The organism is Ideonella azotifigens, assembly GCF_021043325.1.
GTDB lineage: Bacteria > Pseudomonadota > Gammaproteobacteria > Burkholderiales > Burkholderiaceae_C > Ideonella > Ideonella azotifigens.
Genome location: NZ_JAJNKD010000003.1, coordinates 111,606 through 221,821 on the forward strand (window position 1 = coordinate 111,606; position 110,216 = coordinate 221,821).

101 protein-coding genes and 3 pseudogenes (2 of these 104 cut by a window edge) are annotated in these 110,216 nt (G+C 68.7%); 57 read left to right on the top strand and 47 right to left on the bottom strand.

The features are described from left to right. On the bottom strand, positions 1–918 hold the 5' portion of the coding sequence (locus tag LRH25_RS08615; protein ID WP_141290029.1) for a LysR family transcriptional regulator. It extends 9 nt beyond the left edge of the window; the window shows 918 of its 927 coding nt (coding positions 1–918); it begins with the start codon at positions 916–918; the stop codon falls past the left edge of the window. A 152-nt stretch (positions 919–1,070) separates the two neighbouring features. Between LRH25_RS08615 and LRH25_RS08620 the strand changes: the two genes are divergently transcribed. The 3 genes and pseudogenes from LRH25_RS08620 (at position 1,071) to LRH25_RS08630 (ending at position 3,583) form a co-directional block, all read left to right on the top strand. Beyond that, a complete protein-coding gene (locus LRH25_RS08620; RefSeq protein ID WP_141290030.1) occupies positions 1,071–2,102 on the top strand; it encodes an alpha/beta fold hydrolase in 1,032 nt (343 codons plus the stop codon). Positions 2,103–2,140: 38 nt separating this feature from the next. After that, positions 2,141–2,416 (top strand): annotated as a pseudogene (locus LRH25_RS08625) (Ohr family peroxiredoxin); the annotation flags it as partial. Positions 2,417–2,476: 60 nt separating this feature from the next. After that, on the top strand, positions 2,477–3,583 hold the full coding sequence (locus LRH25_RS08630) for a thioredoxin family protein (RefSeq protein ID WP_231010899.1): 1,107 nt from the start codon (positions 2,477–2,479) through the stop codon (positions 3,581–3,583). Here LRH25_RS08630 and LRH25_RS08635 read toward each other — a convergent pair. Then, complete coding sequence (locus tag LRH25_RS08635; protein WP_231010901.1) at positions 3,570–4,340, bottom strand: S1 family peptidase; 771 nt, start codon at positions 4,338–4,340, stop codon at positions 3,570–3,572. The two genes, LRH25_RS08630 and LRH25_RS08635, sit on opposite strands and share 14 nt — an antisense overlap. Positions 4,341–4,506: 166 nt before the next feature. Here LRH25_RS08635 and LRH25_RS08640 point away from each other — a divergent pair, with 166 nt between their 5' ends. The 4 genes from LRH25_RS08640 to LRH25_RS08655 all read left to right on the top strand — a co-directional run bounded on the left by LRH25_RS08640 (position 4,507) and on the right by LRH25_RS08655 (position 9,404). Next, positions 4,507–4,758: a DUF1488 family protein gene (locus tag LRH25_RS08640; RefSeq protein ID WP_141287835.1), complete on the top strand. Its 252-nt coding sequence runs from the start codon at positions 4,507–4,509 to the stop codon at positions 4,756–4,758. A gap of 180 nt (positions 4,759–4,938) precedes the next feature. Further along, entirely contained in the window at positions 4,939–5,637 is a 699-nt protein-coding gene (locus LRH25_RS08645; protein ID WP_141287834.1) for a response regulator transcription factor, read from the top strand. Positions 5,638–5,695: 58 nt separating this feature from the next. Then, entirely contained in the window at positions 5,696–7,999 is a 2,304-nt protein-coding gene (locus tag LRH25_RS33035) for a sensor histidine kinase (RefSeq protein WP_141287833.1), read from the top strand. Between the two features lie 202 nt (positions 8,000–8,201). Further along, positions 8,202–9,404: a choice-of-anchor tandem repeat GloVer-containing protein gene (locus LRH25_RS08655; protein ID WP_141287832.1), complete on the top strand. Its 1,203-nt coding sequence runs from the start codon at positions 8,202–8,204 to the stop codon at positions 9,402–9,404. A 129-nt stretch (positions 9,405–9,533) separates the two neighbouring features. On the opposite strand, the gene LRH25_RS08660 is transcribed toward LRH25_RS08655, so the two are convergent. The 7 genes from LRH25_RS08660 to LRH25_RS08695 all read right to left on the bottom strand — a co-directional run bounded on the left by LRH25_RS08660 (position 9,534) and on the right by LRH25_RS08695 (position 18,398). Beyond that, positions 9,534–11,108 carry a M4 family metallopeptidase gene (locus LRH25_RS08660; protein WP_141287831.1) on the bottom strand — a complete coding sequence of 525 codons (1,575 nt, stop codon included), beginning with the start codon at positions 11,106–11,108 and terminating at the stop codon, positions 9,534–9,536. Positions 11,109–11,197: 89 nt separating this feature from the next. Continuing rightward, positions 11,198–12,838 carry an FG-GAP-like repeat-containing protein gene (locus LRH25_RS08665; RefSeq protein ID WP_170200870.1) on the bottom strand — a complete coding sequence of 547 codons (1,641 nt, stop codon included), beginning with the start codon at positions 12,836–12,838 and terminating at the stop codon, positions 11,198–11,200. Positions 12,839–13,030: 192 nt separating this feature from the next. Further along, complete coding sequence (locus LRH25_RS08670) at positions 13,031–15,349, bottom strand: winged helix-turn-helix domain-containing protein (protein ID WP_231010909.1); 2,319 nt, start codon at positions 15,347–15,349, stop codon at positions 13,031–13,033. Positions 15,350–15,423: 74 nt separating this feature from the next. Next, the gene (locus tag LRH25_RS08675) at positions 15,424–16,002 is read right to left on the bottom strand and encodes a GNAT family N-acetyltransferase (RefSeq protein ID WP_231010911.1); all 579 of its coding nucleotides are present in this window, start codon (positions 16,000–16,002) and stop codon (positions 15,424–15,426) included. Between the two features lie 45 nt (positions 16,003–16,047). After that, positions 16,048–16,860 carry an isochorismatase family protein gene (locus LRH25_RS08685; protein ID WP_310742417.1) on the bottom strand — a complete coding sequence of 271 codons (813 nt, stop codon included), beginning with the start codon at positions 16,858–16,860 and terminating at the stop codon, positions 16,048–16,050. Between the two features lie 102 nt (positions 16,861–16,962). Next, positions 16,963–17,745: a GNAT family N-acetyltransferase gene (locus LRH25_RS08690; RefSeq protein WP_231010913.1), complete on the bottom strand. Its 783-nt coding sequence runs from the start codon at positions 17,743–17,745 to the stop codon at positions 16,963–16,965. Next, positions 17,745–18,398, bottom strand: a complete 654-nt coding sequence (locus LRH25_RS08695) for a glutathione S-transferase family protein (protein WP_231010915.1) — start codon at positions 18,396–18,398, stop codon at positions 17,745–17,747. The genes LRH25_RS08690 and LRH25_RS08695 overlap by 1 nt, the downstream gene beginning before the upstream one ends. Positions 18,399–18,507: 109 nt before the next feature. On the opposite strand from LRH25_RS08695, the gene LRH25_RS08700 reads away from it, so the two are divergent. Then, complete coding sequence (locus tag LRH25_RS08700; RefSeq protein WP_231010917.1) at positions 18,508–21,702, top strand: ATP-binding protein; 3,195 nt, start codon at positions 18,508–18,510, stop codon at positions 21,700–21,702. Positions 21,703–21,705: 3 nt separating this feature from the next. Here the strand turns inward: LRH25_RS08700 and LRH25_RS08705 are convergent, their stop codons facing one another. The 4 genes from LRH25_RS08705 to otsB all read right to left on the bottom strand — a co-directional run bounded on the left by LRH25_RS08705 (position 21,706) and on the right by otsB (position 25,747). Further along, a complete protein-coding gene (locus LRH25_RS08705) occupies positions 21,706–22,911 on the bottom strand; it encodes an acyltransferase family protein (RefSeq protein ID WP_259373955.1) in 1,206 nt (401 codons plus the stop codon). Positions 22,912–23,019: 108 nt separating this feature from the next. Next, complete coding sequence (locus LRH25_RS08710; RefSeq protein ID WP_231010933.1) at positions 23,020–23,616, bottom strand: nucleotidyltransferase family protein; 597 nt, start codon at positions 23,614–23,616, stop codon at positions 23,020–23,022. Further along, positions 23,613–24,995: an alpha,alpha-trehalose-phosphate synthase (UDP-forming) gene (otsA, locus tag LRH25_RS08715; RefSeq protein ID WP_141288528.1), complete on the bottom strand. Its 1,383-nt coding sequence runs from the start codon at positions 24,993–24,995 to the stop codon at positions 23,613–23,615. The genes LRH25_RS08710 and otsA overlap by 4 nt, the downstream gene beginning before the upstream one ends. Beyond that, positions 24,992–25,747, bottom strand: a complete 756-nt coding sequence (gene otsB / locus LRH25_RS08720; RefSeq protein ID WP_141288527.1) for a trehalose-phosphatase — start codon at positions 25,745–25,747, stop codon at positions 24,992–24,994. Before otsB ends, otsA begins: the two co-directional genes overlap by 4 nt. A gap of 203 nt (positions 25,748–25,950) precedes the next feature. Between otsB and LRH25_RS08725 the strand changes: the two genes are divergently transcribed. The 3 genes from LRH25_RS08725 (at position 25,951) to LRH25_RS08735 (ending at position 30,941) form a co-directional block, all read left to right on the top strand. Then, on the top strand, positions 25,951–27,180 hold the full coding sequence (locus tag LRH25_RS08725) for a lanthionine synthetase C family protein (RefSeq protein WP_231010935.1): 1,230 nt from the start codon (positions 25,951–25,953) through the stop codon (positions 27,178–27,180). 126 nt (positions 27,181–27,306) lie between these two features. After that, a complete protein-coding gene (locus tag LRH25_RS08730) occupies positions 27,307–29,433 on the top strand; it encodes a di-heme oxidoredictase family protein (RefSeq protein WP_231010937.1) in 2,127 nt (708 codons plus the stop codon). Further along, complete coding sequence (locus tag LRH25_RS08735; protein ID WP_231010951.1) at positions 29,430–30,941, top strand: putative sulfate exporter family transporter; 1,512 nt, start codon at positions 29,430–29,432, stop codon at positions 30,939–30,941. Before LRH25_RS08730 ends, LRH25_RS08735 begins: the two co-directional genes overlap by 4 nt. 17 nt (positions 30,942–30,958) lie before the next feature. On the opposite strand, the gene LRH25_RS08740 is transcribed toward LRH25_RS08735, so the two are convergent. Then, complete coding sequence (locus LRH25_RS08740) at positions 30,959–32,149, bottom strand: outer membrane protein assembly factor BamB family protein (protein WP_141289435.1); 1,191 nt, start codon at positions 32,147–32,149, stop codon at positions 30,959–30,961. A 245-nt stretch (positions 32,150–32,394) separates the two neighbouring features. Continuing rightward, a complete protein-coding gene (locus LRH25_RS08745) occupies positions 32,395–32,886 on the bottom strand; it encodes a winged helix-turn-helix transcriptional regulator (protein ID WP_231010952.1) in 492 nt (163 codons plus the stop codon). Positions 32,887–32,957: 71 nt separating this feature from the next. On the opposite strand from LRH25_RS08745, the gene LRH25_RS08750 reads away from it, so the two are divergent. Then, positions 32,958–34,058 carry an alkene reductase gene (locus LRH25_RS08750; protein WP_141289434.1) on the top strand — a complete coding sequence of 367 codons (1,101 nt, stop codon included), beginning with the start codon at positions 32,958–32,960 and terminating at the stop codon, positions 34,056–34,058. 115 nt (positions 34,059–34,173) lie between these two features. Here LRH25_RS08750 and LRH25_RS08755 read toward each other — a convergent pair whose 3' ends face one another. Together LRH25_RS08755 and LRH25_RS08760 are read right to left on the bottom strand one after the other, a co-directional pair. Continuing rightward, entirely contained in the window at positions 34,174–34,545 is a 372-nt protein-coding gene (locus LRH25_RS08755; RefSeq protein ID WP_231010954.1) for a PDDEXK nuclease domain-containing protein, read from the bottom strand. Between the two features lie 164 nt (positions 34,546–34,709). Then, positions 34,710–36,893, bottom strand: a complete 2,184-nt coding sequence (locus LRH25_RS08760) for a hypothetical protein (RefSeq protein WP_231010957.1) — start codon at positions 36,891–36,893, stop codon at positions 34,710–34,712. Between the two features lie 235 nt (positions 36,894–37,128). Between LRH25_RS08760 and LRH25_RS08765 the strand changes: the two genes are divergently transcribed. Next, complete coding sequence (locus LRH25_RS08765; protein ID WP_141291357.1) at positions 37,129–37,545, top strand: hypothetical protein; 417 nt, start codon at positions 37,129–37,131, stop codon at positions 37,543–37,545. A 126-nt stretch (positions 37,546–37,671) separates the two neighbouring features. Here the strand turns inward: LRH25_RS08765 and LRH25_RS08770 are convergent, their stop codons facing one another. Further along, a complete protein-coding gene (locus LRH25_RS08770; protein ID WP_231010958.1) occupies positions 37,672–39,744 on the bottom strand; it encodes an ATP-dependent helicase in 2,073 nt (690 codons plus the stop codon). A 205-nt stretch (positions 39,745–39,949) separates the two neighbouring features. Here LRH25_RS08770 and LRH25_RS08775 point away from each other — a divergent pair, with 205 nt between their 5' ends. Beyond that, the gene (locus LRH25_RS08775) at positions 39,950–41,824 is read left to right on the top strand and encodes a diguanylate cyclase domain-containing protein (protein WP_231010967.1); all 1,875 of its coding nucleotides are present in this window, start codon (positions 39,950–39,952) and stop codon (positions 41,822–41,824) included. Positions 41,825–41,837: 13 nt separating this feature from the next. On the opposite strand, the gene LRH25_RS08780 is transcribed toward LRH25_RS08775, so the two are convergent. Further along, the gene (locus LRH25_RS08780; RefSeq protein WP_231010977.1) at positions 41,838–43,439 is read right to left on the bottom strand and encodes a winged helix-turn-helix domain-containing protein; all 1,602 of its coding nucleotides are present in this window, start codon (positions 43,437–43,439) and stop codon (positions 41,838–41,840) included. Between the two features lie 130 nt (positions 43,440–43,569). Between LRH25_RS08780 and LRH25_RS08785 the strand changes: the two genes are divergently transcribed. Continuing rightward, positions 43,570–44,526, top strand: coding sequence for a tripartite tricarboxylate transporter substrate-binding protein (locus LRH25_RS08785; RefSeq protein WP_170201132.1), 957 nt, complete (start codon positions 43,570–43,572; stop codon positions 44,524–44,526). Between the two features lie 37 nt (positions 44,527–44,563). Here LRH25_RS08785 and LRH25_RS08790 read toward each other — a convergent pair whose 3' ends face one another. Further along, positions 44,564–45,775 carry an MFS transporter gene (locus LRH25_RS08790; RefSeq protein ID WP_231010981.1) on the bottom strand — a complete coding sequence of 404 codons (1,212 nt, stop codon included), beginning with the start codon at positions 45,773–45,775 and terminating at the stop codon, positions 44,564–44,566. Between the two features lie 268 nt (positions 45,776–46,043). On the opposite strand from LRH25_RS08790, the gene LRH25_RS08795 reads away from it, so the two are divergent. Next, positions 46,044–46,751: a PAS domain-containing protein gene (locus LRH25_RS08795; RefSeq protein ID WP_170201117.1), complete on the top strand. Its 708-nt coding sequence runs from the start codon at positions 46,044–46,046 to the stop codon at positions 46,749–46,751. Between the two features lie 31 nt (positions 46,752–46,782). Here LRH25_RS08795 and hppD read toward each other — a convergent pair whose 3' ends face one another. The 3 genes from hppD to LRH25_RS08810 all read right to left on the bottom strand — a co-directional run bounded on the left by hppD (position 46,783) and on the right by LRH25_RS08810 (position 48,850). After that, positions 46,783–47,874 (bottom strand): 4-hydroxyphenylpyruvate dioxygenase, encoded by a 1,092-nt coding sequence (hppD, locus tag LRH25_RS08800; RefSeq protein WP_141291047.1) that lies wholly within the window; start codon positions 47,872–47,874, stop codon positions 46,783–46,785. 317 nt (positions 47,875–48,191) lie between these two features. Then, complete coding sequence (locus LRH25_RS08805) at positions 48,192–48,467, bottom strand: DUF2277 domain-containing protein (RefSeq protein ID WP_141291929.1); 276 nt, start codon at positions 48,465–48,467, stop codon at positions 48,192–48,194. Positions 48,468–48,487: 20 nt separating this feature from the next. Further along, positions 48,488–48,850, bottom strand: coding sequence for a DUF6632 domain-containing protein (locus LRH25_RS08810; protein WP_310733398.1), 363 nt, complete (start codon positions 48,848–48,850; stop codon positions 48,488–48,490). Between the two features lie 483 nt (positions 48,851–49,333). Here LRH25_RS08810 and LRH25_RS08815 point away from each other — a divergent pair, with 483 nt between their 5' ends. Continuing rightward, complete coding sequence (locus LRH25_RS08815; RefSeq protein ID WP_231010994.1) at positions 49,334–50,050, top strand: META domain-containing protein; 717 nt, start codon at positions 49,334–49,336, stop codon at positions 50,048–50,050. Between the two features lie 16 nt (positions 50,051–50,066). Here LRH25_RS08815 and LRH25_RS08820 read toward each other — a convergent pair whose 3' ends face one another. The 4 genes from LRH25_RS08820 to LRH25_RS08835 all read right to left on the bottom strand — a co-directional run bounded on the left by LRH25_RS08820 (position 50,067) and on the right by LRH25_RS08835 (position 53,438). After that, positions 50,067–50,312 (bottom strand): hypothetical protein, encoded by a 246-nt coding sequence (locus LRH25_RS08820; RefSeq protein WP_141291481.1) that lies wholly within the window; start codon positions 50,310–50,312, stop codon positions 50,067–50,069. A gap of 112 nt (positions 50,313–50,424) precedes the next feature. Further along, a complete protein-coding gene (locus LRH25_RS08825) occupies positions 50,425–52,212 on the bottom strand; it encodes a RecQ family ATP-dependent DNA helicase (protein ID WP_231010995.1) in 1,788 nt (595 codons plus the stop codon). A gap of 183 nt (positions 52,213–52,395) precedes the next feature. Next, positions 52,396–53,013, bottom strand: a complete 618-nt coding sequence (locus LRH25_RS08830; RefSeq protein WP_231010996.1) for an HD domain-containing protein — start codon at positions 53,011–53,013, stop codon at positions 52,396–52,398. After that, positions 53,013–53,438 carry a VOC family protein gene (locus LRH25_RS08835; RefSeq protein WP_231010997.1) on the bottom strand — a complete coding sequence of 142 codons (426 nt, stop codon included), beginning with the start codon at positions 53,436–53,438 and terminating at the stop codon, positions 53,013–53,015. Before LRH25_RS08835 ends, LRH25_RS08830 begins: the two co-directional genes overlap by 1 nt. A gap of 153 nt (positions 53,439–53,591) precedes the next feature. Between LRH25_RS08835 and ccmA the strand changes: the two genes are divergently transcribed. Together ccmA and LRH25_RS08845 are read left to right on the top strand one after the other, a co-directional pair. After that, positions 53,592–54,203, top strand: coding sequence for a heme ABC exporter ATP-binding protein CcmA (ccmA, locus tag LRH25_RS08840; protein ID WP_231010998.1), 612 nt, complete (start codon positions 53,592–53,594; stop codon positions 54,201–54,203). Beyond that, the gene (locus tag LRH25_RS08845; protein ID WP_231010999.1) at positions 54,200–54,880 is read left to right on the top strand and encodes a heme exporter protein CcmB; all 681 of its coding nucleotides are present in this window, start codon (positions 54,200–54,202) and stop codon (positions 54,878–54,880) included. The genes ccmA and LRH25_RS08845 overlap by 4 nt, the downstream gene beginning before the upstream one ends. Before the next feature lie 20 nt (positions 54,881–54,900). Here LRH25_RS08845 and LRH25_RS08850 read toward each other — a convergent pair whose 3' ends face one another. Both LRH25_RS08850 and LRH25_RS08855 read right to left on the bottom strand, forming a co-directional pair. Further along, a complete protein-coding gene (locus LRH25_RS08850) occupies positions 54,901–55,515 on the bottom strand; it encodes a 2-hydroxychromene-2-carboxylate isomerase (protein ID WP_231011000.1) in 615 nt (204 codons plus the stop codon). 90 nt (positions 55,516–55,605) lie between these two features. Next, the gene (locus LRH25_RS08855; RefSeq protein ID WP_170201095.1) at positions 55,606–56,073 is read right to left on the bottom strand and encodes a GNAT family N-acetyltransferase; all 468 of its coding nucleotides are present in this window, start codon (positions 56,071–56,073) and stop codon (positions 55,606–55,608) included. A 292-nt stretch (positions 56,074–56,365) separates the two neighbouring features. Between LRH25_RS08855 and LRH25_RS08860 the strand changes: the two genes are divergently transcribed. Beyond that, positions 56,366–56,608: a hypothetical protein gene (locus LRH25_RS08860; RefSeq protein WP_141290789.1), complete on the top strand. Its 243-nt coding sequence runs from the start codon at positions 56,366–56,368 to the stop codon at positions 56,606–56,608. Beyond that, on the top strand, positions 56,601–58,496 hold the full coding sequence (locus LRH25_RS08865) for an AAA family ATPase (RefSeq protein WP_231011001.1): 1,896 nt from the start codon (positions 56,601–56,603) through the stop codon (positions 58,494–58,496). The genes LRH25_RS08860 and LRH25_RS08865 overlap by 8 nt, the downstream gene beginning before the upstream one ends. A 74-nt stretch (positions 58,497–58,570) precedes the next feature. On the opposite strand, the gene LRH25_RS08870 is transcribed toward LRH25_RS08865, so the two are convergent. Both LRH25_RS08870 and LRH25_RS08875 read right to left on the bottom strand, forming a co-directional pair. Then, positions 58,571–59,236 (bottom strand): glutathione S-transferase family protein, encoded by a 666-nt coding sequence (locus LRH25_RS08870; RefSeq protein WP_141286784.1) that lies wholly within the window; start codon positions 59,234–59,236, stop codon positions 58,571–58,573. A 92-nt stretch (positions 59,237–59,328) separates the two neighbouring features. Beyond that, positions 59,329–60,081, bottom strand: a complete 753-nt coding sequence (locus LRH25_RS08875) for an SDR family oxidoreductase (protein WP_141286783.1) — start codon at positions 60,079–60,081, stop codon at positions 59,329–59,331. A 142-nt stretch (positions 60,082–60,223) separates the two neighbouring features. Here LRH25_RS08875 and LRH25_RS08880 point away from each other — a divergent pair, with 142 nt between their 5' ends. Next, on the top strand, positions 60,224–61,123 hold the full coding sequence (locus tag LRH25_RS08880) for a LysR family transcriptional regulator (RefSeq protein WP_141286786.1): 900 nt from the start codon (positions 60,224–60,226) through the stop codon (positions 61,121–61,123). 470 nt (positions 61,124–61,593) lie between these two features. Here the strand turns inward: LRH25_RS08880 and LRH25_RS08885 are convergent, their stop codons facing one another. After that, positions 61,594–62,595, bottom strand: coding sequence for an AraC-like ligand-binding domain-containing protein (locus LRH25_RS08885; RefSeq protein ID WP_141286782.1), 1,002 nt, complete (start codon positions 62,593–62,595; stop codon positions 61,594–61,596). 130 nt (positions 62,596–62,725) lie between these two features. On the opposite strand from LRH25_RS08885, the gene LRH25_RS08890 reads away from it, so the two are divergent. The 6 genes from LRH25_RS08890 (at position 62,726) to LRH25_RS08915 (ending at position 68,093) form a co-directional block, all read left to right on the top strand. Then, complete coding sequence (locus LRH25_RS08890) at positions 62,726–63,745, top strand: AAA family ATPase (protein WP_141286781.1); 1,020 nt, start codon at positions 62,726–62,728, stop codon at positions 63,743–63,745. An 80-nt stretch (positions 63,746–63,825) separates the two neighbouring features. Continuing rightward, positions 63,826–64,680 (top strand): DUF58 domain-containing protein, encoded by an 855-nt coding sequence (locus LRH25_RS08895; RefSeq protein WP_141286780.1) that lies wholly within the window; start codon positions 63,826–63,828, stop codon positions 64,678–64,680. Beyond that, on the top strand, positions 64,677–65,546 hold the full coding sequence (locus LRH25_RS08900) for a hypothetical protein (protein WP_231011002.1): 870 nt from the start codon (positions 64,677–64,679) through the stop codon (positions 65,544–65,546). The genes LRH25_RS08895 and LRH25_RS08900 overlap by 4 nt, the downstream gene beginning before the upstream one ends. Then, on the top strand, positions 65,543–66,538 hold the full coding sequence (locus LRH25_RS08905; protein ID WP_310733312.1) for a vWA domain-containing protein: 996 nt from the start codon (positions 65,543–65,545) through the stop codon (positions 66,536–66,538). The genes LRH25_RS08900 and LRH25_RS08905 overlap by 4 nt, the downstream gene beginning before the upstream one ends. Next, complete coding sequence (locus LRH25_RS08910) at positions 66,535–67,104, top strand: tetratricopeptide repeat protein (protein ID WP_141286777.1); 570 nt, start codon at positions 66,535–66,537, stop codon at positions 67,102–67,104. The genes LRH25_RS08905 and LRH25_RS08910 overlap by 4 nt, the downstream gene beginning before the upstream one ends. Further along, positions 67,101–68,093 (top strand): MxaL protein, encoded by a 993-nt coding sequence (locus LRH25_RS08915; protein WP_231011003.1) that lies wholly within the window; start codon positions 67,101–67,103, stop codon positions 68,091–68,093. Before LRH25_RS08910 ends, LRH25_RS08915 begins: the two co-directional genes overlap by 4 nt. 91 nt (positions 68,094–68,184) lie before the next feature. Here the strand turns inward: LRH25_RS08915 and LRH25_RS08920 are convergent, their stop codons facing one another. From LRH25_RS08920 to LRH25_RS08925, 3 genes and pseudogenes are all read right to left on the bottom strand, one after another. Then, positions 68,185–68,670 (bottom strand): tyrosine-type recombinase/integrase, encoded by a 486-nt coding sequence (locus LRH25_RS08920; RefSeq protein WP_310742422.1) that lies wholly within the window; start codon positions 68,668–68,670, stop codon positions 68,185–68,187. A gap of 119 nt (positions 68,671–68,789) precedes the next feature. After that, positions 68,790–69,194 (bottom strand): annotated as a pseudogene (locus LRH25_RS33275) (hypothetical protein); the annotation flags it as partial. Positions 69,195–69,443: 249 nt separating this feature from the next. Beyond that, complete coding sequence (locus tag LRH25_RS08925) at positions 69,444–69,860, bottom strand: putative quinol monooxygenase (protein WP_141286776.1); 417 nt, start codon at positions 69,858–69,860, stop codon at positions 69,444–69,446. 131 nt (positions 69,861–69,991) lie between these two features. Here LRH25_RS08925 and LRH25_RS08930 point away from each other — a divergent pair, with 131 nt between their 5' ends. Further along, the gene (locus LRH25_RS08930; protein ID WP_141286775.1) at positions 69,992–70,882 is read left to right on the top strand and encodes an AraC family transcriptional regulator; all 891 of its coding nucleotides are present in this window, start codon (positions 69,992–69,994) and stop codon (positions 70,880–70,882) included. 47 nt (positions 70,883–70,929) lie between these two features. Here the strand turns inward: LRH25_RS08930 and LRH25_RS08935 are convergent, their stop codons facing one another. Beyond that, positions 70,930–71,769, bottom strand: coding sequence for a shikimate dehydrogenase family protein (locus tag LRH25_RS08935; protein ID WP_231011125.1), 840 nt, complete (start codon positions 71,767–71,769; stop codon positions 70,930–70,932). Between the two features lie 168 nt (positions 71,770–71,937). Here LRH25_RS08935 and LRH25_RS08940 point away from each other — a divergent pair, with 168 nt between their 5' ends. From LRH25_RS08940 to LRH25_RS09025, 18 genes are all read left to right on the top strand, one after another. Then, a complete protein-coding gene (locus LRH25_RS08940; RefSeq protein ID WP_141289403.1) occupies positions 71,938–72,714 on the top strand; it encodes an IclR family transcriptional regulator domain-containing protein in 777 nt (258 codons plus the stop codon). Between the two features lie 193 nt (positions 72,715–72,907). Continuing rightward, a complete protein-coding gene (locus LRH25_RS08945; RefSeq protein ID WP_141289404.1) occupies positions 72,908–74,305 on the top strand; it encodes an MFS transporter in 1,398 nt (465 codons plus the stop codon). 19 nt (positions 74,306–74,324) lie between these two features. Then, the gene (locus LRH25_RS08950; protein ID WP_231011005.1) at positions 74,325–75,230 is read left to right on the top strand and encodes a 4-hydroxyphenylpyruvate dioxygenase; all 906 of its coding nucleotides are present in this window, start codon (positions 74,325–74,327) and stop codon (positions 75,228–75,230) included. Continuing rightward, positions 75,227–76,153: a sugar phosphate isomerase/epimerase family protein gene (locus LRH25_RS08955; RefSeq protein WP_231011006.1), complete on the top strand. Its 927-nt coding sequence runs from the start codon at positions 75,227–75,229 to the stop codon at positions 76,151–76,153. The genes LRH25_RS08950 and LRH25_RS08955 overlap by 4 nt, the downstream gene beginning before the upstream one ends. Before the next feature lie 63 nt (positions 76,154–76,216). Beyond that, positions 76,217–77,152 carry an AEC family transporter gene (locus tag LRH25_RS08960; RefSeq protein ID WP_141291499.1) on the top strand — a complete coding sequence of 312 codons (936 nt, stop codon included), beginning with the start codon at positions 76,217–76,219 and terminating at the stop codon, positions 77,150–77,152. Positions 77,153–77,286: 134 nt separating this feature from the next. Then, the gene (gene ccmC, locus LRH25_RS08965; RefSeq protein WP_231011007.1) at positions 77,287–78,039 is read left to right on the top strand and encodes a heme ABC transporter permease CcmC; all 753 of its coding nucleotides are present in this window, start codon (positions 77,287–77,289) and stop codon (positions 78,037–78,039) included. Next, positions 78,032–78,220: a heme exporter protein CcmD gene (ccmD, locus tag LRH25_RS08970; RefSeq protein ID WP_141291815.1), complete on the top strand. Its 189-nt coding sequence runs from the start codon at positions 78,032–78,034 to the stop codon at positions 78,218–78,220. Before ccmC ends, ccmD begins: the two co-directional genes overlap by 8 nt. Beyond that, positions 78,217–78,642, top strand: coding sequence for a cytochrome c maturation protein CcmE (gene ccmE / locus LRH25_RS08975; protein ID WP_141291817.1), 426 nt, complete (start codon positions 78,217–78,219; stop codon positions 78,640–78,642). Before ccmD ends, ccmE begins: the two co-directional genes overlap by 4 nt. Then, a complete protein-coding gene (locus LRH25_RS08980; RefSeq protein ID WP_231011008.1) occupies positions 78,639–79,055 on the top strand; it encodes a DUF3574 domain-containing protein in 417 nt (138 codons plus the stop codon). Before ccmE ends, LRH25_RS08980 begins: the two co-directional genes overlap by 4 nt. A gap of 18 nt (positions 79,056–79,073) precedes the next feature. Further along, on the top strand, positions 79,074–81,065 hold the full coding sequence (locus tag LRH25_RS08985) for a heme lyase CcmF/NrfE family subunit (protein WP_231011009.1): 1,992 nt from the start codon (positions 79,074–79,076) through the stop codon (positions 81,063–81,065). Beyond that, positions 81,062–81,610, top strand: coding sequence for a DsbE family thiol:disulfide interchange protein (locus LRH25_RS08990; RefSeq protein WP_231011010.1), 549 nt, complete (start codon positions 81,062–81,064; stop codon positions 81,608–81,610). The genes LRH25_RS08985 and LRH25_RS08990 overlap by 4 nt, the downstream gene beginning before the upstream one ends. After that, positions 81,607–82,014 (top strand): cytochrome c-type biogenesis protein, encoded by a 408-nt coding sequence (locus tag LRH25_RS08995; protein WP_231011011.1) that lies wholly within the window; start codon positions 81,607–81,609, stop codon positions 82,012–82,014. Before LRH25_RS08990 ends, LRH25_RS08995 begins: the two co-directional genes overlap by 4 nt. Then, positions 82,011–82,607 carry a nitroreductase family protein gene (locus tag LRH25_RS09000; protein WP_231011012.1) on the top strand — a complete coding sequence of 199 codons (597 nt, stop codon included), beginning with the start codon at positions 82,011–82,013 and terminating at the stop codon, positions 82,605–82,607. The genes LRH25_RS08995 and LRH25_RS09000 overlap by 4 nt, the downstream gene beginning before the upstream one ends. A 187-nt stretch (positions 82,608–82,794) precedes the next feature. After that, positions 82,795–83,421, top strand: a complete 627-nt coding sequence (locus LRH25_RS09005) for a carbonic anhydrase (protein ID WP_141291509.1) — start codon at positions 82,795–82,797, stop codon at positions 83,419–83,421. Between the two features lie 126 nt (positions 83,422–83,547). Next, positions 83,548–85,098, top strand: coding sequence for a SulP family inorganic anion transporter (locus LRH25_RS09010; protein ID WP_231011013.1), 1,551 nt, complete (start codon positions 83,548–83,550; stop codon positions 85,096–85,098). A 368-nt stretch (positions 85,099–85,466) separates the two neighbouring features. Next, on the top strand, positions 85,467–85,733 hold the full coding sequence (locus LRH25_RS09015; RefSeq protein ID WP_170200920.1) for a winged helix-turn-helix domain-containing protein: 267 nt from the start codon (positions 85,467–85,469) through the stop codon (positions 85,731–85,733). Continuing rightward, positions 85,676–85,984, top strand: a complete 309-nt coding sequence (locus LRH25_RS09020; protein WP_141288336.1) for a hypothetical protein — start codon at positions 85,676–85,678, stop codon at positions 85,982–85,984. The genes LRH25_RS09015 and LRH25_RS09020 overlap by 58 nt, the downstream gene beginning before the upstream one ends. A gap of 149 nt (positions 85,985–86,133) precedes the next feature. Continuing rightward, the gene (locus tag LRH25_RS09025; RefSeq protein ID WP_170200919.1) at positions 86,134–88,632 is read left to right on the top strand and encodes a PAS domain S-box protein; all 2,499 of its coding nucleotides are present in this window, start codon (positions 86,134–86,136) and stop codon (positions 88,630–88,632) included. 49 nt (positions 88,633–88,681) lie between these two features. Here LRH25_RS09025 and LRH25_RS09030 read toward each other — a convergent pair whose 3' ends face one another. Next, on the bottom strand, positions 88,682–90,598 hold the full coding sequence (locus LRH25_RS09030; RefSeq protein ID WP_141288334.1) for a hypothetical protein: 1,917 nt from the start codon (positions 90,596–90,598) through the stop codon (positions 88,682–88,684). A gap of 205 nt (positions 90,599–90,803) precedes the next feature. Continuing rightward, a complete protein-coding gene (locus LRH25_RS09035) occupies positions 90,804–93,023 on the bottom strand; it encodes a winged helix-turn-helix domain-containing protein (protein WP_231011014.1) in 2,220 nt (739 codons plus the stop codon). A 288-nt stretch (positions 93,024–93,311) separates the two neighbouring features. Between LRH25_RS09035 and LRH25_RS09040 the strand changes: the two genes are divergently transcribed. Further along, on the top strand, positions 93,312–95,231 hold the full coding sequence (locus tag LRH25_RS09040) for a carboxypeptidase-like regulatory domain-containing protein (protein ID WP_170200921.1): 1,920 nt from the start codon (positions 93,312–93,314) through the stop codon (positions 95,229–95,231). Positions 95,232–95,526: 295 nt separating this feature from the next. Here LRH25_RS09040 and LRH25_RS09045 read toward each other — a convergent pair whose 3' ends face one another. Continuing rightward, on the bottom strand, positions 95,527–95,931 hold the full coding sequence (locus tag LRH25_RS09045) for a winged helix-turn-helix transcriptional regulator (RefSeq protein WP_141288383.1): 405 nt from the start codon (positions 95,929–95,931) through the stop codon (positions 95,527–95,529). A gap of 93 nt (positions 95,932–96,024) precedes the next feature. Here LRH25_RS09045 and LRH25_RS09050 point away from each other — a divergent pair, with 93 nt between their 5' ends. Then, positions 96,025–96,432, top strand: a complete 408-nt coding sequence (locus tag LRH25_RS09050; protein WP_141288382.1) for a DoxX family protein — start codon at positions 96,025–96,027, stop codon at positions 96,430–96,432. Positions 96,433–96,607: 175 nt separating this feature from the next. Continuing rightward, a complete protein-coding gene (locus tag LRH25_RS09055) occupies positions 96,608–97,498 on the top strand; it encodes a haloalkane dehalogenase (RefSeq protein WP_141288381.1) in 891 nt (296 codons plus the stop codon). Positions 97,499–97,554: 56 nt separating this feature from the next. Here the strand turns inward: LRH25_RS09055 and LRH25_RS09060 are convergent. Then, positions 97,555–97,985, bottom strand: a pseudogene (locus LRH25_RS09060) (DUF1801 domain-containing protein). Positions 97,986–98,118: 133 nt separating this feature from the next. Here LRH25_RS09060 and LRH25_RS09065 point away from each other — a divergent pair. The 4 genes from LRH25_RS09065 (at position 98,119) to LRH25_RS09080 (ending at position 99,455) form a co-directional block, all read left to right on the top strand. Continuing rightward, positions 98,119–98,271 (top strand): type II toxin-antitoxin system MqsR family toxin, encoded by a 153-nt coding sequence (locus LRH25_RS09065; protein ID WP_141288380.1) that lies wholly within the window; start codon positions 98,119–98,121, stop codon positions 98,269–98,271. 43 nt (positions 98,272–98,314) lie between these two features. Continuing rightward, the gene (locus tag LRH25_RS09070; protein WP_141288379.1) at positions 98,315–98,716 is read left to right on the top strand and encodes a type II toxin-antitoxin system MqsA family antitoxin; all 402 of its coding nucleotides are present in this window, start codon (positions 98,315–98,317) and stop codon (positions 98,714–98,716) included. 26 nt (positions 98,717–98,742) lie between these two features. After that, complete coding sequence (locus LRH25_RS09075) at positions 98,743–99,042, top strand: hypothetical protein (protein ID WP_141288378.1); 300 nt, start codon at positions 98,743–98,745, stop codon at positions 99,040–99,042. Between the two features lie 125 nt (positions 99,043–99,167). Then, a complete protein-coding gene (locus LRH25_RS09080; RefSeq protein ID WP_211361421.1) occupies positions 99,168–99,455 on the top strand; it encodes a DUF6881 domain-containing protein in 288 nt (95 codons plus the stop codon). A gap of 90 nt (positions 99,456–99,545) precedes the next feature. On the opposite strand, the gene LRH25_RS09085 is transcribed toward LRH25_RS09080, so the two are convergent. From LRH25_RS09085 to LRH25_RS09095, 3 genes are read right to left on the bottom strand one after another with little or no spacing between them, the layout of a single operon-like run. After that, the gene (locus LRH25_RS09085) at positions 99,546–101,000 is read right to left on the bottom strand and encodes an efflux transporter outer membrane subunit (RefSeq protein ID WP_231011015.1); all 1,455 of its coding nucleotides are present in this window, start codon (positions 100,998–101,000) and stop codon (positions 99,546–99,548) included. A 23-nt stretch (positions 101,001–101,023) separates the two neighbouring features. Next, the gene (locus LRH25_RS09090) at positions 101,024–102,640 is read right to left on the bottom strand and encodes an MDR family MFS transporter (protein ID WP_141291361.1); all 1,617 of its coding nucleotides are present in this window, start codon (positions 102,638–102,640) and stop codon (positions 101,024–101,026) included. After that, positions 102,633–103,727 carry an HlyD family secretion protein gene (locus tag LRH25_RS09095; protein WP_375142165.1) on the bottom strand — a complete coding sequence of 365 codons (1,095 nt, stop codon included), beginning with the start codon at positions 103,725–103,727 and terminating at the stop codon, positions 102,633–102,635. The genes LRH25_RS09090 and LRH25_RS09095 overlap by 8 nt, the downstream gene beginning before the upstream one ends. Positions 103,728–103,802: 75 nt before the next feature. On the opposite strand from LRH25_RS09095, the gene LRH25_RS09100 reads away from it, so the two are divergent. Next, the gene (locus tag LRH25_RS09100; RefSeq protein WP_141291062.1) at positions 103,803–104,519 is read left to right on the top strand and encodes a CerR family C-terminal domain-containing protein; all 717 of its coding nucleotides are present in this window, start codon (positions 103,803–103,805) and stop codon (positions 104,517–104,519) included. 13 nt (positions 104,520–104,532) lie between these two features. Here the strand turns inward: LRH25_RS09100 and LRH25_RS09105 are convergent, their stop codons facing one another. Further along, entirely contained in the window at positions 104,533–105,582 is a 1,050-nt protein-coding gene (locus tag LRH25_RS09105) for an aldo/keto reductase (protein WP_141291063.1), read from the bottom strand. A 33-nt stretch (positions 105,583–105,615) separates the two neighbouring features. Continuing rightward, complete coding sequence (locus LRH25_RS09110) at positions 105,616–106,809, bottom strand: MFS transporter (protein ID WP_231011016.1); 1,194 nt, start codon at positions 106,807–106,809, stop codon at positions 105,616–105,618. A gap of 77 nt (positions 106,810–106,886) precedes the next feature. Between LRH25_RS09110 and LRH25_RS09115 the strand changes: the two genes are divergently transcribed. After that, the gene (locus LRH25_RS09115; protein ID WP_231011017.1) at positions 106,887–107,828 is read left to right on the top strand and encodes a LysR family transcriptional regulator; all 942 of its coding nucleotides are present in this window, start codon (positions 106,887–106,889) and stop codon (positions 107,826–107,828) included. Here the strand turns inward: LRH25_RS09115 and LRH25_RS09120 are convergent. Further along, positions 107,815–108,783, bottom strand: coding sequence for a Bug family tripartite tricarboxylate transporter substrate binding protein (locus LRH25_RS09120; protein ID WP_141290336.1), 969 nt, complete (start codon positions 108,781–108,783; stop codon positions 107,815–107,817). The genes LRH25_RS09115 and LRH25_RS09120 overlap by 14 nt on opposite strands. Before the next feature lie 35 nt (positions 108,784–108,818). After that, entirely contained in the window at positions 108,819–109,976 is a 1,158-nt protein-coding gene (locus LRH25_RS09125; RefSeq protein WP_141290337.1) for an L-talarate/galactarate dehydratase, read from the bottom strand. Positions 109,977–110,193: 217 nt separating this feature from the next. On the opposite strand from LRH25_RS09125, the gene LRH25_RS09130 reads away from it, so the two are divergent. Beyond that, on the top strand, positions 110,194–110,216 hold the beginning of the coding sequence (locus LRH25_RS09130) for a LacI family DNA-binding transcriptional regulator (protein WP_231011018.1). 1,006 nt of this gene lie beyond the right edge of the window; 23 of the gene's 1,029 nt are visible here — the first part of the coding sequence; it begins with the start codon at positions 110,194–110,196; the stop codon falls past the right edge of the window.

Here is a 110,216-nt window from a genome sequence, read left to right on the forward strand (position 1 = left end):
ACTGGTGCCGGGATCGGCCGCGAACATCCTCATCAACAGCCAGTCCAGCAGCTCGTTGGCCGCAGCCACCAGTGGGCGGCCGGCGCGCACCAGGAGCTTGGCTTGCGCGTTGCGGAACATGGCGTGGTCGACGGGCAGGGCGACCAGTTCGCCGGACTCGATCTCGCGCTGCGCGGCGAACTCGCCGATCAGCGTCAGGAAGTGGCCGCTGGCGGCCATGCGCTTCAGCGCGGTCAGCGAGTTGGTGGTCAGCGTGGGGCGGATCGCGATGCTTTCGGTGAAGGCCAGCATTTCGATGAGCTTGCCGACGCCAAAGCTGGCCGGCATCAGCGCCAGCGGATGGGCCAGCAGATCCTGCAGGTTGGCCGGGCCACCGCGCCGGGCCAGCGGGTGCTGTGGGTGCACCACCAGCATGACCGGCTGGGCCGAGCTGGCGCGCGTGGTGATGTGCTCGTGCGGCGGCGGGTTGTAGGCCAGGCCGATGTGGGCCCGGCCCTCGGCCACCTCGGCCTGCAGGTCGTCCATCGACAGCATTTCGACCTCGATCTCCAGCTTCGGGTAGCGGGCACAAAAGTCGGTCAGCACCTCGGCCACCAGCAGGTCCACATAACCCTCGCTGATGACCACCCGCACACGGCCCAGCTGCAGCCCCTGAATGGCCTGCAGCCGGTCTTCCAGCCGCTCCTGGTGCGAGCGGTAGCCGCGCCAGAAATCCAGCAGGTGGGCCGCCGCCTCGGTGGGTTTCACGCCGCGTGCCTCGCGCTCGAACAGCTGCGCTCCCAGCTCGTCTTCCAGCAGGCGGATCTGCCGGGTGATGACCGAGGGCGCGGTGTTCAGGCTGTCGGCCGCGCCGCGTATGGTGCCCTGCGCCATCACCTCGCGGAAATAGCGCAGGCGCTGCTGGTTGATCTCTCGCATCACATGGCTCCCCTGAATGCGTTGCTGGCGGGCGTCGCTTGGTGTTGCTCAACAGGCAACTAAGCGTGATGTTAGTTGCTCTTGATCGCGCGGGGTGGAACGCGGACCATTCGCCCCGTGCCCGCAGTCCCCCGTCTTTGCCAGGAGAGCCCATGTCCCACACCCCGCTTGCTTCCCGCCGCCAGTTCCTCGGCAGCACCGCCATCAGCCTCGGCGCCGCCAGCCTTGGCCTGGCCTGGACCGGTGCTGCCACCGCGCAGAACGCGGCCGGCACGACGGCCGCGTCGTTCGGCCCCATCCGCCAGGTCGAGGCTGGCCTGCTGAACGTGGGTTATGCGGAGCTGGGCCCGGTCGACGGCCCGGTGGTCGTGCTGCTGCACGGCTGGCCGTACGACATCCACAGCTTCGCCGAGGTGGCACCACTGCTGGTGGCCCAGGGCTACCGGGTCATCGTGCCGCACCTGCGCGGCCATGGCAGCACACGCTTCCTGTCGGTGGACAGCTTCCGCAACGGCCAGCAGGCCGCGGTGGCGCTGGACATCATCGCCCTGCTGGACGCGCTGAAGATCCCGCGTGCGCTGTTCGCCGCCTTCGACTGGGGCGCCCGCACGGCGGACATCATCGCGGCACTGTGGCCCGAGCGCTGCGAGGCGCTGGTCTCGGTGAGCGGCTACCTGATCGGCAACCGCGAGGCCAACAAGGCGCCGTTGCCGCCAGCGGCCGAATACGCCTGGTGGTACCAGTTCTACTTCGCCACCGAGCGGGGCCGCCTCGGCTACGAGAAGAACCGCGACGCCTTCGCCCGGCTGATCTGGCAGACGGCCTCGCCCATGTGGCGCTTCGACGACGCGACCTTCGCCCGCAGCGCCGCCTCGCTGGACAACCCGGACCACGTGGCCATCGTGATCCACAACTACCGCTGGCGCCAGGGCCTGGCCGACGGCGAGGCCCGCTACGACGCGCTGGAGCGGCGCCTGGCCACAGGCCCCACCATCGGCGTGCCGACCATCGTGCTGGAAGGCGATGCCAACGGCGCCCCGCATGCCGTGGGCGACGCGGCCTTCCGCCACAAGTTCACCGGCAAGTACCAGTACCGGCTGATCGAAGGCGGCATTGGCCACAACCTGCCGCAGGAGGCGCCGGCCGCCTTTGCACAGGCCGTGCTCGATGTCGCCCGCCTCTGAATGTCCCAACCTTTCTCAAAAGGAATACCTCATGTTAAAGACTGTTCGCCGCTGGCTGGTCGGCTTGCTTCATTGGCGCGATGGGTCACGCCGCGCGCCGCATGAAGGTGGCGCTGCCGGCCGACGTGGCGGTGGCCGCCGAGGTGGACCTGGGCACTGGCGAAGGCGGCTATTTCCTGCAAGCCCGGCTGGCGATCAGCCTGCCCTGCCTGGCGCCCGAGGTGGCCCGTGCGCTGGTTGACGAGGCGCACGCCACCTGCCCGTATTCCAAGGCCACCCGCGGCAACATCGACGTTGCGTTTTCGGTCAACTGACCGGGCCACGGACGCACGAAGCCCTGACGCACTGAAGCACCACTCAAAGGCATGCCGGCCATGAAGCCCACCTCCGTTTCCTCCACCCGCCGCTGGCTGGCCCCCCGCACCGCCGCGGTGCTGCTGGCCACCTGGTTCGCGCTGATGACCGGCCGGTGGGGCATGGCCGGTGGCGACTGGCTGAGCGCCGCGCCCAGCGGGCAGCAGCCGCTGCCGGCGCTGGACGGTGCCACCGCCTGGCTCAACTCGCCGCCGCTGGACGCCCAGGCCCTGCGTGGCAAGGTCGTGCTGGTGGACTTCTGGACCTACTCCTGCATCAACTGCCTGCGCACCTTGCCGTATGTGCGCGCCTGGGCCGAGAAATATGGCTCGTCGGGGCTGGTGGTGATCGGCGCGCACACGCCGGAGTTTGACTTCGAGCGGGCCCTGCCCAACGTGCAGCGCGCGGTGAAGGAGCTGGGCATTGCCTACCCGGTCGCGGTGGACAGCCAGCAGGCGTTGTGGCGCGCCTTCGGCAACCGTGCCTGGCCAGCGTTCTACTTCGTCGATGCGAACGGCAAGATCCGCCACCGCCAGCTCGGCGAAGGCCGCTACGACCAGGCCGAACGCATGATCCAGCAACTGCTGCGCGAGGCCGGCCGCCGCAACGTGCCGGAGGACCTGGTGGCGCCGCAAGGCGAGGGCACGCAGGCGGCCGCCGGGCCGCAGGCACCGGCCTCCGACGAGACCTACCTCGGCGGCGCCCGCGCCGAAGGCTTCGTGGCCACGCTGGGCCAGCTGCGTGCAGGCGGCCGCACGCAGCGCTTCTCGCCCGCGCCACGGCTGAACCTGAACCAGTGGACCCTGGCCGGCAACTGGCGCGTTGGCGAAGAACAGCTGGATGCGCCGCAGGCCGGCGCCCGCATCACCTACCGCTTCAAGGCCCGCGACCTGCACCTGGTGCTCGGCCCCGGCCAGCCCGGCCGCAGCCTGCGCTTCAAGGTCCGCATCGACGGCCAGCCGCCCGGTGCCGACCACGGCAGCGACACCGACGCCGAAGGCAACGGCCGCATCGAAGCCCAACGCCTCTACCAGCTCGTGCGCCAGTCCTCGGACGGTCGCGAACGGGTGTTCGACATCGAGTTCCTGGACGAAGGCGCGCAGGCCTTCGCGTTCACGTTTGGGTGATGGCGCCTGACGCACCCGTGGCTGCGGCTGCTGCCGGTGGCGCGGTGAGCGTGAGCAGGATGTCCGCATACCAGGCGCAGTTCAGGCCCAGCGATTCATCCAGCACCAGGTCGCGTGTGCCCATGTCCATGCGCGAGGCGTGCACGCCCAGCAGCCGCCACGGCAGCGTGGCGCCCAGCGCTGCGTCGCGCATCACCACGGGCGCGCCGCTGGCGCCTCGGTGGGTGCGGGCATCGGTCAGGAAAAAGCCCTGGCCCTGGAAGCGCACGCCAAAGGCCGAGGCCACGCTGGCCTGGCGCACCACCGGCAGGTGATGCAGCGTGTCGTGGAAGCCCAGCGGGAAGCCCACCACCAGCAGCGGCTGGCCGACCTCCACGTCCGGCTGCGTGTGCTGCACGTGCGCTGGCGTGAAGCAGCGCAGCACCGTGCCGGCGGGGAAGGACTCGCGCGGCAGCGGCAGCACCGCCACGTCGATCTCGCCGCCGCCGTCGCTGGCCTGGCGCCACAGGCTGAAGCCCTCGTGGTAGGTGAACAGCGACAGCACCTGCATCGCGCGCAGGTCCACCTCGTCGGTGTGCAGCTCGATCTCGATGCGGTTCGGGTGATGCTTGCTGGCCGCGTCGATGAACACATGCCGGCTGGTCACCAGGAACAGCTGATCCTCGCGCTCGAAGAAAAAACCGGTCGCACCGGTCAGCACCCGGTCGCCGTCGTAGGTGGTGATGCGCGTGGTGCTGAGCAACAAAGGTTCGGTCATCGGCATTTCTCCCGTCTGGGCCGATGATGGCATGGGCCGTGCCCGGTCGCCGTACAGTCGGCGTATGTGTGCCAGCGCACGGACGGCGGCACCGCCGCGGGCAATGCTGCCCTGCGGGGCAAGCAGCGGGTTGCCCGCATACACAAGACATCTCAACGGAGACGCGATGAGCACAGAGGCCTTTTTCCACCTTCCTTCCGGTACGGTGCGCTTCTGGGTGCAGGTGCAGGACACCGAGGTCGGCGCCAGCATCGGCAAGGAAGTGCTGCACTACCGCTACCAGTCCGCCAGCCTGGACGACGACCCGCTGGCCACCTACCTGGCCCATGCCGCCGAGCTGCATGCGGCGGTGCAAAAACGCGTGGCCGGCGGCTCGGTCGAGCCGGTGATGCTGCGCGACGGCGACGTGAGGCGCTGAACCGCGGCCGCGACGCGGCTTTTGATGATTCTTGAACATTCCGCTGAAGGCGCGTGCACGGTCTGGCGTCAAATCAAGGCCAGCGTCTTGTCCAACCTTGATACCGCCATGTGCCTGCCGGCTCCCGTCCATTTCCGTCACGGCAACGACGATCGCGTGTCACGCCATTGCGAGCCGTAAGTGCGCGGCTTTCTGCTTGAGGACGATCCGCAGCACGCGGCCCATTTGATCGATTGCCTGGCTGCCACCGGCATCGAGATTTCGCACTTCTCGACCGCCAGCGCGTTCTTCAAGGGACTGGCCGAGGCCACGCCGCAGATGATCGTGCTGGACTGGTGGCTGCCGGACCTCAACGGCTTCGAGGTGCTGCGCAAGGTGCGGGAACACTTCGGCCTGCGCATTCCCATCGTGATGCTGACCTCGGTCGACAGCGAGGATCTCATCGTCTCCGCGCTCGAGGCGGGTGCCGACGACTTCCTTACCAAGCCGGTGGCACGCCCCATTCTTCGCGCGCGGCTGCAGGCCCTTGCGCGACGCATCACACAGGTGCCTGTGGCCTACCGGGGACGCTTGACCTTCGGATCGTTCTGCCTCGACTATGCGGGTCAGAGCGTGGTGGATGTCGATGCGCCCGAAGAGCGATTCGTCCTGACGCCACGTGAGTTCGACCTGATCTGGCTGCTGATGAACAACCCGGACCGCTTCATCCCGCGTGCTGAGCTGCTCGCCGCGGTTTGGGGCAAGGCCAGCGAGGTCGCCACCCACACCCTGGCCCAACATGTGCATGCGGTTCGCAAGAAGCTGGGGCTGGCGCGGCGCGGGATTCGGCTCGTCGCCGTCTACGGTTCCGGATACCGCCTCGAACTGCCCGCTGGCTGAGCGCCTGGGGCTCGCCTCCCGGTGTTGCCCTCCACCCATGTCCTCGTGAACGGCCCTCGTGAACGCGATTCCCTCCCCGGACGATGAGCCGTCGTCGCTGACACCGCCGGCCACCGATGCCGTGGCGCCGGTGGCCACCGATGAGCTGGTGGCCGCTTGGCAGGCGCGTCTGCAGGCATCGACCGGTGAGGCACGCGCCCGTTTGCTGGTCACGCTTGCATGGCACCTGCGCCAGCGCGATCCTGCGCAGGCTCGGCGTATGGCAGGCGAAGCGCTTTCCCTCGTGAGCATCGCCTCCTCGGAAGCGCCCTCGCTGCTGGGCCGGCTGCAGCTGGTTTTCGGCGAGCAGGCGCTGTTCGCTGCGGCGTTCGAGCCGGCGCGCACGCACGCATTGGCGGCCCGCGATCTGTTTGCCAGCGCTGGTGACATGGCCGGCACCGCGGACATGCACGGCTTGCTGGCTTCGCTGGAGGCCGACCTGGGCCACCACGACAAGCGCGACGCTGCGCTGAACCAGGCGCGTGCCGCGGCGCTGGCAGCCGCTGACCCGCTGCGCCTTGCGATCATCGATGCCGCGATGGCCTACAACGCCGCGGTGGCGGACAACGGGCATGCGGCGAGCGATTGGGCTGCCGCCATCGACCCGCAGTTGACCAGCCGGCGCAGCGTCGTGCTGGTGGCTTGCACCAACGACCTGCGCGCGGTGATGGCATTTCAACGCGGTGAATACGGCCTGGCCATCACCTGGCTGCGCGACCAGCTGGAAGCGGCCCGCGTGTGCGGCATGGTGCGCAAGCAGATCACGACCGCGGCCAACCTGAGCATGGCGTTCTCCATGTTCAACGACCACGGGACAGCTCTGGAGTGGGCCCAGGAGGCGCTGGGCATGGCCAAGGCCTGCGGATGGCCGGTCCTGGTGGGCACTGCGCTGCTGCAGACGGCGCAGGTCCTGGACACCCTGGACAAGCGCTCGACGGCCCAGGCCATGCTGGATGAGTCGCTGGCCGTCCTGAAGCAACTGCCTGGCGCTTATCTGCACCTGGAAGCACTCTCCTTCCAGGGGCGCCTCGCGCTGGCGCGGGGCGACGCGATGGCCGCGCTGCAATGGAGCGACGAACTGGAGCGCCTGTCGCAGAAGCACTATCGCGAGAATTTCCTGTTCGCCGTGTGCCTCGGCCGCGCCCGGGCGTTCATGCTGATGGGGCGGGCACCGGAAGCGGAGCAAGGCGCGCTGGCGGCACTCGAAAGTGCGCAAGCCATGCAATGGCCGCACGCGCAGATCGATGCGCTCGAATTGCTGGCGGGCCTGCACGATCGCTTTGAATTGAGCCCGCCGGTGCCGCTGGCGGCCACGACCGCGCCGCTGCACTACCTGGGACAGGCGCTGGCCGTCGCCGTGGCGATGCCCGACTTCCGGGTGCCCTACCGCCTCTTCGAGCAGTTGGCCGAGCAGCATGCCAAGGTGGGTGAACATGCCTCGGCCTATGCGCGCTCGCTCGACGCGGCAGCCGCCCGGGAGGCGACGCACAGCCGGGAGGTGCGCCATCTCGCCATGGCGGCGCAGTTGCGTCACGAGGCTGAATCGGCCCGGGCCGAACGGGATCATCAACGCCGCATCGCCGACATCGAGGCGGAGCGGGCCCGCTCGCTGCAACAGGCCTTGTCCGAACTGAGCGCCGCTCAGGACGAGCTGATGCAGCGCAATGCAGAGCAGGCGCGGCTGCACGCCGAGCGCGAGGAGACACTGGCCTTCCTGGCCCATGACCTTCGTGCCCCGTTGGTGGCGCTGGGTCCGGCGCTGCAGAGCGTGACGCCGAAGTCCGCAGCGCAACGCGCGGAGCGCCTCGCCGAGCGCGCCCTGGCGATGACGGACCGCTTCCTGGCCGTCGCCCGCCTCAGTCGCCTGCCGATCGCCGACCGGGTGCCGCTGGACCTCGCGTCGCTCGTGGATGCCGCCTGCGAGACCTTCGAGCGCCGTGCGATCGATGAAGGCCGGCGGCTGGAGCTGGACCTGGTTTTCGGCATTGCCATCGTGGGACATCGCGAGACCCTGATGCGTGCGTTCTGCAACCTCGTTGACAACGCACTGAAGTTTTCGCGCGACGGCGGGCGGGTGGACGTCTCGGTGGTCTTCAGCGAGCACCAGGCCGCGATGGTGGTGACCGACGATGGGCCTGGCATGCCCGCTGCCGCACAGCAGGTGCTGCTTCGCACCGGCGGCGAGCGCTCGGTCTTCTCCGGTGGCCGGCTGGGCCTGGCGATCGTCGCGGAGGTGGCCAAGGTGCACGAAGCCCGCGTCGCTGTCGACACCGGGCCGCATGGCACGCGCATCGCGTTCTGGCTGCCGCGCGTCGCGGCCTGAGCCAATTATCAGCAACTATCAAGTTCAGGCGCGCCCTGTCATCGCCTGGGCATCCGAAGGGTTCCGCAAGCAGTGCCGGCTGACTACATTGGGGCATCCCCTGAGGAAACGCCGGGCCGTCCCAAGTTTCCTCAACCCCCACGGGGGCGGGCTGGGCGCAGCCCAGCCCTGGGGGCACCCTTAACCCGCATTGGAAAGTCCCATGTTCGATCGAGAAGTTGTGTTGTCCTCGGCAAGGCCTGGTGGCCATCGGAAGACCTTCGGCGCGCTGGTCGCCAGCGTGGCCTTCATGGCCGGCGCGTTGGTGCTGCCTGCCGTCCATGCCGGCGAGAACGGCCCGAAATTCGAGGTGCTCTACACCTTCACCGGCGGCAATGACGGCGCCTGGCCTGCCGGCAACCTCGTCGCCGACAAGAAGGGCAATCTCTACGGCACCACCTCCGCCGGCGGCCCCAATGGTGCGGGCACGATCTACAAGCTGGCGCCGGATGGCACCCAGACGGTGATCCACGCCTTCAACGGCGTGGATGGCAACCTCGCGATGTCCGGCCTGCTGAAGGGCTCGGACGGCAACTTCTACGGCGTGACCGAGGTTGGCGGCCGCAACGGCGCGGGCAATGTGTACAAGGTGACGCCAAAAGGCGAGCTGACCTCGATCTATGAGTTCGGGGCCAGCAATGTCGACGGGTACACGCCCGCCAGCGATCTCATCTGGGGCCAGGGCGGCGAGCTGCTGGGCACGACGGTCAACGGCGGCGCCAACGGCCTCGGCACTGTCTTCAAGGTCACCCTGGACGGCAAGCTCACCATCCTGCACAGCTTCACCGGCGCCGATGGCAAATATCCCGCCGCCAGCCTGGTGATGGATGCGGCCGGCAACCTCTACGGCACCACGTCGAACACCGCCACCGGCAGTTCGGGCACGATTTTCAAGATCGATGCCAGCGGCGCCTTCACCACGCTCAAGACCTTCGACCATGCCTCCGGCTTCTTCTCGCATGTCCCGCTGACACTGGACGCGGACGGCAACCTCTACGGCGCCACCGGCGCGGGCGGCGCGACGGGCAACGGCACGATCTTCAAGCTGACCCCGGGCGGCACCTTCAGCGTGCTCTATGACTTTACTGGCGGTGCCGATGGCTCGGAGCCGGAAGCGGGGCTGATGCTCGATGGCAAGGGCAACCTGCTGGGCACCACCAACTGGGGCGGTTACCAGTACAACGGCACGGTTTTCAAGCTCTCGCCTGATGGCAAGCTGAAGACGCTTCACTCGTTCGACGGCACCACCGGCAGCTACTCGCGGGCCGCCCTGCTGCGCGACAAGGCCACGGACGTGCACTGGTTCTACGGCACCACGTATGCCGGTGGGTCGGGCAGCGGCGTCGTCTACCGCGTCACGAAGTGAACGGGCCGGCGTGACCCGCCGTCAACGCAGCGGCCGCATCGCTGCGCGGGCGCGCGCTCCCCGCCGCCCAAAGTGAAAAAGGCCGCACCCGTTGCCGGGTGCGGCCTTTGCGTGCCGGTCAGGCCTGCATCACGAGCGGTTCACGGCCGTCCATGCCGCCTTGACGGCTTCGGTCTCCGGCGAGGTTTCGCCGAACAGGTCGGTCGCGGCGCTGATGGTGGCGGCGCGGGCGGCGGCGTAGTCGGTGCTGCTGGTCATGTAGACGGTCAGCGCGCGGTACCAGATCTTGGCGGCCTTCTTGCGGCCGACGCCGGTCAGCGTGGCCGAGCCAGTCGCGGTCTTGGTGTCGCCCGAAACGCAGGTCTTGGACGGCGAGCCGGCGGTGGTGCCTTCGGCGAGCAGGAAGTAGAAGTGGTTGGCCACGCCGGACGAGTAGTGCACGTCCAGGTTGCCGACGCCGCTGTACCAGCAGTCGGCCGAGCCGCCATCCTTGCTGGGCTGCTGCATGTAGCGCAGGGCCTCGCCGCTGCCGGCCGGGTAGAGCTCTTCACCGATCAGGTAGTCGCCCACGTCGTTTTCGTTCTTGGCAAAGAACTCGACCATGCTGCCCATGATGTCCGAGGTGCCCTCGTTGAGGCCGCCGGACTCGCCGGAGTAGATCAGCGCGGCGGTGCGCGAGGTCACGCCGTGGGTCATCTCATGGCCGGCCACGTCCAGCGAAACCAGCGGCGTGAAGCTGTTGCCGTCGCCGTAGGTCATGCAGAAGCAGTCGTCGCTCCAGAAGGCGTTGTCGTAGTTGCGGCCGTAGTGCACGCGGGAGTAGGCGCCCTGGCCGTCGTCGGCAATGCCGTTGCGGCCGAAGGTCTTCTGGTAGTAGTCCCAGGTCATGTTCTGGCCATAGGCCGCGTCGGCGGCCACGGTCTCGTTGCTGGTCTCGGTGTTGTCGCCCCAGATCTTGTCGGTGCCGGTGAAGACGGTGCCGGTGCCGAACTGGCGGCTCTTCATGTCCACCACGTAGTGGCCACCGCGGTTCAGGTCCTTCAGCGTGTAGGTGGTGTCGGTCAGGTCCGAGTGCAGCGGCACGTTGCCGGAATACAGGGTCTTGCCCTTGCCCTTGATGTCGGCCGTCTCGATCTCGTCCCACTGGTCGAGCAGGGTGTTGCCGGTGGCGCTGATGATCAGGTGGGCCTGGCTGGGCGTGCCGTCAGGCTGCACGCCGTCCACGCGCACGTCCCAGGCCAGCTGGGCTTGGGCGCCGCGGGCGTAGATCACCAGTTCCTTGTGCTTCACGCTGCCGGCGGAAGCCAGCGAGGTGGTGGCGGCGAGCGCGGTCCTGGCGGCCAGGGCGGCCTCCACCTTGGGTGTCAGGTCGAGCTGGATCATGGCCTTCTGGGTCAGGCTGAGGCCTTGCAGGCTGCCGTCGGCGCGGCTGTGCACCACCAGGTCGCCACCAATCACGCGCAGCCCGTTGTGGGTGCGGGCAAAGCGCACGTGCTCGCTGCCGTCGGCATCGACGACCAGGTCGCGCACCGAATAGGCATCCGCACCCGAACCGTGGGCCGAGGCCAGGGCCTGGCCGCCCAGGTGGGCCAGCGCGCGTTGCACGGCGGGGTGATCGGCGGCGGGTTGTGCCGCCAGGGCCGACTGGCCCATGCAGAGGGCGATCGCGGCAGCGGCAATCAGGCGCAGGGAAGTGTTTTGCATGTGGGAAAGGATTCTGAGTTTCAACAAGGGAACGATGAGCGAGGGCCCCGGCTCGCCGGGCTCGCGGAAGCAAATGCCCGGCAGTGACGTCAGGGTTGCAGCTTGCCGATGCCACTTTGCAAGATCTGGACCGGCAGCGTGCTGCGCGACTGCAGAGCCACCTGCAGCTTGGCGCGGCTGTTGAACACCATGTCCGCCGTCACCACGTCGGGCAGGCCGTCCTGGTTCAGGTCGACTGCCGCGACGGCATGCGGCTCATCGGTGCCGGTCACCATGTTGGCCTGGAGGAAACTGGGGTTGTCGCTGCCGGCTGTGCTGCGGTTCAGCAGGACACCGATGGCGCCAGTGGGGGTGTTGCCCACACCCAGGTAGCTGACCAGCACGTCGGGGCGGCCGTCCAGGTCCATGTCGGCGGTGGCCATGCCGAAGGGCACGCCGCCAATCTGCCGCACGTTGGGGACGAAGACGGGGGTGGTGGCGCCGGCGGGGGTGCGGTTGACCAGCAGGGCCCAGGTGGCGCCGAAGCCGTTTTCGCCATTCATCGTGATGACGTCCGTCTTGCCGTCGCCGTCGATGTCCAGCGTGATCATGTCCGTCGCGCCCTCGAAGGTGTCGAAGGTGGTGGCCGGGGCAAAGCTGATTTTCGATGAACCGGCCGGCGTGGTGTTGAGCAAGATGGCAACGTTGGCGCCGTTGCTGTTGCCCAGCGCGATGTCGGGCTTGCCGTCGCCGTTGAAGTCGCCCGTCACCACGGTCTGCGGCGACGAGAAGCTGCTGGTGGCGCTGGCTGCGAAGCCGATCGGGGCCTCCAGCGCCACGGTGGTCTCGCCGCGCTTGGTCAGGTTGCGGAAGACGATGGCGCGGTTGGTGTCGGCCGCCGAGGGCGAGCCGAAGCCGGCGCCGACGATGTCGATCTTGCCGTCGCCGTCGAAGTCGGCGCAGGCCATCTGGTTCATGTAGCCCCAGGGCAGCGAGGCCACGTCGGTGCGCACGAAGCTCAGCGCGCCAGGCTGCGAGCTGTTCATCTGCACCGTGAACTGGTTGATGCCGGCACCGGCGGCCACCAGGTCCGGCTTGCCATCGCCGTTGAGGTCGCAGGCGGCCGGCTTGTTCGGCGCCGAGATCATGCCCAGCGCCAGGGGAGCGGCCAGCACCGGCGTGCCGGTCGCGCCGGCGGCGGTCTTGTTCAGCAGCACGTCCAGCGTGCCGGCGTCCTGGTTGGCCAGCACCAGTTCGGGCATGCCGTCGCCGTCCAGGTCGGCACTGGCCATGCCCCAGATGAACTGGCCGATGGCGGCCGCGGGGGTGGTGGTCGCCAGCGCCAGCGTGTCCAGGCTGCCGGCGGTCTCGATGGCCTTGTCCAGCTGCAGCGTGAACTTGCCCAGCTTGCGGTGCTTGGCGTTCTTGCCCAGCACCTGCACCGGCACCGTGACGCTGGTGGCGCCGGCCGGAATGGTGACGATGCCGCTGGTGGGCCAGTAGTCCTTGCCGGCCTTGGCCGAGCCGTCCACGGTCTGGTAATGCACGCTGACGGCATTCGTGGTGTCGCCCTGGCGCACGATCTTCATCGGCAGCACGGTGGGCTGGTCACCCAGCGTGACGGCGCCATTCTTGCCGTTCAGGGCGGTGGACTGGGCATGGGCCGAGTCGCCCAGGGCGAACACGGCCAGCGCGGCGACCAGCAACTGGACGGAGGGCAGAAGGCGGAAACAGGCAACGACGGCGGGCACGGGCAAACTCCTAGCGGACTGGCTTCTGGGATGTGGGGGATGCCCGGGCGGGTGGCCCGGGCCCCACCATGTGGTGGTAGTGCGGCAGTGGGTGATCTGCAGCCCTGGCGCAAAGATAGGCGGCGGCGCCAGGCAAGTCCTGCCCAATTGATGACCAAACCATGACTGCGGGGGTAGTCCCCGCGCAGTGGCTTAGAGCAGCGTCAGCAGGCGGGGTGCGCGGGGCGGCGCGAGCGCGTCCTCGGCGGCCGCATAGAAAGGGCTCAGTGCGGCCAGGAAAGGCGGTGCGCGGTGGCGCATGGCCTCCAGCGCGGCCTGGTGCAGCTCGGCGGCTGCCTCGCGCCGGCCCTGGGCCAGCGCCAGCCGGGCGGCGACCGCCAGGCCCAGCGGATGCTCGCGCAGCCAGGGGCCGATGTCGCGCAGCAGCCGGGCGGCCTCGGCCGGCTGGCCGGCTTCGAGCTGCAGCCATGCGGCGTCCAGCTGGGCATGGGCGCGGGTGCTGCCCAGCGGCGCCATCTGGCGGGTGCGGGCCAGCAGCGCCAGCGCCTGCAAGTCGTCGCCCTGTTCCTGGGCCTGGGCGGCCTGGGCGTGCAGCTCGGCGGCCTGCAGCAGCAGGTCCTCGCCCCAACGGGGCAGCGAGTGCCAGGTCGCCTGCCAGGGCTTTTTTTGCGCCAGCAGCTCGGCGGCCGGGCGCAGCCGCAGCCAGAGGCCCAGGCGCCAGCGCTGGAACAGGTGCACGCTCTCGGCGTAGCCGTTGTCCTGCGACTGGGCCAGCGCGTTCTGGCAATGCACCTCGGCGCCAGCGAGGTCGCCGTCTTGCGCAGCCCGGTAGGCCCAGGCCACGGCCAGCGCCGCGAGCACGCGGCGCAGCGTGCCGTCGCCCAGGTGGGCGGCAGCGTGGAAGGCGCGCTCGGCCAGGTCGCCCGGCGAGCGCAGTTCGAAAGCCAGCTGGGCGGCGATCAGCAGCACCCAGGCGGCGCTGTCGTGTTCGTTGGCCGGCAGCTCTGCGAGGCGGGCCATCGCGGTTTCGCAGCGCGCCGTGGCCTGGCGGAACAGGCCCAGCCCGGCCTCTGCCAGCGCCAGGCAGGCGAGGGCGTCCACGCTGTTGGCGCGAAGGCCGTGGCGCTCGCACAGCGCCAGCGCCTGTTCGGCCAGGTCGCGCGCCACCAGCAGGTCGCCGGCATGGTGCGAGAGCACCGCGTGGTTGGTCAGGATCACGGCCCGGCGCAACTGGTTGCCGGCCCGTTCGTTGGCCCGCCAGGCCAGGTCGTAGAAGCGCCGGGCGCGCTCGTAGTCGCGCTCGACCTGCGCGGCAATCGCCTGGCCCAGGTAGATGCGGATTACCCAGTCCTCGTCGTCGAACGGGCGGGCCAGCGCGAGCGCGGTGTCCAGGTGCTGGCGGGCATCGGCGATGGCGGGTGCATCGGCCGCGCTGTTGAACAGCGCGCGGCCCAGGCCCTCGTGGGCGGCGGCCGTCAGTCGCTGGTCGCCGGCCCGTTCGGCATCGGCCACCAGCGCCAGGCCGATGTGCGCGGCCTCGGGATCGTTCAGGTTGGCCAGCGCGCGCAGGTGGTGCAGCCTGGCGTAGAGGTCGTCGGGGTTGAAGTCCAGCACCACGCGCAGCAGCCGGGCGGCCACCTCCCAGCGCTCCTGCCCGCCGACCTCGATGGCGCGCGCAAAGGCCTGGCTGGCCAGCGGATCGGGCGTGGCGCGCTGGGCCGTGTTGCGCAGCGCGGCTTCGGGAAACAGGCCGGCGGCCAGCGCGTCGGCCAGCTGCCCGCCCAGCGCGCCAGGCTCGGTCGCTTTCAGGCTGCCGCGTAACTCGTGCCAGCCCACGCTGTGATAGTCCAGCCGCAGCCGCTCGCCGCTGCGGCGCAGGCTGGCCAGCACCACGCTTTGGGCGCCGGTCAGCTCGGCGAGCTGCAGTGCCAGTGCCTCATCAGGCTTTGCAGACTTGGCGGACGGCAGCTGGCTCAGCGCGTGCTGCACCGTCTCGGTGGCCAGGATGCTGAGCCGGGTGTCGCCGTCCAGTGCCTGAGCGGCCAGCAGCGGCAGGCCCCAGGCGGTCCAGTCCAGTGTGGTGTCGCCGCTGGCGTTGTGCACCGGCAGCAGGGCCAGGCGCGGGCGCGCGGCGGCGGGAGACGGGGCTTCAGGCGCGGCCGGGCCGTCGCCCGGGGCCGCGGTGCTCACGCCGCCCGGCGGCTGGAAGCGGTAGCCGACGCGGTGCACCGTGCGCAGCAGCAGCGGTTCGTCGCCAGTGTCGCCCAGGGCCTGGCGCACCTTCATCACGGTGCGGGCCAGCACGTTGTCCGACACATCGGCGCCGCGCCACACGGCGTCCAGCAACTCGGCCTTGGGCACCACGCGGTCTCGCTGCCGCACCAGGTGCAGCAGCAGCTCGAAGGCCTTGGGCGGCAGCGGTTGCGGCTGGCCACGCCAGAGCAGCTCGCGCCCGGCCGGCCGCAGCACGCAGTCGCCAAAGATCAGCTCGTCCGATTCACCATCCACCATCACACCCAATGCCGTGCCGACCTGTTCGCAGCATCATCGCACGCGAGTCCAGGCTGGGCTTGGGCGCGCGAGTTTCAGCGCGCGAGTGCCAGCCGCAGCTGTGGCCGCACCCGGTCCGGCTCTCCTTCGATGGGCGCGGCCTGGCTGCCCACGCGCTGGGCGCCGCGGGCCAGGTAGAACGGCTCGGCATGCGGGTCGGCGTCTATCGTCAGCCCGGCGGCACCGGCCTCGCCTGCCAGGCGGGCGGACTGCGCCAGCAGCGCTCGACCCACGCCGCGGCCAATCTGCTCGGGCAGCACCCAGCAGTGCTGCAGCGCCCAGTCGGGCGAGCCCGGCTGGAGCACGACAAAGCCGGCGATCAACGCGTCCGGCAACTCGGCGGTACCGTGGTCCACCCGCTCGGCCACCCAGCAGCAGCCGGTCGCCAGCGTGGCCTCGTCAATGCGCAGGTCGTCGGCCCAGGCCGCCACCTGGGCGGTGCTGTAGGGCCAGAAGGCCTTGGAAGCCCGGGCCAGCGCGCTCAGCGCCCCGGCCTCGCCAGGGCGGGCCGGGCGCAGCGTGAAGTGCAGCGAAAAAGTGGTGGGCGCCATTTCCGGCGCGGGCAGGATGCTCGGGCTGGTGAGGTTCTGGATGGGCATGGAAGATGAAGCCATGCCTGTGCGACCCGCTGCGCGCGATTCGGTTCGCGCTGAAGTGCGTCAGCGTGTGGCGGCGTCGGCCGCGGTGCCCGCCTTCGCGTCGGCGTCTGCCGTCAATGGGCCGGGCCAGACGACGGCCTGGGCGACGACCACGTGCTCGCCGTTGAAGGTCGCCGAGGGCGCGCTGCGCAGCCGGTAGCCTAGGCTCAGCGCGGCCGAGACGCGGTGGCAGAAGGCCGCGTCGTCCACGCCTGTCAGCAGGCGGTAGACGGGCAGGCCTTCGGGCGGGCCGGCCGGCGTGACGGGCTTGGCGCCTGGCGCGGGCGAGGCAGTGCCGTCGCCAAAACGCAGGTCGGCCGCGTTGACGGCGCGGATCTCGGGGCCGAAGCTGGCGATGTCGGGCAGCGTGGCGTTGTGGTGGGCGCGGATGGCCGCGGCGCTGGCGTGGGCCTTGTCGTGTGTGGTGTGGGCGTCGGCCACCAGCAGCACCGGGAAGCCCAGCGCGGCTGCGCGGCGAGTGGTGGTGTCCACGCAGAACTCGGTCGCATAGCCGCAGATCGCCAGCTGCTTCACGCCCCAGCCCTGCAGCGTCTCCTGCAGCTCGGTGCGCAGGAAGGAATCGGGTGTCGTCTTGCGGATGAAGGTGTCGCGCGCATCGGTCTTCAGCCGGCGCTCCAGTTGCCAGCCGTCACTGCCATGGGCCAGCGAGCCGCTGGCGCGCTCGTGCTGGATGAAGACCACCGGCACGCCGGCCGTGCGGGCCTGGGCGGTCAGGGCGTTGATGCGGTCGACGACCGCATCGGCCTCGAAGGGGCGCGGCGAGTCGTCGAACAGGCCGCATTGCACATCGATCACGAGCAGGGCAGTTTTCATGGCGCTGGGTCTGTCGTTCAGGAAGAAGGCTGATTCTCCACGACCTTCTCCACGGCCGGACGCCGGCCCGGCCAGCGGGGCGGTCTTTGCGCCAGCTTTGGCTCAGGACTGCCAGATCGTGTTGACCGTCAGCGTGCGCAGCCCTGCCTGCTCGCAGCCGAGGTGGCTGGGGGAGCCGTGTGCCACATCGGTGAAGGCCCAGGCCAGGCCCAGTTCGCGGGCTCGCTGCAGGCGGGCCTGCAGCAGTGCGCGGTGATGGCCCTGGCGGCGATGGCTGGGCAGCGTGAAGCTGTTGCCAAGGAAGCCGACGCCGCCTGCATCAAGTGACACATGCAGCGTGGCCCAGGCGCAGGGCTGGCCGGCGCTGTCCTGGCACAGGAAGACCTGGAACTCGTCTGTGGCGTAGAAGTGGCGCTTGCGGGCGCGCTTCTCGGCGCTGAGCTGCAGGCCTTCATGTTGCTGCAGCAGGTCCAGGAACAGGTCGGCCTGGTCGGGCCGCAGCTGCTGAACCTGCGGCGTGGCCGGCTGCGGCGCCAATGCCGCGGGCGCCGCGGCGAGGTAGCACAGCGTGTAGCCGGGCCGGTAGCCCCGGCTTTGCAGGAAAGCGCTGGTGCTGGCGTCCACGCTGTCCGGCCACAGCTCCCAGGCGGCGGCCTGCTCGGCCTCGGGGCTGAGTTCCAGGTTCTCCAGCGCGGCGATTTCGCGTGCCACCGCGCGGCAGTAGTAGCTGCTGCGCGGGCGCGCCGGGTCGCACACCCAGGGCACGGCGTCGGCCGGTGCGCACCGCACGGCGGCCTCGTCGCCGTCGGTGGTGCGGCGGGCATTGAAGGCGGCGTAGGCCAGCTCGGCTGGCACCAAGGCCTGGGCGGCGGCCTGCCAGTCCATCAGGCGCCTTGCACCGGGTACACGCCCTCGCCATGCGCTGCGGCACGGAACGCGGGCAGTTGCTCGGCCTGCGCCGACCAGGCGCTCAGCCGCGGGTAGCGCACGGCGTTGATCTGTTCGGGCTGCATCTGCTGCGCGAAATGCACGGCGACCGCCAGCGTGATGCCGGCTTGCTGCAGCTCGCCGCTGGCCAGCGACAGCAGCGGCGCCTGCGGCGACTGCGGTGCCAGCGCCGCTTCGAGCAGGCCGAAGGCGCTGTGCATCTGGCCGGTCACGCGCTCAAGCCACGGCGCGTGAACCTTCTCGGCCGGCCGAATGCCGTGTTCGTAGACGATCTGCACGCTCTTCTCCGTCGCGGCCAGCGCCAGGCCGATCAGGTGCAGCGCCTGCTGGCGCTCGGGCAGGGCGGCCGGCATCAGGCTGCGCGGGGCCGCCAGCGCTTCGGCATATTCGAGCATCAGCGTCGAGTCCATCAACGGCGTGCCATCGTCGCAAAGCAGCGTCGGCGCCTTGACCACCGGGTTGATCTGCCTGAACTGCTCGAAGCCGCGGAAGACCGAGACCGAGCGGTGTTCAAACGGCAGTTGCAAGAGCTGCAGGGAGATGGCGACGCGCCGCACGTAAGGCGAGTCCAGCATGCCGATGAGTTGCATGGGAAGGTTCCTGAAAGTCGGCTGCGGAGTCTACGGTGCCGCCGGCGCGAGGGCCAGGCCTGCGCCTGTTGTTTTGGCGAAGCGGCTTGCGTGCCGGGTACGATGCCGCATGCGGGTCTGCTTTCGTGTGCTGTTGTGGGGCTGGCTCTGGCTGCTGCCGGCCGCGCTGGCATTTGCCCAGCTCCCCAGCCTGAGCGACCAGGAGCGCAACTGGATTGCCCAGCAGGGCGTCGTGCCGGTGGTGGTGGTGGACGGCAACGCGCCGTACTACAGCCGACACGCGGACGGCACGCCGGTGGGTTTTGCCATCGACATGATGGACCGCATTGGCGAGCGCACCGGCTTGCGCTGGGCCTACCGCTGGGTGCCCTCGGCCCAGGCGGCCGCGCAACTGCTGGCCACCGGCGAGGTGCAGATGACGCCGCTGGCTGCGCCCAGTCCCGTGCGCGAGCCCTTTGCCACCTTCCCCGGTGCCTTGCTGGATGCCGAGCTGGTGCTGGTGACCCGCAGCGATGTGACTGACGTGTCCGAAGCCCAGAACTTTGCCGGCCGCCGCGTGGCCATCGTGCAGGCCCAGGTGCCGGGCGAAATGCTGACGCGCGAGTTCCCGGGCACCCGGGTGCTGTCCTTCGAAACCACCCAGCAAGCCCTGCAGGCGGTGGCCACTGGGCAGGCCGACCTGTGCGTGGCCTGGCTGCACGAGGCGCTGTACCACATCGAGGCCAATCTGCTGGCCAACCTGCGCGTGCGCCGGGAGGACCGGGCAGGGCGCAGCTTCCTCGGGCCTGCGGTGTCGCGCCAGCAGCCCTTGCTGGACAGCATCGTGCGCAAGGCGCTGGAGAGCATCAGCCCGGCCGAGCGGGCCGCGGCGGCGCGCCGCTGGCTGCCGGTGGGTTCGTCGGCGCTGTGGGTGCCCGGCAAGGTCGAACTCAGCGAGGCCGAGCGCAACTGGGTGCAGCGTGCGGGCGGTGTGCGCATTGGCTTCGACCGCGAGTTCGCGCCCTTCACCAGCAGCAGCGGCCTGGGCCGTTTCGAAGGCTTGGGGGCCGACATGTTCCGGCTGGCTGCGCAGAAGGTCGGCCTGCGGGTGATCGAGCAGAGCGGCGCCAGCTTTGCCGACACCTATGAGCGCGCGGCGCGGGGCGAGCTGGACGTGGTCGTCGGCATGGCGCGCACCGAGTCGCGCCGGGCGCTGTTCGACTTTGTCGGGCCGTTCTCGTCATCGCCCACCGTGCTCGTCATGCGCAGCAGCGACCCGCGCCAGTGGCGCACGCCGGACGACATCGAGAGCGGCTCGCTGGGTTTGCTGAGGGAGCATTTCCTGCTGCCGCAGCTGCGCTCGCGCCGCCCCGGGCTGGCGCTGGCCGAGTTCTCGTCGCAGGCCGAGATGCTGGCGGCGCTGGACACTGGCGAGGTGGCCGCGGCCATTGGCAATGCCACCGTCATCAACCGCCTGATCGACGCGCGCTACACCGGTCGGCTGCGCCTGACCGGCGTGCTGCCGGATGCCGACAGCGAACTGTTCTTCGGCGTGCGCAAGTCCAGGCCCGAGCTGGCGCGGCTGCTGGAGAAAGGCTTCGAGGCCATCACGCCCGGCGAGGCGGCCGACATCAAGCGGCGCTGGCTGCTGGTCTCGGTGCAGCCCGGGCTGACCTGGGTGGACGTCACCAGCTGGGCAGTGCCGATTGCGCTGGGCGGCCTGCTGGTGATCTGCATGATGTGGCTGGCCAACCGCCGGCTGAAGCTGGCCCACTTGGCCGAGCGCGAGGCGCGTGCTGACGCAGAACGGGCAATCGAAGCGCACCGGCGGGCGGAAGCCTTGCTGAACGACGTGGCCGCCCACGTGCCGGGCATCGTCTTTCGCTACGTCGTCCGGCCGGACGGCAGCTTCGCCCACCGCTATACCTCGCCCGGCACGATGCGCTTCATGGGCGTCGACCAGCTGGACCCGACGCGCTCCATCCTGCGCGAGGTGATTGACCGCGTGCGCGAGGACCACCGGGCCGGCGCGTTGGCCGCTGAGCGGGCGTCCATGCGCACAGGCCAGCCTTTCAAGCTGACGGTGGCCTACCTGAACCCCGAGCGCGGCAGCCGCTGGGTGCATGCGGAAGCGGTGCAGCGCACCGAGCCGGACGGCACGCGGGTGTGGACGGGCTATGTGGTGGACGTGAGCGCCGAGCGTGAACTGCAGGCCAGGCTGGCACGCGAGGCCGAGTCGCGCAACCTGCTGATGGCCTCGGCCAGCCACGAGCTGCGCGCACCCACGCACCTGCTGTCGCTGGCCCTGCAGTCGGTCAGCGACCGGGGGCTGGACGCGCAGCAGGCCGGTGCGCTGGAGATTGCCCGCCAGTCGGCGCAGACCTTGACCCAGCTGCTCAACGACGTGCTGGACGCCGCACGCTTTTCCACCGACGCCATCAAGCTGCGCCCCCGCAGCTTCGACCTGCAGGCCCTGCTCACCGAAGTGGCCGGTGCCTGGCGCGCGGCCGCCGGCAGCAAGGGGCTGGTGTTCGAGCTGCATGCCTCGCCGGACCTGCCGCGCCGGGTGGTGCTGGATCCGCTGCGGCTCAAGCAGCTGCTGACCAACCTGCTCAGCAATGCCTGCAAGTACACCGCCGCCGGCCGGGTCTGGCTGGAAGCCTCGCGCGCCGCGGACGGCGGCCTGCGCTTCGTGGTGGGCGACACGGGCGCCGGCATCGACGCCAAGTTGCGCGCCACGCTGTTCGAGCCCTATGCCACCGCCGAGCGCGAGGCCGGGCCGACAACGCCCGAGGGCAGCACCGGCCTGGGCCTGGCCATCTGCCGCCAGCTCTGCACGCTGATGGGTGGCCGCATCGAACTGCACAGCGAAGCCGGCCGGGGCACCGAGGTCACGCTGGACATCCCCTGGCAGGACGAGCTGGCGCCCGCTTCGGCCGGGCCGCGCAGCGGCGCGGTGCTGGTCTGCGACGACGACCCGGTCAGCCGGCTGATGATGACCGAGATGCTGTGTCGCCTGGGTTTCGAAGCCGAAGGCGCCGCCGACGCGCGCGACGCACTGGCCAGGTGGCGGCGCGGCGGCGTGGGCGCCATCGTCACTGACCTGGACATGCCCGGCCTCGGCGGGCTGGAGCTGATCCGCGAAGTGCGACAGGCAGAGCAGGGCCGCGAACACCCGACCGTGATGGTGGTCTGCTCGGGCAGCGAGCTGCCGGAGTTGAAATCGTCCGGGCGCACCGTGCACCACGACGCCTACCTGCTCAAGCCGGTGCAGATGGACCTGCTGGCGCAGACGCTGCACGACCTGGGCCTGATGGGCGCCTGATTTTCAGGGCGCCACGGCGCCCCCGGCCCGCGGCGGTGCATCGCCCACCGGCTTGAACTGCTGCGGGAACCAGCGCTCGCGCAGCCGCAGCCCCGGGCGCTCCACCAGGTGATGCAACAAGGCCGCCACGGCCAGGCAAGCCGCCGTGACCAGCGCCAGACGCCAGCCAGGCGCAGCCGCCAGCGATGCACTACCCGCATTGGCCACGATGTAGGCCACCGGCTTGTGCGAGAGGTACAGCGGGTAGGACCAGGCCGCCAGCGTGGCCGCACCCGGCACGCGGGTGCGCTGCAGCCAGCTGCCCGGCCGCATGGCCGCGGCCACCAGCAGGCCGAAGCTCATCGCCACCAGCGAATAGCCCGCAATGCTCATGAAGCCGCCATAGCCGTAGCCGTCGACGTAGTAGTGGCGCAGCACGCCGTAGCCCATGGCAAGCAGCGCCAGCAGCGCGGCGGGCAGCAACCAGCGGCCGGCCGCGCCCATCAGGCGGCGCCAGGTCTCAGGGTGCAGGTGCTTGAGCATTGCCAGCGCCACGCCGGGCAGGAATTCGTCGAAGCGGCACAGCGTGCCGTAGTACACCCAGGGGTAGTAATGGTCGGCCAGCGGACTGTCCTCGCGGCCGTACCAGGCCCACAGCAGCGCCCGCAGGCCCACGCCCACCGCCAGCAGCAGCGCCAGCGCACCCCAGGCCTGGCGCCGTCCCCAGCCCCAGGCCGCCACCGCATGGGTGCCCAGCAAGGCGGCCAGCGGCAGCGTCGCGTAGAACTGCTCCTCGATGCACAGCGACCAGGCATGCGAAAACGCGGTGCCCGGCTGCAGCCCCCAGTTCTGCGTGAACGTGAGGAAGCGCCACAGCGGCGGCGGCGTCTTGCCGCCCATCAGCGCAGGCGCCAGGAAATACGCTGCCAGCACCAGCCAGTACACCGGCCAGGTGCGGAACATGCGCCGCGCATAGAACCCGCCCAGGTCCAGCGCCTGCCCGCGCACCAGCCCGCCCAGCAGGCCATTGGCGATCAGGTAGCCACTGAGCACGAAAAACAGGTCCACGCCCACCCAGCCCACCTCGCTGAGCCAACCAAAAGTCGCCTCCTGCGAGACGAAGACCTGGTAGTGGTACATGAAGACTAGCGCGATAGCGACGGCACGCAGGGTGTCCAGGCCAGCCTGGTGTGATGTCGAGGCAAGAGGCGCGGGGCGGAACGTCGGCATGGGCTTCGGGCGGAGCGGCAAACGATGCCCGGCGATGCGGTTGCGTCGCGGGCCGGAGGGCGGTCCGCGATGATGCCTCAGCTGCCCAGCAAATTCGCGCTCAGCGCGTCAGCAGCTCTCCACCGTCACGCCCGGCCAGCGCTTGGCGTATTGCTTGGTGGCCACGCGCTGGCGGTAGGTCTGCTCGCTGACGCGCGCCGGGTTGCGGCGCACGCGCAGCGCGAACAGGTCCGCCAGGCCATAGGGCGCGATGATGCGCAGGCTGTCGTCCGGCCGCAGTGCAATGGCGACCGAGGTGCAGTATTCCGGCCAGGTGGCGACCGCTTCTTCGAGGCTGTCCAGCGGGGCCACGGCGTGGCCGAAGATGGCTTCGAACCAGTGGTGCACGCCGGCCTGGTTGGTGACCTCCCAGGTCAGCTCCGGGCAGGCTTGCGTCAGCTGCTGCTGCAGCGCCTGGTCACGCGCCTGGCGGCAGTCGGCGGCGTCGAAGAAGACCACGTCCCAGTCGGCCACCGGCGAGGCTTCCGTGTGGCCGTGCAGATGGTCCCAGACCAGGTTGCGGATGGCACCGGCGCCGATGCAGGCGTCCGGCGGCGCGACCTGGCGCACGGCGCGCAGCGCGGCCATGAAGATGGGCGAGGACTGCACGATGTGCTGCAGGCGCAGCGCCAGCGTGGCTTCGGATTCGGACAACAGCGTCGTCATGCGGGCGAGACATCCATCAACGTTTCAAGGAAGCGGCGCTGCCAGGCGTGCACATCGTGCTCGCGGATGTTCGCCAGCATCCGCTGATGGCGCAGCTGGCGTTCCTCCAGCGGCATTTTCAGCGCATGCAGGATGGCCTCTGCCGTGGCGTCGGTGTCGTAGGGGTTGACCAGCAAGGCTTCGGTCAGCTGCTCGGCCGCGCCGGCAAAGCGCGACAGCACCAGCACGCCGGGGTCGGCCGGGTCCTGCGCGGCAACGAATTCCTTGGCGACCAGGTTCATGCCGTCGCGCAGCGGCGTGACCAGTGCGACCTTGGCTGCCCGGTAGAGCCCGGGCACGGCCTCGCGTTCCAGCGGCTTGTGCAGGTAGCGGATGGGCGTCCAGTCCAGCTCGCTGAAGTCGCCGTTGATCGCGCCGCACAGGCTTTCCAGCTCGCGCCGGATGTCGCCATAGGCTTCGACCTCTTCGCGCGACGGTGCAGCGATCTGCACCAGCGTGGCCTGCTGGCGGGTTTCGGGGTGGCGCTCCAGCAGCGTGCGGAAGGCCTTCATGCGCTGCGGCAGGCCCTTGGAATAGTCCAGCCTGTCAATGCCGACCAGCAGTTGGCGCTGGGCGTACTGCTGGCGCAGCGTGGCCAGGGTTTCCTGCGCTGGCGGGGCTTCGGCCATCGCGATGAAGCTGTCCACGTCCAGCCCGATCGGGAAGGCACCGGCACGCAGCATGCGGTTGAAGGCGCCAAACGAATGCTCGGAGAGTTCTTCGGCATGCGCTTCGGCCACCAGGTAGCGCCGCAGGTGCACCATGTCGGCTTCGCTCTGCAGGCCCACCAGGTCGTAGGCGAACAGTGCCCGCATCAGCCAGTCATGCCCGGGCAGCGCGGCCAGGATGAGCTGCGGCGGCAAGGGGATGTGCAGGAAAAAACCGATGCGCTGCTGGCAGCCCAGCGCGCGCAGCTCGGCGGCCAGCGGGATCAGGTGGTAGTCGTGCACCCAGATGATGTCGTCGGGCTGCAGCAGCGAGGCCAGGGCCTGGGCGAACTGGCGGTTCACGCGGCGGTAGGCGTCCAGGTGGCCGGACTCGAAATGCGCCAGGTCCAGCCGGTAGTGGAAGACCGGCCACAGCACGCCGTTGGCATAGCCGCGGTAGTAGCCGTCGTAGTCTTCGCGGCTCAGATCCAGCGTGGCCAGCGTGACCTTGTTGTCCAGCGGCTTGAGGTGCAGGCGCTGGTCGGTGGGCGTGGCCGCGTCGACCACCTCACCCGCACCAAACCACAGGCCGCCGGACTTGGTCAGGGCGTCGCCCAACGCGACCGCGAGGCCGCCGGAAGAGGGCTTGCTCGGGTCGCCGACCCGGTTGGACACCACGACAAGCCGGCTCATCGCGAGAACCTCTCAGGTTGCTGTGCACCGAGCTGGGCGGCCGCGGCGGCCAGCCAGTCGTGCAGTTCGGCCGGATTGGCCAGGCGGTGCGAGGCCAGGGTTTCGCCCTCACCGATCTTGATCGCCACGCCGCCCATGCTTTGCACCAGCTCGAAGGCGCTCTCGTCGGTCACGTCGTCGCCAAAGAACCAGGGCCTGCGGAGGCGGAAAGGTTTGCAGTCCATCAGCGCGTGCACCGCTGCGGCCTTGGTCGCGCGGCTGGGTTTCATTTCAACGACGAACTTGCCGCGCAGCAGGGCCATGCCCTCGGCATGCAGCAAGGCTTCTTCCATCACGGCCAGGCACATGTCTTCCAGCGCAGGGGCCTGTCGGTAGTGCAGCGCAATCGCGCCGGGCTTGCGTTCCATCAGCAGTGCGGGGTGCTGTTCGCACAGCCGGGCGATGACCACGGCCGCGGCGTCCAGCGAGGCCACCGGCATGCGCCGCATGGGGCCATCGGCAACGCGCAGTTCGGTGCCATGCACGCCCGCCACGGTGAGCTTCAGCGAATGCAGGTAGTGGTCGATCTCGCTGACCGGCCGGCCGCTGACGATGGCCAGCGCGCCGTTGAGCGCAAGCTTCAGCTGGAACAGGAGTTCAGCCGTGCGCGGCAGCACGGCAATGGTGTCGGGGGTGGGCGCCAGATCGACCAGCGTGCCGTCGAAGTCAAAGAACAGCGCGCATTCGCTGCCAGGCAGGTCGGGGGCCTTCATTCGCACTCCGCGGGCATGCCAATGCCGGCCCGTCGCCGAAAGCCCGCATCATGCTTTCCGATCTTCATCCCTGGTGTGTGTTCATGATCCATCTGCATGCCGGGGACTATAGAAGTTGCCCGTTCGCCGCCGTGTAGGCGCAGGCCTGATATCGCAGCGCGCTGCCCTTGGCGGGACAGGCATGACACCCGCAAAATGCACGCATGCAAGTTGCAACGACTGTTTCAAACACGCTGTTTGACCCCGCGCGCCACGAGGGCTTGAACGGGCCGTTGTGGGACGAGGCTGCGGCACGCGCCGCGGTGCAACGCATGGTGCAGGACGCGCTGCAGGACTTCTCGCCGCAGGGGCTTTGGCGGGCGCATGCGCTGGACGATCCGGCAACGCCCGACACGCGCTATTCGATGCTTTATTTCGGCGCCGGCGGCATCATCTGGGCGCTGCGCCACCTGTCTAGACAGGGCTTCGTCGAGCCGGCCGAACTGGCCCGCTTCGACGCCACCGTGCCCACGCTGGTCCAGCGCAACCGCGAGGTTGGCGAGACGCACCTGGCCGGCACGCAGTCGCTGTTCATGGGGGACTCGGGTTTGCTGTTGCTGCAGTGGCAGGCCGCGCCTTCGCAAGCCGTGGCCGACCAGCTGTTCGACGTGGTGCAGGGCAACCTGCACCATCCGGCGCGCGAGATGCTGTGGGGCTCGCCCGGCACGCTGGTGGCAGCGATCCACATGGCCGAGGCGACCGGCGAGCCGCGCTGGGCCGAGCTGTTTGCGCGGGGCGTGAACATCCTGTGGGACGAGATGGTGTTCGACGCCGAACTCGGCGCCTGGCTGTGGTGGCAGGACCTGTACGGCAAGGTCGTCTGCTACATCGGCGCGGGCCACGGCTTTGCCGGCAACCTGTACCCGGTGATGCGCGGCGCGGCGCTGCTGCCGCCCGCGGTGGTGCAAGGCTTTGCCGACCGGGCCTTGCAGACCGTGCAGGCGCTGGCGATGCGCCAGGACGGGTGCACCAACTGGCCGCCTTCGCACCCGCAAAGCGCCAACGGCAAGATGCTGGTGCAGGACTGCCACGGCGCGCCCGGCATCGTCTGCCGCCTGGCCGGCGCACCACGCACGCCAGCCTGGGACGCGCTGCTGCTGGATGCCGGCCAGACGACCTGGCGCGCCGGCCCGCTGGCCAAGGGCTCAGGCCTGTGCCATGGCACCGCAGGAAACGGCTACGCGCTGCTGAAGCTCTGGCAGCGCAGCGGGGACGCGCTGTGGCTGGCCCGTGCACGCGCCTTTGCGATGCACGCCGCCACGCAGGTGGATGCGCAGCGCGAGGCCAGCGGCCACGCCCGCCATTCGCTGTGGACCGGCGACATCGGCGTGGCGCTGTTCATCGCCAGCTGCCTGCAGCAAGACAGCCGCTTGCCGATGCTGGACGTGTTCTGAGCCAGGGCTGGTGCACGCCTCGGCGGCTTGCGCCCGCCGGTGGCACTTTCAAGATCCGCATTTCGTTAGGAGATTCAGGAGCGTGGCCTCGGAGGGTTGTGCCGAAGGTGACGGGAGTCTTGCGAAATGGGTTCAATGTTGCGGGTGGCCAAGGGGCTGTTGGGTCTGGCCGCCGTGTTGGCAGCGCCGGGCGTGCTGGGTGAATCTCCGGCCGCCCAGCCACCCACCTGGGCGCTGCAGGCGCGGGTCGTGGCCACAGGCCTGCCAGGTGGCTTCGGGCTGCGCCAGGTGGGCCGCTTCCACAGCGGCGGGCCCATCCCGTCCAACCCCGAGTTCCTGCTGCAGACCCAGGCCGGCCATGTGCTGGACCCGGAGCGCCTGCTGGTGGCCGTGGCCGGCAATCTGGGCGCGGCGCCTGGCAATGCGGCGCATGCGACCGGCAGCGTGCTGTCCATCGACCCGCGCGCAGCCCGCGAAGGCGCGCCGCTGCAGGTGCCGCCCGAGCTTGCTCGCCACCCGCCGTCGCCCGGCTCGCCGGTGCAGCTCTACAGTGCGCAGAGCGAAGCCTTCCTGAACCGGCGCCACAACGATGGCGCCCGCACCGCGCGCTTCGGCGCCGTCTCCGGGCCGCGCTACCTGTCGGTCAACAACGCCTTTGGCCGGCCCTGGGTGGCCAACGCCCCATTCGGCCTGGGCGGCCCTGGCAGCGAGAGCGTGGTGGACCCGGACGGCACGCCGCTGGCCAACGCGCCCAGCGAAACGGCCGGCGGCGTGTTCGTGGGCGACCAGAGCGGCCGGGCCAGCGTGCCCAAGGCCGTGCGCAGCGGCTGGTGGGCCTCGCTGTGGAACCGGCGGGACAGCGGCCAGCTCACGCCCGGCGCGATCGAGCGCGGCGCGCTGGGCACCGCGCTGCTCGGCGCTTCGCCGGACGGCAGCGGCTTTGCGGTCTTCGCCGTGGTCACCGGCAATGGCGCGGTGGTGCAGGTGCATGTGCAGGACGGCGTGGACGGGCTGGCACCGCCCGGCACGGTGGACGTGGGCGGGGTCGACCCCGGCGTCATCGGCATGGCCTTCAAGTGGATGCCCAGCCGCGCGCTGTACCTGGCCGATGCCCGGCGCAACCGCATCGCGGTGCTGCAGTTGGCGGACGATGGGCGGCAGTTCACCACCCGCCGTGTCGAGCAGCTGAACTCGCCGTGGCTGCGCCAGCCGGTGGACCTGGCCGCCGCGCTGCCCGAGATCGCCAACCCGCGCTTTGCCAGCCACACCACGCTGGCTGGCGGCTCGGACCTGTACGTGCTCAACCGCGGCGACGGCAGCCTGCTGCGGCTGCGCCAGGACGGCCAGGCGGTGGCCCGCGCGCTGGTCGACTGGCCCGGTGTGGGCCGCATCGGCGCAGACAGCCTGCGCGCGCTGGCCGTCTCGGCCGACGCACAGCGCATCTGGCTGATGGCGCAGCCGCCGGGCAGCGCCACGGCCACCGTGCTGGAGGTGAATGCCTTCGACGCAGCCGGGCAATTCGCGAACATGACCGCATCCGTGACCGGCACAGTCCCCGCCATGGCGCAGGCCAGCGGCACCTCCGCCACCATGGCTCACGGCGCGAGCCTGTTCGCCACCCGCTTCTCGCCGCGGGAAGGCCTGGGCCCGCTGTTCAACGCGCCCTCCTGCGTGGCCTGCCACCCCGGCGGCGGCGCCAGTGCCGAGGAGGCGCACTTCGCACGCCGCCTGGCCCGCATGGACCCGGTGACCGGCCGGCTGATGCCGCAGGCCGGCCAGCTCAGCACAGTGGCGCCGCGCCGCTCGGTGCGGGAGCTGGGCGTGTTGGGCGCGCCTTCTGCCGACATGCCGCGCGAGGCGAACGTGGTCTCGCTGCGCGTGCCGCTGGCGCTGCAGGCGGCCAGCCGGCTCGACGAGATCCCGGACGCGGTGATCGCCGCCCAGGCCGTCAGCAAGGGCGACGGCATCAAGGGCAGGGTGCAGCGGGTCACAACAGCCAGCGGCGAGCAGCGGGTCGGCCGCTATGGCTGGAAGGCCGATGTGGCGACGCTGGAAGACATGGTGGCCGAGGCCATGGGCAACGAAATGGGCATCACCAGCGCGCTGGCGCTGCACCCGGTTGCCCAGCCCAAGGACGATGGCGCGATGGTGCGTTCGCTGGCCGCCTACCTGCGCACGCTGGGACCGCCCAAGCCAACGCCCGGGGCCGCGCTGGCCGCCGTGAAGCCTGGCGCGACGGAGCAGGCACGATGAACACACGGGTGGAATCTCGGGCGGACGTGCCGCTGGCAGCCCGCCTGGCCGCGTGGTCGGCTTGGTGGCCGGCGCTCGAACTGCGGGCGCGCTGGCCCGGCGTGGCAGCCGCCGCGGCGCTGGCGCTGGCTGCCAGCTGGATGGCCGGAGGCCTGGGCGACCCGCTGGCGCGCAACCCGGTGCTGGTGGCGATGCTGTTCGGCCTGCTGCTGGGCAGCGTGCTGGGTTGCCCGGCGGTGCTGCAGCCCGGTCTCGCCTTCACCAAGCGCCAGCTGCTGCGCCTGGGCGTGATGCTGCTGGGCTTTCGCATCACCGTGCTGCTGTTGGTCTCGCTGGGGCTGGTGCCTATCCTGATCGCCGCGGTCGAGCTGGTGGTGGTGCTGTTGCTGGTGCGCTGGGCGGGGCGCCGCTGGTTCGGGCTGGACCCGGCGCTGGCGCTGCTGGTGGCGGTGGGCTCGTCCGTCTGCGGGGCGGCGGCCATTCTCTCGGTGGCCGCGCTTGCGCCGGGGCGCGAGAAGCATGCCGGCCTGGCCATCAGCCTGATCACCGTGAGCGGCACCGTGGCGCTGCTGCTGTACCCCATCGCCTTCACCGCCGGCTGGCTGCCGGGGCTGGACGAGCATGGTTTTGGCGTCACCGTGGGCGCCAGCATCTTCGAGCTGGCCCAGGTCTACGGCGCCTCCTTCGCCATCTCCGAAGGCGCGCTGAACACCGCCACGCTGGTCAAGCTCAGCAAGGTGGTGATGCTGATCCCGCTGCTGCTGGTGATGGGGCTGCAGCGCCTGCCGGGGACTGGCAGCGAGGGCGAGCAGGCTGGTGCGGCGCGCCCTCGCGTGGCCGTGCCGTGGTTCGTCGTCGGCTTCCTGGTGGTGCTGCTGCTGAACTCCAGCATCACGCTGCATCCGCAGGTCCGAGCGAGCCTGCTGCAGTTCGACCAGTTCCTGTTCCTGATGGTGATGATCGCGCTGGGCCTGAGCACACCGCTGCGCCTGCCTCGCCAGCCTGCGCAGGCCTTGCGGCTGGCGGGGCTTTGCGCGCTGGCGCTGGCCCTGTCGGCCGGGCTGGCCTATGCGATGGTGCGGCTGAGCGGCAGCGGGGCGGAGCTGCCTTCGGATGCTGCGGATAGGGCAGGCGCGGAGCTGGGCTTGGCCCGGCGGCTGGACGCTGGCGGCCGCGTGTTCGACGCCGTGGGCTGCGCCAAATGCCATGTGCCTTCGCTGCCCGGCATCCATGGCGACGTGCCGCTGTATTCGGACCTGCTGCTGCACGACATGGGCCCCGCGCTGGACGACAAGATCGTGCAGGGCGAGGCCACCGGTGCCGACTGGCGCACCACGCCGCTGGTTGGCCTGCACATGCGCCAGCGCTACCTGCACGACGGCCGCGCCGAGACGCTGCGCGACGCCGTGCTGGCCCACGGCGGCGAAGCCGAGATCGTGCGCCAGCGCTTCTTCGAGCTGGACGAGGCCGAGCAGCAGGCGGTCTACCGCTTCCTGTCCGGCCTGTAGCCCTGCCTGCCGGGGGCTCAGAGCCCCAGCGCGCTCAGGGTGCCGTTGGCGCTGATGTAGACCATGCCATCAGACAGACTGAGGCGCGCGTAGCTGCCGGAGATCGACACCGGCACGCTGGCCACCGGCTTGCCGTTGCCAGCCTTCAGCGCGACCACCGCTGTTTCGCTGCTGGCGTTCTGGGCCAGCAGGTAGACCAGGCCATTGGCCCAGACCAGGTTGGAGATGGCACCCTGGCCGCTGGGCAACTGGCGGGTCCACAGCGTGTTGCCGGTGGCCGCGTCCAGCGCCAGCACGCTGGTGCCCACCGGCACGTAGACCGCCTGGCCGTGCAACGCCATCGCGTGGTCGACGAAGCCCACCGTGCGCGACCAGCTCAGCGCGCCAGTGGCAGCGTCATAGGCATTCACCAGGCCCGAATCGGTCGTGACGACCACCTTGTCGCCCAGCGGCTGCGCCGGACGCTGCATGTTGCTGGTGGCGACTTCGGCGGCCCACAGCTCGGCGCCGGTCGCCGCGTCATACGCATGCAGCTTGCGCGCTCCGTTGCCGCAGCATTCCAGCCAGGTGCTGACGAACACACGGCCACCGGCGACCGCCGGGTCGTTGTTCATCACGCCGTTGCCGCCCGTGGTGCTGCGCCAGGCCTGCTGGCCGGTGGCCGTGTCCAGCGCCACGACCTGGCCACGGTTGCTGCTGACGTACAGCCGCCCCTGGCTCAGCGCAGGGTCCGCATTCAGCCCCATGTCGCTGCTGCTGGCCGGCAAGTCCGTTTCCCACAGCACATGGCCGCTGGCCGTGTCCAGCGCGCTGACGACATTGCGGTAGTTCGGCGACAGCGCCGAGCTGACGAGGAAGGTCTGCCCACCCGCCGTGGCCGGCGTGCCGCAGTTGCCCACGCCTGCCAGCTGGTCCCACTTGCTGGCACCGCTGCCCAGCTTCAGCGCAGACACGTCGAAAAGGTTCGAGCAAGCCAGCAACTGCGGCCCGGCCTGCGTGACGGCGCTGGCATAGAACTGCCCCAGCTGCCGCTGCCACTTCAGCTGCAACCCGGCCACGTTGCGAGCCGTCAACGTGGCCTCATCGGTGTTGGCCTGGCCCTTGGCCGCGCTGTAGCCCTCTTGCGGCCATTTGGCAAAGGCAGGCGTTGTCGAGGCGCAGGCGGCGGCTGCAAGCAGCGCGAGGGACAAAAAGCGGGGGATCGGCATGGACAGGGCTCTCAATGAAATTCAGTCGAATCTATCCGCTGCCCATGAATGCCGCGTGGCGGTTTGCCCTGGGGATCCCTAGGTTGGTCCGGCACAGCACGCTGTGACGCCCGGGTGCGGCGAAGAAGATCGGGTGGACTGCGTCGACTTTGCAGCGGTTGCGCTCACGTGATGCCCGCCCGGGGGCACGCTGTGGTTGTCGACTGCTTTGAGTTTATGCACAAACACCTCACACATTTGAAAGTTCAAGAAAAGCGACCAGGGTCGCCGCCTGAATCAAATGTGCGGGCGGTGTCTAAAATTTTTTCGGAACGAAAGTCGGCGGTGGTTTGTGACCGTTCCGAATTTCCAGGCGTGAGGTCGACGCGCGTGCTTTTTGCATCTGACGTGAAAATGTACTTTTCAGCCCAATCCACCATGGCTCTCATCACCGGCAGCATGTCCCGGCCCGCCAACGTAAGGCTGTAAGTGACATGGGGAGGCACGACTGGTCTGGCTTCGCGCGTCAGCAAGCCGTCGGCCTCCAATTGCTTGAGTTGCTGAATGAGGACTTTCTCGCTGATGCCTGGCATGCGCCTACGCAGTTCGCTGTAGCGCATTTCGCCAAATGAGAGCTCGTAGAGGATGACCGGCTTCCAGTACCCGCCAATGCGCTCCATCACATACGTGACGGGACAGACCTCGAGCACAGCCTGCTTGTTTTTTTGGACACTGGAGCGTTCTTTGATGGTCGTCATGGCACACACTCTGGGGTAAGTACTTCCCAAATGGAAAGTGTAATCCTAGAGTCATGGCTTGATCAACCGCCATGAGCGACTCCATGCTTTTCACGCCCTTTCAAGTCGGCGCGCTGACCCTTTCCAACCGCCTGATCATGGCCCCGATGACGCGCAGCCGCGCTCAGCGCCCTGGCAACGTACCGGCCGCTTCCGCCGCGCTCTACTACGCGCAGCGCGCCACAGCAGGCCTGATCATCAGCGAAGGCTCCCCAATTTCGCCCCAAGCAGTTGGCTACATTGATACGCCGGGCATCTACTCGGCCGAGCAAGCGGCAGGCTGGAAGCTGGTCACGGAGGCTGTGCATGCCGCCGGGGGCCGCATCTTCCTGCAACTGTGGCATGTTGGGGCTGTCTCCCACCCTTACTTTCACAACGGAGCCCTGCCGGTGGCGCCCTCTGCCGTGAAGCCCACAGCCACCGCCTTCACAGGCAACGGCATGGAAGAAGTGCCCACGCCCCGCGCCTTGGAAACCCACGAGGTGAAAGTCATCGTGGAGGACTTCCGCCAAGCCGCCAAGAATGCCCAAGCCGCTGGCTTCGACGGCGTTGAAGTCCACGGCGCCAACGGTTTCCTCATCGACCAGTTCCTGCAAAGCGGCACGAACTTGCGTACCGACGAATACGGCGGCAGCCTTGAGAATCGCGCCCGCTTTGCACTTGAAGTGGTGCAGGCTGCAGTGGACGTGTTTGGAGCCGGCCGTGTCGGCTACAAGATGTCCCCGAGCGCGAACTTGGGCGGCATCTCTGACGCTGATCCGCGGGCTACCTTCAGCTACCTCGCTCAGCAACTCGAGCGGTTCGGGCTGGCCTACCTGCACGTGATGGAGGCGCTGCCGGGCCACTTCATGGCCCCGAAACAGAGCAAGGAGCCGATTGCCCCAGCCCTGCGCAAACTCTTCACCGGTCCTTTCATCCTCAACGGGGGCTACGGTAAGGAAACGGCAGAGCAAGCCTTGGCCGCCCAGGAAGCCGACCTCATCTCTTTCGGAGTGCCGTTCATCGCAAACCCCGACTTGGTGGCGCGCTATCGGACTGATTCCCCTCTCAACCAAGCGGATCCCAGCGCTTTCTACGGCGGTACGGACAAAGGCTACATCGACTACCCTTCATCCGAAACCAGCGTGCAGTAGGTGATCGCCACGGTCGTGATGTGCCACGCCCAATGCGGCGACGGTGCCGACGTTGTTGCGGCGCGCGTTTCAGTTCAGGGCGTCAGCGGCGAGTGAACGAGTTCTGTCTCATCGGTCATGGTGATTCTGGGTCTGACGTCCCGGTTGCATCGGGCAAGTCACGGTGTGCGCCGATCAGGCGCTTTTCCCGTGCGATCTCCGCTACCAGCTCCGCTTCGGTGGGCAGCACCCGCTGGTACTTGGAGGCGAAGAGCTGCTGGCTTTCCTGGATCACCGAATACTTGACGACGGTTTCATCCTTGCTGTCGCACAGGATGATGCCGATGGTGGGGTTGTCGTCCTCGCCACGCTTGAGGTCGTCGAACATGCGCACATACATGTCCATCTGGCCGATGTCCTGGTGGCTGAGCTTGCCCGTCTTCAGGTCGATGATGACAAAGCACTTGAGCAGGTAGTAGGCCCTGGCCTTGGGGTCGTCCTCCCGCATGATGAGCCGGTTGTGGCTCCAGCTCAATTTGCTACACGCTGTGTAGCAAATCTCCCAGCCAGGGTAGGTCAGGCGGTTGGCGTCGAGCGCAGGCGCCGCGCAACGGCAAGGATCCGGGCGTCGTCGACCGGAACCTGGTTCTCTCGACTTGGACCGGCCGGCCGCTATTTCGCCGCCGCAGCGACCGCCGCGCCATGCTGCAACGCCTCCGGCAACACCCCATTCAACCACCCCACCCGCCAGCCCAGGCCCAGCAGCGCGACGACCAGCACCACCGCGCCCACGGTCCACGCCGTGCCATGGCGTTCGGCATACGGATCCGGCTTGCGGCTCGCACCCGGCGGCAGCTTGGCCTCTTCTGAAAGCGACGCGCCCAGGCGCACATTCAGCCGCATGCGCCCATTGATCGCCCAGCCGCTGGCGTCCAGGATGGGGCCGAGGCTGCGTTGGCGGAGTTTGAGCCAGGCGATGAGCATGCTGGGGCCGGAGATGGCCAGCACGATGCCGAGCAGGCCGACCGGGATCCACCAGCCGAGTTCGATGAACTTGCCGAACACGCCGACGATGACGGCGCTGATGCTGCCGAGCGCGACACCCAGGGCGGCCACGGTGCCGACGTCGATGCGGCGCTGAGTGGCGGCGGCTGCGGCGGCGGCGCTTGCCGCCGGCGTGCCGGCGGCGGGCTTGTCGAGGGTGGTGATCTGGCCGGCCAGGCCGCCCAGCTTGCCTTGCTGGGTCGCGTCACCGGCGGCGGCGCGCTTGGCCACCTGCTCCTCGATCATGCGCAACAGCTTCTTGTACGGCAGCAGGAAGGCCTGCCGGATGCCGATCGGGTTCTCGATCACCTTGACGATGCGGGCGTCCCAGTCGCGGCCTTCGCGGTCATAGAACAGACCGTTGCGGCCGACGAACAGGAAGTCCACATCGCCCGCGGTGAAGGCCGCGGCGATGGTCATCTTCTCCTTGCCGCGCACGCATTCGCAGTAGGCCAGGTAGGCCTTGGCCAGGCCGGCGATCACCGCGTGCTGGCTGGCGTCGGCCACCTGCACCGCCAGGTCGCAGCTGCGGCCGTCCAGGTACAGCCGGCCGGCCTGGAAGATCGCGCCTTCGCGGCGGTAGAAGGCCTCGAAGGAGACGAAGTTGCGCAGCAGCGGCAGCAGGTCGCGCTGCAGGCGCAGCAGCTTCTCCAGGTCATTGACGTAACCGTGCTGCGGCGCCGCGGCCGTGTCCTCTTCGATCAGGGCCAGCAGGCGGGCGCGGCTGGCGGCCAGGTCCTGGCCGAGCAGTGCCAGCAGCTTGTCGGCGCCCAGCGCGGCGACCTTGCCAGGCGGCCGCGTGGACAGCCAGTCCCTGCAATGCGCCACGCGGCTTTTCAGGTCCTGCCATTCGGCTTCGGCCAGCGTGTCGCGCTCGCCGCCCAGCAGCGGGGCGACGGCCAGCTTGCGCAGGTCCTGCAGCGCGGCTTGCCAGGCCGGGTTGGCGCTGTGGTCCAGCGGCAGCGGACGGCCGGCGCTGACGGGGGCCAGCGGCAGCTGGCGCAACGGGTCGGCCGACAGCGAGAGGGACTGCAGCGCATACCCCTGCAGGGTTTCGGGCGCGGGCAGGTTCAGTGCCTCGGCGGCGCCTGCGGCGTAGCTGGCCAGGCGGCAGCGGGCGAAGAAATCCTCGACCTTGTCGTGCACCGCGTCCACCGCCTGCGCGGCGCTGCGCATGTCGCCGCAGTCACTCTGGCCCTGGCGGTGCCAGGCCAGCAAGGCTTCGGCGGCGTCGAAGAAGGCGGTGGCCTGGTCGAGGCCGATGCCGGCTTCGCCGCCAGCGTCCTTCACGCTGCCCTGGGTCTCGACGATCTGCTCGATCAAGCCACGCAATGCGGTGTCGTCGCCAGCGGTTGCGGCAGTGACGATGCCGTCGCCGTTCAGCCGTTCTTCGGCCAGGTGCTGCTGGCGCTCGGCAATGGCTTCCAGGCCGATGTCGCTGGCCTTGGCTTGGGCTTCGTCGAGGCGGGCCAGCGTGTGGCGGGCTGCTTCGGCCAGTGCGCGGCCTTCTTCGTTGTCGGCCAGCGAGGCCAGCGCCAGGCGCTCGCCGCCGCGCACCAGCTGCTGCGGATCGGCCAGCCGTTCGCAGGCCCATTCGCAGGCGGCCAGCAACTCGGGCGCGCGGATGCGGCCGTCGTGGTCGGTGTCGATCAGGTCCAGCGTGCGCGGGTCGAAGTGGGTGCCACGGGTCGGGCAGGCGAGGGCGACCCAGAGCTTCTGGTCGAGTTCGCGCAGGTGGGCGATGTCATCACCGCTGGTGATGAGCACCTGGTCGACGCCACCGGCGCGGAAGAATTGCCAGGCATGGTTCATGGAGGACGGGGCCGGACGCCGGAGAAGGTCAAGGACTTGAGGCAAGTGTCGCCCGGTGCCAGGTGCCGCTGTGTAGGACCAGGCCGCAGAGAGGCTGCCAACAGGTCACCGCGAGGGATTCGTCACTGCGGTGTCTGCTTGAGGCGCGCCATCTCGTACGGAGGGTAGAAGGGCGCCACGCCGGGAGCATGGCAACCGCGGCCACTTTTTTCAACATCACATTCATCGACCCGTCATGCGCGACCCCGTCCGACAACTCGCACACTCGGCCCGCTTTCGTCTTTCGCATGAATACGAGACGGTGTGGCTGATGCGCGAAGGTGCAAGGCCCACCGAGATCGGTGATTTCTACGGCGACCCCCACACGGCCATCATCGATCGTGGCGAAAGATGGTGTGCCGTCGGCGGCAACGGCCTCATCGTCTATTTCCTCGAAGAGCCGTTCGAGGCATACCAACCCGGCCGGCCGTCCGCCCAGTATTTCGAGCTCGGCCGGAAGGAGCGGGACACCTGGTGGGTGGAGAGAATCCAGCAAACCGGCCCGTGGGAAATCCAGGTCCTCCTTGAGACGGGCCTCACCCAACACATCTCGTTCGAGCGGACCAGCGAAGGCTGTGCCTTTGTTGTTCGCGCTGGCCTGCCGACGCCGTGACCCGAACTCCGCTGGCTTGCGCGTCTACGCCCAAGCCAGCATGGCCTCGCCGCGGGTGATCAACGCCACGCCGGGCGACACGGCGCCTTCGGCAGGTCGGGGCGGGCATGCGCCGTTGACGCGTGCTCAGCCCCAGCGGCTGCGCAGCTTCTCGCGCAGGTCCATGACCTGGGTGGTCGGGCGCGTGGGTTCGCTGCCGTCGGCGCGCGGCGTGGCGTGTGTGAACAGCGGCAGCAGCTCGGGCGGCAGGAAGCGGCTGCGGGCACCGTACATGTGGCGGTCGCCGTGGCGGTGCTGCTGGGTCACGTAGAAGCGTTGAGGCACGATCAGGTCCAGGTGCTGGCGGGCGCGGGTCATGGCCACGTAGAGCAGCCGGCGCTCTTCCTCCAGCTCGGCCGTGGTGCCCACGCCGAGGTCGCCGGGCACGCAGCCGTCCACGACGTTCAGCAGCGTCACGGCCTGCCATTCCTGGCCCTTGGCGGCGTGGATGGTGGAGAGGATCAGGTAGTCCTCGTCCAGTGACGGGTCACCGGCGTTGTCGCTGCTGGCCTCCGGCGGGTCCAGCGCCAGCTCGGTGAGGAAACGCTCGCGGCTGCGCTGGCCGCGGGCCAGTTGCACGAGCTGGTCGATGTCGGTCTGGCGGGCGGCGGCGTGTTCGTGCAGGCGCTCCAGCTGCGGGGCATACCAGTCGGCAATCGCCTGCAGCTCGCCGGGCCAGCCGGGTTCGCCGCGGCGCAGCGCCAGCCACAGCGTGGCCAGGGCCTGCCATTCGACGGTGGCGGCCGCGGGCGGTTGCCAGGTCGCCATCGCAGCGCCCGGGTCCGCGGCGGCGGCGAGCGTGTCCAGCGGCCGGCGTGCATGCGCCGGGCCGATGCCGGGCACCAGCAGCGCCACGCGCAGGCCGGCCAGGCGGTTGCGCGGGTTTTCGGCCCAGCGCAGCACCGCCAGCACGTCTTTCACATGCGCGGCCTCGAGGAATTTCAGGCCGCCGTACTTGACGAACGGAATGCGCCGGCGCGCGAGTTCCAGCTCCAGCGCGGCGCTGTGGTGCGAGCTGCGGAACAGCACCGCCTGGCGCATCAGCGTGAGCCCCTGCTCGCGGCGGGCCAGCACCTGCTCGCAGACCCAGCGCGCCTGCGTGGGCTCGTCTTCCACGGTCACCAGGCGTGGCTTCTCGGCCGAGGCGCGGTCGGTCCACAGCGTCTTGGCAAAGCGCTCGGGTGCGAGCGCGATGACCGCGTTCGCGGCGTCGAGCAAGGGTTGCGTGGAGCGGTAGTTGCGATCCAGCGTGACGATGCGCGCGGCCGGCGAATACTGGCCGGGGAAGTCCAGGATGTTGCGCACTTCGGCGGCGCGGAAGCCGTAGATGGCTTGCGCGTCATCACCCACCACGGTGACACCTCCGCCGCCAGGCTTGAGCGCGCGCAGGATGCCGGCCTGCAGGCGGTTGGTGTCCTGGTATTCGTCGACCAGCACGTGCTGGAAGCGCTCGGAAAGCGGGCCGGCGATGGCCGGCTCCTGCATCATCGTGTGCCACCACAGCAGCAGGTCGTCGTAGTCCAGCACCTGCTGGTCCTGCTTGGCGGCTTCGTAGTCGGCGAACAGGGCTTGCAGCTCGTCCACCCAGTCCTGGCACCACGGGAAGACCTGCTGCACCACCGGGCCGACGGCGCTCTGGCTGTTGACGCAGCGCGAGTAGATGGACAGGCAGGTGCCTTTCATCGGGAAGCGCTTGGCGGTGGCGGCCAGGCCGCGCTGCTGGCGCACCAGGGCCATCAGGTCCTCGGCGTCGCCGCGGTCCAGCACGGTGAACTGCTCGGACAGGCCGATGGCCAGCGCCTGCTCGCGCAGCAGCCGCGCGCCCACGCTGTGGAAGGTGCCGGCCCAGGGCAGCACCGGCGCGGCCTGGGTGGGCTTCAGGCCCAGCGCCTGGTGCAGCAAGGCGGCGCAGCGGCGCTGCAGTTCCTGTGCGGCGCGGCGCGAAAACGTGAGCAGCAGCAGGCGCTGCGGGTCGGCGCCGTTCAGCACCAGGTGGGCCACGCGGGCGGCCAGCGTCAGCGTCTTGCCCGAGCCTGCGCCGGCGATCACCAGCAGCGGGCCGCCGAGGTGGCTGGCGGCCTCGCGCTGGGCATCGTTCAGCGCGGCCAGCGGGTCGGTGCCGGAGGGCGGTGGCACGTCGGGTCGGGTCAGGGTCTGCATCGCGGCTGCGAGCATACTGGATGAATCAACAGTCTGGATGGGGCGGCCTGGCGGCGGCTTGGTTCGCTGCCGGTGTCCGTGTAACACTTCGCCGATTCACGTCGGCCGACAGGACAAGCCGCGAGCCCCACCGAGGCCCGCGGGCCGCGCGGGGGCCTACCGCCATCCACGCGCGAGACGGCCGTGGCGCAGCAGATGAGGCCGCATGCCCGTTCCAAGACCCCCATCCCGGCGACTGTCCGACTGGCTGCCCTACGCCATCGTGGCGGTGCTGGTGGTCATGTTGCTGATGGCGCTGGCAGGGGTGTCCATCTGGCAGGAGCGGGTGCGCCAGCGCGAGCGGGCCGCGGCCGCCACGCAGAACCTGGCGAGGTTGCTCGAAGGCCGGGTGACGGACGTGTTCACCAAGATCGACCTGATGCTGCAGGTGGCCGCCTACCACGCGGTGGACCATTTGCTGGACGACGCCAGCAGCCCGTTCGATGCCGAGCGCGAGCTGCAGGCTTACCGCGCCGCGGCGCCGGAGATCGTCGGCATGACGGTGGTGGACGCGATGGGCCAGCTGCGCTACGGGCAAGGCCAGGTCGGGCGCAGCGCGGCGCAGCACTTCGCGCAACGGGAGGATTTCGTGCGTGCCCGCCAGGGCGGCGAGCCCGGCCTGCTGATCGCCGGGCCGGTGCGGCATGACGAAACCGGGACGTGGGTGATGATGCTGAGCCGGGCGCTGCAAGGAAGGCAGGGCGAGTTCCTCGGCATCGTCAGCGCGGACCTGCCGGTCGACCTGTTCGGCCCGGTGTTCCGCGACGTGGACCTGGGCGCGCACGGCGCGGCCACGCTGCGCACCGCCGGACTGGCGCTGGTCTACCGCCAGCCCTGGCCGGACAGCGGGCGCAGCGGCATCGGCCGCAGCGAGGTGTCGCAGCAGCTGCGCGAAGCGATTGCGGCGCGGCCGGATGCCGGTGAATACGTGGCCGCCACCGCACTGGACGGCGTCTCGCGCATCAATGCCTACCGCAAGCTGCGCGGCCTTCCGCTGTACTTGGTGGTTGGCCTGCCGGAGGCGGATTTCCCGAGCGGCTGGAACCGCGTGGACACCAGCATCGTGCTGCTGGCCGTGAGCACGCTGGCAGTGGCCGGCTTTGCGTTGCTGCAGCTGCGCCGCGTCTCGCGCCGGCAGCTGGACGCTGCGCAGCGCCGCTTCGAGGCCATCGTCGAATCCTCGCAGGACGCCATCGTCTCGAAGACGCTGGACGGCAAGGTCACCAGCTGGAATCGCGGCGCCGAGCAGATCTTCGGCTACAGCGCGGCCGAGATGCTGGGCCAGCCGCTGCAGCGCCTGTTCCCGCCCGAGCGGCGCGACGAGGAGGAGGCCATCATCGAGCGTCTGCGCGGCGGCGAGCCGGTCGAGCACTTCGAGACCGAGCGGCTGCACAAGAGCGGCAGGCGCGTGCCGGTGTCGGTGACCATCTCGCCGCTGGTCGACCAGGCCGGCGAGCTGATCGGCGCCTCGAAGATCGCGCGCGACATCAGCCGCCAGAAGGCGATGGAAGAAGAGGTGCGCAGCCTGGCCTTCCATGACCCCTTGACCCGGCTGCCCAACCGCCGCCTGCTGCTGGACCGGCTGCGCCACGCGCAGCAGAACAGCCGCCGGCTGAACAGCCACGGCGCCGTGCTGTTCATCGATCTGGATCAGTTCAAGGAGCTCAACGACCGCCACGGCCACGACGCCGGTGACCGCTTGCTGGTGGAGGTGGCGCGGCGGCTGCGCAGCGCCGTGCGCGAGAGTGACACCGTGGCCCGGCTGGGCGGCGACGAGTTCGTCGTGATCTGCGAGAACCTGGGCCAGGAACTTGCCGTGGCCAGCGAGGCTGCCGACGGCGTGCGCGAGAAGATCGCCCAGGCCCTGGCGCAGCCGTGGCTGCTGAGCATGGGCATGGCCTCCTGCGTCGGCGCGAGCATCGGCGTCCGGCTGTTCTTCGGCGGGGACGATGACCTGGACCAGCTGATCCAGGACGCCGACCGGGCCATGTACGACGACAAGGCCAGGCGCCGCGCCGGCCGTGGCGAGGCGCACGCCTGAAGCTGGATGGGTTTCACCGGGGCGGCAAGCCGGCAGCCCGCAGGAGCGCCAGCAACTGGACCATTTGCTGGCGGTGCGCCGGTTCGGTGGCGGGTGGCAGGCGTGCTTGTACCGCGGCCAGGCTGTCGAATGCGCTGCGCTCGCGCAGGAAGGTGACCCAGCGCTGAACCAGGGCGGTCGCGCCCAACTGCTGCGCTGCGGCGGTGCCTGTGAGGTAGGCGGTGGCGAATTCGGCGTTCACTGCCATGGCCTGTTGCGAAGCTTCCAGCGCCGCGGGGAAATCCGCCATCGCCAATGCCGCCCAGGCCAGTGCCAGGTGCCAGACGACCCGCAGGGGCTCACGCGGGCTCAGCGCAAAGGCGCGCTCGCACAGCGCCGCTGTTTCCTGCGGATGGCCGCGGCGGGTGCGGATCAGCGCCAGCAGCCCGTGCGCCGGCGCGTGCGAGTTGCTCAGGCGCAGGCAATGGCGCAGGCCCTCTTCGGCGCGCGCGGTCTCGCCCTGGCTGTAAGCGATCAAGGCGTGCACATAGTGCGCATCGGGCTCCTGCGGGCCGTGCTGCAGCGCGGCCTCGGCCTGGGCCAGGGCGCAGGCCAGCAATTGCTCACGCGGCGTGTCGTCCCAGCCGAACTGCGCGGCGCGCCAGTGGCAAAAAGCCAGGCAGATGGAAGCCAGCGGCAGTGGCGACTGCAGCACCAATGCTGCTTCGGCCCAGTTCGCCGCGCGTGCGTTCACGCCTGGCCCCTCGGGTTTGCCAAACAGCTCTACCCAGGCACGTGTTGCCAGGGTCCAGGCTTGGAGCCCCGGTTGAGTGGTGGGTGCTGGCGTGTGGGCAAGCAGGTCGCGCAGCTCGAGGTTCAGCGCCCTCGCCAGTCGGCCCACCACCAAGCCGCTGGCGTCTGGCCATCTGGCCAGCGGCAGGCTCACGCTGTCGGCCCAGCGCTGGGTGCCGCGCTGGCCATCGACGACTTGCACCGTGATCTCCAGCGTCTCGCCATGCAGCCCGAGCAGGCCCTCGACCACTTGCTGGACGCCCAGCTCGCGAGCCACCTGTTGCGGTACCACGGCGGCCGGGTCGTAGTGCAGCATGGTGCCGCGCGAGATGACTGCCAGGCCAGGCTGGCGCGAGAGCTCGCTGATCAGCGCGTCGGCCAAGCTGTCGCGCAGGAAGGCATGCTGCCCCGTCAGGCCCTGCTGGCGGAATGGCAGCACGGCGATGGCATGCGGCCCCAGGGCCGGAGCCATCTCGTTGTCCTGCGCAGCCGCAAGGCCGTGCACCCGCGCGGTCAGCCGGTAGCCTTTGCGCGGCACGGTGGCGAGGTGGTCCGGCCCCAGCGCCTTGCGCAGCTGGGCCGCGGCTTCGTAAAGCGACGCGGGCGTGACGACCAGACCGGGCCAGACGGCAAGCATCAGTTGCGCGCTGGTGAACAGCTCGCCAGGGCGCTGCGCCAGCGTGGCCAGCAGGCGCATGGCACGCGGTTCGAGTTTCTGGCGGCGGCCGTCGGCATGCTGCAGCTGGTCCAGCGAGGCATCGGCCTGCCAGTCGCCTACCGAGAAGCGTGTCGCCTGGCCGGCGGGCCGCGATGCGGGCGGAAAAATGGATGATGGATCGTGCAAGGCAGGCCGGGGAAAGGCGGTTTGCCGGATCTTAAGGATTTCCTCAGCCAAGCTTGTGCCGCCGCCCCGTCCAGCGGCCCGGCTTTGCCGCAGGATGGCAGCCATCGATCTGACCCTCAAGGAGACACCGATGCGAAACGCATTGCTGAACTGGACGACATGGCTGCTGCTGCTGGCGGCCCAGGGAGCGGCGCTGGCACAGGGCACCTGGCCAGGGCGGGCCGTGCATCTGGTGGTGCCCTTTGCCGCCGGAACGGCGCCGGACATGGTGGGACGACTGTTGGCAGAGGGCCTGGCCGAATCCCTGGCGGTGCCGGTGCTGGTGGAGAACCTGCCTGGCGCGGGTGGCACGCTGGGCGTGGACAAGGTGGCCAGAGCCGCAGGCGACGGTCATACGCTGGTGCTTTCCGGCGACGCCGCGCTGGTGGTCGGCGCGGCCTATGGCGTGAAGCCGCCTTACCAGGTGGCGAGCGACCTGGTGCCGATCTCGCAGCTGGTGCTCACGCCCAATGTCCTGGTGGTGCCGCCGGAGCTGCCGGTGTCCACGCTGGCCGAGTTCGTCGCGCTGGCGCGCAGCCAGCCGGGGCGCTTCAGCTATGCCTCGGCCGGCAACGGCACCTCGTCGCACCGCGCTGGCGAATTGCTGAACGCCATGGCCGGGCTGGACATGGTGCATGTGCCAAGCAGCGGCAGTCCGCTGCCGGATGTGATGGCCGGCCGGGTGCAGCTGTTTTTTGCCAATGCGGCTTCGCTGCCGCTGGTGCGCGAGGGCAAGCTGCGCGCGTTGGCGGTGTCTTCCCTGCAGCGGCTGCCGGCATTGCCGGAGCTGGCCACGGTGGCCGAGTCGGGTTACCCGGGCTTCGAGGCGGTGGCCTGGTTCGGCCTGCTTGCGCCCAAGGGCACATCCTCGGAGATCGTGGAGCGGCTGCAAGCCGAGGCAGCCAAGGCACTGGCCCGACCCGCCATGCGCGACCGGCTTCAGGCGATGGGCGCGGTGCCGGTGGGCGGCAGCTCCGCGGCGTTTGCCGCGCTGATCGCCGCGGAAACGACGAAGTGGGCCGCGGCACCGATGTCGGTCCGTCGGTGAACCTGACAGCGGGGGATGGCGGACATCGGCGAACGGGTCAGTGTGGCGCGCGGGCCCGCCGGTCCTGCCACACCGCAGCGGCGAACACCGCCATGCCGCCCAGCGCCAGCAGCACGCCGACCCAGCCGGTGGAAGTCCAACCCAGGCCGGCGGCGATGGCGGCGCCGCCGAGCAGCGCGCCCAGCGCGTTGGCGGTGTTGAAGGCCGAGTGGTTCAGCGCGGCGGCCAGGGTTTGCGCGTGGCCGGCCACGTCCATCAGCCGGATCTGCAGCGCCGGGCCGATGGCGACGACGCTGCCGACCAGGAACACCGCCAGCGCTGCGGTGACCGGGTGGTGGGCCATCGGCACGAAGGCGGCGAGCACGACCGCGTCCCACACCAGCAGCCAGCCGATGGTGGGCATCAGCGCGTGGTCGGCCAGGCGCGAGCCGACCAGGTTGCCGGCGACCATGCCCAGGCCGAACAGCGTCAGCACCAGCGGTACGGCGTCGATCGAGAAACCCGAGACTTCCATCAGCGTGGGCTTGATGTAGCTGAAGACCGCGAACATGCCGCCAAAGCCGATGGCGGCAATGCCCAGCGTCAACCAGACCTGCGGCTGGGCCAGGGCGCTGAGTTCGCGCAGCGGGCTGGCGCCGTGGGCGGCCGGGATGTTGGGCACACCGCGGCGCACCAGCACGCAGGCCAACGCGGCAATCGCGCCCACCAGCACGAAGGCCGCGCGCCAGCCCCAGTGCTGGCCCAGCCAGGCAGCCAGCGGCACGCCCACCAGCGTCGCGCTGGTCAGCCCCAGCATCACCAGGCCGACGGCACTGGCGCGGCGGTTGGGTGGTGCCAGCGCGGCGGCCACCAGCGCGGCCACGCCGAAGTAGGTGCCGTGCGGTAGTCCGGCCACGAAGCGCAGCAGGTTCAGCGACAGGTAGCCCGGCGCCAGCGCGCTGGCGAAGTTGCCCACCGAGAACAAGGCCATCATCGCGATCAACAGCGTGCGCCGCGGCCAGCCGGCGGCCAGCACCGCCAACAGCGGCGCGCCGAGCACCACGCCCAGCGCATAGGCGCTGATCACATGGCCGGCCTCGGGAATGCTGACCTGCATGTCGGCCGCCACTTCGGGCAGCAGGCCCATGATGACGAACTCGCCGGTGCCGATCGCAAAACCGCCCACCCCCAGCGCGATGATCGCGGGCCAGAACGCCCCTGCCTGGCGGATGGTCGGGACATCGGTGACGGTCGGCGCAGCGGAATTCATCGAGTGGGGCGGGCAGGCGAGGAGGCAGGGCAGGGGCCTGGCGCGGCAGCGACAGATGTCGCATTGTGTTGCAGTGCACCAAGCCCCCGCTGGCTGACGGTTACTTGGCGGTTACGGCGCCGGCAGGCCGGCATTCAGTTGGCGACGCATTCAGCCGATACAGTGGCAAGCGGGCATGGGCCAGTGGCCGCACACTTGGCGGCTGGCATTCGCCGCCCGCGCTCGCCGAACTGCCGAACTGCCAAATTGCGGATGGACCCACATGCCGATGGATGCACCTGCTGATCTTCACCGCTGGGGCTTGGTCGAGCAGGTTGCCGGATTCGCTGTCTGGGACCTGGACATCTCGTCGCAGCGGGTGCTTTATTCGCCGCATTGGAAGCGCTGGCTGGGTTATCCGGCGGAGGACAGCTCGGATCCTGTCCAGACCTGGCGCGCGCGCGTGCACCCGGATGACCTGGGCGCGATGGTGCAGGCACTGTCAACCCACATCGATGGGCAGGAGCCGAGCTACGAGCACGAGTTTCGGCTGCGCGCGGCCGACGGGTCCTACCGCTGGGTGCTCTCACGGGGCCAGGTGGTCGCGCGTGACGGGCAGGGCGCTGCGCTGCGGGCCGTGGGCACCTTGACCGACCTCACCAAGCGGCGCCAGGCCCAGCAGGCTGGTCAACTGGCGCATCGGCCTGCCGCCCATGACGCCGCAATTGACGACGCCAGCCAGGCGCAGCAGCAACAGTTCTGGCTGCGGGTCAGCCACGAACTGCGCACGCCGCTGAACGCAGTGCTCGGCTTTGCCCAACTGCTGGCCACGCGCCTGGGCGCGGACGATCTGCCCACGCAGCGCCTGTACCTGGCGCATGTCGAAAAGGCCGGATGGCAATTGCTGGCGCTGGTGGAGGCGGCGATGGCCGAAAGTGGCGCGTCGTCGCCCGCATCGGCCGACAGGACCGACACGGCAGGCAAGCCCGAGCCCTGACGGCGCCCCGCCAGGCCCGGGGGCCGGCTTCTCAGGCCGTGGTCGGCGTGTCGACCTGCAGCACGCCGCGCTTGACCTGGTCGCGCTCGATGGACTGGAAAAGTGCCTTGAAGTTGCCTTCGCCAAAGCCGTCGTCACCCTTGCGCTGGATGAACTCGAAGAAGACCGGGCCCAGCATGGTCGCCGAGAAGATCTGCAGCAGCAGGCGAGGGCGGCCGTTGTCGGTCGAGCCGTCCAGCAGGATGCCGCGGGTCTGCAAGGCCTTGGCGTCTTCACCGTGGCCGGGCAGGCGCTCGCTGAGCATCTCGTAGTAGGCCTCGTTCGGCGCGGTCATCAGCGGCACGCCGGCGAGTTGTAGCTGGTCGATGGTGGCCAGCAGGTCTTCGCTCAGCAGCGCCACATGCTGGATGCCTTCGCCGTTGAACTGCATCAGGAATTCCTCGATCTGGCCGGAGCCTTTCTTCGATTCCTCGTTCAGCGGGATGCGGATCTTGCCGTCCGGCGCGGTCATGGCCTTGGAGGTCAGGCCGGTGTATTCGCCCTGGATGTCGAAGTAGCGGATCTCGCGGAAGTTGAACAGCCGCTCATAGAAGCTGGCCCAGAAACTCATGCGGCCGCGGTAGACGTTGTGCGTCAAATGGTCGATCAGCTTGAGGCCGTGGCCGACCGGATGGCGGGCCACGCCTTCGACGTATTCGAAGTCGATGTCGTAAATGGACTTGCCGTCCTCGAAGCGGTCGATCAGGTACAGCGGCGCACCGCCAATGCCCTTGATCGCCGGCAGCCGCAGCTCCATCGGGCCGGTGGGGATCTCGACCGGCTGGGCGCCCAGTTCCAGCGCGCGGGCGTAGGCCTTGTGCGAGTCCTTGACGCGGAAGGCCATCCCGCAGGCCGACGGGCCGTGCTCGGCCGCGAAGTACGCGGCATGGCTCTTGGGCTCGTTGTTGACGATGAAATTGATCTCGCCCTGGCGGTACAGCAGCACCAGCTTGGAGCGGTGGCGCGCCACCAGCGAGAAGCCCATGGCTTCGAACAGCGGCTCCAGCTGGCCGGGGGTGGGCGAGGCGAATTCGACGAACTCGAAACCCATCAGGCCCATGGGGTTGTCAAACAGATCAGCCATGTGTGGCTCCCGGGAAAAGGTCGTTGATCAAGCGGCAAGCGGCCTGCTCGGTCACAGACCGGTGCACGCATACGCTGGCGAAGAAGTGCGAAAAGAGGGAGGCGGGCAGCCCCCGGAGCGGACGCCCGGCGCGGCTTCAGGCCGGCACGTGGGCGCGGCAGACGCCCGGCGGCGCGCACGGCACGCCGCGCACGCTGCGGGCGAGGTGGTCACCGATGATCAATTGGCAGACGGTGGTCGTCATGGGGCGCATGGTAACCAGCCCGGTGCGGCCCGTACAGCGCCTTTCAGGTGCGGGAAGCCCACGCCAACGGCCATCACTCCGGACTTCCAAACCGAATCGCAGACCTCACTCGTGCCTTTTCCGCTTCCACCTCCCGGTTGCGCGGCTCTGCGTTGGTGACCAGCGAAGCCATCAGCACTCGGGCCGAGGCGGCGACCTCTGCAACTGCCCTTTCGAATGCCGCTTCGTTGGCCTTGGATGGCACTGAAAACCCGCTGAGCTTTCGCACGAACTGCAGCGAGGCGTCGCGGATTTCCAGTTCGGTGGCGGGGGGCTCGAAATTGAACAGCGTCTTGATGTTTCGGCACATGGGTGACTCCAGGATTCGATTCAGCGCGCGCCGCGGTCAAAGGGAAGCCTGAATGCGGCAGGGCACAGCCATCCCAGCACCAGCGCGACGATGAACAGGGCCGGCACGTCGCCGAGCAGGTGTCCGGTGTGCATCGGGTTGGCCGTGGCCTGGACGGCCATGACTGCGGCGTGGACGATGCTCGACCAGATGGTGAAGGCGATCAGGCTGAGGTGCTGGACGGGATTGCGGGAGGCGATCAGCAGGAAGACGCCGAGCGTGGCGTACAGGGCGATGATCATCTCGATGTACTCCGAGTGGCCGTGGTGCCATGCCCAGCCAGCTGGCCACAGCACCGTCAGCGGGTACACCCCGAAGATGAAGATCAGGCCGAAGGTCAGCAAGGCGAAGCGAAGAGGATTCGACTTTCTTTGCGTATTCATGCCGCACTCCCGTGCTCTGTGACCCGGCGACTGAAGCGCCGCGAATTTTCGCGCCGCACCGTTTTGCGCTGCACACTAGCACGCCCGAAATGGCATGGCCATGCGCTCTTGCTGCAAGCCGTCGCGGGGCGGAATCATCGTTGACCTCTGACCTTCCGACGGACGCCTGCCCAGCGAGCGGGGCTGTCCTTGACCGTGGGGCAGGCGGGCGCCGACCTATGAACACGGGTTTCCCTGAGGTGACGGGCCGGATTGGTTCGCGAAGTGACATGCTTGGTCACTCCGGGCGTGGCATTGATCGTGCATCATCCGGAAAGCGCTCGTCCGGCCCTAGGCTTCACCGGATCGGCGCTGCATAGCATGAGAAGTTCTGAGTTCCCCATCTTTGGCTCCGCCGGCCACCTCTCTGCTCGCGCGGTGCGCGTTGCGTGGATGTCCGGCCTCATGCTGTCCCTTGCCGGTTGCACGCATGTGCCGCTGGTCGGCGGCTGGCTGGGCGGCGACAAGGGCGGCACCGCGCCGGTGCCCCCGCCACCTGCGCCGGTGCAGCCCTACCAGGCGACCGGGCACGAGCCGGAATGGCGCATCGACCTCGGCGAGCAAGGCGTGATGCGCCTGGCTTTGCAGCCGCCGTTGAGTTGGGTGCAGCCGCCGCCCGAGTGGGCCGGCACGGCGCGCCGCTGGCAGGCCGAGGTCAATGGCAAACCGCTGGAACTGACCGCCACGCCCGGGCTGTGCCGCGACAGCATGAGCGGCATGCCGAGACCCGATGGCGTGAGCGTGCGCTGGGGCGATGCGCGCTGGCGCGGTTGCGGCGGCGAGGCGGCCAGCCTGTTGCTGGGGCCGGAATGGCTGGTGGTGAGCCTGCAGGGCCAGCCGCTGATCGACCGCAGCCGGGCCACGCTGCGTTTCACGCCCGAGGGCCGCTTCACCGGCCTGGCCTCATGCAACCACTTCACCGGCGCCTGGCGCCTGGGCAGCGAGAACCTGCTGCTGAACCCGCCTGCTGTGACGATGATGGCCTGCGCACCGACGGTGATGGCTCAGGAGGACAGGCTGCTGGCCCTGCTCAAGGCCGTCAACCGCTTCGACTTCTCGCCCAAGGGCGAGTTGCTGCTGCTGACGGCCGATGGTCGCCAGCTGGCAGCACGCCGGAACTGAAGGCGGCCGCTGCGCCTCAGGCGTGCGCTGCCTCTTCTTCCGCTGTGTAGGCTTCGACCACCAGGGCGCCGCTGTCCACATAGCGCTGGAAGTCCGGCAGCGGGATGGCCGCTGAGCCGCGTGCATCGCCGTCCTGCCAGCCCAGGGTGACGTCCAGCTTGGTTTCCTCGATCTCGCAATTGCCTTGCGGGATCTTCATGTCCATGCCGTCGCCTTCGCGGTAGCTCACATCACCCACCACTTTGCCGTGTAGCTTGCTCATGTCATTGCTCCTGCAGGGTTGGTCGAGTGCCTAGACTAGGGCTCGGCGGCGATGTCGGCAATCGGTGCAGGCCGACAACCCTGTAGGACGCGGGGTGCAGTGCAACAAAGGCTTACGCGGCCACCCGTGGTGCGGCGGCCGGCTGCACGAAATCGGCGTGGAATTCGCGCGGCCGGCGCTGGGCCGGGAAGCGGATGCGCACCACCTCGCCGGCCAGCGCAATGACTTCGCCGCTGCCATGGCGCTTGACCTCGACCCAGTCGCCAACCGCCAGCGGCTGGCGCTCGGCAGGGGCTGGCGCTTGGGCGGCGGTGTCCGCAGGAAAGGTCGCCGGTTCTTCGGGTTGGATGTCAGCCAGGGCCTGCAGCCGCAGGCAGCTGTCGCAATGGCCGCAGCGGCCATTTTCCGACTCCGGCAGCGGTTGGTCGAAGTGGGCCAGCAGCATCTGCCAGCGGCAGCCGCCTGACTGGGCGTAGTCCATCATCGTGTCCAGGCGCTGGCGGTCCTGGTTCTTTCGCTGGTCGTAGCTCTCCGCCACCTGTTCCACCACCTCGGCCACCGAATGGCTGGCGTCCACCGTCACCCTGCCGTCGCGGCCCAGGCGCACCAGGCGCAGGCCGCGCAGCGCATTGAGCACCTGGCGTGTCTTGGCCAGTGGTGCGTCCACCGCGTCGCGCAGCGCGCTGGTCAGCCAGCCGTCGGGCGGTCCCTGGGTCAGCGTCTGCCACAGTGCGCGCACGTCGTTTTTCGACGGGTAGCGGCCGACCAGGAAAAAGCGCTGCACCGCGCGGTCGGCGCGCAGGAACATCAGCGTGCAGGTGGCCGTTTCGCCGTCGCGGCCGGCGCGGCCGCTCTCCTGGTAATAGGCGTCCAGGGACGATGGCAGCTGGGCATGCACCACAAAGCGGATGTCGGACTTGTCGATGCCCATGCCGAAGGCCGGCGTGGCCACCATCACGCGCACCTGGCCCTGCATGAAGGCATCCTGGCTGCGGGTGCGCTCGGCTGCGCCCATCTGGCCGTGGTACAGCGCCACGTCCTCGTCGGCCTCGGCCAGCATCGCGTGCAGCTGCTTGGCGCTGCGCACGGTGCTGGCGTAGACGATGCCAGGGCCTTCGCTGTCATGCACCAGCGCCTGGATGCGGCGCAGCCGGGTGGCCTCCTCGTCGACCAGCTCGACCCGGTAGTCCAGGTTGGCCCGGTAGACACCGGTGCACAGCACGCCTGCCGCTGGGATCTGCAGCGCGCGGCAGATCTCGCGCTGCACCGGTGAAGCGGCAGTGGCCGTCAGCGCCAGCACCGGCACGCCCAGCGCCTGGCGCAGTGCGCCCAGCTCGGCAAAGGCCGGCCGGAAGTCGTGGCCCCACTGGGCAATGCAGTGCGCCTCGTCCACCACCATCAGCCCCAGGCGCGCCGGCCCGACGCTGCTCAGCAACTCGCGAAACGATGGCTCGCCGGCGCGCTCGGGCGTCGTGAAGACGACGCGGGCCGTGCCGCTGGCCACTGCCTGCTCGGCCTCTTCGAGCGCCGCCACGTCCACGCCGGAATGCAGGCGCACGGCCGGCACGCCCAGCGCGTTCAGCGTGTCGCACTGGTCCTTCATCAGCGCGATCAGCGGCGAGATGACCAGCGTCATCCTGTCCGACAGCACGGCGGGCAACTGGTAGCACAGCGACTTGCCGGCGCCAGTCGGCATCACCGCCAGCGTCGACAGGCCGGCCAGCACGCGTTGCATCACCTCTTCCTGCCCCGGCCGCAAGCGGCGCAGGCCGAAGACCTTGCGCAGCGTGCGCATGGCCTCGGTGGGCAGGCCGGGTGCAGCGTCTGCAGCATCGAGGGGGGCTGAACTGCGCGGCGGGCGGGCAGCACGAGGCGTGGACGAAGTCAGGCTGGAGGGCATGGCAACAACAGTCAGGTCACAGGCTGCAAGGCGCACAAGCAGCGCTGCGAGCCGCCAGGGAACGGCACGCAGCGCTGAAGCTGCTACTGCAGCGAATCCTGGGGCCAGCCGTGTGGGCCGTTCGCGCGTGCAGCGCCCATTCGGGCGTAGGAATGCGCCTACCTGGCCGGCCTGCTGGCGGCTTCAGCCAATGGCCTGCGCCAGGTTCAGCCTGGCCCGCGCTTCCAGCCTGTCGTGGAAGAACCCGGTGCTGTAGAGCTGCTGCCGCTCCAGGAACGAGGCCAGGATGGCGCGTCGCTTGCGCCGGAACAGCCAGCGTGGCACGAAGCTGTATTCGGCGCGGATCTGCTGCTCGTATTCGGCAAACCGCGCCGGCTCGGCGCCGAGGATGGCCAGGTCGATGTCGACCAGCAACTGCGCGTCCGGTCCGGCCGGCACCGCCGTGTGGCTGGTCGCCATGATCAGCGCATGCACCCGGGCCGTGACCTCGGCTGGCGCACCGGCCGAGGCGAGCGCCTCGCCGGCCCAGTCGGCGCTGCGCTGCTCGTTGCCGCTGCCGCGGGTGTCGTAGATCGCGTCATGGAACCACAGCGCCAGCGCCACCTCGGCCGGCCGCTCTGCCAGGCCTTGCGCGGCCTGCAGCGCCGTGAGGCATTCGCCCAAGTGTTGCAGCGTGTGATAGTGGCGCTGAGGCTCGCGGTAGCGGGCCAGCAGCTGGTTGAACAAGGCCTCGTTCGGCTGCGCCAGGCCCAGTCCTTGCCAGGCCAGGCGCCAGTCTTCGGAAAGTGCGCCGTCGTCCATCAGCCTTGTTCGCCCGGCACGCCAACCATCCAGCCCACGCCGAAGCGGTCGGTCAGCATGCCGAAGCAGGGTGCCCAGAAGGTCTTGCCCAGGGGCATCTTCACGCTGCCGCCTTCGCTCAGTGCGGCGAATACGCGCTGGGCTTCGGTTTCGGTCCTGGCGTTGAAGGACAGCGTGAAGCCGGCGAAATGGGCGCCCGGCTCGCAGCTGTCGGAGGCCATGATCAGCGAGTCACCGATGTGGAAGGACGCGTGCATCACCTTGTTCTTGAAACCTTCTGGCAAGGGCATGGGCGGCGGCTCCGGGCTGTCGCTGTAGCGCATCATCATCTGCAGCTTGGCGTTCAGCGTCTTGCCGTAGAACACCAAGGCTTCTTCGCAGTTGCCGGCAAAAAACAGGTAAGGCTGGACAGAGGGTTCGGGCATGTCGACTCCTTCATTGGCACAAACAATCGGCTCCGCTGCCATGCCGTGGCAGCGGAGCGTAGTTTGCGTCGGCACCGCGGCGCTGCACAGCCCCATTCCGGGGCCAGGGCAGGCGGCCGCTAAAGTAGGGAGATGATGCAAACAGGCCGTGAGATGCCACCCCCACGGCTCGTGCTGCGCGGCATGGTCGGCGTGCGCCAGGGCCGGCGGCTCTGGGGCCCGTTGACGCTGGCGCTGTCGGCCGGCAGCGCGCTGCATCTGCAAGGCCCCAATGGCAGCGGCAAGACCACGCTGCTGCGCACCCTGGCCGGGCTGCGCGCGCCGGCCGCCGGCCACTGCGAGCGAGACGGCGAAGCCTGGTTCATTGGCCACGCCTTGCCGCTGGCGGACGAACTGGACGCGCTGGCCAACCTGCGCGGCTGGCTGGGACTTTCGGCGCGGGTTGACGATGCCGTGCTGCAGGCCTGGTTGGACCAGATGCAGGTCCCTCGCCAGCGCCCGCTGCGGCAGCTCTCGGCGGGCCAGCGCCGCCGGCTTGCGCTGGCACCGCTGGCATTGCAGCCGCGGCCGCTGTGGCTGCTGGACGAACCGTTCGACGCGCTGGACGCCGCCGGCCAATCGGCGCTGTGTGCGCTGGCCCAGTCGCACCTGGCCAGCGGCGGCGCATTGGTGCTGAGCGCGCACCAGGGCCTGCCCGCAGGCTTTCCCGCCTGCGAGGCGCTGCGGCTGGGGCCGGCCGACTGGGTCGGTACAGTCGGCCAATGAACCTCTGCCTGTCCATCCTGCGGCGCGAGCTGGCGCTGGCCTGGCAGCGGCCGGCCGAGCTGGCGCGGCATGCGCTGTTTTTCGTGATGGTCGCCGCGCTGTTCCCGCTGTCGCTGAGGCCGGACCCGGCGACACTGGCGCTGCTGGGCCCAGGCGTGTTGTGGGCCGCGGCCTTGCTTGCGGTGCTGCTGGCCTGCGGCCGCTGGTTCGACGAAGACCTGCGCAGTGGCTGGCTGGACCAGTGCCAGCTGGCGGCGCAGGCGGCCGAGCTGCCGCTGGCCTTGCCGCTCGCAGTGCGCTTCGTGGCGCAGTGGTTGCTGGTGGCCGGGCCGGTGCTGCTGGCAGCACCGCTGGTGGCCTTGCAGTTCGACCTGCAAGGTGCCGCGCTGGCGGCGCTGATGGTCTCGTTGCTGCTCGGCAGCGCGGTGCTGGTGCAACTGGCCGGCGTGGCTGCAGCGCTGGCTGCCGGGCTGCGCGGCGCGGGTCTGCTCAGCTTGCTGATGGTGCTGCCGCTGGCCACGCCAGCGCTGGTGCTGGGCACGCTGGCCGTGCATGCGGCGCAGCAGGGCCAGCCCGCCGGGCCGGCGCTGCAACTGCTGGCGGCCTTGCTTGCGCTGGCCAGCGTCGCCTGCCCGTGGCTGGGCGCTGTGGCGCTGAAGCAGGCGGTGGGTGACTGAAACCCGGGCCGGGCGATGGATCAGGCGCCGCGGGTCGGGCCGGCCAGCGCTTCGGCCAACAGGTCCAGCCGGTCCTGGCCCCAGAAGATCTCGCCGTCCAGCACATAGCTGGGCGCACCGAACACCTGGGCCTCGATGGCCTCGCGGCTGTAGCGCTCGTAGACGGCGGCCACTTCCGGCGTGGTCGATTCGGCCAGGCGTTCGGCCGGCAGTTCGCACTCGGCCAGCACGGTGGCCAGAGTGGCCGGGTCGGCGATGTTGCGCTCCTGCACCCACACGGCAGTCAGCAGCGCCGCACTGAGGCGAAGCGCCGCTTCGGTGCCGTCCTTCAGGTCGACCGCGATGATCAGCAGCGAAGCCGGGCCGGTGGCCACCGGGAAGAACTTCGGCTCGATGTTCATCGGCAGCCCCAGGCTCTTCGAGATGCGGCGCAGCTCCACCAGCCGGTAGGCCTGGCGCTGCGGCGCACGCTGGGCCAGCGGCAGGCCGCCGGAAACCGGGAAGACCTTGCCCAGGTCGATGGGTCGCACGCGGATGCTGGCGCCGACTTCGCGGGCCAGCTTGACGAAGCGTTCGTGCCCCAGGTAGGTCCAGGGGCTGTGCGGGGCGAGGTGGTAGTCGATGACGCGGCTCAAGAACGGCTCCATGCGCAAGTGGGTGCGAGGAATTTCGCACCGTCCGGTTTATAGGCCAAGTCGCCGAACCGTTCGCACACAAAACGCGCTTCAGGCCTCCCGCCACATGCGCAGGCTGCGTCCTTCGTCCTCCTCGCCCGTCACACGAAAACCCAGGCGCTCGTACAGGCGGCGCGCCGGGTTGTTGACGAGCACCGAAAGCAGCATGGGCCGGCCCTGCGCCGAGGCCTGCGCGCACAGCGCGCCCAACAATGCGCTGGCCAGGCCACGGCCCTGGTGGGCGGGCAGCAGCTGAACCTGCACGATGTGCCAGGCCTCGGGCTCGTCGCGCCACTTCAGCATGCCGGCCGGCTCGCCCTTCCACAGCAGCAGCTGGATGTCCTCGAAGTACAGCAGCACCCGTGCCAGCGCGTCTTCGGCCGTTGGCTGGTAGCCCGCGCCGCGCAGCCGTTCCGTCATCGTCTGCTCGCGAAGGGCCAGCAGGAAGGGCAGGTCGGCATCGGTGGCGGGCCGCAGCGTCAGCCCGGTGGGCAGCGGCGAGATCGAAGGCAGGCGCATGACCGCCAGCATAGCCAGCGCCGGCCGTTGGCGCGCCACAACGCAGAAGGCCTCTCCCGCTTGCGCACCCGCGGCGAGTGCCTTCATCATTCGCACCCCATTGCTGGAAGCGCCCACGACAGCGCCCGCATCACGGAGATCCCCTATGTCCTCCTTGTTCATTTCGACCATCGACTGAACACGGTTCCCGCGCCCCGGCTGAACCGTGTCTGTTTTTCAGATTCGGCCTCAGACCGCGTGGCAAGCAAGCCCCGCCGCCATTGAGCCGGGGCATTGCTTTTCGGAAACCGCAATGAGTGCACAACTCCGTTCCCGCGCCCTCGAGGAGGGGCGGGTCAAGGCCCTGCGCCGCATGAAACAGCCGATGACGCTGGTGCTCGAAACGAGCCCTGGCGCGCGCGACCCCGTGGCGCGTGCCCTCGGCCAGCGTGGCTTGCGTGGCGCAGGCCAACACATCCAAAGCCGCGGCGCCCAGCGCCGTGCAGACCGCGTGGCGCTGCAGGCGCTGCTGCGAAGAGAGGATTGGGATGAATGATCCCCAGCAACTGCGCGACCAGCTGGCGCAAAAAAACCAACAGCTGCAGAACGTCGCCGCCCAGCTCAAGACAGAGCTGTTCGGCATCGACGCCATCATCGACCGCGTCATCGATTCGGTGCGCGCCTGGTACCTGCTGCCCGAGCTCGTCTCGCGGCCCGTCATCGTCTGCCTCTGGGGCCTGACCGGCACCGGCAAGACCCAGTTGGTGCGCCGCCTGGCGCAACTGCTGGGCTTCTACGACCGCTTCGTCGAAGTGCAGATGGACGGCTTCTCCAACGGTGCAGGCTGGCGCGGCGCGCAGAGCATCTCGGGCATGCTGGGGCAGTCCGGCGTGCGCGAGGGCGAGCCGGGCATCCTCGCGCTGGACGAGTTCCAGCGCTTCCGCACCATCGACAACAAGCGCGCCGAGGTGCGCGTCGAGCGCTACCAGGATGTCTGGGCGCTGCTGTCAGACGGCAGGCTGCCGCCGTCGCTCTCGCTGCTGGGCGACATCGAGTCGTCCCTTGCCGAGGCCGCGTTCGATGCCGAACGCGCCGAGGCCAGCGAGGCTCAGCGGCGCTTCAAGCTGCGCAGCTGGGAGGCCAAGGAACTCAAGCGCAACATGAAGCTCGACGAGCCCTTGCTGCAGATCATGGCCTGGACGCCCGAGCAGGTGCAGCAGCGCCTGCGCGAGTTTCGCGACAGCGGCCAGCAGCAGTGGGAGACGGACTACAGCCGGCTGCTGGTCTTCGTCTGCGGCAACCTCGACGAGATGTACGAGGACCTGGCCACCAGCGTGGACGACTGCGACAGCGATGCCGACACCTTCCACGCCATCACCGGCAAGCTGAGCGTCATCGACGTGAAGCAGGCGCTCAACAAGCGCTTCAAGCCCGAGCAGGTGGCGCGACTGGGCAACGAGCATGTCATCTACCCCTCGCTGTCGCGCCGTGCGTACGAGCAGTTGATTGAGCAGAACTGCGCTCGCTATGCCCGCGATACGGCGGGCCGCTGCGGCCTGCATTTCGATCTGGCCACCAGCGTTCGCGAGCAGATCTACGCCAACGCCGTCTTCCCCGCGCAGGGCACCCGGCCGCTGTTCTCGTCGCTGCACGCCATCCTCGGCGCAGGCCTGGCCAAGGCCGCGCTGTGGGCGCTGGAGCGCGGCGCCGAGGCCGGCGACAGCGTGGGCCTCACGGCCGATGGCCGCAGCCTGATCGCACACTGGCGCGGCCAGTCGCACGCGATTGCCGCGCCCTTCGACATCACGCGCCTGCGCCAGCGTAACAACGCCGACTTCCGCGCGCTGCTGGCCGTGCACGAAGCCGGCCACGGCCTGGTGCACGCGCTGCTCTTCGGCCGCGCGCCGCAGGAGATCAAGATCCACGTCGCCAGCTTCGAGGGCGGCTACAACGCCTACACCTCGCGCAAGGTCTGGTCGCGTCGCAACCTGCTGGACTCGATCTGCACCAGCCTCGCCGGCCGCGCCGCAGAAATGCTGGTCTTTGGGCTTGAGCTGAGCTCCAGCGGCGCCGAAGGCGACTTGCGCAAGGCCACCGAAAGCGCAGCCCGCATGCTGCGCCACTTCGGCCACGGCGGGCGCATCGGCCGCAGCGACGTGTCCATGAACAATGACGAGAACCTCTGCACCGACGTGGAAGCCAGCAACGCCCCGATCGAAGCGCTGCTGCAGGCCGAGCACGCCCGCGCCACGAAGCTGCTCGACACCCACCGCGGCGCGCTGCTGGCGCTGGTGGACGAGTTGATGGCGCAGGGCCAGGTCACGCCTGCGCGCTTTGCCGCTGTGGTGGGGCTGCCGCTGGGCAGGCCAGAAGACGCGCTGGACCCGTACGCGGAGCGGCTGGCAGAGTTTCGGGGGAAAGGGGCAGAGCGGCTCAGGGCATAGGGGAGGTGTGCGGCCACCCGGCGGCTCGTGATGCTGATTCCTTGGAGATTCGATTGGGCTGCATGAAATAGGTATCAGGCCGCTGCCAGCAGGGCACCTTGCTGGTGGAGATGCGCCTGGAAGCGGGAGGCGTAGTCCTCGGCAACTGCATTCCTCACGCTGGCTCGCTCTGCCAATGCCTCTCGCCAGGCCGAAACGCGCGGCAGGCCATCGAAGATTTGCCGCGTCGCTGGTGGGTCGATCAGCTCGAAGTAGCGAAAGAGTGGTGCATAGACTGCATCGACCATGCCGAACGCCGCGCCAGCGAAATACGGGCCTGCGGCGACTTCCGACTCCAACTTGGCCAGGCGCTCACGGAAGCTGGCGCGCTTCGCATCCGCAACCTGCGAGTCACGCGCATGAAGGAACTGCCAGCCTTCAGCGAAAGTCTGGGTGGCGAACTCGATCCAGGCGCGGTGTCGGGCGCGTGTCAGCGGGTCGTGGGGGTACATCGGCGAGCCGCCCTGCGTCTCGTCGAGGTACTCGCAGATCACCACGCTTTCAAAAAGCGCCGCGTCCTCGGCATGGGCCTGGGGAACCTTGAGCACGGGCACCTTGCCAGTGGGCGACAGCGCGAGGAACCAACCGGGCTTGGCCGACAGGTCGACGTTGACGCGTTCGAAGGCGACGCCCTTCTCCAGAAGGACGATCGCGGCGCGCTGCACGAACGGGCAGAGCGGGTGGCTGATCAGGGTGAGCATCTTGATGGGGCGTCTGTGTTGGCAGGGATCAGGAAGGCGCCTTCGACTCGTGCCAGTCGCAAGGCGCCTTCGGCGCGCGGAACCTTGTGCGCTCAGCGATTGAGCAGGCGACCGCCGTCGACCACGATTTCCGTGCCAATCGACCAGCGGGATTCATCGGAGGCCAGGTACAGCACGGCCTTGGCCACCTCTTCTGGCGTGCCGAAGCGGCCCAGCGGGATGGTGGCCGCGATGTCCTTGTTCAGTTTTTCGCGGTAGGCCTCGGGGATGCCCAGCTTGTCGTACAGCGGCGTGTCGACAGGCCCCGGACTGACCGCGTTGATGCGAACCCCGCGCCCGAGCAACTCGGTCGACAGCGTCTTCGACATGTTCAGGACCGCTGCCTTGGTGGCCGCGTAAACGGAGGAGCGGTCTGCGCCCACATGCGCGCTGACGGACGTGTTCAGGACGACCGATGCGGAGGGTGCGAACACCGGCAGCAGCGACTGGATCAGGAAGTACGGGCCCTTGACGTTGACATCGAATGAACGGTCGAACATCTCTTCCGTCCAGTCTTCGATCGGCAGCCAGACGGAGATGCCCGCGTTGAGGAAGGCCACGTCCAACTGGCCGTAGTGGTTCTTGACGGCTTGTGCCAGGTCCTTCTGCGCTGCCACGCTGGCCGAGTCGGCGCGCAGAACCAGCACCTTAGGTCCGAGTTCGGCCTGGGCCTTGGCGATGGAATCCGGGTTGACGCCGGTGACGATGACGCGGGCGCCTTCGGCCAGAAACTGCTTGGCAGTTTCCAGGCCAATGCCGCTGGTGCCGCCAGTGATGAGGGTGCGTTTGCCTTGCAAGCGTGACATGACTTTCTCCTGTAGATGGCCACCCACCGTGGCCGATAAGGAGAATGTGCATCCATGCCTCCATTTCTATAAGATGGCCAGATTGAATACCATCCATGCGTTTCAGGCATTAATTGGGGGGCACTTGGACCGATTCCTGCTGATGACCTGCTTCGCGCGTGCCGTGGAGACGGGGAGCTTCACGGCCGCAGCTCGTGACCTGGGCCTGGGGCAGCCGAACGTGAGCCGCTACGTCGCAGCGCTGGAGGAGCACCTCCAGACCCGGCTTCTGCACCGATCCACACGGAAGCTTGCCCTCACGCCTGAGGGGGAGCGCTACTACGCGGATGTCCGGCGGATTCTTGATGCTGTGGACGAGTCCGAGTCGTCTTTCAGGAGCAACGTCGATCCCTCAGGGCTCTTGCGGGTAGCCTGCCCCACCGCGCTGGCCCATGCTTTCGTGTTGCCGCACGTCCCGACTTTTCTTGAGCGCTATCCGAAGCTGACCCTGGACCTGCAAATCAGTGATCGATTTGTCAACCTCGTTGACGAAGGGACAGAACTGGCGATCCGCATCGGGCAACTGGAAGACAGCGCATTGCGGGCTCGACGCATAGGCGCTTACGAACGCGTGTTCGTGGCGAGTGAAGCCTACCTGGCGAAGCGCGGAGTGCCGCAAACGCCTAACGACCTCCGAGACCACGACTGCGTCATCTACACGCTGCTGTCGTCGGGTGCTACCTGGCGCTTTCGCGAGACCGATGTGCCCGTTTCCGGCAGGCTCAGAGTGAACTCACCTGAAGCGGTCAGCGCGGCGGTCATTGCAGGCTTGGGAATCGGCCACGGCCCGGCATGGCTCTTCGACGAAGGGTTGAGGAGTGGGCGCCTGAAGTTCATCTTGACGGGCTACTCCGCGCCGGCCGTTCCTGTCCAGATCGTCTACGTCGCCAATCGACTTTTGCCGACGCGAGCAACCGTGTTCATGGATTTCATTGCTGGCGTGTTCTCCCGGATTCCTGCCCTTGGCGGCACCGTCAAGCCAGTCATCGCCGGTCAGCAATGACTGCCACCCACGGATGGTTTTGCCTCAATCGCGCGGCCCCGCGCCGGTGCTGAGACCGTGCAGTGATGCGGCTGGTGCCCCAGCCGAACCCCTGACTCGGACCCAGCGCCGCTGGCGGCCCGTGACTTGCGGCCACGGCGGTCGCATGCCGACCACCGACAAGTGTGGCCTATGGACAGTTGGCTGGCCCCTCTCAACGACCGACTGGACATGATCGACTGCTTTTCGGCAGCGAGATCGGCGAGTCCAAGAACCGCTCAGGGTCGTCCAGTGACTGTCAGGCCCACGAACTCATCGCCTTCGAGCTGACGCTCGAACTGCGCGGCCGGGCAGCTGACTTTCGCGGCGGGCACTGGTCGGCCACAACACGACCATCACCAACGACCGCTGCAAAGCACCTCCCTGCTGTGCGGTTGCCTGAGCGGCAAGCCCTTTGCCTTCTGAGGATTTGGCCTGTCAGAGTGCGGCGGTCATCGCGCATCGTCAGAAACGCTTGGCCGCGACGACCCTGGTGCGTCGTCGGCCTGTCGCCACGCGCGCGGCGTGATGGCGAAGCGCCGATGGAAGCTCCGGCTGAAATGTGCGGCGTCGCTGAAGCCGAACGAGAAGGCGATGTCGGAGATGGTCCGGGCCGACCAGCGCGGATCGCGCAACGCCCGCTGGCACGCGGCCAGACGCATTTCCCAAATCCAGCGCTCCAGCGTCGTGCCCTCCGAGCGAAAGATCTTGTGCAGGTAGCTGACCGACAGACCCAGAAACAAGGCGATCCGGCCGACCGTGAGCTGCGGATCGCCCAGGTTCTCGGCGACATGGGACTTGACCCGCGCGATCTGTCTCGCCCCAGCCCCCGAGGTCACGTCGGGTTCGCCCTGCAGGCCGCGCAGGCCGCTTGTCAGCACGCTCATCACGCCGTCGGCGACGTCGAGCGATTGTGCCGAGGACAGCGGTGCGTTGGAGTCGCATGCGCAACGTACCATCTGGTTGAGCATGCGCGCGGGCAGGGCCTCGGCCGCTACCGCCAGCGCCGTCAGATCGGCGTCGCCGAGTCGGGACAACAGCGCGGCGCGCGGCACCCGCAGCACCGCCTGCTGATAGTCCTCTTCGAGGATCAGCTCGTAGGGTCGCGTGCTGTCGTAGATGGCGAACTGACCCGGTGCGAGGATCGCCTCGCGATTTCCCTGGACCACGCGGCATCCTCCCTCGAGTTGGATGCTGACGAGCACAAAGTCCTCGGCCGCCCGCGCAACCTGGTGCTGCGAACGCGTGACACGCTTACGGCTGTGACCGGCCGAGTCGATGCGGGTCAGCGAGAGTTGTGCGAGCTCGCGATTGCGCATCGTGGCAATGAATCCGTCCTCGTCAAGCACCTCGAACGCCGACTCGACGAAGCGGTCGAACGCGGCTTCAGTCCAGCGCGCCACGCGCTTGTTCGGCGGCACCAGCAAGGTCGAGAACTCCACTGCAACGTTCATGCGACGCACCCAGAAAGGTTGACTGTCAGGCAATCGACAAGGCCATTTTCAGGCAAGACACCTTCGGACCCAGCGGCTACGCTGACGTCGATTGTGGGCATGCGCCTGGCCCACGCCCACGGGAGCAACCATGAGTTCGGACGAATCGCTTCGCGACTGGCACCACCTTGCGCTGCGTCTCGAAGATGAGGTTGGCAAGGCCGTCATCGGCCAGGCGGACACGATCCGGCTCATCAACGTGGCGCTGTTCGCGCGCGGTCACGTGCTGCTGGAGGGCGACGTGGGCGTGGGCAAGACCACCGTGCTTCGCGCTTTCTCGCGTGCGGTCGGCGGCGCTTTCGAGCGGGTCGAGGGCACGATCGATCTGCTGCCCGGTGACCTGGTTTATCACACCTATGTCAGTGCCGAGGGCCAGCCGCGCATCGACCCCGGGCCGCTGCTGCGGCATGGCGAACAACTGACGACCTTCTTCTTCAACGAGATCAACCGTGCCCGGCCGCAAGTGCAGTCGCTGTTGCTGCGCGCGATGGCCGAACGCACGGTCTCGGCCTTCAATCGAGAGTTTTCGTTTCCGCACATGACCGTCTACGCCGACCGCAACAAGGTCGAGAAGGAAGAGACCTTCGAGCTGGCGTCGGCCGCGCGCGACCGCTTCATGTTCGAGCTCAACATGGCCAAGCCCAGCGACCCGGCGGTTCGCGAGGCGCTGGTCTTCGAGACCGCCTACCACGACGTGGACGCCTTGATCGAGCAGGTCACAGCGGGTCTGCTGCCGTGGGAGGAACTCAACGCGATCGCCGCCACGATCCAGCGCAGCGTGCAGGCCAGCCCGGCAATCCGGCGCTATGTGCTGGCGCTGTGGCAGGCGAGCGACACGCCCAAGGCCTTCGGCATATCGCTGCCGGGGGTGGACATGGACCGCCTGATCCTCGCCGGCGCGAGCGCGCGCGGCGTGAGCGCACTGCTGCGCGCCGCCCGCGTGGTTGCCTGGCTGGCCGGACGTACCCACCTGCTGCCTGACGACCTGCACGCCGTGGTTCCGGCGGCGCTCGGCCACCGCGTGTTCTTCACCCCGGTCTATGAGATGCGCCGCACTGAACTCGCCGAGGAACTGGTGCGCCAAATCCTCGACAAGGTGGCCGCGCCCTGAAATGAAACCGCCACGCTCGCTTCGCTCACTGCCCCCCGAGGGCGCGTCTCAGTACCTTCGGGCGGCCGGGCGGTACTGAGATGGAAGAATTCCACTACCGCTTGCGCTCGCGCACCGGCGGCTACCGGGCAGGTGCGCATGCAGGCTCCACCCTCGGCGCCGGCCAGGAGTTTGCTACCCACGCCCGCCTGTTCGACCACCCCGATCCGCGCCGCCTGGACCTGCGCGCGAGCGTGCGCGACGTGCGTCACCAGTGGCTGGTGCGCAATCACAAGCAGCGCGTTGCCGTGCCGGTTTACGCGGTGGTCGATGTCTCGGCGTCGATGCAGTTCGGCGGCGGGCGTGCCAAGCTGCAGGTCGCTGCGGACTTCGTGGAGGCGCTGGGCCACAGTGCGTTCCGCGTTGGCGACGCGGTGGGGCTGCTCGCCTTCGACCGCGAACTGCGCGACGATCTGTTCCTGCCGGCGCGTCACGGCCGCGGCATGGCGGGCCTGATGTCGGGACTGCTGCGCGATTGCCGCGCCAGCGACACCGGCACGAGCGTCGATGCCGCGCTCAATCACGCGGTGGGTCGGCTCGCCGGCAAGCGGGCCTTGGTCTTCCTGGTGTCGGATTTCCACTGGCCGCTGGCCGTGCTGGGAGAGGTGCTCGACACCTTGAGCGGAGCGCGCGTCGTGCCCCTCGTCGTGTGGAACCGCGCCGAGACCGAGCCGCCGCCCAGTGGCGCGCTGCTCACGGTGCGCGACGCGGAGTCCGGCTCGCAGCGAACGCTGTGGATGCGCGATGCCCTTCGGGAGCAATGGCGCACCGCGGTGGCGAATCGCCGCGCCGAGATCGACACCCGGTTTCGCGCGCGCGAGATCCAGCCCTTTTGGGTGCACGGCGCGTTCGAGTCCGAGGCGCTGTCGCGCTACTTCCTCGAGAACGTGGCGTGAGTCGTTCGTTCCTGGTCTTCGTCGCCGGCGCGCTGGCCGCCGGCGTCGCCATCGTTGCCGGCGCGGCCCCGGCCACCGTGCAGCAGCCGCGCGCCTTCGGCAACACGATAGGCGACGTGCTCACGCAGCGCCTGTTGCTCGGTGACGACGAACTTGCGGCGGCAGCGCCCAGCGGCCGCGTCGGTGCGTGGTTCGACCGCCGAATGCCGCGCCTTGAGACCGATGCCTCCGGCCAGCGCTGGTTGGCGATCGACTACCAGGTGGTCAATGCGCCGCGAGCGCTCACCAACGCGAATCTGCCGGCGCTGACGCTCAAGGGCCGGTCGGGCAACGTTTGGCAGATCGCCGAGTGGCCCATCACCATGGGTCCCCTGACGCCAGACAACGTGGCTGCGCAGGGCGATCTGCTGGCCATGCGTCCTGACCACGAAGTTGCCGCTCTGCCCACGGCGCTGATCCGCCGGCGCTTCGATCGTCTGGCCGCCGGCTTGGCACTGACGCTCGCGGCTTGGCTCGCCTGGTGGCTGTGGCGCAACCGGCGCGAGGCGATCCGGCTGCCCTTCGCGCGTGCCTGGGCCGAAGTGCAGCGCTTCGACAGGGCAGCAGTTCAGGCCGAGCCCGCCGCGTGGCTCAGCATTCACCGGGCGCTCGACGCCACGGCGGGCCACGTGGTCACGGCCAGCACCCTGGGTGGGCTGCTGACCAGTGCGCCACATCTGCGCGCACTGCAGCCGCAACTGGAGGCGTTCTATCAACGCTCCAGCGAACGGTTCTTCGCGACCGAGCCCATCCACGCCTCCTACCCCTTGCGCGACCTCTGCCTCGCGTTGCGCGACGCAGAAAAGCGTCACCACGGCGGGTCATGATGGCGCTCGACTTCCTGCATCCCTTGATGCTGCTTCTTCTGCCGCTGGCTGCCTTGCCCATGCTGCGGCGGCGCAGCGACGCGCTCGCGTTCTCCAACCTCGCCTGGCTGCCGGTGGACCGCGTCGGCCGCGCTCTGTCTCCGGTATGGCGTGCCCTCGGCGTGCTGGCGCTGGCGAGCCTCGTTGTCGGGCTCGCCGGTCCGGGCCAATCGGGCGCGCAGATACAGCGCACCGGCCGCGGCGCCGAGGTGCTGATTCTGCTGGACCGCAGCAGCAGCATGGACAGCGTCATCAGGCCCTGGAATTCTTCCGGGGGCGGCTTGGAAGTCGGCGACTCCAAGGGCAAGATCGTCCGCGAACTACTCGCCCAGTTTGTCACCAAGCGGCAGGACGACCGCTTCGCCTTGATCACCTTCAGCACCCGGCCCATGACCACGGTGCCGTTCACCGAACGGCGCGATGTCGTGCTTGCCGGCCTGTCCGCTGCCGGCATCGGCCGTGGCCTGCCCGACACCGACATGGGCAGCGCCCTGTTGATGGCGATCCGCCAGTTCGAAGGTCGCCCCTACTCGGGCAGCCGCGTCGTTCTCATCGCCTCAGACGGCGGCGCGCAACTCGACGCGCCCACACGCCAGAAGATCGAGGCCGGGCTGGCGCGCCAGCGCATCGGCGTGTACTGGATCTACATCCGCACCAGCCACAACTCGGCCGACCTGAAGGGTCTCACGGCAGACGCCGACGAGAGTGTCGAAGAAATCTCGCTGCACCGCTTCTTCAGCAAGCTTGCCACGCCCTACCACCTCTACCAGACAGACGATGCGGGCGCCATGGCAGCAGCGGTCGCCGAGATCGATCGCCAACAGAACCAGCCGCTTTCGTTCCTCGAACGCGTACCACGTCGCGATCACAGCGGTGCTCTGTTCACCATCGCGCTCGCGTGTTGCGTCGCGCTGCTGGCCTGGCGATCGATCGAAGTGAGGGGATGGTCATGAAGCGGCGAACAGCACATGCCCTGTTTGGTGTTGTCGCCTTCGTGTTCACGGGCATGTTGTTGCAACAGGCGCTCAAGCTTCAGCATGCGAAGGCGGTCAACCAGGCGATGGCACTGGCCTCGACCCAGGGCCTGCAGGCAGCGAGCCACGCAGCCAGCTCCAGCGACATATCCGACCCACATGCCCTGCCCGAAGCCCGCCTGACCCGGGCCCATGTGCTCTCGCTTTCGGGCCAGCACGACGCCGCGATCAAGCTCTACAGCCGACTGCTCCAGGACGATTCGCCCTCGGGCCTGCGCCTGGTGGCGCTCTATAACCTGGCCAACGTCTACCTGCGCCAGGGCATGGCTGGCGCACCTGGCGACTCGGTCGCGGCGCTTGAGCTCGCCAAGCAGCGCTATCGCGAACTGCTGCGCACCGCGCCGCAAGAGTGGGACGCCCGCTACAACCTCGAACGCGCGCTGCGCCTCGCGCCCGAAAACGAAGCGGCGTTCGCCGACGAGAACGTTCCAGTCGAGCAGCGCCGCGTGCGCATGCGCGGCATGAAGGCCGGCGACTTGCCATGAACGCGCCGGTCCATCCCCCGGTTGCGATGCCTCCTCCTGCCGGCATCGAACGGCCTGCCTCCAACGCCCCGACGCGTTTCGTGTTGAACTGGTTGCGCGCTGCATTCGACCGCGCCACCTGGCCCGTCTCGTCGGCGTTGCTGCTGCTCATGTTGGCCGTGGGCACACCGCACTTGTTGTTGTCGCGTGACACCTACCGCTACATGGTGACGTTCGACGTCACACAAAGCATGGATGTCGAGGACTTGCAGCTGAACGGCCTGCCGGTGAGCCGGCTGGCGCTTGCCCGCGCCGCTGCGCATGAGGCGCTGCTCGCCCTGCCATGCGGTTCCGAAATCGGCTGGAGTCTGTTTGCCGACTACCGCGTGCTGGTGCTGCTGCTGCCGGTGGAGGTCTGCGGCCACTATGAAGAGCTGCTCGCTTCGTTGGATCAAATCGATGGCCGCATGCGCTGGGCCAATGCGAGCAACATCGGCAAGGGAGTCACCTGGGCCTTGCGCACCGCCAAGCAAATGGAGCCGCACACCCACGTGATCTTCCTGACCGACGGACAAGAGGCGCCGCCCCTGCGCGAACCCGGCCTGCCGGTGATGGCTGACATCACGCCCGGCGAAATCGGCGGCTGGCTGATCGGAGTGGGCGGAGAAGTGGCAGTGCGGATTCCGAAGACGGATTCAAATGGCAACCCGGCCGGTTTCTGGACGGCCGATGAAGTCGTGCAGCGGCCAGGGGTGGGGCAGGGCATCGAGCATTTGTCGCGCCGCGAGGACGACTACCTGCAGTCGCTCGCCGTCGGAATGGGCTTGGGCTATGCGCCCCTCACCGATCCAGGCGTGCTGAAGCGCGCGATGCTCGACAGTCAGCTCGCCTGGCGGCAACCGGTCGAGACCGATCTTCGCTGGTTGCCGGCGGGGCTGGCTCTGTTGCTCCTGGTGTGGCGATTTCGGCCGGAGCGGCGCAGGCCGGTGAACGGGCTGCACCGTACTTGACGGCGGTATGTACAGCGGCACCGGGTTGAGGGTTGAAGGGCTTGCCAGTGCTGGATTCCGGCCCAACCCCCTGGTGCGACAGCGCCACGCGTCAGGTGAATTCGGCAGCTGCAGCCCCCGCATTTGCCCATTCCAAGATTGCTTTGCGGTGGTCAGACCCGGTTGTTTTGCGCCAGCAGGGGGCCAGGGGCTGGCGGATGGTCTTGCGCACGAGGTCCGGGCCGATCGGTCGTTCCCGTGGCGTCATGTGCCGGGCGAAGACCATCCGGTGTTGGGTCTTCGGTCGCTCGTCGCGAGGGTATGCGGCGATGGCTCGCCCCGTGGCTTCCGGCAAGGGCATCACGTCTTCACGCCGGCCCTTGGTCCGGCGCAAGGTGATCGTGCCGGCTTCCCAGTCGATATCGTCCAGACCCAGGCGTGCGACCTCGCCGCTGCGCAGGCCCAGATCGAGCATGCGGCGCACCATGGTGTCAGCACGCAGCATCGACGGGCCGCCCTGGCCGAGGGCGGCCTCGAGTTGTTCGACCTCTGCCAGTTCCTGCGGCTTGGGGCAACGATGCCAGCTGCCAGCTGCCAGTTCGCCGGGTACGCCAGCGCGCCAACCAGCGCATGGATACGGTCACCCAGCGTCGCACGCCAGCGGAAGTAGCCGCGCAGGGCCGAGACCACGGCGCCCAGGCTCGTTGGCGCCTTGTAGTTCTTGGCCTGGGCGGCGAAGAAGCGGCGCACGCGTTCCGGCGTGATTACATCGAACTGGATGGTGTCGTCACCGAAGTGTTTGCGCAGCAAGGCCTCGACGAGGCGCAGAGCGCCCTCGCGTGTCTTCGGGGCAAGGCCTCGCACCAGCTCCATGTGGTCGTAGCGACGCAGTTCCTGCGCCAGCTCGGTCATGTCCAGCGGCCTAGGCGCGATGGCGTTGTCGGCGCGCAGGACGACAAGAAGGTGGCCCAGCCGAGAGGTACTGCCGGTACCCCGGGATGTGGCGGTCCAGCTGATTGCAGCTGCGGGAACGGCCCGAGGAATGGGAGCGAGAACAAGGCTTGGTGCACATGGCGGTCTCCAGGTTGTGGAGCCGCCAGTGCACCTGCGGGCAAGGACCATGTGTAGATGCTCACGACATCGAGGGCTTGCAGGGCGCGTCCTGCCTCAGTAACGCCCGCTCTGCGACAGGCAACTACGCATAGGTGAGGCCCATGCATAGGGGTCGCAAGGCGCCAGTCGGCGAGCTCTTCCATGGCGGCCGGGTCGTTGGGTCCCAGGCCCGTCCGCATCCAACTGCGGGACGTGCTGGCCAGGGTGCGCGACTGGCGCTGGATCCGTGTGCAGACGGTTTGGCGGCAGCCAAGCCCATCAATCCGCCGGGTGATGGGAGAAGTGGTCCTTGCTCATGAGAACATCGACGCGGTGCACCGTGGCCGCATCGGCCAGGATGGTGTTCATGCGCGCGAGGTCGCGGAAGATGTCGCCACCACCGCCCTCGACATGCGCCTGGCGCCCTGCCAGATCGGGGAAGGCCTCGAAGATGGCAAAACTCGTCTGTGAAAACCGCAAGGCAAACCACGGTCCCGTGGCGGGCTCATCTTCGACGCATGCCCGGATGTCTCCAAGCATTTGCGCCACCGCCTCTTCTTGTCCAGGCCGGGCCTCGATCCGAATGAAGAATGCCTTGCGGCCTTCAACGCCTTGTTCGCCCAGCACCTGCACGCCGCAGTGAGCGGCGAGCGGCTTCCCTGAACTGGAGGGGATCTCGTGAGGCAACTGGGGCATGTGCGGGTCTCCTGGGTCGATGCGCCCACTCTAGGGTCGAGGCGGCCTTGGCTCGTGCCCGAACGTCGACATTGCTTGCCTGATTGTCCAGGCCGGTTTTACTTGGACAGCCGTCATGGACAGAATGCGCCATGTCCGAGGAGCTGAAGCAGGCGATCCTGCGCTACACGGGAAAGCACAAGCAGGCTGAAGGGGTCACCGTCAGGCCTGTCCAAGGCCTGTCCTTGGTCCAGCGTGCGGCACCCAGCGAGTTGGAGCACACGGTGGTCAGTCCCTTGGTGTGCCTGGTATTGCAGGGCCGCAAGCGCGTCGCCATGGACAGTGGCGTGTCGTCCTATGCCGCCGGCGACACGATGATCGTCACGGGCAACCGGCCGACGGCGAGTCGGATCAGCCAGGCCAGCATCGCCAAGCCCTACCTGGCGCTGGCACTGGACCTGGATCCGGCCGTGATCACGGAACTGATCGTGAATGCGCCCGAGGCCTGTCCACCGCAAGTCGCGCCCGACACACGCGAGGACCTGCGCGACGCTCTGCGTCGGCTGGTGCTGCTGCTGGATCGCCCGGAATCACTCGCGGTGCTCAAGGATGGCTTGATCCGAGAGATTCACCATTGGCTGCTGCTGGGCCGCCAAGGCCCGGCCATCCGCTGCCTGGGCCTGCCCGACAGCCATGTGCGACGCATTGCGCGAGCTGTGGCCATCCTGCGTGCGGACCATGCCCAGCCCGTGCAGATTGAGCGGCTGGCGGCGGCGGCCGGCATGAGCCGTTCGGCGTTCCACCAGCACTTTCGTGCCATCACATCGCTCTCTCCGCTGCAGTTCCAGAAGCACCTCAGGTTGATCGAGGCACGCCGCTTGATCTTGTCCAAGGGCAAGAACATGAGCCAGGTCGCTTTCGAGGTGGGGTACGAAAGCGCTTCGCAGTTCAGCCGCGAATACACCAGGATGTATGGGCAGCCGCCGATCAGGGACAAGCAGGCGGCGTCAGGCCTGTTGGCAGCGGTCGGCGCGGGCGGGTAGCCTGCTGCCGCTCGTGCATCCGTTTTGCCCAGGGCGGCCCGCAGCGCTCAAGCCCCGTCCGGCAACTCCGCGCTCTCGCGCAGTTCCTCCGGCGTGGCGATGCCGAAGCCGAAGAATTCCAGGTAGGCGGGGATCATTTCGAAGAGCATGTCGGTGCCGACCTGGATGGGGCAGCCACGGGCTTGGGCGGCGGCCAGCAGGGGAGTGATGCGCTGGCGCATGACGACTTCGCCGACGAAGGTGGTGGGCGCGATGCGGTCCACGTCGAAGGGCAGGGGGTCGCCTTCGCGGGAGCCCAGCGGCGTGGCGTTGACGATCAGGTCCATGCCGGCAGGGTCGTTGCGGCCGAGGCCGACTTTCAGTTGCGGGTAGTGCTGGGCGAGGCGGCCGGCCAGCGCATCGGAGGCGGCTGCGTTCGAGTCGAAGAGCTGCATCTCGGCCACGCCGGCCGCGGCGAGCGATGCAGCGATGGCGCAGCCCACGCCGCCGCTTCCGGAGACCAGCACGCGCTTGCCGCCCAGCGCAAAGCCCTTGCGCTGCAGGCCGCGCACGAAGCCGGCGCCGTCGAACTGGTCGCCCAGCAGGCTGCCGTCTTCCCGCAGCAGGATGGCGTTGCAGGCGCCGGCCACCGCGGCGGTGGGCGTGACCTCGTCCATCAGCGCCAGCGTGGCGACCTTGTGCGGCATGGTGACCAGCGCACCGCGCAGGTTGGTCAGGCGCCGCAGGCCGTTCAGGCCGGCGGCGTAGTCCTCGGGCTTGAAGCCCATGGGCACGACGACTGCGTCAATGCCACGGCGTTCGAACCAGGGGTTGTAGATCATCGGGGCCTTGAAGCCCGCGGTCGGGTAGCCCAGGTGGGCGACCAGGGTGGTCTTGCCAGTGATCATTGCAGTGGCCATGTTGGGAGCAGGCCCGCGCCGGGACGGCGGGGCACTGAATGGGCATGACGATAGGCAGGCGCGGCGCAGGCGACAAGCGATGCGCGCGATAATCGCGCGCTCCGGGCGCTGATCGTGCCTAACGCGGGTTTTCCCGTATCTTTCCTCTTCACTGCCATGGATGACACCCCGCCGTTCGAGATCGATCGCAAGGACGTGATCGATGGCCTGGGCAAGGGCTTGCGCGTCATCGAGGCCTTCGACGACGACCATGTGCGCATGACCGCCAGCGAGATGGGCGTGCGCGCAGGCATCACCCGCACGGCCGCGCGGCGCTACCTGCTGTCGCTGGTGCACTTCGGTTTCATGGCGACCGACGGCAAATACTTCTGGCTCACGCCACGCGTGCTGCGGCTGGGACAGAGCTACCTCAATGCCTCGCGCCTGCCGCGCCTGGTGCAGCCCTTCATCCAGCGCGTGTCCATGCAGTGCGGCGAGACGGTGAACGTCAGCGTGCTGGACGGGCACGAGGTGATCTACGTGGCGCGCAGCAATTCGCCGCGCCTGGTGTCGATTGGCCATCACGTGGGCGCAAGGGCGCCGGCCCATGTGGTCACGCCGGGCACGGCCATGCTGTCGACCTGGAGCGACGAGGCGCTGAAGGCCTGGGCCGCGGTGCACGAGTTCAGCAGCTACACCGGCCAGACGGTGACCGACCCGCAGCGCTTCCTGGAGAACTGCCGCACCGCACGTGCGCTGGGCTACTGGATCACCGAGCGCCAGCTGGACATGAACCTGGTGGGCATTGCGGTGCCGCTGCTCAACCGCAAGGGCGAGTGCAAGGCCGCGATGAGCTGCACCGTGCAGGCGGTCACCCACACCACCGAGGACCTGGCCGTGCGGCTGCTGCCCTTGCTGCGCGAGGCGGCGCTGGGGCTGGCGCCCTTGATCTGAAGCAGGGCCTGGCGCGTCTCTGCGCTCAGTGAAAACCCCTTTTTGGTCCGCAAAGCGCGCAGGGTGCGCGATCATCGCGCAAATCGCTGGTGTCTTCGGGGTGCCGGTGCTGGAATCCCGTCTCGTGGCAGGCGACAGCCTTGTGGGGTGCGATTCAGGCCTCTTGTCTCCCGCCATCACAACAGGAGACACCATGAGCAGGTCAAGCGCGAAGCCCTTCGCAGATTCCCACGCCGCCAGCCAGACCCGCAAAGCCACAGCCAGCGGCTGGATCGGCTCGGTGCTGGAGTACTACGACTTCTTCATCTACGCGACCGCCGCGGCGCTGATCTTTCCGCAGATCTTCTTCCCCGCAGGCAACCCGACGATTGCCATCGTCACCTCGCTGGCCACCTACGGCGTGGGCTACGTGGCGCGGCCGATCGGCGCGATGGTGCTGGGCCACTACGGCGACACGCACGGCCGCAAGAACGTGCTGGTGCTGTGCATGTTCCTGATGGGCTTCTCGACCATGGCCGTCGGCCTGCTGCCGACCTACGCACAGGCCGGCCTGTGGGCGCCGGTGCTGCTGGTGGTGATGCGGCTGATCCAGGGCTTTGCGGTGGCCGGCGAAATTTCGGGCTCCAGCTCGATGATCCTGGAACACGCGCCTTACGGCCAACGCGGCTACTACGCCAGCTTCACGCTGCAAGGCGTGCAGGCCGGCCAGATCCTGGCAGCCGCCGTCTTCCTGCCGCTGGCGCACTTCCTGCCCAGCGAGGACTTCAACACCTGGGGCTGGCGCATTCCGTTCCTGCTCAGCTTTGTCGTCATCATCGCGGGCTACTTCATTCGCAAGGAGGTCGACGAGACGCCCGCGTTTGCCGAGGTGGCGAAGAAGGGCGAGAAGCTGCGCGCGCCCATCACCCAGTCCTTTGCCAGCAACAAGGCCGACATGTTCCGTGTCGTCTGCATGGCGCTGATGAACGTGATCCCGGTCGTGGCGACCATCTTCGGCGGCGCCTATGCGGTGCAGAAGGCCTACGGCATCGGCTTCGACAAGGAGGTCTACCTGTGGATCCCGGTGGCCGGCAACATCCTGGCCGTGATCGTGATCCCCTTCATTGGCAAGCTCTCCGACCGCATCGGCCGCCGGCCGCCGATCATCGTCGGCGCGCTGCTGGCCGGCCTGCTGTCCTTCGCCTACCTGTATGCGATCAGCATTGCCAACGTGCCGCTCGCGGTGCTGATGTCGCTGCTGATGTGGGGCGTGGTCTACCAGGGCTACAACGCGGTCTTCCCCAGCTTCTTCCCCGAGCTGTTCCCCACCCGCACGCGGGTCACCGCCATGGCGCTTTCGCAGAACGTGGGCACGGCCATCACCGCGATGCTGCCGGCGCTGTTTGCCACCGTTGCGCCTCCCGGCACGCAGAACATTCCGCTGATCGTCGGCTCGCTCACGTTGGGCATCTGCGCGATTGCCGCAACCGCCTGCTGGTCGGCCCGCGAAACCTACCGCATCCAGATGCACGACCTGGGCCGGCCTGGCGCCACGCCTGCTGCCGGTGACGCGCTGCACACGCCGCACCAGTCGCACACCCTGGCCTCTTGACGCCTTACCCACTGCTGCCATGACGCTTACCCAGACCCTGCCTGCCGCGCTCCAGCGCGAACCGGTGATCGAATCCAACCCGCTGGGGCTGGACGGCATCGAGTTCATCGAATACACCACCCGGCGGCCGCAGGCCCTGGGCCAGGTGCTGGAGGACATGGGTTTCCAGCCGGTGGCTCGCCACCGCTCGCGCGAGGTGCTGCTCTACCGCCAGGGCAACATGAACGTGGTGATCAATGCCCACACCGGCTCGGTGGCCGGCGGCCCCCACCTGGGCGAGCAGCCCGAGATCGCCGCCATCGCGCTGCGCGTGCGCGATGCATCCGAGGCCTACCGCCAGGTGTTGGCGCGTGGCGCCTGGGGCGTGCCGGCGCAGGTCGAGGTGATGGAGCTGAACATCCCGGCCATCCACGGCGTGGGCAGCAGCCGCATCTACTTCGTCGACCGCTACCGCGAGTTCTCGATCTACGACGTGGACTTCGTGCCGATTCCCGGCGTGAACCCGAAGCCACCGGCGCTGCAGGGCCTGCACTGGTTTGGCCTGGTGCAGTACATCGGCAACGACCGCATGAACGACTGGGTCGAGTTCTACTGCGAGCTGTTCAGCTTCACCGAGCTGCCCGACGAGCAGCGCTTCGGCATCCTGCCCAAGGGCCACATCCTGCAAAGCCCTTGCCGCTCGTTCTACCTGCAGTTGATCGAGCCCGAGGTGTTTGTCATCGAGTCCAGCGAGCGCTTCGCGCGGCTGGGCCTGGGCGCGCCGGATGTGCCGGCTGCCGTGCAGGCGCTCGCCGCCCGCGGTGTGGCCTTCCAGACGGACCTGCAAGGCGAGGCACCCGCCCGGCATCCCGAGCGTGGCGCGCTCACCCGCACCTGGCTGGGCAGTGTCAGCTTCGAGCTGGTCCATGACGAGGCTGGCCGATGAACGCCAACGGCAAGCCGTCAGCCAGCGCGCCCGCCGCGGGTAATTTCCGCGACTTCGGCATGGACACCATCACGCTGGCCGGCCCGCTGGAGGCCAGGCTGGCGGCCATGCGCGCGGCCGGCTTCGAGCAGGTGATGCTGTCGGCACGCGACCTGGTCGGCCATCCGCAAGGCGTGGACGCCGCGGTGCAGGCCGTGCGCGACAGCGGCCTGCGCGTGACCGGCTTCCAGGTGCTGCGCGATTTCGAAGGCCTGTCCGGCCACCTGCATGCCTACAAGGTGGACGTGGCCAAGTCCATGCTGGAGATGTGCCACGCGGTGGGCGCCAAGGTGCTGCTGGCCTGTTCGTCCACCTCCAGCCATGCCAGCGACAGCGTGGCCGACATGGCGCGCGACCTGCGCAAGCTGGCCATGCTGGCGGTGCCCATGGGCATTCGCGTGGCGTTCGAGGCGCTGTCCTGGGGCCGCAGTGTCAATGAATTCACGCAGGCCTGGGAGATCGTCGAGCGGGCCGATGCGCCCAACCTCGGCCTGGGGCTGGACGCCTTCCACCTGCTGGCCATGAAGACCCCGCTGGACGCACTGGACCTGGTCGACCCCGACAAGATCTTCCTCGTCCAGCTGGCGGACTTCATGTGGCAGGAAATCCGCTCGGTGGAAGAGCGCATCAGCACCGCGCGCCACTTCCGCGTCTTCCCCGGCGAAGGCGTGCACAACGAGGCGCTGGCCGACATGGTCACCCGGCTCAGCCAGATGGGCTACCGTGGCGACTACAGCTTCGAGGTCTTCAACGACGACTACCAGCAGATGCCGCTGCCCACCGTGGCCGCGCGCGCGCGGCGCTCGGCCGACTGGCTCACCGAAGGCGTGCTCAGACGCTCGGTGCCCTTGCCGGGCAGCATGCAGCTGAAGGCCTTGCGATAGACAATCGCCCTCGTCCATCAAGCCCCGCTCGCGGGGCTTTCCTTTTCCCGCCTGCTCGCGCCGATGCTGAACATCCTGCTGCTGACCGCCCCGATCTACCTGCTGATGGCCTTGGGCTATGCGATTGCCCGCGGCGGCCTGTTCGACGCGCCGGACTTCCGCACCATCGGCCGCTTCGTGGTCAACGTGGCGCTGCCCTGCATGCTGTTCCATGCGCTGGCGCGCCAGCCCATCGCGAAGATCTTCGACGTGCACTACCTCGGCGCCTATGCCGCCGGTTCGCTGCTGATGCTGCTGGGCACCACCGCCTGGGCCCGGCTGCGCCAGGGTCGCACCATGCCGCATTCGGCGCTGCTGGGCATGGGCGTGTCGTCTTCCAACAGCGCCTACGTGGGCTACCCCATCGCAGTGCAGTGGCTGGGCCCGGTGGCCGGCGTGGCGCTGGCGCTGACCATGCTGGTCGAGAACCTCATCATCATCCCGCTGGCCCTGGTGCTGGCCGCGCAGGGCGACGCCGAAGTGCCCTGGCGCGCCACGCTGCAGCGCGTCTTCGGCCAGCTGGTGCGCACGCCGCTGATCGTCGCGATGGCGCTGGGCGTGCTGTTCTCGCTGACCGGGCTCACGCTGCCGGACCTGCTGATGCGGCCGCTGCAGATGATGGCCGTGGTCGCGTCACCCGTCTCGCTGTTCGTGATCGGCGGCTCGCTGCACGGCGCGAAGCTGGAGGGCCAGCGCAGCGCCATGGGCGCGGTCATGCTGGGCAAGCTGGTCATGCACCCGATGGCCGTGGCGCTGGCCTTCTGGCTGCTGCCGGCGGTCTCGCCCGAGCTGCGCAACGCCGGCCTGATGCTGGCCGCCGCGCCCATGCTCAGCATCTACCCGATGATGGCGCTGCGCTACCACTGGGAAGGCTTTTGCGCCGCGGTGCTGCTCATCACCACACTGGCCAGCTTCATCACCGCCAGCGGCTGGCTGTGGGTGCTCAAGACCTGGGGGTGAAGAAGGCCGGTGTGCGAGTTCCCGGAGAATAGGCGGCTTCGCCCGAACGGCGCGCCGCCGTGCCTCATGCTCGCCATTGCCTTTCTCCCCACCGCCGCGCTTCAGCTGCCCGCTGCCTGCCGGCCGTCCGCCCCGTGAACGCTGGTCGCTGGCTGTTCTACTTTGCCGCGCCGCCGCGGCTCGCCGCGCTCGCCGCGCAGCTGGTGCGGCCGCTGCTGGTCGTCGCCGGGCTGCTGTTGCTGGCCGGGCTGTGGCTGGGCTTTGGCGTGGCGCCTGCGGATGCGGTGCAGGGCCAGGGTTACCGGCTGATCTACCTGCATGTGCCAGCGGCGTGGATGAGCATGTTCATCTACGCGCTGATGGCCGCCTGGAGCTTTGTCGGCCTGGTCTGGCGGGTGCGCACGGCGTTCTGGCTCTCGCATGCGCTGGCGCCCACCGGCGCTGTCTTCGCCGCCTTGAGCCTGGCCACCGGCTCGCTGTGGGGCCAGCCGATGTGGGGCACCTGGTGGGTGTGGGACGCGCGGCTGTCCACCTCGCTGCTGCTGCTCTTCCTCTACCTGGGCTACCTGGCCTTGCTGCAGGCGCATGACGAAGGCGAGCGGGCGGACCGTGGCTGCGCGGTGCTGGCGCTGCTGGGCGCGCTGAACCTGCCGGTGATCTACTTCTCGGTGCGCTGGTGGAACACCTTGCACCAGGGCGCAACGCTCACGCCCGGCCAGGCGCAGATGGCGCCGGTGATGCTCGCCGGCCTGCTGCTGATGACCGCCGCGGCCTGGGCCTATGCCGCGGCCACGGCGCTGCGCCGGGTGCAACTCGTGATCGCCGAACGCCAGCTGGCGCTGCGCTGGCAGGACGAGTTGCCGCAAGCGGAGGTGCTGCATGCCTGAGTGGCTGCACCCTGCCTGGTCCGACTGGGCCAGCTTCTTGCAGATGGGCCGGCACGGCGTGTTCGTCTGGTCCGGCTTGGCACTGGTCACCGCAGCCTTGGCCTGCGAATGGTTGGCGCTGGCCGCGCGCGCGAGGCGCTTGCGCGCGGCGCAGGCCGCCGCCGAGGGGGATGCACGATGAGCCCGCGGCAACGGCGTTTTGCCATCTGGGCCGCGGTGCTGATGCTGGCTGGCGCCGCTGTGGCGCTGGCACTGAATGCCTTCCAGCAAAACCTGGTCTTCTACCTGACGCCCAGCGAACTGTCCGCCAGGCCGCAGGCGGACAACAACGCGCTGCGCATCGGCGGCTATGTGCAGCCGGGCTCGCTGCAGCGCGAGGCAGACAGCCTGGCGGTGCGCTTCGTTCTGGCCGATGCCGACCACACGCTGGTGGTGCACTACCGCGGCGTGCTGCCTGACCTGTTCACCGAAGGCAAGGGCGCCATCGTGCAGGGCCGGCTGGCGGCTGACGGTAGCCTGCAGGCGCAGGAAGTGCTGGCCAAGCACGACGAGAACTACACCCCGCCGGGGCTGGCCCCGGCCAACCCGGCTTCCGCGCCATGATCCGTTGCGTTTTACTGCTGAGCCTGCAGCTGGGTGCGCTGCTGATGGCCGGCTGTGCCAACACGCCGCCGGCGCTGCGGTGCGCGGCGGGCGAGACGCGCGCCATCAGCGACACGCTGTATTTCGGCACCGCCAGGCCGGAAGGTGCCGTTTCGCCCGAGGACTGGGCCGAATTCCTGCGCAGCAGTGTCACGCCGCGTTTCCCGCAAGGGCTGAGCGTGTGGCCAGCCGCCGGCCAATGGCGTGGTGCTGACGGGGCGGTGGTGCGTGAGGCCTCGTTTGTGCTGAGCCTGCTGCACGAAGACGATGCCGCCAGCGACGCGGCCATCCGAGCCCTGGTGGCGGACTACAAGCGCCGGTTCTTGCAAGAGTCAGTCTTGAGGGTCAGGGCCGATGTCTGCATGTCCTTCTGAGCGCCGAGAGGCAGCCCGATGAGCAGCGGCCTGGGCCTGTTGGGCAACACCTTGCTGTGGCTGGCCGTGGCCGCCGGCTTGCTGCAGGCCGGCGCTGGCATCGGGCCGTGGCTGGCGCAACCCGCCGCCACAAGCCGGGCAGGGCGCCTGGTCCGCATCGGCCTGGTGGCACAAACCGTGAGCCTGCTGGCCGCGCTGGTGGTGCTGGCCTGGGCGCTGGCGGCGCAGGACCTGACCATCGCCTACGTCGTGCACCACAGCCATCGCGCGATGCCGCTGGTCTACCGGCTGGCCGCAGTGTGGGGCGGTCACGAAGGTTCGTTGCTGCTGTGGGCCGGGCTGCTGGCCGGCTGGAGCGCCGTAGCGGCCTGGGGCCTGCGCGCGGCTGAGCCGGTCTGGGCCAGCCGGGTGCTGGGTGTGCTGGGCGCCTTGAGCCTGGGGCTGCTGGCCTTGCTGCTGGGCGGCGCGAACCCGTTCGAGGCCTGGCAGGGCGCTGCCGCGCTGCGCGAAGGCCAGGGCCTGAACCCGCTGTTGCAGGACCCGGCGATGGCGCTGCATCCGCCGCTGCTGTACCTGGGCTATGCCGGCACCGCGCTGCCGTTTGCGATGACGCTGGCCACGCTGGCCTGGGGCGCGCCGGCCGACTGGGTGCGCCGCGCGCGGCCGTTCACCGCGGCGGCACTGGCCTGCCTGTCGGTGGGCATCACGCTGGGTTCGTGGTGGTCCTACTACGAGCTGGGCTGGGGCGGCTGGTGGTTCTGGGACCCGGTGGAAAACGCCTCGCTGCTGCCCTGGCTGGCGCTGGCCGCCCTGCTGCACGTGCAGGCCGGGCGCGATCAGCGCGGGCGCTTCGCCCATGCCAGCGCATTGCTGGCGATGGCTGCCTGGGCGCTGGCCCTGCTCGGCACCTTCCTCGTTCGCTCGGGCGTGCTCACCTCCGTGCACGCTTTTGCCAGCGACCCGCTGCGCGGCAGCGCCTTGCTCTGCCTGATGGCGCTGACGCTGCTGGTCTGCTTCGTGCTGTATGCGCGCCACCCGGAGCGGCTGTCGCCGGCCAAGGCCGCGCCGCTGCCGGCGGCGGTGTCGCGCGAAAGCGTGCTGGCGCTGAACAACCTGCTGCTCGTCGTCGCCTGCGCCAGCGTGGCACTGGGCACGCTGTACCCGCTGGCGATGGAGGTGCTGAGCCTGGGCCGGTTGTCGGTCGGTGCGCCGTATTTCGAGCGGGTGCTGGGGCCGCTGCTGGGCCTGGCGCTGGCGCTGCTGGTGCCGGCAGCGTGGCTGCGCTGGGGCGCTTCGCCATGGCGGGAACTGCTCACGCGGTTGCGGCCGGTTGCGTTGCTGATGGCGCTGGGCGCGGTCGCGGTGCCACTGTTGTTGTGGGTGGTGTTCGACCGTTGGCAGTGGGGCAGCGCGCTGGCGTTGTGGCTGGCGCTGGGTGTTGCCGGCAGCACGCTGGCCTGGGCCTGGCAACGCATGCGCAGCGTCGGCTGGCGCGGCTTTGGCGCGTCGCCAGGCGGCATGGTGCTGGCGCACCTGGGCGTGGCGCTGTTCACCGCTGGCGTGGCACTGTCCAACGGCTACGGCCAGGAGCGCGATGTGCGGCTGGCGCCCGGCGAATCCGCCGCGCTGGCCGGCTGCCCGCTGAAGTTCGAGGGCCTGCACGACGAGATCGGCCCGAACTACCTGGCCCGCGTCGGCCAGTTCCGCTGGGGCTGCGAAGGCGATGCGCCGCGCCTGCTGCGCGCCGAGAAGCGCGTTTACATCGGCAGTGGCCGGCCCACCACCGAGGCCGCGATTGCGCCCGGCCTGTGGCGCGACCTCTACGTGGCGATGGGCGAACCGCTGGGCCAGGGCCTGTCGGCCGCATGGAGCCTGCGGGTGCAGCACAAGCCCGGCGTGCGCTGGATCTGGGCCGGCGCGCTGCTGATGGCCGCGGGCGCGGCGCTGTCGGCTGCCGCCCGGCGCGGCCGCAAGGCCGGCGTGTTGGTGGGCGCAGGAGCGATGGCATGAAGCGCCGGCGCCCGGGACTGTGGTTGTCCGGCCTGCTGCTGGCGGGCTTGCTGGCGCTGCTGGCTGCGGCGCTGTGGCAAGGCCGGCCGCGCACGCTGCCTGCTGCCCGGCTGGGGGCCGCCTTCCCGGCCTTGCCGCGCCCGGTGCTGGGCAGGGCACCCGGCCTGTTGCAGACCGTGGTGGCCGACGGCCAGCCGCGGCTGGTCAACCTGTGGGCCTCGTGGTGCGGCCCTTGCCGCCAGGAGCAGCCACTGCTGATGGCGCTGGCCGCGCGGCTGCGTGCCAAAGGGCAGGGCGGCCGGCTGGTGGGCCTGAACTACCGCGACACGCCGCAGGACGCCACCGCCTTCCTGGCCGAACTCGGCAACCCGTTTGCACTGACGCTGGTGGACGTCGACGGCCGGCTGGCCATCGAGCTCGGCGCCTACGGCGCGCCAGAGACCTACCTGGTGGACGCCGAGGGCCACATCGCCTTCCGCCACGTGGGCGCGCTGACCCAGGAAGTCATCGACCGCGACCTGCTGCCCAAGCTGGAGGCGCCATGACCATGAAACAGCGCTTCGCCTGGCTGTTGACGCTGCCCGCCGCCGCGCTGGCCCAGCCCGCGTCCGCCCCCGAGCCGGACCCAGAGCGCCTGCAGGTGCTGTACCGCCAGCTGCGCTGCCTGGTCTGCCAGAACGGCTCGCTGGTCGACTCGCAGGCGCCGCTGGCGCTGGACCTCAAGCGCGAGATCGCGCTGCGCGTGGCAGCCGGCGACAGCGACCGCGGCATCATCGACTTCCTGGTCCAGCGCTACGGCGAATTCATCAGCTACCAGCCGCCGTTGGAACCCGCCACCTGGCTGCTGTGGCTGGGGCCGCTGCTGCTGTTGCTGGGCGGCGCGGCGTGGCTCTTCCGCCAGCGCCGCCATGGCCCCGTCGAACCCGAAGAACCGGTGGACCCACCATGACCTCAGACGCCTCGCCCGAACCCGCCACCATGCTGGCGGCCCTGATGCAGTCCCGCCAGCACACCGGCCCGAAACACCTGGTTGAACCCGGCCCGGGAGAGGTCGTGCTGCGCGCGCTGTTCAGCGCTGCAGCCACCGCGCCGGACCACGGCCGCCTCCTGCCCTGGCGCTTCATCGTGCTCGGGCCCGAAGGCCGCAAACGCTTGTCACATGCCTTTGCCGAAGCGCTGCACGAGCGCGACCCGGCGGCCACCGAAGACCAGCTCGCCGACGCCCGCGCCAAGGCTGCCCGCGGCCCGGTGCTGGTGCTGGCCATCGCCCGCCTTCAGTCCGGCCACGAGCAGGTGCCGCCCGAGGAGCAACTCGTTTCCCTGGGCGCCGCCATCCAGAACCTGCTGCTCGCCGCCGAGGCCCACGGCTTCGCCAGTGGCCTTTCCAGCGGCCGCGGCATGCGCAGCGATGCGATGCGCCGCGCCTTCGAACTGGCCGAGGGTGAGCAGGCGATCTGCTGCATCACGCTTGGCACCGCGCTGCGGCCCCGGCTTCCCAGGCCGCGCCCACCGATGGAGGCCTTTGTTTTCTTCGAGTCTTGAAAATAGCTGCCCCGGCTGGGCCTGATACGGCCGCGGCCACGTCGCGGCCGGGAGGCCGGCGCTGCCTCAGCCGAGGGATCGAAAAAAGCTGCCTTTTGCGGGTATTCCCCAGGGTTTTCGGGTTGTTACCGTTTTCACGAGCACTGCTCGATATGCTGCGGTGCAACAAAAACTTCAGGGAAACGCCATGAGTCGGACCAAGCGTCTTCTGGTAGAAAACGTCGCGTGGGCAAACGAGTTGGCCCAGGTCGATGCCGGTTTTTTCAGCACGCTGGCCCAGGGCCAGAGCCCCGGCGTGTTGTGGATCGGCTGCTCGGACAGTCGCGTGCCGGCCGAGGCCATCACCAATGCCGGCCCGGGTGAGCTTTTCGTGCACCGCAACATTGCCAACCTGGTGCCGACGGACGATGCCAACACGATGAGCGTGCTGGAATATGCCGTCGGCGTGCTGCGGGTGGCGCATGTGATCATTTGCGGCCATTCGGGCTGCGGTGGCGTGCGTGCCGCGCTCGCGGGGGTGCCGGACGGCATGCCGCATCTCACGCGGCGCATCGCCCCGCTCTGTATGCTGGCGCACGGTCATCTCGCCGAACTGGGCACGCTGCCTGAAGCGGCCCGGGCCGACCGCCTGGCCGAGCTGAGCGTGTTGGAGCAGGTGCGCCAGGTGCGCGCCACCGCGCTGGTGCGCCATGCCGAGCCTCGCCCTCGGGTGCATGGCTGGATGTTCGATCTGCACAGCGGCCGTCTGCGCGTGCTGGACGACGAAGACGCTGCCGATGGCGCGAACGGGCCTGCGGCACTGCAAGCCGCCTGAAGCGCCTGCCAGCCGCTTTTCCCCCGCCTTTCCTTTCTTTGCTGCCGCGCTTGCCTTGCGCGCCACCGCGGTGGCGTGAGGGCATTGCATCGCCTCTTCATTCTCATGTGACCGTGAGGTTCTCCCATGTCTTCCTCCCGCCCGACCTTCCAGGACCTCCGGCATGACGTGCCGGCTGGCATCGTGGTGTTCCTGGTGGCTCTGCCCTTGTGTCTTGGCATTGCCAACGCCTCCGGCGTGGACCCGCTTGCCGGCCTGCTGTCGGGCATCATTGGTGGCCTCGTGGTGGCTTTGCTCAGCGGCTCGCCGCTCAGCGTGAGCGGGCCGGCCGCGGGCCTGGTGGTGATCGTCGTCGAAGGCATCGCCAGCGTAGGCGGCTATGGGGCCTTTCTCACGGCGGTGATGCTGGCCGGCATGCTGCAATTCGGCTTCGGCCTGTTGAAGGCGGGGCGTTTCGCGGCCTACGTGCCTTCGTCCGTGGTGAGCGGCATGCTGGCGGCCATCGGCTTGTTGCTGATCATCAAACAGGTGCCTCAAGCAGCGGGTCTCTCCGAGGTGCCGGCAGCCGGTCTGCTGCAGACATCGCTGGGCCATGTGTCGCTTTCCGCTTGTGGCATCGCACTGGGCTCCGCCTTGCTGTTGGCGCTGTGGGACCGCCCGGCGCTGCGCCGCTTCGCATTGGTGCGGGCCGTGCCCGCGCCGCTGGCGGTGGTGGCGCTGGGCATCGTCGTCACGCTGGGCCTGGACCTGTTCTGGCCGCAACTGGCGCCGCCGGTGCAGCACCGGGTCAACCTCCCGGCGCTGGATTCCTGGGGCGCCGTGCAGCAGGTGCTGGTCTGGCCGGACCTGGGGGCGCTGGGCCAGGCGTCGGTGTGGGGTCTCGCGCTCACGCTGGCCATCGTGGCCAGCCTGGAAACCCTGCTGAGCCTGGAGGCGGTCGAACGGCTGGACCCGGAGCGCCGCCGCGCCGCGCCGGACCGCGAGCTCAAGGCCCAAGGCGTGGGCAACCTGTCCGCCGGCCTGCTCGGCGCGCTGCCGATCACTGCGGTGATCGTGCGCAGCTCGGCCAATGTGCACGCCGGCGCGCGCAGCCGGCAGTCGGCCGTGGTGCACGGCGTGCTGCTGCTGGCCAGCGTGTTCCTGCTCACCGAGCTGATCAACCTGATCCCGCTGGCCTGCCTGGCGACCATCCTGATCTTCACCGGCCTGAAGCTGGCGAAGCCTTCGCTGCTGGTCACCGCTGCGCGCCAGGGGCCGGACCGCCTTCTGCCTTTTGTCGCCACCATTGCCGGCGTGCTGGCCACCGACCTGTTGATCGGCATCGGCATCGGGGTGGCCTTCAGCGTGGCGATGAGCGTGCGCGTCAGCCTGTTGCGGCCGTTCACCGTCGCACGGCATGACGACCATGTGCTGCTGACCTTTCGCAAGGACGTGACCTTCCTGGCCAAGGTGGCGCTCAAGCGAAGCCTGGCCCATATTCCCGATGGCAGCGTGCTGCTGGTGGATGCCAGCCGGGCCGATTTCGTGGACCCTGACGTGCGGGACCTGCTGGACGAATTCAGCGCCGACGCTGCCAGGCGCGGCATCCGGGTCGAATGGCATCGCCCGCCGCATGCGGTGACACGGCACACCGGCCTGTCCTTCAAATGGGCACGCGAGGCCGGCATGGCACGCTGAAGCCAGGAGGACATCGGGGAGCCGGGACGGACCGGCTTTTGCGTCGAGACCGGCCCATCATCAAGCCGATCCTCGCCATTGACGGTTGCTGCGCGCGGCCGGCCTTTCTTGACTTCGTAACCTGGCGCTGACGCTCGGTGAGCGGATGTGGCGCCACGGATTCAACTCGCATGCCCCGAGTCGCCGCGATGGGGCATCCGTCACTAGAATTGCGCCATTCACCGCTGCGGGCTTAGCGCCCGGAGCGGGTTTGGCCGTGCGCCTTCGCCGGCTGAAACGAGCTGGCGGCCTCGCAGGGGCTGGCCAAACCAGGTTCCCGCAGCGCGCCTGGCTCGGTGTCCCGAGCTGCATCAACGGCTGTCTGGCGCATGAAGCTGCAAGCGACAACCGATGTGATCCATTGCTACCAGGGCTGGGAGCTGAGGGTCGACGAGCACCAGCTGCTTGTGCAGGGCAAGCCGGTCAAGATCGGCCGGTCCGCCTTCATGCTGCTGCTTGCCTTGATCGAGGGGCGGGGAAGCGTGGTGCGCAAGGACGAGCTGATTGCCGCAGCCTGGCCGGGGCGAAGGAACGCCCGGTGGCCACCACCGTGCCGACGGCCTCGGCCGCTGTCTCCGCGGCCACGTCCCTTCTGAGACGCGACACCGATCTTGTGCAGGTGATCGGGCTCATGAAGCAGGTGCCGCTGGTCAGCAGCGTCGGCACCGGCGAGGTGGGCCAGACTTCGCTGGCGCGCATCGGTTTTCAGCGCCCGGCGCTGTCGAGCTGCGGCCAGTTCGCTGGCCGCCACACGTTTGTGGGACGTGCTCGCCTGCCGGCTGGGTTGCGCTCTCTCACAGAGGCCCATCCGGGAAAATACGTCGGTGAACGCGGGTGTGCCTGCTGAAGTGGCTCCTACACTCAAACAGGCAGTGCGCGTGAACCGTCCGCTGCCGACGCCCTTCGCGGTTGCTGTTGTTGCGGCGGCTGCGTGGCCAGGGAGCTACGTCAGATGCGGTGTGCGACGTACACGCCGCGAGCAGCAGTGGAATGGACATGGATGTTGCGCCCACTCTAGCCACGGTGGATTCGCTCGGGCTGGACCGACGCCTGGCGCGGTGGCTCGTGCTCGCCAACCTGGTGATGTTGGCGTTCCTTGCCGGCCTCGCCACGCTGGCCCTGCAAGGCAGCTACCGCACGCACGCACAGCGCGCCCAGGCCACCAGCGAGAACCTTGCCACCACGCTGCAGCAGACGATTGCCTCGGAGCTGGCCCAGGTGGATCTGGCGCTGCTGAACGTGAGGACCTCGCTGCGCCGCAGTGGCCAGACCAGCGAGTCGACCGACCCGGTCGTCGAGGCCGTGTTGGCCGATCAGATGCGCGTGCTGCCGGTGCTGGACAGCCTGCGCATTGCCGACGCATCCGGTCTGGTGCGCCATGGCCCGGGTGTGGCGGGCGCGCCGGTGAACATGAGCAACCGCCTAGTGTTCCAGCGTGCGCGTGACGAGGCCAGTGACAGCCTGCAGGTGTCAGAGCCGCTGCAGGCCCGCATCAGCCGCAAGTGGGTGATCGCGGTGGTGCGGCGGCTGGAGCGGCCGGATGGCAGCTTCGACGGGGTCGTCTATGCCACGCTTGCGGTCGATCATTTCCAGCAGATCCTTGGCGCGATGGACCTGGGGCCGCAGGACGCCGTGACACTGCGCAGTACGTCGCTGCAACTGATCGCACGCCACAGTCCGTTGGCTGCGGCGCAGCCGGTGCCGGTGGGCAACGCCGTGGTGTCGGCCGAGCTGGCCGCGGCGGTGCGGGCGAACCCGGCCAGCGGCAGCTTCATGTCCGTCACCCCGGTGGACAAGGTCGAGCGCCTGACTGCCTACCGACAGGTCAAACCGTATCCGCTGATGGTCCTGGTGGGCCTGGGCACCGAGGACTTCTTTTCGCCCTGGCACGAGCAACGCGCCCAGTTGCTGGGGCTGTTGCTCGCGTTGACGCTGGCGATGGCCGGGGGATCGGTGATCGCGCTGCGCAGCGCGCGGCGGCAGACGGCGGCCAGTCGTGCGCTGCTGGCCGAAGCCCGCCGCAGCGAAACCTTGCTGCGGGTGGCCTGCGACGGTATTCATGTGCTGGACCGCAGCGGCGCCCTTGTGCGCTGCAGCGACTCGTTTGCCACGATGCTGGACCAGGCCCCCAGGGCCATGCCGGGCCGCAACGTGCGCAGCTGGGAAGCGGTGATGACGGACACAGAGCTGGCCGAGCGCCTGCGCGGCATCCAGGTTGGCGAGACACAGCGCTTCGAAACCCGGCACCGTCGTCGTGACGGCAGCCTGATCGAGGTCGAGGTCCAGAGCCGGGCCGCCGAGATCGACGGCCGCGAGCTGATCTATTGCGCCGCGCGCGACATCACCGAGCGCAAGCAGATGCAGGCCGAGCTGGCCGAGTCGGCCCAGCGCATCCGCGACCTCTACGACCAGGCCCCTTGCGGCTACCACTCGCTCGACGCCAACGGCGTGTTCGTGCATGTCAATGCCACCAGCGCCGCATGGCTGGGACTTCCTGCCAGCGAATTGATCGGCCAGCGCCGCATCACAGACTTCTTCACCGACGAAGGCCGCGACGCCTTCGCCCTGAACTTCCCGCTGTTGCAGGCCACTGGCCGGGTCCAGGACCTCGAATTCGACCTGTTGTCGGCAAACGGTGCGCGGCGCAGGGTGCAGATCAGTGCGACCGCGATCTACGACGATCAGGGGCGCTTCCTGATGAGCCGCTCCGTGGTGCACGACATCACGCCGCTGCAGGAGGCCCAGGCCCTGCGGCTGGCCGCCGTGCAGCTGCAGGCCGAGAACCGCAACCTGCAGGCAAGCAGCCGGGTCCAGCAGGCGTTCCTGAACAATCTCTCGCACGAGCTGCGCACGCCACTCAATGCCGTGCTGGGCCTGTCCAGGCTGCTGCGCTCCGGCACCGTGGCACCCGGCTCGCCCAAGCACGAGGAATTCCTGGACCTCATTGGCCGCAGCGGGCAACAACTGCTGGGCCTGATCGACACCATCCTGCAGTACTCGCGGGCCGAAGCCGGCAAGCTCCCGCTGCTGCCCGAGCGCACCGAGCTGACCAGCCTGGTGGCCGAGTTGCAAGCCGTCTTCGAGGAGCAGCTGCAAGCCAGGCAACAGGTGCTGCAGGTGAGCATTGCGCCGGCGGTGCAAAGCGTCATGCTGGACCCGCTGCGCCTGAAGCAGGTGCTGGCCACCTACCTGGCCAACGCCATCAAGTTTTCGCCTGACCAGGGCGTGCTGCAGCTGCGCGCGCAGCGCGACGGTGACCGGGGCTTGCGCATCGAGGTGGAGGACCACGGCATCGGCATCGCCGGGTCCGACCTGTCCCGCATCTTCATGCCCTTTCGCCAGCTCAGCGAAGGCACCGCCAAGCGCTACGCCGGCGTCGGCATCGGCCTGGCGCTCGCCCGCCGCATCATCGAGTCACAAGGCGGCAGCGTGGGCGTGCGCAGCCGCGAAGGCCAGGGCAGCGTGTTCCACCTGGTGCTGCCGGACGTGGTGTGAGCCGGGCTGGTGGGTCGAAGGTCCGCCAGCCCGGCATCAGGCGCCGCGGTCAGGGCGCCACGACCGTTACCGTGGGCACCAGGTCGAAGCCCTGGATTTCGAAGGGCTTGTCGGGGGTGGACAGCCACAGCGAAGGGAAGTACTGGGCGCCGGACTGGAGCTTGGTGATTTGCGGCAGTGGCTTGGCGATGTTGCGGGTTTCGCCAGGCTGCAGCGTGATCAGCGTCTGCGCCTGGCCGCCGTCGCTTGGCACGCTGAAGGCGGTGGTATTGGCGGGCGAGCCGGTGGGTTGCACCAGGGCCGAGGTCCAGAAGGCCAGGGTCTTGGCGGTGGTGCCGGTGTTGCTCAGGTCGTAGCTGTAGCTGCACTTGCTGCCGGCGGGCAGGGCGTCGCCGTTGGCGCAGCCCTTCACGTTGGCCACGACGATGTGCTTGGGCGGGATGGTGAAGTTGGTGACCGGTGCGGTCGTGCCGTCGTAGTCGAAGGTGGCCGAGTAGCCGATGTCGAAGCCGGTGGAGCCGGTGGCCCAGAACTGGTAGCGGCCGGCAGCGAGCTTGCGGGTGTCGATGCTGAAGCTGCCGTCCAGGCCGGCCTGCGCGCCATCGATGTAGCCGGTGCACAGCGCATAGCCGGGCTGGGCGCAGGCGTACAGGTTGACGTAGGGCGGGAAGGGCTGGGTCACCGGTGTGCCGGTGTCAGCGTTCAGCAGGGTGCCGGTGAAGCTGACCGTGGTGGCGCCGGCAACGGACTTGCGGGCGCCCAGTGTGGCTTGGCGGGCCGCCTTTTCGCGCCGCAGATTGCCTTCATGGATCAGTTTGGCCTGCGTGAGGCTCAGGCTGCTGGTGCCACGGGCGGTGACGGTGAAGCCGAAGCCGGTCTGGCCCATGGTGGCCAGCGGCTTGCCGATCTTGCCGACGTAGACCGTGGCCTGGCCGGTCACGCCGGTGAGCGCGCTGGCAATCGGCAGCACCTGGCTGACAACGGCCGAAGCGCCGGCGGCGATCTGCACATGCGCCGGCGTGTAGGCCGCGGCACCGGTCATGAAGTTGGATGTGCCGTAAGGCGCGCCGCTGGGGCTGGCGTCCACCACGGTCCAGACGTCGACGTCGATGGCTGACGCGGTGGTGTTGGTGACCGTGACGCTGAAGCTGCAGTCACCCCCTTGCGTGCTGCGCTTGCAGGCGGTGGGCGAGGACAGCGTGACCGGCAGCGGCTTGACCTTCAGCGCGATCTTGGCAACGGTCTCCGGGCCTTCGTAGGCGAAGGGGGCGGAGTAGGTGCTGCCGTAACCGTTGGGCACGGTGTGCAGCTGGTAGTAGCCAGGGTCCATGCCGCCCAGCGACAGCGCAAAGCTGCCGTCGGTCGCAACCGGCAGGGTGACCACTTCGTCGCGGCAGGTGTCGTAGCCCGGGCCGTCGCAGTGCAGCAGCGAGACGGGGCCGAGGTTGGGCGGCAGCGGCTGGCCGGTGCTGGCTTCGGTGACGGTGCCGGTCAGGTAGGGCGCGGCCGGCTTGATGACCTTGAGGGTGTAGGTGCCCAGTTCGTAAGGGCTGCCTTCGAAGAAGAAGTCCGGGAAACCGGCGGCGGCGAAGATCACCACGCCATCGGCTGGCACCTTGAACAGCACACGCGAGTCCATGTCCGGGCCGGCGTAGTCGTTCATCGCGATCTGCTGGCAGCTGCTGTCGAACACGCCAACGATGCTGTCCAGCAAGCTGCCGCCGCCGCCGAGATTGGCCGACAGGTTGGCCTGCAGCAGCTTGCCGGGCGTGGCGGTGACGCGGTGGAAGTCCACGTCACCGGTGACGATCTCGCCGGTGACGGAGGTGCCCGGTGCGGCGCCGATGTCCTGCGCGATGGCGCAGCTGTTGTTGGGCTCGACTTCGGCCACCTTGGCCTGGACCCAGGGGCTGAGGGCGGCCAGCGCCAGGGCGAGGACGGTCTTGCGGGGAACTGCTTGGCTCATGATGAAGAGACTCCGGTGGTGCGCATCACCGAGCGATCTGCCGGTGTGTGTGCAGCCAGTTTCGCAACCGGTGTTCCTCATGGAAGGGGCTGGCCAGCCGATCCAGCAAAAACCAAGGGATTCCAGAAAAAAACCAGCCTGCTGCCGGCATGGCGGTCATGGAACCGGCAGCCGTTGCCTTTTCGTGCCCTGCGGAAGGCGCAGCTCAGGGGGCTTCTGGCACGCGCACCAGGTCGGCCTGCGCCGATCCCTTGCGTGTGACCAGCGCCTGGCCGCGGCCATCGACCGACAGCGAGCGGTAGGCGCCCACCGCGCCGGCCGGCAGCTCCAGCATTGTCTGGTCGTGGCCGCCGGCATCCCGGCGCAGCACCCGGTCGGCGCTGGCGCTGCGTGAGATGCGCCAGATCGCGCCATCGCGCCACCGCCAGTTGCCCCAGTCCTTGGGTGCCAGGTCTTCCAGCACCAGTTCGATGGGACCCCCGGTGCTGCCGTCGTCGTTCAGCGGCCGGCGCCACAGGCCGCGCAGGCCTTCACGGCTGAAGTACAGCCAGCGCCGGCCCTCGGTGCGCACTTCCTGTCCGAAGCGGGCCTGGTCGCCGGAGAGTTGGGTCAGCCCTTGCGTGGGCAGATCGAAGCGCCACAGCGCGGCGCTGCCGTTGTGATCGTCCGAGACCAGCATCAGCGAGCGGCTGTCCTCGCTCCAGCTGGCGTTGGACAGCATCGCCGGCAGCTCGATCACCTGAGGTTTGGCATCGGCCGGACCGTCCAGCCGGCCCACCACCAGGCGGTTGCCGGGGCGGCCGGCGAGCGGGGTCATGGCGGTGGCGTAGAACTTGCCGTCCGGGCTGCAGCCCGCCGGCTCGGGCGTGCCGTCTTCCGGCAGCGGCAGCTCGTGGGGCTCAGCCTGGGCGCCGTCGCGGTACCAGAGGCCGATGCGGCGCGAGCGGAACGAGATGAACAGCACGTGCTCCGCGTCTGCGCAGGCGTCGCCGTAGAGGTCGCGGCTGGTGGAGCGGATGGCCTCGCGAAGCTGCAGCTGCGCCTGCCCATCGGCCGCGGCGTAGCGCTCGATGTGGTCGTCGAACAGCTGCACGCTGGCGGCCATGTCGCCTGCAGCCCCCGCTCCGTTCGCCCCGGCGGGCATGGCGGTCAGGCTGGTCACGTTTTCCACCCGCGAAAAGCGCCGCGGCGCGCCGCCATCCCGGTCCACCTGCCAGAGCGCAAAGTCGCCCGCCAAGCCGGCGGAGAACACCACCGCGGTGTCGTCCTGCCGCCAGGCCATGGCCCAGATCGGCTTGTCGGCCTCGATCAGTTGCAGCGCTTCGCCGCTCTGCACGTCCAGCCGCAGCAGGCCGGCCACTGTGTCCTTCAGCAGCATCACCGCCAGGTGTTTGCCGTCATGCGACCAGTCCATCTGCCCATAGCCCAGGCCGGCGGGCGCCTCGGCCAGCGTGCGTTCCTGTCCGTCCGCCAGGCGGCGAAGCTGCAGCCGTTGGCCGCTGGCGCTCTTCAGGCTGCGGCGGGTGAAGGCCAGCCAGGCGCCGTCTGGCGAGGCGGCCAGCGCGGCCGCGCCGTTGACGTGCACGCAGTCGGCCAGTTCGCGCGGCTGGCCGTCCTGCAGCGACAGCGTCATCAGCTTGCAGCGCTCGCCATGCTCGGCCTGCAGGTAGGCCAGCCGGTCGGCGCCCAGCCACACGGGCCGCTCGATCAGGTTTTGCGGGTCGCTGAACTCGCGCGGCACCGCATTCGGCTGCTGCAGGTCCACCACGCGCAAGCGCGGATTGCCGCCGGTGCGGCGCCAGACATAGGCGAGGAAGCGCCCGTCGGCTGAATAAGCCGGCCACTGCTCCACGCCTTCCAGCGTGGTCATGGGGCGCGGCGTGGGCGCCTGCTGGGCGCCGGCACCGGGCCGGCGAGTCCACAGCAGCACGGCGGCCAGCGCGAGCAGGGCCAGCAGCAGGGCGAGTGCGGTGAGCTGCCGCGGCGACAGGCGGCTGGTGGCCGCGGCGGGCATGGTCGCCGCGGGCTCGGCCGCCACCGGCATCGCGGGCGGGGCTGCGCCGAGGGTCGCTGGCCGTCGCTGCGCCGGCCAGAGCAGGCGGTAGCCTGACTTGGAGATGGTCTCGATCGGCGCGTCGTCCGGTTCCGTCGCGCGCAGGCTGCGGCGCAGCTGCGAGACGGTGTGGGTCAGTGCGGTGGCGCCGGTGTAGGCATTGCCGTCCCAGACTTCGGCGATCAGTTGCTCGCGGCTGATGACCTGGCCAGCATGTTCGGCCAGCAGTTGCAGCACGCGGGCCGCCTTGCCGGAAATGCGCTCGCTGGCGCCGTCGGCACACAGCGTGCGCGCGGCAGGATCGAACACGAACCGCCCGATCTGCCATTGCCGCAGATGGGCTTGGGGGGCCGGGTCGGCAACCGTGTCCATGTCCTCCAGCAAAACTACGCCACCATGCCAATCGAGTGAGGGGAAGCCTAGCGTACCGCACGGCTCCTGGCGCCAGCGGCGGCGAGCTTGGGCACGCACCAGCCGCCAGCGGTAGAAGTCCGCGAAACAGGGCTGTCTCGGTGCTGGCGTTGCCATTCCGTTGCCTCCGGGGCGCTTCCGATGCCCCGCTTGCCCAAAACCAAGAAAAAACATAGCCCCAGGCGGGTGCCTTGCAAGCGGTGGGCCAACACACTGGCCACTTCCCCCAGCTCTTGCAGCCTCGCCACCATGTTGTATTTCCCGTTCCCTCGCCGCCTCCGCCCGGCCGGGCTGGCCGCCAGCCTGTTGATGGCCACCGCCTCGTTCGCCGCCCACGCGGCCTCGACTGAAACCGAGCCCAACAACGACTGCGCCAGCGCGCAGCTGCTGGGCAAGCTGTCCAACGGCGCAGACCTGACCGGCCAGATTACCGAAGGCGACGTCGACTACTTCCAGTTCACCGGCAAGCCCGGCAAATGGATGGAAGTCGAGGTCGTGCGCGACAGCAGCACGCCTGGCAACGACATGATGGCCGGCATTGTCGACAACACCTGCCTGGTCTCCGCGGCCAACAACGTGACCGTGATGGGCATGGTGCCGGCCGATGGCAAGCTGGTCTTCGCCGCTGCTGGCTATGGCGACTGGTCCTTTCACGGGCTGCCTGCCGAATTCGGCAGCTATCGCATGATCGCTGGCGCGCCGCGGCATGCCTACCTGGTGGGCACCGTGCTGGACGGCAGCACCGGCGCCGCGCCGGCCTATTTCTCGGCCCTGGTCACGCTGCTGGCCTGCACCAGCAGCGACCCGGCCAGTTGCACCCAGGCCGTCAACTCCGCCTACGCTTCGGACCGGGACGGCAGCTACTACCTGCCGCTGGGCGACCTGCCCACCGGCTCATACATGGTCAAGATGTCGGCCAACGGTTTCCACGACCCGAAATACACCAAGGTCATGACGCTGGGCCCCGACGCCGGCCTGGTCACGCTGAACTTCAAGCTGAAACCCCCGTCCTTGCCCGTGGGCTTCAGCGACTTCAGCGCCTGCACCTACATCAAGGCCGGCAGCGAGTGCGAGTTCAGCTACCAGGTCAAGAACACCACCAGCGCACCAGTCGCCATGGACGTGTGGGCCCACACCGTCGTGTCGCAGACGATTGGCGCGATCGAGGCGGTCGAGCTGGACGCCGGCAAGGGCGGCCGCCAGGCCAAGCGCATCGAGCTGCAGCCCGGCGAGAAGCTGAAGGTCAAGCAGGCGCTGGGCGTGGCCAGCATGCCCTCGGGCATCGCCGGCACGACCATGCTGTATGCCGCGCTGGCCGACCATCCCACCGAGCTGGTCGGCATGTTCCCCGGCTTCGACTGGCGTATCACCGAAACCGGCACCGCTTCGCCGCTGTGGCCGCAACCGCACGCTTCGCTGAAGCGGGCCCGCCGCATCACGCTGGCGAAAGCCACGGCGGCAGATTCCGGTGCCATCAGCGGCAGCATCGTCGACGCCAGCGGCCAGCCGGTCTCGGCCCACCTGACCCTGCGCTGGTGCTGGGACAACGCCGACACCGTGTGCGCCCAGTCCACGCTGAGCACCAAGTCGCTGGCCAACGGCCGCTACAGCTTCAAGGACGCGCCCACCTGGCCGGCTGGTCGCTACCAGGTGTGGGTGGACGACTCGGCCTACGACCAGGCCTACAGCCAGGCCTTCGCCTATGACGCGGTCAACTCGGTCAAGCTCGCCCCGGTGCAGACGCAGCCGCGCAGCATCACCATCCAGGACGTGACCACCTGCTACGGCATGCCGGCCGAGATCCTGGTGCAGTACCCCGTGCGCCTGGGCGACGCCTGCACCATCGGCTACAGCCTGACCAACCACGCCACGGCACCGATGACCGTGGACGCGTGGATCCGCGTGCTGAGCGACCGCACCGGCAGCGTGGCCAACAGCGACTCGCGCTTCCTGCAGATCACCGCCTTCAGCGCTGGCAAGAAGGCCGGTTTCGTGCCGCAACGCGTCACGCTGCAGCCCGGTGAAACGCGGGTCATGTCGCAGCCTGTGAACCTGGCCGACGAGCCGCTTTACGCAGGCGGCGGCCTGGCGATCTGGGTCTCCCCGGCCGACCAGCCGCTCAAGCCTGCCGCAACCTGGAACCAGCAGATCTTCGCGATCGTGCCCTGAGGCAGCCGAGGCCTCGCCAATGAAAACGGGGGCCTCGCGCCCCCGTTTTTCATTGCGGCGCTTTTCGACCTGGCCTCCTTCCCATGCGCCGCCCAGCACCACAATCCACCGGATTTGCCTGCAGCGCGCGCTGCCCGCTGTGCTGCTGCGGGTCGGCGATGTGCTCGGGCTCGTCAAAGATGCCCCGGCTCGCCTCGCCGCCAACCCCCAGCGATTCATTGCGGGACGGTCCACACCTCGCCGAACTGATCGCGTCAAGTCTCATCCTCGTTTTGCCTACAAGGGCTGACTTGGCTTAAGTTCGATGGATGTGGCTTGACCTGGGTGCTACGGTCTTTCGGCCACGCGCGGAGGGCTTGACCGGCACGCTTTGCCCGTGCTCGCTCCACCAGGCCGTCAGTGCCTGCATCGTCGGGCCAAGCCCGCGAGCCTTTTGTGTCATTTCATATTCGACACGCGGAGGCACTTCGGCAAACACCGTGCGCGACACCAATCCGTCTGCCTCCATTTCGCGAAGTTGAGCCGTCAGCATGTGTTGGGTGATGCCTGGAATGGCCTTTCGCAACTCGCCAAAGCGGTACATGCGCTGATTCAACAGCCACATGATTTCCAGCTTCCATTTGCCGGAAAGCAGGGCGAATGCGCGGCGCATCTCTTCGTGCATGTTGACTTCGCCATCGCCGTTAGTCAGGTTTTCCATACTAGGAGGCATTTATTCATCCTACTTGTCAATATTTATCTTAGTCGACATTCTTGCTGCATGTTGAACTTGAATGCTGATTGGCAAGACGCCGTGGCCACCCCCTACATCTACTGGATCAGCACCGCGCTGCTGTCGCTGCTGTATTTCGTTTCCGCCTCCCTGTACATCGCCAAGGGCGACTTTGTGCGAAAGGCGCAGGCGGACCTTGGCTACTCGGCCGCTCACCTCATGCCTTTCATGATCGCGGTCAAGGTCTTGGGGCCTGCCGCGATTCTTTGGCGTTTCAACGTGGCGCTCAGTGACCTGGCCTACGCCGGCATCTTCTACCACCTGATCCTGTCCGGGCTGGCGCACCTCGGTGTTCGCAAGCCCAAAGGCGCAATCCCGGCTGCCGCCGGACTGCTGCTGCTGGTCGGCTCCTTCGCGACGCAGAACGCCGCTCGCGAACTTCCCTCACCCTACGCGCCTGTAGCGGTGATCCAGGCATCGCCCAACTGAAGCGGGCAGTCCTGTCGCTGACGCGGGAAAACATTGATGCCTTCGTCGCCGACATCAAGGCTGACGGCGGCACGGCGCTCGGCATGCGCTGCGACGTCACCGATGGCGGGATGGTCATCGACGCCGCACGCTGAACTGCGACCGCAACCCAACAGCCCAATCAACGGAGAAAAACATGACGTCATACCAAGCCAGATCCTCGGAGCAGCCGTTCGCGGCCAAGAAGTACCTCGGCATTCACGGGCACAAGATGGCCTACATCGACGAGGGCGAAGGCCCGCCCATCATCTTTCAGCACGGCAACCCGACATCGTCCTACCTTTGGCGCAACGTCATGCCTCACTTGAAGGGGCTGGGGCGCTTGATTGCCGCCGACTTCATGGGCATGGGCGATTCCGACAAGCTCGACCCGGCGCTGGGTGCGTCACGCTACAGCTTCAGCGAGCAGCGCAAGTATCTGCATGGGCTGTGGGACGCGCTGGATCTTGGCGATGAGGTGATCCTCGTCCTGCACGACACCGGGTCCATGTTTGGTTTCGACTGGGCGAACCAGCATCGTGAGCGTGTCCAGGGCATCGTCTACATGGAATCCATCGTGTCCCCGTTGCTGGTCTCCGATTTCCCCGAGCATGTGCAGGCGCAACTCAAGCACATGACGCCAGAAGGGCTGGAGGCCAGTTTGCAAGGCCTGGATTTCCTTGAAGGCTTTCTGCTGGGCGCCCGCGACTTCACCGCAGCAGAGAGGGCTCACTATCGGGCTCCCTTTCTCCATCCCGGAGAGGATCGACGGCCCCTGATCTCGTTCGACCTGCCGCTCGAAGGACAGCCTGCGCACACCGTCGAGATCGCGGAGGACTATGCGCGTTGGCTCGGCCAGAGCGAGGTCCCCAAGCTACTGATCCGGTCCGAACCCGGCTATCTCCTGACGAGCCGTCTGTACGACATTGTGAAAACCTGGCCCAACCAGACCGAAGTCACGGTCAAGGGCGGCCACTACCTCCAAGAGACCTCGCCGGATGAAGTGGGAGAGGCGATTGCCGCTTTCGTGCGCCGTTTGCGCAGCTGACACCAGGGTCCGGTCTGGCACCGAGCGCTTCCAAAATGCGCAGCCGCACAGCCCCGCTACGACTTGCCCCAGCCCGGCATGCCGGCCGCTTGCTGAATCCACGCCGCCAGCTGCACCTCATCGAAATCATCCTCATGAACGTCGATCCAGCGCGCGTCCTTGCCGGTACCGCCGGGCGGTATCGGCTGCAATGAGGTGCCCTTGAAGAAACTCACCTTCACAAACCGCGCAAACACATGAAACGCCAGGAACCACCCTGGCCTTCGACGCCATAGAACGGCGAGTTCCACTTCACGGCCTTGCGCGCATGCGGCACCTGCTGCATGACCAACGCATTAAGCAGCTGCCCGATGTCCCGCTTCCAACCCGGCATGGCCTCGATGTACGCCTGCACCGGCGCATCGCCATCGGCCTTGGCAATTTGTGGGTTGCCGCCGGAGAGCAGGGTTCGCGTCATGGCCTTGGGCTTCGCTGCACTGTCAGGCATGAACGAAAGCCGCGACGAGACCTTCGGCCACTTCCGATTGGATCGCAGTGGCACGCCTGCGCCAGGCATCCTGGCGGATCAGACTGTGAATTTCCGCTGTCAGAAAAATAACCAACTAGGTTAGAATTTTCAAATGGAGAAAGGCAGACCTCATTGCAAGTTGAAGCTTGTACATGCGCTCGTCCGCGCCGACAAGGTGAGGGCCACCCGTTCGGCGATGGATGGTGCCGGTGAACTGGGCATCTCCACATTGGCCGCCATGTGCGAAGTGGTGCTCAGTCTGTAATCGACTCACTTTTACAAGAGCATGACGACTCACGCCGATCATCATGAAATGCCCGAACTGTGGCGCCGCTGAACTGGTGCACGACACACGAGATGTCCCGTACACGTACAAAGCAGCAACGACCCTGATTCCCGCCGTTGCAGGTGACCATTGCCCGGCCTGCGGCGAGCTTGTGCTGGATCGTGGCGCAGACGACCGCTATGGCGCGTTGACTGCACAGTTTCGCCAGCAGGTGAACGCCGCCTACGTGTCGCCCACCTACATCGCGCAGGTGCGCAAGAAGCTGGAGTTGGGTCAGCGCGAAGCGGGTGAACTGTTCGGCGGAGGCATCAATGCCTTTTCCCGCTACGAGCGAGGCAAGACCCGACCGCCACTGGCACTGGTGCAATTGCTGAAGATTCTGGACCGACATCCTGACTTGCTGGACGAGGTCAGGGCGAACTGATTGAGCGGAAAGTGGAAGGGGCGGGGATGCTGAGCCGTGTCTATTCGACTCTGCTGGGTGCGGCAGCAGGCGCCATGCTTTACCTGGGCTTCGACCTGTTGGGTCGTCATGGCCTCGATCATTGGTCGATTCATGGACCGGTGCGATGGTGCGCACTGATCGGTGCGCTCGTCGGCCTGATTGGCGGGCCGGCCATCGCGGAGCGGCTGTGGTCGACGGCCACGGATGACGTGCGCGACGATGCGACCTGGACGATCGGCATGGGCGCGGTGATGATTGTTTTTGCAATCGCGGTCGGCGTGGGCATGTTCTACGCCTCGCGTTGAACGGCCGTCGCAATCTGGGCCATACGGTGAGGTCGTCGTCCCTGAACCCGCTGCTTTGCGTCAGGCCGCCCCGGCGGGAACATGAGCAACATTGCGCTGACCCCGTTTTTCTCTGATGAGGTCCTGTGGAATACATCGATGTGCTTTGGCTCCACGAACTGGCCGATTCACCGGTTCGCCTTGTCTCGGAACTTGACGCGCAACGGTATGAGACGCGCAAGCTGGAGTTTTTCCGTAGCGGCGCCGTTGGCTTCGCGAATGAACGTCAGGCAAGTTCAGGGACCGAGCTCGGCCAAATGGAAGTGCCTCCCTTGGCAGAGATCAATCAAGATCCAGAGTTTCGCGGGACCTTGATCGACGAATCCGTTTTCGAGGCGCTGTGGCGTCTGCATGTGCCCGCTGCTGATGATTGAACGCAGCGACTCACACCTCACGCCATGCGGCGGACACTGGCGCACTCGCTGTGTGCCGGTCGTTGCGGCAATGGACGGTGTATTGGTCGCTCAGTCAGCCGGCGCCTTGGCAACTGCGTCGGCATCAGCCTCCCACCCCAGCCCCAAACTCTTGTGCAACGCTGCAAAGTCCTGCAGCAGGGTGGCTTCGGCGGCCAGGATGTCGCGGCGGACGCCGAGCAGAGTGCGCTGGGCGTCCTGAAGGTCCAGCTGGCTGGCGGTGCCGGCTTGGCGGCGCTGGGTGGTGAGCTTCAGGCTGCGTTCGGCGGAGGCTTGCTGGGCGAGCAGGCTGCGCAGCGATTCGCGTTGGTGGCCGTAGCGGGTCAGGGCCACGTTGGCGTCGCGCAGGGCTTGCAGCACGGTGGACTCGTACCTCGCTTGCGCTTCGTCCCGGCCGGCTTCGGCCTTGCGTACGGCGGCTGCGGTGCGGCCGAAGTCCAGCACGTTCCACGACAGGTAGGGCGCGCCCAGCAGCACCAGGCTGCCTTGCCTGAGCAACTGGTCGGGGTCTGTGGCGCCCAGGCCGATGTCGCCCAGCAGGCTGAGCTTGGGGAAGTAGCCGGCCTGCTGCTGGCCGATCTGCGCGGTGCTGGCAGCCAGGCGGCGCTCGGCGGCGCGGATGTCCGGGCGGTGCTGCAGCAGTGCGGTGACATCGCCAACCGCCACTTCGCGCGGCACCTGCGGCAGCGCGGCCGGTGCGGCCAACTGCGGGTCCAGCGTGCCGGGCGCCTGGCCGCACAGCAGCGCCAGCCGGTCCAGCGCTTCGGTGACGGCGCCTTCAGCTTCCTGCGCGCTGCGTTGCGTGGCCTGGTTGCGGCTGAGCAGGCGCTCCACGTCCAGCATGTTGGCCACGCCGCGTTCCTGGCGTTGGCGGGTCAGTGCCAGCGACTGTGCGTCCAATGCGGCGGCCTCGCGCGACAGCAGCGCGCGCTGCTGGCTGGCGCGCAGTTCGGCGTAGGCCTGCACGACCTCGGCGGCCAGCGAGACCTGGGCATCGGCGAGCTCGGCCTGCACCTGGCCGGACAGCGCTTCCGCGGCTTCCACCGCGCGGCGGGTGCCACCGAACAGGTCGATCTCCCAGCTGGCGTCGAAGCCCACGTTGTAGAAGTGCAGGTCTTGTGAGGCCGCTGTGTCCGGCGCGCTGCTCAGGCCCAGTGCGAGCGCGCTGGCCGAGCCTTTGGGCTGGCCGTTGGCCTGCTGCTGCGCCAGCGTGGCGCGGGCCTGGCGCAGGCGGGCTTGGGCGGCGCGCAGGTCGGGGCTGTTGGCCAGCGCATGGTCGACCAGTGTGTCCAGCGTGTTGTCGCCGAGGCTGCGCCACCAGGATGCGGCGGCGGGCGCGTCGCTGCGCGCGCCGGCCTGCGCGGCACGCACCAGCGGGCCGGGCGTGGCAGATGGCAACGCCGGCGCGCCAGCGTAGTCCGGGCCGACGGTGGTGCAGGCGGCGAGCAGCAGCGCGGTGGCCAGGGCCACGGCGCGCGGAAGGAAAGGCAGCAGTCGAAGCGGCATCGCGTTCTTTCTGAAAAGGTGCCTCAATGTGCTGATTCGGTGGCGGGTGCGGGCGCACGCGGCGTTTTGATCAGCAAGGCCAGCGGCACGCACAGCAGCATCACCAGGCCCAGCGCGTAGAAGGTTTCGGAGTAAGTCATGACCAGCGCCTCCAGCCTGATCTGGCCAGCCAGCTCGGCCAGGGCCTGAAGCTGGGCATGGGCGAAGTCGCCAACCTGGGCCAGGTGGCCGGCGGCACTGGCGGCCATGCGCGACTGCGTGATCTCGGCATTGGCACTCACCGAGCTGTTGATCACGTCGACGTGGAAGGCATCGCGCCGGTCGATGAAGGTGCCGATCAAGGCCAGGCCGACCGAGCCGCCGAGGTTGCGCGCCATGTTGTAGAGGCCGGCGGCGTCGCCCGACTCTTCGCGCGCCACCGAGGCCATCGCGGCCTGGTTCAGCGGCATCATGGCCAGGATCTGGCCCAGGCCGCGCAAGAGTTGCGACCAGGTGAAGTCGTCCGCGGCGCTCCTGGCGGTGAGGCTGCTGTCCAGCCAGCAGCTGCCGAAGATCAGGAGCAGGCCGGCGATGACCAGCACCGAATAGTGCATGCGCCCTAGCAGGCGCGGCAGCATCGGCATCATCAGGATGGCCGGGATGCCGCTGAGCAGCATCACCGCGCCGGCCTGCTGTGCGTTGTAACCCGAGATCTGCGCCAGGAACTGCGGCACCAGGTAGGACACGCCGTAGAACGCCGCGCCGACGGTGAAGACAATGAAGATCACGCTGGCGTAGCTCTTGTTGCGCATCAGGCTCAGCCGCAGGATGGGCCGCGCAGCCAGCCGCTGCGAGAGCGCCACCATCACCATGCCGATGGCCGACGCCAGGCTCAGCAGGATGATGAGGTCGGACTCGAACCAGCGCTCGCGCTGGCCTTCCTCCAGCACCGCGGTGAGCGTGCTCAGGCCCAACGCCAGGCCGGCGATGCCCAGCCAGTCCGCGCCGAGGAATTCGCGCAGCTGCGCGCGGTCGGCCGGCAACCCCCACAGCAGCAGCCCGACCAGGCCCACGCAGATCGGCACGTTGATGAAAAAGCACCAGTGCCAGCTGATGTTCTCGGTCAGCCAGCCGCCGATGACCGGGCCCAGCAGCGGGCCGAGCAGCACCGTGAGGCCGAACAGCGTCATGCCGGCGGGCAACTGGTGGCGCGGCAGCCGGGTGCGCACGATGGTCTGCGCGGTGGGGATCATCGCGCCGCCGGTCAGCCCCTGGCCGATGCGGGCGAAGATCAGCATGCCCAGGCTAGTGGAGAAGCCGCACAGTGCCGAGAACAGCGTGAACAGCAGCGCCACGCCGACCAGGAAATTGCGCAGCCCGAACACGCGCGTGAGCCAGGCCGACAGCGGGATGACGACGATCTCGGCCATCAAATAGCCGGTGGAGATCCAGGTGCCTTCGGTGCCAGTGGCGCCAATGGCGCCTTGCACCTGAGGCAGCGCCGAGTTGGTGATGGAAATGTCCAGCACCGCCATCAGCGCGCCCAAAGCGCCGGCGGTCACGGCGATCCAGTCGTTCAGGCTGGCGTTGGGTTCACGGGCTGGCGCGGCGGTGCTGGGCGTGCTCGCTGTTGGCGGGTTGTCGGCCGTGGCTTCAGCCATGGTCCGCTGCTCCGCGGGTGTCCACATCTGCCGTCACCGACAGGCCGGGCAGCAGGCGGGCGCGCTGGGCCGCGTCCACGTCCAGCCGTATGCGCACCGGCACGCGCTGGACGATCTTGGTGAAGTTGCCGGTGGCGTTTTCCGGCGGTAGCAGTGCGAACTGCGCGCCGGTGCCCGGCGAGAAGCTTTCGACCACGCCGCGCAGCGTCTCGCCTGGCCACGCGTCCACATGCAGCTTCACCGGCTGGCCGGCCTGCATGCGGCCGATCTGGGTCTCCTTGAAGTTCGCCACCAGGTAGGTCTGTTGCACCGGCACGATGCTCATCAGCCGAGTGCCCGGCTGGGCGAACTGGCCGACGCGCACGGAAAGGTCGCCCACGCGACCGGCCTGCGCGCTGCGCAGCAGCGTGTCGTCCACGTCCAGCGTGCTCTGCCGGCGCGAGGCCTCGGCCGCGCGGGACTGGGCCTCGGCCTGCGCCACCTGGGCCTGGCTGGTGCTGAGCTTGCTGCGCGCGGCCTTCAGCGCCGCGCTGGCAGACACGAGGCTGGCCTGGGCCTGTTCCAGCGTGTTGCGCAACTCCGCCAGCCGTTCTTCGGTGGCGGCGCCGGTGGGGACCAGCGGCGCGTAGCGTGCGACCTCATCGCGCGCATGGCGCTCGGCCAGGCTGGCCACGGTTTCCTGCGCCTGGGCCTGCTCGATCTGCGCCTGCTGCTGCACCAGCTCGGCCTTCACCCGCTGCAGGTCGGCTTCGCGGGCTTCGAGCTGGGCCTTGGCCTGGTCGAACAGCGCCTCGTACTGGCGCCGGTCCAGCCGAACCAATGGCGTGCCTTGCTGCACCACCTGGTTGGCCTGCACCAGCACCTCGGCCACGTAGCCGCCGACCTTGGGCGTGACGACCACCGCGTCAGCCTTCAGGTAGGCGTCGTCGGTGCTTTCGATGTAGCGGCCCACCTGCCACCAGTGCAGGCCCCAGGCGCCACCGGCCAGCAGCACGCCCACGCCGAACACCCAGGCCACCGCGCGGCCGCGCATCTTTCTCGGCGGTTTCGAGGCGGCGGCCGGCTTGGGCTGGTCAGGCGAGGACATGCGGAACTCCAAATTCGTACGGTTGATAGATTTTTTCCAGATGGAAGAAATCTGTCAACTGGTATATTTTTGAAGATGGCCAAGCCTGAAGCCCCTGCACCCCACGACACGGTCCGTCCCCGGCACCGCGCCGACGGGGGCTACGCGCGCGGCGAGGAAACGCGCCAGCGGCTGATCGACGCGGCCATCCGGCTGTTTGGCGAGCGGGGTTACGAAGGCGCCTCCACGCGCGACATCGCGCGCCTGGCCGGCGTCAATGCACCTGCGCTGCAGTACTACTTCGACAGCAAGGAAGGCCTCTACAAGGCCTGCATGGCAGACCTGTCCTGCAGCGCGGAGGCGCATTTCGCACCCGCACTGGCGGCGATGGAAGCTGCGCTGGCGGACCCCCAGGCATCACGCGAGACGCTGATGGAAGCGTTTTTCCTGATGCAGGACGCGACGGCAGACCGCCTGCTGCTCAGCGATGAAGCCCAGCACCGCCGCCTGTTCATCGCCCAGGACCAAGCCGGCCGCGGTGCGCTGGCCGAAGTGCAGGAAGGCCCGGGCAAGCAGCGCCTGAAGCGGGCTGCGGCCGAGGTGGTGGCCCGCCTCAGTGGCCGGCCCGCCAACGATCCGCTGACCCTGCTGCGCATGATGACAGCACAGGGGCAACTGCTGGTCTTCCACGTGGTGCCGAAGACCGCGCTGCAGTCGCTCGGCTGGGTGCAGCTGGATGGCGAGCACCTGGCGCTGCTCAAGCAGACGGTGCGCGAGCAGACGCGGGCCCTGATCGACAGCTGGGCGCCGTAGCGCCCGTCCAAGCTCAGGGGTTGCCGCCCTGAAGCGCCAGCACCGGCGCACGCTCGGCAAACATGCCGTTCCAGTACGGGTAGTGCGGATAGGGCGGTGTGGTCGCACTGGCGGTGTTGAGCTTTTCCATCTGCGCCGCACTCAGTTGCCAGCCCAGCGCACCGAGGTTCTGCTTCAGCTGTTCCTCGGTGCGTGCGCCAATCAGCACGCTGCTGACCGTGGGCCGCTGCAGCAGCCAGTTGAGGGCGATCTGCGGCAGCGTCTTGCCGGTTTCCTCGGCCACTTCGCCCATCGCGTCGATCACCCGGTAGAGGCGCTCATCGTCCACCGGCGGCGCGAAGCCGGCGGTCTCGTGCAGGCGGCTGCCTTCGGGCAAGGGTTGGCCGCGGCGGATCTTGCCGGTCAGGCGGCCCCAGCCCAGCGGGCTCCAGACGATGGCGCCCACGCCCTGGTCCGCGCCCAGCGGCATCAGTTCATGCTCGTAGTCCCGGCCGATCAGCGAGTAGTAGGCCTGGTTGGCCACGTAGCGTTGCAACCCCAGGCGCTCGGACGCGGCGAGCGACTTCATCAGCTGCCAGCCGGCGAAGTTGGACACGCCCAGGTAACGCACCTTGCCGCTGCGCACCAGGTCATCCAGCGTGCGCAGCACCTGCTCGACCGGCGTCATCGCGTCGAAGGCATGCAGCTGCAGGATGTCGATGTGCTCGGTGTCCAGCCGCTTCAGCGCGGCCTCCACGCCTTCGATCAGGTGGTGGCGCGACGAGCCGGTGTCGTTCGGGCCGTCGCCGCTGCGCAGCGAGAGCTTGGTCGACAGGATGGCCTGGTGGCGCCGGCCCTTCAGCGCGGCGCCGAGGATGGCTTCGGACGCGCCGTTCGAGTAGACGTCAGCCGTGTCGAACAGGTTGACGCCAGCGTCCAGGCAGATGTCGACGATGCGGCGTGCGCCGTCCACGTCGGTGTTGCCCCAGGCGCTGAACAGCGGGCCCTGGCCGCCGAAGGTGCCGGCGCCAAAACCGAGGGCCGGCACTTTGAAGCCGGAGTTGCCGAGAAAGCGGTGTTCCATTTGAGGTTCCTGAATGAGGGGAAAAGATGTTGTTCAGGCCGCGCGCGAGAGCTGCGTTGAGACCGGCCGGCTGCGCTGTTCCAGCCGGCGGCTGACCAGCGCCAGCGCCAGGCCGGCCAGCGTCAGCAGCGCGGCCACGCCGCCCAGCGAGCGCAGGCCGGGGCCGTGCGTCAGCGCCACGCCGCCCAGCCAGGCGCCCAGCGCATTGCCGAGGTTGAAGGCGGCGATGTTCAGGCTGGCGGCCAGGTTCTGGCCGGCGCCGGCGGCCTGCTCCAGCACGCGCATCTGCAGCGGCGCGACGGTGGCGAAAGCGGCCACGCCAAACACCGCGATGAAGCCGGTGACGGCGATGGCGTTGTCGATGAACAGCGGCATGGCCAGCAGCACCACGGCCAGCGCGGCCAGGCTGCCCAGCACCGCGGGCATCAGCGCCCGGTCGGCTAGCTTGCCACCCAGCAGGTTGCCGGCCGCCAGGCCGCCGCCGAAGACCAGCAGCAGGGCAGAGACGGTGGCGTCCGACACGCCGGTGACCTGCGTCAGCAGCGGCTGGATGTAGGTGAACAGCGCGAAGACGCCGGCAAAGCCCAGCACCGTCATCGCCAGGCCCAGCAGCACCTGCGGGCGGGCCAGCACAGCGACCTCGTCGCGCAGCTTCACCGGCTCGGCGTTCTCTTCCTCGCCCGCCTTGGCCGGCACGAAGATCGCGATCACCGCAAAGGCCAGCATGCCGATCACGGTCACGGCCCAGAAGGTCGCGCGCCAGCCCAGTTGCAGGCCCAGCCACGCGCCGGCCGGCACGCCCAGCAGCGTGGCGGCGGTCAGCCCGGTGAACATGATGGCGATGGCCGAGGCGCGGCGCTGCGGCGGCACCAGGCCGGTGGCGACCACCGAGCCGACGCCGAAGAAGGTGCCGTGCGCCAGCGCGGTGAGCACCCGCGCGGCCATCAGCCAGCCGTAGCCTGGCGCCAGCGCGCAGGCCAGGTTGCCCAGCGTGAAGATGGCCATCAGCGCCAGCAGCACGGTCTTGCGTGGCAGGCTGCGGGTGGCCAGCGTCAGCAGCGGCGCGCCAACGGCCACGCCCAGCGCATAGCCGGAAATCAGCAGGCCGGCGCCGGCGACGGTGACATGAAGGTCCGCCGAGACCTGCAGCAGCAGGCCCATGATGACGAACTCGGTGGTGCCGATGCCAAAGGCACCGGCGGTCAGGGCAAGAAGAGCGATTGGCATGATGGGCCGCACTGTGCGCGGCTTTTCGGTCGGTGACTAGAATGCCGCATGGACCATCAGCTGTGACTTGAATTCACATGCCACGCATTGACGTCAACCGCTCCGGCGAAATGGAAGCCTTTGTGCAGGTGGTCGAGCGCGGTGGCTTCTCGGCCGCGGCCCGGGTGCTGGGCATGACGCCTTCGGCGATCAGCAAGCTGGTCGGCCGGCTCGAAGCCCGGCTGGGCACGCAGCTGGTGCACCGCTCCACACGCAAGCTGCAGCTCAGCGCCGAAGGCCAGCAGTTCTACGAGCGCGCGGTGCAGGTGCTGGCGGACATGGACGAGGCCGAGCGCGCGGCAGGGGCCGACGCCGAGCCGCGTGGCCGCGTCACGGTCAACACCAGCGTTTCGTTCGGCACCCATGTGCTGGTGCCGCTGGTGCCCAGGTTCCTGGCGCAGCATCCGCAGCTCTCGCTGGACGTGGCGCTGACCGACCGTGTGATCGACCTGATGGACGAGCGCGCCGACATCGCGATCCGCTGGGGCCCGCTGCCGGCGTCCGACCTGGTGGCGCGCCGGCTCGGCGAAACCGGCCAGGTCATCGTCGGCTCAGTGGCCTACTTGGCCGAGCGCGGCACGCCGCAAACGCCCGCGGACCTGGCCGCGCACCACCTGCTGGACTTCAGCTACCGCCGCCGCATGCCGGACTGGCCGCTGCTGGTTGCAGGCAAGCCGCTGGACGTGCCGGTGCGCGGGCGCATCCGCGCGAGCGACGGCGAGACCCTGCGAAATCTCGCGCTGGCCGGCGCCGGTCTGGCGCGCCTGTCCCGGTACCACATCCAGCACGACCTGGACGCCGGCACGCTGGTGCCGGTGCTGGAGCGCTTCAACCCCGATGAGCGCGCGCCCATCCACGCCGTCTATCTGGGCCGCAGCGAGCGCCTGCCGGCGCGGGTGCGCGCGGTGCTGGCCTTCCTGGTCGAGCACGTTGGCTGCGACCCTCGCTTCACGACGAAGCCGCCGCTCAATCCGCGGTGATGTGCCCGGTGTCGATCACCTTCTTCCAGCGCGCGAATTCGGTCGCCTGGAAGGCGGTGAACTGCTCGGGCGTGTTGGCGACGATCTCGAAGCCCACGTCCAGCAGGCTGGCCTTGACCTGCGGGTCGTTGAGTGCCTTGACGATGCCGTCGCGCAGCCTGGTCTTGATGTCTGCCGGCAGGCCCTTGGGTGCGGCCACGGCCTGCCAGGAATAGACGGTGACGCCGGGCAGGCCCAGCTCGGTCATCGTCGGCACCTGCGGCAGCACCGGTGAGCGTTGCGTGCTGGTGATGGCCAGCGCGCGCAGCTTGCCGGCCTTGATGTGCGGCACGGCGGTGTTGACGTTCATGAAGGTCGCGTCCACCTGGCCGCCGATCAGGTCGGACATGGCTGGCGCGCCGCCCTTGTAGGGCACATGCACCGCCTCGGTGGCCGTCTGCTGCCAGAACAGCTCGGCGGTGAGGTGGTCGCTGGTGCCGTTGCCGGCCGAGGCAAAGGTCATCTTGCCGGGATGGGCCTTCTCGTAGGCAATGACCTCGGCCACGCTCTTGAACGGCGAGTTCACCGGCACCGCCAGCACGTTGGGCGACTGCACGGCCACGGTGATGTAGTCGAAGTCCTTCAGCGCGTCGTAGCTCACGCCCTTCTGCAGGTGCGGCGCGATCACGAACGGCCCCAGCGACGCGACCAGCAGCGTGTAGCCGTCCGGCGCCGCGCGCTTGGCCTGGCCCGCGCCGATGGTGCCGGCGGCACCGGCCTTGTTGTCGACCACGAAGGTCGCGCCCAGGCTTTGCTGCAGCTGCGCACCGAGCAGGCGGGCGATGTTGTCGGTCGAGCCGCCGGGCGGGAAGGGCACCAGCAGCGTGACGGGTTTGTCCGGCCAGGCGGCCGAAGCGGGGGCGATGCAGGCGGACAGGCCGAGCAGCAGGCCGGCAAAGGTGTGCTTGAGGGTCATGCGGTGTGTCTCCGTTCGTTGTGTGTTCGGGTGAATCAGGTGCGCTGGCCGACTTCGGCGCTTTCCCTCGTCCAGGCCCGTGCCTGCTCGCTCAGGCTGATGCCCAGGCCCGGCCGCTTGGGCACCCGCATGCGGCCGCGCGCTATCTCCAGCCGTTCGTTGAACAACGGCTCCAGCCAGTCGAAATGTTCGACCCAGGGTTCGCGCGGGTAGGCCGCGGCCAGGTGCACGTGCAGCTCCATCGCGAAGTGCGGCGCTAGCATCAGGCCGGCATGATCGGCCTGCGCCGCCACCTTCAGGAAGGGCGTGATGCCGCCCACGCGCGGCGCGTCAGGCATCAGGTAGTCGGCCGCGCGGTGGCGGATCAGGTCGCCGTGCTCGGCGGCGCTGGTCAGCATCTCGCCGGTGGCAATCGGCGTGTCGAACGCGGCGGCCAGCGCGGCGTGGCCTTCGTGGTCGTAGGCGTCAAGAGGTTCCTCAATCCACACCAGGTCGAATGACTCGAAGATGCGGCACATGCGCTGCGCGGTCGGCCGGTCCCATTGCTGGTTGGCGTCCACCATGATGGGCACGCCGTCGCCCAGGTGCTTGCGCACGGCTTCCACGCGGCGGATGTCCAGCGCGCGGTCCGGCTGGCCGACCTTCAGCTTGATGCCGCCGATGCCGCGTTCCACCGAGGCCGCGGCGTTCACCAGCAGCTGTTCCAGTGGGGTGTGCAGGAAGCCGCCCGAGGTGTTGTAGCAGCGCACCGAGTCGCGGTGTGCGCCCAGCAGCTTGGCCAGCGGCAGGCCGGCGCGGCGCGCCTTGAGGTCCCACAGCGCCACGTCGAACGCACCGATGGCCTGCGTCGACAGGCCGCTGCGGCCCACCGAAGCACCGGCCCAGCAGAGCTTGTCCCACAGCTTGCCGATGTCGCTCGGGTCTTCGCCCAGCAAGGCCGGCGCAATCTCGCGGGCATGGGCGAACTGCCCCGGTCCGCCGGCCCGCTTAGAGTAGCTGAAGCCCAGGCCTTCGGCGCCCTGTTCGGTCTGCACCTCGACGAACAGCATCGCCACCTCGGTCATTGGCTTTTGCCGGCCGGTCAGCACCTTGGCGTCGCTGATGGGCGTGGCCAGCGGCAGGTAGCAGGAAGAGACACGCAGCCAGGCGATGCGGTCGTCGGCGGCCAAGGCAGGAGAAGCTGAAGCGTTCATGGGTTGGAGGCGGTTGAAATTGGTAACGTTGTCATTTTTGAGCGAGCCGCAACCGATATTCCGGTTGCTACCCGTACCATCGGTTCAATGGCACCGGTGCCGTGAAGCCGGAGCCGGATGCTGGAGCGCTCGATTGGAAAATGGTAACGTTGTCATTTTGATGCGTCAAGCGACCCGTCGAACGTGTCGGACAATGCGGCCGTCTCACGCTGCTGCCATGCCCAACGCCTCTTCCACTCC

Excerpts from the sequence above, each read along its gene's own strand:
- LRH25_RS08620 (WP_141290030.1), top strand. The coding sequence starts at position 1,071 with ATGTCCCACACCCCGCTTGCTTCCCGCCGCCAGTTCCTCGGCAGCACC.
- LRH25_RS08630 (WP_231010899.1), top strand. The coding sequence starts at position 2,477 with ATGAAGCCCACCTCCGTTTCCTCCACCCGCCGCTGGCTGGCCCCCCGC.
- LRH25_RS08635 (WP_231010901.1), bottom strand. The coding sequence starts at position 4,340 with ATGACCGAACCTTTGTTGCTCAGCACCACGCGCATCACCACCTACGAC.
- LRH25_RS08640 (WP_141287835.1), top strand. The coding sequence starts at position 4,507 with ATGAGCACAGAGGCCTTTTTCCACCTTCCTTCCGGTACGGTGCGCTTC.
- LRH25_RS08655 (WP_141287832.1), top strand. The coding sequence starts at position 8,202 with ATGTTCGATCGAGAAGTTGTGTTGTCCTCGGCAAGGCCTGGTGGCCAT.
- LRH25_RS08660 (WP_141287831.1), bottom strand. The coding sequence starts at position 11,108 with ATGCAAAACACTTCCCTGCGCCTGATTGCCGCTGCCGCGATCGCCCTC.
- LRH25_RS08670 (WP_231010909.1), bottom strand. The coding sequence starts at position 15,349 with ATGGTGGATGGTGAATCGGACGAGCTGATCTTTGGCGACTGCGTGCTG.
- LRH25_RS08675 (WP_231010911.1), bottom strand. The coding sequence starts at position 16,002 with ATGGCTTCATCTTCCATGCCCATCCAGAACCTCACCAGCCCGAGCATC.
- LRH25_RS08685 (WP_310742417.1), bottom strand. The coding sequence starts at position 16,860 with ATGAAAACTGCCCTGCTCGTGATCGATGTGCAATGCGGCCTGTTCGAC.
- LRH25_RS08690 (WP_231010913.1), bottom strand. The coding sequence starts at position 17,745 with ATGGACTGGCAGGCCGCCGCCCAGGCCTTGGTGCCAGCCGAGCTGGCC.
- LRH25_RS08695 (WP_231010915.1), bottom strand. The coding sequence starts at position 18,398 with ATGCAACTCATCGGCATGCTGGACTCGCCTTACGTGCGGCGCGTCGCC.
- LRH25_RS08700 (WP_231010917.1), top strand. The coding sequence starts at position 18,508 with ATGCGGGTCTGCTTTCGTGTGCTGTTGTGGGGCTGGCTCTGGCTGCTG.
- LRH25_RS08705 (WP_259373955.1), bottom strand. The coding sequence starts at position 22,911 with ATGCCGACGTTCCGCCCCGCGCCTCTTGCCTCGACATCACACCAGGCT.
- LRH25_RS08710 (WP_231010933.1), bottom strand. The coding sequence starts at position 23,616 with ATGACGACGCTGTTGTCCGAATCCGAAGCCACGCTGGCGCTGCGCCTG.
- otsA (WP_141288528.1), bottom strand. The coding sequence starts at position 24,995 with ATGAGCCGGCTTGTCGTGGTGTCCAACCGGGTCGGCGACCCGAGCAAG.
- otsB (WP_141288527.1), bottom strand. The coding sequence starts at position 25,747 with ATGAAGGCCCCCGACCTGCCTGGCAGCGAATGCGCGCTGTTCTTTGAC.
- LRH25_RS08725 (WP_231010935.1), top strand. The coding sequence starts at position 25,951 with ATGCAAGTTGCAACGACTGTTTCAAACACGCTGTTTGACCCCGCGCGC.
- LRH25_RS08730 (WP_231010937.1), top strand. The coding sequence starts at position 27,307 with ATGGGTTCAATGTTGCGGGTGGCCAAGGGGCTGTTGGGTCTGGCCGCC.
- LRH25_RS08735 (WP_231010951.1), top strand. The coding sequence starts at position 29,430 with ATGAACACACGGGTGGAATCTCGGGCGGACGTGCCGCTGGCAGCCCGC.
- LRH25_RS08740 (WP_141289435.1), bottom strand. The coding sequence starts at position 32,149 with ATGCCGATCCCCCGCTTTTTGTCCCTCGCGCTGCTTGCAGCCGCCGCC.
- LRH25_RS08745 (WP_231010952.1), bottom strand. The coding sequence starts at position 32,886 with ATGACGACCATCAAAGAACGCTCCAGTGTCCAAAAAAACAAGCAGGCT.
- LRH25_RS08750 (WP_141289434.1), top strand. The coding sequence starts at position 32,958 with ATGAGCGACTCCATGCTTTTCACGCCCTTTCAAGTCGGCGCGCTGACC.
- LRH25_RS08755 (WP_231010954.1), bottom strand. The coding sequence starts at position 34,545 with ATGCGGGAGGACGACCCCAAGGCCAGGGCCTACTACCTGCTCAAGTGC.
- LRH25_RS08760 (WP_231010957.1), bottom strand. The coding sequence starts at position 36,893 with ATGAACCATGCCTGGCAATTCTTCCGCGCCGGTGGCGTCGACCAGGTG.
- LRH25_RS08765 (WP_141291357.1), top strand. The coding sequence starts at position 37,129 with ATGCGCGACCCCGTCCGACAACTCGCACACTCGGCCCGCTTTCGTCTT.
- LRH25_RS08770 (WP_231010958.1), bottom strand. The coding sequence starts at position 39,744 with ATGCAGACCCTGACCCGACCCGACGTGCCACCGCCCTCCGGCACCGAC.
- LRH25_RS08775 (WP_231010967.1), top strand. The coding sequence starts at position 39,950 with ATGCCCGTTCCAAGACCCCCATCCCGGCGACTGTCCGACTGGCTGCCC.
- LRH25_RS08785 (WP_170201132.1), top strand. The coding sequence starts at position 43,570 with ATGCGAAACGCATTGCTGAACTGGACGACATGGCTGCTGCTGCTGGCG.
- LRH25_RS08790 (WP_231010981.1), bottom strand. The coding sequence starts at position 45,775 with ATGAATTCCGCTGCGCCGACCGTCACCGATGTCCCGACCATCCGCCAG.
- LRH25_RS08795 (WP_170201117.1), top strand. The coding sequence starts at position 46,044 with ATGGATGCACCTGCTGATCTTCACCGCTGGGGCTTGGTCGAGCAGGTT.
- hppD (WP_141291047.1), bottom strand. The coding sequence starts at position 47,874 with ATGGCTGATCTGTTTGACAACCCCATGGGCCTGATGGGTTTCGAGTTC.
- LRH25_RS08805 (WP_141291929.1), bottom strand. The coding sequence starts at position 48,467 with ATGTGCCGAAACATCAAGACGCTGTTCAATTTCGAGCCCCCCGCCACC.
- LRH25_RS08815 (WP_231010994.1), top strand. The coding sequence starts at position 49,334 with ATGCTGTCCCTTGCCGGTTGCACGCATGTGCCGCTGGTCGGCGGCTGG.
- LRH25_RS08820 (WP_141291481.1), bottom strand. The coding sequence starts at position 50,312 with ATGAGCAAGCTACACGGCAAAGTGGTGGGTGATGTGAGCTACCGCGAA.
- LRH25_RS08825 (WP_231010995.1), bottom strand. The coding sequence starts at position 52,212 with ATGCCCTCCAGCCTGACTTCGTCCACGCCTCGTGCTGCCCGCCCGCCG.
- LRH25_RS08830 (WP_231010996.1), bottom strand. The coding sequence starts at position 53,013 with ATGGACGACGGCGCACTTTCCGAAGACTGGCGCCTGGCCTGGCAAGGA.
- LRH25_RS08835 (WP_231010997.1), bottom strand. The coding sequence starts at position 53,438 with ATGCCCGAACCCTCTGTCCAGCCTTACCTGTTTTTTGCCGGCAACTGC.
- ccmA (WP_231010998.1), top strand. The coding sequence starts at position 53,592 with ATGCCACCCCCACGGCTCGTGCTGCGCGGCATGGTCGGCGTGCGCCAG.
- LRH25_RS08845 (WP_231010999.1), top strand. The coding sequence starts at position 54,200 with ATGAACCTCTGCCTGTCCATCCTGCGGCGCGAGCTGGCGCTGGCCTGG.
- LRH25_RS08855 (WP_170201095.1), bottom strand. The coding sequence starts at position 56,073 with ATGCGCCTGCCTTCGATCTCGCCGCTGCCCACCGGGCTGACGCTGCGG.
- LRH25_RS08860 (WP_141290789.1), top strand. The coding sequence starts at position 56,366 with ATGAGTGCACAACTCCGTTCCCGCGCCCTCGAGGAGGGGCGGGTCAAG.
- LRH25_RS08865 (WP_231011001.1), top strand. The coding sequence starts at position 56,601 with ATGAATGATCCCCAGCAACTGCGCGACCAGCTGGCGCAAAAAAACCAA.
- LRH25_RS08870 (WP_141286784.1), bottom strand. The coding sequence starts at position 59,236 with ATGCTCACCCTGATCAGCCACCCGCTCTGCCCGTTCGTGCAGCGCGCC.
- LRH25_RS08875 (WP_141286783.1), bottom strand. The coding sequence starts at position 60,081 with ATGTCACGCTTGCAAGGCAAACGCACCCTCATCACTGGCGGCACCAGC.
- LRH25_RS08880 (WP_141286786.1), top strand. The coding sequence starts at position 60,224 with ATGACCTGCTTCGCGCGTGCCGTGGAGACGGGGAGCTTCACGGCCGCA.
- LRH25_RS08885 (WP_141286782.1), bottom strand. The coding sequence starts at position 62,595 with ATGAACGTTGCAGTGGAGTTCTCGACCTTGCTGGTGCCGCCGAACAAG.
- LRH25_RS08890 (WP_141286781.1), top strand. The coding sequence starts at position 62,726 with ATGAGTTCGGACGAATCGCTTCGCGACTGGCACCACCTTGCGCTGCGT.
- LRH25_RS08895 (WP_141286780.1), top strand. The coding sequence starts at position 63,826 with ATGGAAGAATTCCACTACCGCTTGCGCTCGCGCACCGGCGGCTACCGG.
- LRH25_RS08905 (WP_310733312.1), top strand. The coding sequence starts at position 65,543 with ATGATGGCGCTCGACTTCCTGCATCCCTTGATGCTGCTTCTTCTGCCG.
- LRH25_RS08910 (WP_141286777.1), top strand. The coding sequence starts at position 66,535 with ATGAAGCGGCGAACAGCACATGCCCTGTTTGGTGTTGTCGCCTTCGTG.
- LRH25_RS08915 (WP_231011003.1), top strand. The coding sequence starts at position 67,101 with ATGAACGCGCCGGTCCATCCCCCGGTTGCGATGCCTCCTCCTGCCGGC.
- LRH25_RS08925 (WP_141286776.1), bottom strand. The coding sequence starts at position 69,860 with ATGCCCCAGTTGCCTCACGAGATCCCCTCCAGTTCAGGGAAGCCGCTC.
- LRH25_RS08930 (WP_141286775.1), top strand. The coding sequence starts at position 69,992 with ATGTCCGAGGAGCTGAAGCAGGCGATCCTGCGCTACACGGGAAAGCAC.
- LRH25_RS08935 (WP_231011125.1), bottom strand. The coding sequence starts at position 71,769 with ATGATCACTGGCAAGACCACCCTGGTCGCCCACCTGGGCTACCCGACC.
- LRH25_RS08940 (WP_141289403.1), top strand. The coding sequence starts at position 71,938 with ATGGATGACACCCCGCCGTTCGAGATCGATCGCAAGGACGTGATCGAT.
- LRH25_RS08945 (WP_141289404.1), top strand. The coding sequence starts at position 72,908 with ATGAGCAGGTCAAGCGCGAAGCCCTTCGCAGATTCCCACGCCGCCAGC.
- LRH25_RS08950 (WP_231011005.1), top strand. The coding sequence starts at position 74,325 with ATGACGCTTACCCAGACCCTGCCTGCCGCGCTCCAGCGCGAACCGGTG.
- LRH25_RS08955 (WP_231011006.1), top strand. The coding sequence starts at position 75,227 with ATGAACGCCAACGGCAAGCCGTCAGCCAGCGCGCCCGCCGCGGGTAAT.
- LRH25_RS08960 (WP_141291499.1), top strand. The coding sequence starts at position 76,217 with ATGCTGAACATCCTGCTGCTGACCGCCCCGATCTACCTGCTGATGGCC.
- ccmD (WP_141291815.1), top strand. The coding sequence starts at position 78,032 with ATGCCTGAGTGGCTGCACCCTGCCTGGTCCGACTGGGCCAGCTTCTTG.
- ccmE (WP_141291817.1), top strand. The coding sequence starts at position 78,217 with ATGAGCCCGCGGCAACGGCGTTTTGCCATCTGGGCCGCGGTGCTGATG.
- LRH25_RS08980 (WP_231011008.1), top strand. The coding sequence starts at position 78,639 with ATGATCCGTTGCGTTTTACTGCTGAGCCTGCAGCTGGGTGCGCTGCTG.
- LRH25_RS08985 (WP_231011009.1), top strand. The coding sequence starts at position 79,074 with ATGAGCAGCGGCCTGGGCCTGTTGGGCAACACCTTGCTGTGGCTGGCC.
- LRH25_RS08990 (WP_231011010.1), top strand. The coding sequence starts at position 81,062 with ATGAAGCGCCGGCGCCCGGGACTGTGGTTGTCCGGCCTGCTGCTGGCG.
- LRH25_RS08995 (WP_231011011.1), top strand. The coding sequence starts at position 81,607 with ATGACCATGAAACAGCGCTTCGCCTGGCTGTTGACGCTGCCCGCCGCC.
- LRH25_RS09000 (WP_231011012.1), top strand. The coding sequence starts at position 82,011 with ATGACCTCAGACGCCTCGCCCGAACCCGCCACCATGCTGGCGGCCCTG.
- LRH25_RS09005 (WP_141291509.1), top strand. The coding sequence starts at position 82,795 with ATGAGTCGGACCAAGCGTCTTCTGGTAGAAAACGTCGCGTGGGCAAAC.
- LRH25_RS09010 (WP_231011013.1), top strand. The coding sequence starts at position 83,548 with ATGTCTTCCTCCCGCCCGACCTTCCAGGACCTCCGGCATGACGTGCCG.
- LRH25_RS09015 (WP_170200920.1), top strand. The coding sequence starts at position 85,467 with ATGAAGCTGCAAGCGACAACCGATGTGATCCATTGCTACCAGGGCTGG.
- LRH25_RS09025 (WP_170200919.1), top strand. The coding sequence starts at position 86,134 with ATGGATGTTGCGCCCACTCTAGCCACGGTGGATTCGCTCGGGCTGGAC.
- LRH25_RS09030 (WP_141288334.1), bottom strand. The coding sequence starts at position 90,598 with ATGAGCCAAGCAGTTCCCCGCAAGACCGTCCTCGCCCTGGCGCTGGCC.
- LRH25_RS09035 (WP_231011014.1), bottom strand. The coding sequence starts at position 93,023 with ATGGACACGGTTGCCGACCCGGCCCCCCAAGCCCATCTGCGGCAATGG.
- LRH25_RS09040 (WP_170200921.1), top strand. The coding sequence starts at position 93,312 with ATGTTGTATTTCCCGTTCCCTCGCCGCCTCCGCCCGGCCGGGCTGGCC.
- LRH25_RS09045 (WP_141288383.1), bottom strand. The coding sequence starts at position 95,931 with ATGGAAAACCTGACTAACGGCGATGGCGAAGTCAACATGCACGAAGAG.
- LRH25_RS09055 (WP_141288381.1), top strand. The coding sequence starts at position 96,608 with ATGACGTCATACCAAGCCAGATCCTCGGAGCAGCCGTTCGCGGCCAAG.
- LRH25_RS09065 (WP_141288380.1), top strand. The coding sequence starts at position 98,119 with ATGGAGAAAGGCAGACCTCATTGCAAGTTGAAGCTTGTACATGCGCTC.
- LRH25_RS09070 (WP_141288379.1), top strand. The coding sequence starts at position 98,315 with ATGAAATGCCCGAACTGTGGCGCCGCTGAACTGGTGCACGACACACGA.
- LRH25_RS09075 (WP_141288378.1), top strand. The coding sequence starts at position 98,743 with ATGCTGAGCCGTGTCTATTCGACTCTGCTGGGTGCGGCAGCAGGCGCC.
- LRH25_RS09085 (WP_231011015.1), bottom strand. The coding sequence starts at position 101,000 with ATGCCGCTTCGACTGCTGCCTTTCCTTCCGCGCGCCGTGGCCCTGGCC.
- LRH25_RS09090 (WP_141291361.1), bottom strand. The coding sequence starts at position 102,640 with ATGGCTGAAGCCACGGCCGACAACCCGCCAACAGCGAGCACGCCCAGC.
- LRH25_RS09095 (WP_375142165.1), bottom strand. The coding sequence starts at position 103,727 with ATGTCCTCGCCTGACCAGCCCAAGCCGGCCGCCGCCTCGAAACCGCCG.
- LRH25_RS09100 (WP_141291062.1), top strand. The coding sequence starts at position 103,803 with ATGGCCAAGCCTGAAGCCCCTGCACCCCACGACACGGTCCGTCCCCGG.
- LRH25_RS09105 (WP_141291063.1), bottom strand. The coding sequence starts at position 105,582 with ATGGAACACCGCTTTCTCGGCAACTCCGGCTTCAAAGTGCCGGCCCTC.
- LRH25_RS09110 (WP_231011016.1), bottom strand. The coding sequence starts at position 106,809 with ATGCCAATCGCTCTTCTTGCCCTGACCGCCGGTGCCTTTGGCATCGGC.
- LRH25_RS09115 (WP_231011017.1), top strand. The coding sequence starts at position 106,887 with ATGCCACGCATTGACGTCAACCGCTCCGGCGAAATGGAAGCCTTTGTG.
- LRH25_RS09120 (WP_141290336.1), bottom strand. The coding sequence starts at position 108,783 with ATGACCCTCAAGCACACCTTTGCCGGCCTGCTGCTCGGCCTGTCCGCC.
- LRH25_RS09125 (WP_141290337.1), bottom strand. The coding sequence starts at position 109,976 with ATGAACGCTTCAGCTTCTCCTGCCTTGGCCGCCGACGACCGCATCGCC.